The sequence below is a fragment of the Sphingobium sp. DN12 genome (assembly GCF_051058005.1).
GTDB classification, from domain to species: domain Bacteria; phylum Pseudomonadota; class Alphaproteobacteria; order Sphingomonadales; family Sphingomonadaceae; genus Sphingobium; species Sphingobium yanoikuyae.
In genome coordinates this window covers 1,250,428-1,362,387 of record NZ_CP173717.1, presented here as the reverse complement: position 1 = coordinate 1,362,387, position 111,960 = coordinate 1,250,428, and the positions used below count along the sequence as shown (strand labels likewise).

The 111,960-nt window shown below is 60.8% G+C and carries 110 protein-coding genes, 4 pseudogenes and 1 other annotated feature (2 of these 115 cut by a window edge); of the genes and pseudogenes, 58 read left to right on the top strand and 56 right to left on the bottom strand.

The annotated features are described in order from the left end of the window. The 8 genes from ACI6S0_RS06485 to ACI6S0_RS06450 all read right to left on the bottom strand — a co-directional run. Positions 1-854: the 5' portion of an extracellular catalytic domain type 1 short-chain-length polyhydroxyalkanoate depolymerase gene (locus ACI6S0_RS06485; RefSeq protein WP_313326185.1), read on the bottom strand. Its footprint begins 205 nt before the window's first position; the window shows 854 of its 1,059 coding nt (coding positions 1-854); the start codon lies at positions 852-854; its stop codon lies beyond the left edge, outside the window. A 405-nt stretch (positions 855-1,259) separates the two neighbouring features. Continuing rightward, on the bottom strand, positions 1,260-2,165 hold the full coding sequence (locus ACI6S0_RS06480) for a glycosyltransferase family 2 protein (RefSeq protein WP_293919451.1): 906 nt from the start codon (positions 2,163-2,165) through the stop codon (positions 1,260-1,262). Next, a complete protein-coding gene (locus ACI6S0_RS06475; RefSeq protein WP_017503135.1) occupies positions 2,165-2,746 on the bottom strand; it encodes an SAM-dependent methyltransferase in 582 nt (193 codons plus the stop codon). The genes ACI6S0_RS06480 and ACI6S0_RS06475 overlap by 1 nt, the downstream gene beginning before the upstream one ends. After that, on the bottom strand, positions 2,743-3,408 hold the full coding sequence (locus tag ACI6S0_RS06470; RefSeq protein WP_051035824.1) for a PIG-L deacetylase family protein: 666 nt from the start codon (positions 3,406-3,408) through the stop codon (positions 2,743-2,745). The genes ACI6S0_RS06475 and ACI6S0_RS06470 overlap by 4 nt, the downstream gene beginning before the upstream one ends. After that, a complete protein-coding gene (locus ACI6S0_RS06465; RefSeq protein ID WP_017503133.1) occupies positions 3,405-4,511 on the bottom strand; it encodes an acyl-CoA dehydrogenase family protein in 1,107 nt (368 codons plus the stop codon). Before ACI6S0_RS06465 ends, ACI6S0_RS06470 begins: the two co-directional genes overlap by 4 nt. Next, the gene (locus ACI6S0_RS06460; protein WP_017503132.1) at positions 4,508-5,557 is read right to left on the bottom strand and encodes a hypothetical protein; all 1,050 of its coding nucleotides are present in this window, start codon (positions 5,555-5,557) and stop codon (positions 4,508-4,510) included. Before ACI6S0_RS06460 ends, ACI6S0_RS06465 begins: the two co-directional genes overlap by 4 nt. Beyond that, positions 5,554-6,474: a glycosyltransferase gene (locus ACI6S0_RS06455; RefSeq protein ID WP_017503131.1), complete on the bottom strand. Its 921-nt coding sequence runs from the start codon at positions 6,472-6,474 to the stop codon at positions 5,554-5,556. Before ACI6S0_RS06455 ends, ACI6S0_RS06460 begins: the two co-directional genes overlap by 4 nt. Then, positions 6,471-7,577: a glycosyltransferase family 4 protein gene (locus ACI6S0_RS06450; RefSeq protein WP_017503130.1), complete on the bottom strand. Its 1,107-nt coding sequence runs from the start codon at positions 7,575-7,577 to the stop codon at positions 6,471-6,473. The genes ACI6S0_RS06455 and ACI6S0_RS06450 overlap by 4 nt, the downstream gene beginning before the upstream one ends. 324 nt (positions 7,578-7,901) lie before the next feature. Here ACI6S0_RS06450 and ACI6S0_RS06445 point away from each other — a divergent pair, with 324 nt between their 5' ends. Continuing rightward, positions 7,902-8,684, top strand: a complete 783-nt coding sequence (locus ACI6S0_RS06445) for a transglutaminase-like domain-containing protein (protein ID WP_017503129.1) — start codon at positions 7,902-7,904, stop codon at positions 8,682-8,684. A 349-nt stretch (positions 8,685-9,033) separates the two neighbouring features. On the opposite strand, the gene treY is transcribed toward ACI6S0_RS06445, so the two are convergent. The 6 genes from treY to ACI6S0_RS06415 all read right to left on the bottom strand — a co-directional run bounded on the left by treY (position 9,034) and on the right by ACI6S0_RS06415 (position 17,734). Continuing rightward, entirely contained in the window at positions 9,034-11,427 is a 2,394-nt protein-coding gene (gene treY, locus ACI6S0_RS06440) for a malto-oligosyltrehalose synthase (RefSeq protein ID WP_293919452.1), read from the bottom strand. Continuing rightward, positions 11,424-13,217, bottom strand: coding sequence for a 4-alpha-glucanotransferase (locus tag ACI6S0_RS06435; protein WP_157228591.1), 1,794 nt, complete (start codon positions 13,215-13,217; stop codon positions 11,424-11,426). Before ACI6S0_RS06435 ends, treY begins: the two co-directional genes overlap by 4 nt. Continuing rightward, a complete protein-coding gene (treZ, locus tag ACI6S0_RS06430; RefSeq protein ID WP_081600988.1) occupies positions 13,187-14,893 on the bottom strand; it encodes a malto-oligosyltrehalose trehalohydrolase in 1,707 nt (568 codons plus the stop codon). The genes ACI6S0_RS06435 and treZ overlap by 31 nt, the downstream gene beginning before the upstream one ends. Beyond that, positions 14,890-16,995 carry a glycogen debranching protein GlgX gene (gene glgX / locus ACI6S0_RS06425; protein WP_313737343.1) on the bottom strand — a complete coding sequence of 702 codons (2,106 nt, stop codon included), beginning with the start codon at positions 16,993-16,995 and terminating at the stop codon, positions 14,890-14,892. Before glgX ends, treZ begins: the two co-directional genes overlap by 4 nt. Before the next feature lie 38 nt (positions 16,996-17,033). Beyond that, positions 17,034-17,276: a DUF2934 domain-containing protein gene (locus ACI6S0_RS06420; RefSeq protein ID WP_434405289.1), complete on the bottom strand. Its 243-nt coding sequence runs from the start codon at positions 17,274-17,276 to the stop codon at positions 17,034-17,036. 281 nt (positions 17,277-17,557) lie between these two features. Further along, positions 17,558-17,734 (bottom strand): DUF3606 domain-containing protein, encoded by a 177-nt coding sequence (locus ACI6S0_RS06415; protein ID WP_081600986.1) that lies wholly within the window; start codon positions 17,732-17,734, stop codon positions 17,558-17,560. A 533-nt stretch (positions 17,735-18,267) separates the two neighbouring features. On the opposite strand from ACI6S0_RS06415, the gene ACI6S0_RS06410 reads away from it, so the two are divergent. The 3 genes from ACI6S0_RS06410 (at position 18,268) to xth (ending at position 21,250) form a co-directional block, all read left to right on the top strand. Then, positions 18,268-18,513, top strand: coding sequence for a hypothetical protein (locus tag ACI6S0_RS06410; RefSeq protein ID WP_313326182.1), 246 nt, complete (start codon positions 18,268-18,270; stop codon positions 18,511-18,513). Positions 18,514-18,667: 154 nt separating this feature from the next. Beyond that, positions 18,668-20,155: an alpha-amylase gene (gene amyA / locus ACI6S0_RS06405; protein WP_038292947.1), complete on the top strand. Its 1,488-nt coding sequence runs from the start codon at positions 18,668-18,670 to the stop codon at positions 20,153-20,155. A 297-nt stretch (positions 20,156-20,452) separates the two neighbouring features. Next, the gene (gene xth / locus ACI6S0_RS06400) at positions 20,453-21,250 is read left to right on the top strand and encodes an exodeoxyribonuclease III (RefSeq protein WP_313737344.1); all 798 of its coding nucleotides are present in this window, start codon (positions 20,453-20,455) and stop codon (positions 21,248-21,250) included. Here the strand turns inward: xth and ACI6S0_RS06395 are convergent. Beyond that, entirely contained in the window at positions 21,247-21,582 is a 336-nt protein-coding gene (locus ACI6S0_RS06395; protein WP_017502212.1) for a hypothetical protein, read from the bottom strand. The genes xth and ACI6S0_RS06395 overlap by 4 nt on opposite strands. Beyond that, complete coding sequence (locus ACI6S0_RS06390) at positions 21,579-22,181, bottom strand: alpha-ketoglutarate-dependent dioxygenase AlkB (protein ID WP_313337240.1); 603 nt, start codon at positions 22,179-22,181, stop codon at positions 21,579-21,581. Before ACI6S0_RS06390 ends, ACI6S0_RS06395 begins: the two co-directional genes overlap by 4 nt. 284 nt (positions 22,182-22,465) lie before the next feature. Between ACI6S0_RS06390 and ACI6S0_RS06385 the strand changes: the two genes are divergently transcribed. Beyond that, positions 22,466-22,657: a hypothetical protein gene (locus tag ACI6S0_RS06385; RefSeq protein ID WP_017502214.1), complete on the top strand. Its 192-nt coding sequence runs from the start codon at positions 22,466-22,468 to the stop codon at positions 22,655-22,657. A gap of 104 nt (positions 22,658-22,761) precedes the next feature. Here the strand turns inward: ACI6S0_RS06385 and ACI6S0_RS06380 are convergent, their stop codons facing one another. The 5 genes from ACI6S0_RS06380 to ACI6S0_RS06360 all read right to left on the bottom strand — a co-directional run bounded on the left by ACI6S0_RS06380 (position 22,762) and on the right by ACI6S0_RS06360 (position 24,942). Continuing rightward, positions 22,762-22,953, bottom strand: coding sequence for a hypothetical protein (locus ACI6S0_RS06380; RefSeq protein ID WP_017502215.1), 192 nt, complete (start codon positions 22,951-22,953; stop codon positions 22,762-22,764). Between the two features lie 33 nt (positions 22,954-22,986). Beyond that, complete coding sequence (locus ACI6S0_RS06375) at positions 22,987-23,199, bottom strand: DUF2945 domain-containing protein (protein WP_081600939.1); 213 nt, start codon at positions 23,197-23,199, stop codon at positions 22,987-22,989. After that, on the bottom strand, positions 23,196-23,384 hold the full coding sequence (locus ACI6S0_RS06370) for a hypothetical protein (RefSeq protein WP_017502216.1): 189 nt from the start codon (positions 23,382-23,384) through the stop codon (positions 23,196-23,198). The genes ACI6S0_RS06375 and ACI6S0_RS06370 overlap by 4 nt, the downstream gene beginning before the upstream one ends. 27 nt (positions 23,385-23,411) lie before the next feature. Then, the gene (locus ACI6S0_RS06365) at positions 23,412-23,675 is read right to left on the bottom strand and encodes a DUF2171 domain-containing protein (protein ID WP_026109392.1); all 264 of its coding nucleotides are present in this window, start codon (positions 23,673-23,675) and stop codon (positions 23,412-23,414) included. Positions 23,676-23,713: 38 nt separating this feature from the next. Next, positions 23,714-24,942, bottom strand: a protein-coding gene (locus ACI6S0_RS06360) for an IS3 family transposase (RefSeq protein ID WP_120249343.1) whose coding sequence is annotated in 2 segments (ribosomal slippage) — positions 23,714-24,654 and positions 24,654-24,942 — 1,230 coding nt in all. Because the reading frame shifts where the segments join, the coding sequence is not laid out codon by codon here. After that, positions 24,545-24,661 (bottom strand) — a sequence feature (AL1L pseudoknot). Its footprint overlaps the gene before it by 117 nt. A 633-nt stretch (positions 24,943-25,575) precedes the next feature. On the opposite strand from ACI6S0_RS06360, the gene ACI6S0_RS06355 reads away from it, so the two are divergent. Then, positions 25,576-26,184: a DedA family protein gene (locus ACI6S0_RS06355; RefSeq protein WP_017502219.1), complete on the top strand. Its 609-nt coding sequence runs from the start codon at positions 25,576-25,578 to the stop codon at positions 26,182-26,184. After that, positions 26,177-26,722 carry an MgtC/SapB family protein gene (locus ACI6S0_RS06350; protein ID WP_017502220.1) on the top strand — a complete coding sequence of 182 codons (546 nt, stop codon included), beginning with the start codon at positions 26,177-26,179 and terminating at the stop codon, positions 26,720-26,722. Before ACI6S0_RS06355 ends, ACI6S0_RS06350 begins: the two co-directional genes overlap by 8 nt. A 155-nt stretch (positions 26,723-26,877) precedes the next feature. Here ACI6S0_RS06350 and ACI6S0_RS06345 read toward each other — a convergent pair whose 3' ends face one another. Continuing rightward, positions 26,878-29,478: a PAS domain-containing protein gene (locus ACI6S0_RS06345; protein WP_017502221.1), complete on the bottom strand. Its 2,601-nt coding sequence runs from the start codon at positions 29,476-29,478 to the stop codon at positions 26,878-26,880. A gap of 378 nt (positions 29,479-29,856) precedes the next feature. Here ACI6S0_RS06345 and ACI6S0_RS06340 point away from each other — a divergent pair, with 378 nt between their 5' ends. Beyond that, a complete protein-coding gene (locus tag ACI6S0_RS06340) occupies positions 29,857-30,120 on the top strand; it encodes a DksA/TraR family C4-type zinc finger protein (protein ID WP_026109393.1) in 264 nt (87 codons plus the stop codon). 386 nt (positions 30,121-30,506) lie between these two features. Here the strand turns inward: ACI6S0_RS06340 and ligD are convergent, their stop codons facing one another. Together ligD and ACI6S0_RS06330 are read right to left on the bottom strand one after the other, a co-directional pair. After that, complete coding sequence (gene ligD, locus ACI6S0_RS06335; RefSeq protein ID WP_017502223.1) at positions 30,507-33,023, bottom strand: DNA ligase D; 2,517 nt, start codon at positions 33,021-33,023, stop codon at positions 30,507-30,509. Between the two features lie 99 nt (positions 33,024-33,122). Then, positions 33,123-34,055 (bottom strand): GNAT family N-acetyltransferase, encoded by a 933-nt coding sequence (locus tag ACI6S0_RS06330; RefSeq protein ID WP_017502224.1) that lies wholly within the window; start codon positions 34,053-34,055, stop codon positions 33,123-33,125. A gap of 166 nt (positions 34,056-34,221) precedes the next feature. Here ACI6S0_RS06330 and ACI6S0_RS06325 point away from each other — a divergent pair, with 166 nt between their 5' ends. Next, positions 34,222-34,434 carry a KTSC domain-containing protein gene (locus ACI6S0_RS06325; protein ID WP_017502225.1) on the top strand — a complete coding sequence of 71 codons (213 nt, stop codon included), beginning with the start codon at positions 34,222-34,224 and terminating at the stop codon, positions 34,432-34,434. 6 nt (positions 34,435-34,440) lie between these two features. On the opposite strand, the gene ACI6S0_RS06320 is transcribed toward ACI6S0_RS06325, so the two are convergent. The 4 genes from ACI6S0_RS06320 to ACI6S0_RS06305 all read right to left on the bottom strand — a co-directional run bounded on the left by ACI6S0_RS06320 (position 34,441) and on the right by ACI6S0_RS06305 (position 37,121). Beyond that, entirely contained in the window at positions 34,441-34,701 is a 261-nt protein-coding gene (locus tag ACI6S0_RS06320; RefSeq protein WP_017502226.1) for a hypothetical protein, read from the bottom strand. Positions 34,702-34,705: 4 nt separating this feature from the next. Next, on the bottom strand, positions 34,706-35,599 hold the full coding sequence (locus ACI6S0_RS06315; protein WP_026109394.1) for a Ku protein: 894 nt from the start codon (positions 35,597-35,599) through the stop codon (positions 34,706-34,708). A gap of 262 nt (positions 35,600-35,861) precedes the next feature. Further along, a complete protein-coding gene (locus ACI6S0_RS06310) occupies positions 35,862-36,227 on the bottom strand; it encodes a response regulator transcription factor (RefSeq protein WP_017502228.1) in 366 nt (121 codons plus the stop codon). A gap of 6 nt (positions 36,228-36,233) precedes the next feature. Then, on the bottom strand, positions 36,234-37,121 hold the full coding sequence (locus ACI6S0_RS06305; RefSeq protein WP_293919458.1) for an iron-containing redox enzyme family protein: 888 nt from the start codon (positions 37,119-37,121) through the stop codon (positions 36,234-36,236). 482 nt (positions 37,122-37,603) lie between these two features. Between ACI6S0_RS06305 and tnpA the strand changes: the two genes are divergently transcribed. From tnpA to tnpC, 3 genes are all read left to right on the top strand, one after another. Next, positions 37,604-38,026: an IS66-like element accessory protein TnpA gene (tnpA, locus tag ACI6S0_RS06300; RefSeq protein WP_017503764.1), complete on the top strand. Its 423-nt coding sequence runs from the start codon at positions 37,604-37,606 to the stop codon at positions 38,024-38,026. Then, the gene (tnpB, locus tag ACI6S0_RS06295; protein WP_009824048.1) at positions 38,023-38,370 is read left to right on the top strand and encodes an IS66 family insertion sequence element accessory protein TnpB; all 348 of its coding nucleotides are present in this window, start codon (positions 38,023-38,025) and stop codon (positions 38,368-38,370) included. Before tnpA ends, tnpB begins: the two co-directional genes overlap by 4 nt. 61 nt (positions 38,371-38,431) lie before the next feature. Beyond that, a complete protein-coding gene (tnpC, locus tag ACI6S0_RS06290; RefSeq protein ID WP_434405288.1) occupies positions 38,432-39,964 on the top strand; it encodes an IS66 family transposase in 1,533 nt (510 codons plus the stop codon). Positions 39,965-40,083: 119 nt separating this feature from the next. Here the strand turns inward: tnpC and ACI6S0_RS06285 are convergent, their stop codons facing one another. Beyond that, complete coding sequence (locus tag ACI6S0_RS06285; RefSeq protein ID WP_434405287.1) at positions 40,084-40,962, bottom strand: LysR family transcriptional regulator; 879 nt, start codon at positions 40,960-40,962, stop codon at positions 40,084-40,086. Between the two features lie 322 nt (positions 40,963-41,284). Here ACI6S0_RS06285 and ACI6S0_RS06280 point away from each other — a divergent pair, with 322 nt between their 5' ends. From ACI6S0_RS06280 to ACI6S0_RS06240, 9 genes are all read left to right on the top strand, one after another. Then, positions 41,285-41,878, top strand: a complete 594-nt coding sequence (locus ACI6S0_RS06280; RefSeq protein ID WP_017502231.1) for a hypothetical protein — start codon at positions 41,285-41,287, stop codon at positions 41,876-41,878. A 5-nt stretch (positions 41,879-41,883) separates the two neighbouring features. Further along, on the top strand, positions 41,884-43,116 hold the full coding sequence (locus ACI6S0_RS06275) for an MFS transporter (RefSeq protein ID WP_017502232.1): 1,233 nt from the start codon (positions 41,884-41,886) through the stop codon (positions 43,114-43,116). Continuing rightward, entirely contained in the window at positions 43,117-43,875 is a 759-nt protein-coding gene (locus ACI6S0_RS06270) for an SDR family NAD(P)-dependent oxidoreductase (protein ID WP_017502233.1), read from the top strand. It abuts the gene before it with no gap. A 36-nt stretch (positions 43,876-43,911) separates the two neighbouring features. Next, positions 43,912-44,787 (top strand): aldo/keto reductase, encoded by an 876-nt coding sequence (locus ACI6S0_RS06265; protein WP_017502234.1) that lies wholly within the window; start codon positions 43,912-43,914, stop codon positions 44,785-44,787. 58 nt (positions 44,788-44,845) lie between these two features. After that, positions 44,846-45,832, top strand: a complete 987-nt coding sequence (locus ACI6S0_RS06260) for an aldo/keto reductase (protein WP_081600938.1) — start codon at positions 44,846-44,848, stop codon at positions 45,830-45,832. Positions 45,833-45,861: 29 nt separating this feature from the next. Continuing rightward, a complete protein-coding gene (locus ACI6S0_RS06255) occupies positions 45,862-46,353 on the top strand; it encodes a (R)-mandelonitrile lyase (RefSeq protein ID WP_293919453.1) in 492 nt (163 codons plus the stop codon). Between the two features lie 393 nt (positions 46,354-46,746). Beyond that, positions 46,747-48,189, top strand: coding sequence for an ATPase domain-containing protein (locus tag ACI6S0_RS06250; RefSeq protein WP_293919454.1), 1,443 nt, complete (start codon positions 46,747-46,749; stop codon positions 48,187-48,189). Positions 48,190-48,226: 37 nt separating this feature from the next. Then, positions 48,227-48,583, top strand: coding sequence for a response regulator (locus ACI6S0_RS06245; RefSeq protein WP_017502238.1), 357 nt, complete (start codon positions 48,227-48,229; stop codon positions 48,581-48,583). A 28-nt stretch (positions 48,584-48,611) separates the two neighbouring features. Next, positions 48,612-50,192: a sensor histidine kinase gene (locus ACI6S0_RS06240; protein ID WP_017502239.1), complete on the top strand. Its 1,581-nt coding sequence runs from the start codon at positions 48,612-48,614 to the stop codon at positions 50,190-50,192. 155 nt (positions 50,193-50,347) lie between these two features. On the opposite strand, the gene ACI6S0_RS06235 is transcribed toward ACI6S0_RS06240, so the two are convergent. Beyond that, positions 50,348-51,508, bottom strand: coding sequence for an IS30 family transposase (locus ACI6S0_RS06235; protein ID WP_026109398.1), 1,161 nt, complete (start codon positions 51,506-51,508; stop codon positions 50,348-50,350). 317 nt (positions 51,509-51,825) lie between these two features. On the opposite strand from ACI6S0_RS06235, the pseudogene ACI6S0_RS06230 reads away from it, so the two are divergent. After that, positions 51,826-51,954, top strand: a pseudogene (locus ACI6S0_RS06230) (IS3 family transposase); the annotation flags it as partial. A gap of 231 nt (positions 51,955-52,185) precedes the next feature. Here the strand turns inward: ACI6S0_RS06230 and ACI6S0_RS06225 are convergent. Then, positions 52,186-53,202: an IS110 family transposase gene (locus tag ACI6S0_RS06225; protein WP_026109761.1), complete on the bottom strand. Its 1,017-nt coding sequence runs from the start codon at positions 53,200-53,202 to the stop codon at positions 52,186-52,188. A 69-nt stretch (positions 53,203-53,271) separates the two neighbouring features. Between ACI6S0_RS06225 and ACI6S0_RS06220 the strand changes: the two are divergent. Further along, a pseudogene (locus ACI6S0_RS06220) lies at positions 53,272-53,972 on the top strand (IS3 family transposase); the annotation flags it as partial. 213 nt (positions 53,973-54,185) lie between these two features. Here ACI6S0_RS06220 and ACI6S0_RS06215 read toward each other — a convergent pair. Beyond that, positions 54,186-55,479: pseudogene (locus tag ACI6S0_RS06215) on the bottom strand (IS110 family transposase). A 153-nt stretch (positions 55,480-55,632) separates the two neighbouring features. Here ACI6S0_RS06215 and ACI6S0_RS06210 point away from each other — a divergent pair. The 4 genes and pseudogenes from ACI6S0_RS06210 to ACI6S0_RS06195 form a co-directional block, all read left to right on the top strand. Continuing rightward, positions 55,633-55,970, top strand: a pseudogene (locus ACI6S0_RS06210) (integrase core domain-containing protein); the annotation flags it as partial. Between the two features lie 175 nt (positions 55,971-56,145). Next, on the top strand, positions 56,146-58,353 hold the full coding sequence (locus ACI6S0_RS06205; protein WP_026109702.1) for a catalase: 2,208 nt from the start codon (positions 56,146-56,148) through the stop codon (positions 58,351-58,353). Then, positions 58,343-58,618, top strand: a complete 276-nt coding sequence (locus tag ACI6S0_RS06200) for an ankyrin repeat domain-containing protein (protein ID WP_313326164.1) — start codon at positions 58,343-58,345, stop codon at positions 58,616-58,618. The genes ACI6S0_RS06205 and ACI6S0_RS06200 overlap by 11 nt, the downstream gene beginning before the upstream one ends. 10 nt (positions 58,619-58,628) lie before the next feature. After that, positions 58,629-58,898 (top strand): ankyrin repeat domain-containing protein, encoded by a 270-nt coding sequence (locus ACI6S0_RS06195; protein WP_017503561.1) that lies wholly within the window; start codon positions 58,629-58,631, stop codon positions 58,896-58,898. 1,655 nt (positions 58,899-60,553) lie between these two features. Here ACI6S0_RS06195 and ACI6S0_RS06190 read toward each other — a convergent pair. The 6 genes from ACI6S0_RS06190 to ACI6S0_RS06165 form a co-directional block, all read right to left on the bottom strand. Continuing rightward, positions 60,554-61,075 (bottom strand): hypothetical protein, encoded by a 522-nt coding sequence (locus ACI6S0_RS06190; protein ID WP_157228602.1) that lies wholly within the window; start codon positions 61,073-61,075, stop codon positions 60,554-60,556. A gap of 376 nt (positions 61,076-61,451) precedes the next feature. Further along, entirely contained in the window at positions 61,452-61,694 is a 243-nt protein-coding gene (locus tag ACI6S0_RS06185) for a hypothetical protein (RefSeq protein WP_293919436.1), read from the bottom strand. A gap of 761 nt (positions 61,695-62,455) precedes the next feature. Next, on the bottom strand, positions 62,456-63,217 hold the full coding sequence (locus ACI6S0_RS06180; RefSeq protein ID WP_313737116.1) for a HEPN domain-containing protein: 762 nt from the start codon (positions 63,215-63,217) through the stop codon (positions 62,456-62,458). A 128-nt stretch (positions 63,218-63,345) separates the two neighbouring features. Beyond that, complete coding sequence (locus ACI6S0_RS06175) at positions 63,346-63,972, bottom strand: Pycsar system effector family protein (protein ID WP_434405286.1); 627 nt, start codon at positions 63,970-63,972, stop codon at positions 63,346-63,348. Next, a complete protein-coding gene (locus ACI6S0_RS06170) occupies positions 63,969-64,724 on the bottom strand; it encodes an adenylate/guanylate cyclase domain-containing protein (protein WP_313737118.1) in 756 nt (251 codons plus the stop codon). The genes ACI6S0_RS06175 and ACI6S0_RS06170 overlap by 4 nt, the downstream gene beginning before the upstream one ends. Before the next feature lie 2 nt (positions 64,725-64,726). After that, on the bottom strand, positions 64,727-65,689 hold the full coding sequence (locus ACI6S0_RS06165) for an adenylate/guanylate cyclase domain-containing protein (protein ID WP_313737119.1): 963 nt from the start codon (positions 65,687-65,689) through the stop codon (positions 64,727-64,729). Between the two features lie 412 nt (positions 65,690-66,101). On the opposite strand from ACI6S0_RS06165, the gene ACI6S0_RS06160 reads away from it, so the two are divergent. Genes ACI6S0_RS06160 through ACI6S0_RS06150 form a run of 3 tightly spaced genes read left to right on the top strand, consistent with a single transcriptional unit; the run spans position 66,102 to position 68,108 of the window. Beyond that, the gene (locus tag ACI6S0_RS06160) at positions 66,102-67,016 is read left to right on the top strand and encodes a dimethylarginine dimethylaminohydrolase family protein (protein ID WP_157228481.1); all 915 of its coding nucleotides are present in this window, start codon (positions 66,102-66,104) and stop codon (positions 67,014-67,016) included. Positions 67,017-67,046: 30 nt separating this feature from the next. Beyond that, a complete protein-coding gene (locus ACI6S0_RS06155; protein WP_017500758.1) occupies positions 67,047-67,334 on the top strand; it encodes a hypothetical protein in 288 nt (95 codons plus the stop codon). 39 nt (positions 67,335-67,373) lie between these two features. Further along, on the top strand, positions 67,374-68,108 hold the full coding sequence (locus ACI6S0_RS06150; protein WP_157228480.1) for a dienelactone hydrolase family protein: 735 nt from the start codon (positions 67,374-67,376) through the stop codon (positions 68,106-68,108). A 106-nt stretch (positions 68,109-68,214) separates the two neighbouring features. Here the strand turns inward: ACI6S0_RS06150 and ACI6S0_RS06145 are convergent, their stop codons facing one another. Then, positions 68,215-68,571 carry a sigma factor-like helix-turn-helix DNA-binding protein gene (locus ACI6S0_RS06145; protein ID WP_017500756.1) on the bottom strand — a complete coding sequence of 119 codons (357 nt, stop codon included), beginning with the start codon at positions 68,569-68,571 and terminating at the stop codon, positions 68,215-68,217. A gap of 115 nt (positions 68,572-68,686) precedes the next feature. On the opposite strand from ACI6S0_RS06145, the gene ACI6S0_RS06140 reads away from it, so the two are divergent. From ACI6S0_RS06140 to ACI6S0_RS06120, 5 genes are all read left to right on the top strand, one after another. Next, positions 68,687-68,962, top strand: coding sequence for a hypothetical protein (locus tag ACI6S0_RS06140; protein ID WP_313326151.1), 276 nt, complete (start codon positions 68,687-68,689; stop codon positions 68,960-68,962). Positions 68,963-69,142: 180 nt separating this feature from the next. After that, positions 69,143-69,709: an RNA polymerase sigma factor gene (locus ACI6S0_RS06135; protein ID WP_026109097.1), complete on the top strand. Its 567-nt coding sequence runs from the start codon at positions 69,143-69,145 to the stop codon at positions 69,707-69,709. 52 nt (positions 69,710-69,761) lie between these two features. Then, the gene (locus tag ACI6S0_RS06130; protein WP_026109096.1) at positions 69,762-70,739 is read left to right on the top strand and encodes a FecR family protein; all 978 of its coding nucleotides are present in this window, start codon (positions 69,762-69,764) and stop codon (positions 70,737-70,739) included. Between the two features lie 108 nt (positions 70,740-70,847). Continuing rightward, a complete protein-coding gene (locus tag ACI6S0_RS06125; RefSeq protein WP_293919432.1) occupies positions 70,848-73,397 on the top strand; it encodes a TonB-dependent receptor domain-containing protein in 2,550 nt (849 codons plus the stop codon). Continuing rightward, positions 73,397-75,439: an Atxe2 family lasso peptide isopeptidase gene (locus ACI6S0_RS06120; RefSeq protein ID WP_081600907.1), complete on the top strand. Its 2,043-nt coding sequence runs from the start codon at positions 73,397-73,399 to the stop codon at positions 75,437-75,439. Before ACI6S0_RS06125 ends, ACI6S0_RS06120 begins: the two co-directional genes overlap by 1 nt. On the opposite strand, the gene ACI6S0_RS06115 is transcribed toward ACI6S0_RS06120, so the two are convergent. The 5 genes from ACI6S0_RS06115 to ACI6S0_RS06095 form a co-directional block, all read right to left on the bottom strand. Next, positions 75,412-77,202, bottom strand: a complete 1,791-nt coding sequence (locus ACI6S0_RS06115) for an asparagine synthase-related protein (RefSeq protein ID WP_017500750.1) — start codon at positions 77,200-77,202, stop codon at positions 75,412-75,414. The two genes, ACI6S0_RS06120 and ACI6S0_RS06115, sit on opposite strands and share 28 nt — an antisense overlap. Before the next feature lies 1 nt (position 77,203). Next, a complete protein-coding gene (locus ACI6S0_RS06110) occupies positions 77,204-77,863 on the bottom strand; it encodes a lasso peptide biosynthesis B2 protein (RefSeq protein WP_017500749.1) in 660 nt (219 codons plus the stop codon). Positions 77,864-77,930: 67 nt separating this feature from the next. Next, positions 77,931-78,062: a benenodin family lasso peptide gene (locus tag ACI6S0_RS06105; protein ID WP_232015888.1), complete on the bottom strand. Its 132-nt coding sequence runs from the start codon at positions 78,060-78,062 to the stop codon at positions 77,931-77,933. A gap of 180 nt (positions 78,063-78,242) precedes the next feature. Continuing rightward, positions 78,243-78,866, bottom strand: a complete 624-nt coding sequence (locus tag ACI6S0_RS06100; protein ID WP_017500747.1) for a GntR family transcriptional regulator — start codon at positions 78,864-78,866, stop codon at positions 78,243-78,245. A gap of 9 nt (positions 78,867-78,875) precedes the next feature. Next, positions 78,876-79,295 carry a helix-turn-helix domain-containing protein gene (locus tag ACI6S0_RS06095; protein ID WP_026109094.1) on the bottom strand — a complete coding sequence of 140 codons (420 nt, stop codon included), beginning with the start codon at positions 79,293-79,295 and terminating at the stop codon, positions 78,876-78,878. 248 nt (positions 79,296-79,543) lie between these two features. On the opposite strand from ACI6S0_RS06095, the gene ACI6S0_RS06090 reads away from it, so the two are divergent. Further along, a complete protein-coding gene (locus ACI6S0_RS06090; protein WP_293919438.1) occupies positions 79,544-80,314 on the top strand; it encodes a fructosamine kinase family protein in 771 nt (256 codons plus the stop codon). An 11-nt stretch (positions 80,315-80,325) separates the two neighbouring features. Here ACI6S0_RS06090 and ACI6S0_RS06085 read toward each other — a convergent pair whose 3' ends face one another. Both ACI6S0_RS06085 and ACI6S0_RS06080 read right to left on the bottom strand, forming a co-directional pair. Further along, positions 80,326-80,538 (bottom strand): hypothetical protein, encoded by a 213-nt coding sequence (locus ACI6S0_RS06085; RefSeq protein WP_081600906.1) that lies wholly within the window; start codon positions 80,536-80,538, stop codon positions 80,326-80,328. A gap of 85 nt (positions 80,539-80,623) precedes the next feature. Then, positions 80,624-81,136, bottom strand: coding sequence for a hypothetical protein (locus tag ACI6S0_RS06080; RefSeq protein WP_017500742.1), 513 nt, complete (start codon positions 81,134-81,136; stop codon positions 80,624-80,626). 477 nt (positions 81,137-81,613) lie between these two features. Between ACI6S0_RS06080 and ACI6S0_RS06075 the strand changes: the two genes are divergently transcribed. The 20 genes from ACI6S0_RS06075 (at position 81,614) to ACI6S0_RS05980 (ending at position 102,881) form a co-directional block, all read left to right on the top strand. Next, positions 81,614-82,390 (top strand): DsbC family protein, encoded by a 777-nt coding sequence (locus tag ACI6S0_RS06075; protein ID WP_017500740.1) that lies wholly within the window; start codon positions 81,614-81,616, stop codon positions 82,388-82,390. Positions 82,391-82,564: 174 nt separating this feature from the next. Next, positions 82,565-82,894 carry a hypothetical protein gene (locus ACI6S0_RS06070; RefSeq protein ID WP_017500739.1) on the top strand — a complete coding sequence of 110 codons (330 nt, stop codon included), beginning with the start codon at positions 82,565-82,567 and terminating at the stop codon, positions 82,892-82,894. Between the two features lie 117 nt (positions 82,895-83,011). Then, the gene (locus ACI6S0_RS06065) at positions 83,012-83,278 is read left to right on the top strand and encodes a type IV conjugative transfer system protein TraL (protein ID WP_026109091.1); all 267 of its coding nucleotides are present in this window, start codon (positions 83,012-83,014) and stop codon (positions 83,276-83,278) included. An 8-nt stretch (positions 83,279-83,286) separates the two neighbouring features. Continuing rightward, on the top strand, positions 83,287-83,922 hold the full coding sequence (locus ACI6S0_RS06060; RefSeq protein ID WP_017500737.1) for a TraE/TraK family type IV conjugative transfer system protein: 636 nt from the start codon (positions 83,287-83,289) through the stop codon (positions 83,920-83,922). Then, positions 83,906-84,685, top strand: a complete 780-nt coding sequence (locus tag ACI6S0_RS06055) for a type-F conjugative transfer system secretin TraK (RefSeq protein ID WP_026109090.1) — start codon at positions 83,906-83,908, stop codon at positions 84,683-84,685. The genes ACI6S0_RS06060 and ACI6S0_RS06055 overlap by 17 nt, the downstream gene beginning before the upstream one ends. Beyond that, positions 84,682-86,031 carry a TraB/VirB10 family protein gene (locus ACI6S0_RS06050; RefSeq protein WP_293919430.1) on the top strand — a complete coding sequence of 450 codons (1,350 nt, stop codon included), beginning with the start codon at positions 84,682-84,684 and terminating at the stop codon, positions 86,029-86,031. Before ACI6S0_RS06055 ends, ACI6S0_RS06050 begins: the two co-directional genes overlap by 4 nt. A 32-nt stretch (positions 86,032-86,063) precedes the next feature. Further along, complete coding sequence (locus ACI6S0_RS06045) at positions 86,064-86,672, top strand: TraV family lipoprotein (RefSeq protein WP_017500734.1); 609 nt, start codon at positions 86,064-86,066, stop codon at positions 86,670-86,672. Then, on the top strand, positions 86,669-89,197 hold the full coding sequence (locus ACI6S0_RS06040) for a TraC family protein (RefSeq protein ID WP_017500733.1): 2,529 nt from the start codon (positions 86,669-86,671) through the stop codon (positions 89,195-89,197). Before ACI6S0_RS06045 ends, ACI6S0_RS06040 begins: the two co-directional genes overlap by 4 nt. Then, positions 89,194-89,541, top strand: coding sequence for a hypothetical protein (locus ACI6S0_RS06035; RefSeq protein ID WP_038292639.1), 348 nt, complete (start codon positions 89,194-89,196; stop codon positions 89,539-89,541). The genes ACI6S0_RS06040 and ACI6S0_RS06035 overlap by 4 nt, the downstream gene beginning before the upstream one ends. After that, positions 89,538-89,777 carry a hypothetical protein gene (locus tag ACI6S0_RS06030; RefSeq protein ID WP_017500731.1) on the top strand — a complete coding sequence of 80 codons (240 nt, stop codon included), beginning with the start codon at positions 89,538-89,540 and terminating at the stop codon, positions 89,775-89,777. Before ACI6S0_RS06035 ends, ACI6S0_RS06030 begins: the two co-directional genes overlap by 4 nt. Positions 89,778-89,823: 46 nt before the next feature. Further along, positions 89,824-90,396: a hypothetical protein gene (locus ACI6S0_RS06025; RefSeq protein ID WP_017500730.1), complete on the top strand. Its 573-nt coding sequence runs from the start codon at positions 89,824-89,826 to the stop codon at positions 90,394-90,396. Continuing rightward, on the top strand, positions 90,393-91,406 hold the full coding sequence (locus tag ACI6S0_RS06020) for a TraU family protein (RefSeq protein ID WP_017500729.1): 1,014 nt from the start codon (positions 90,393-90,395) through the stop codon (positions 91,404-91,406). Before ACI6S0_RS06025 ends, ACI6S0_RS06020 begins: the two co-directional genes overlap by 4 nt. 362 nt (positions 91,407-91,768) lie before the next feature. Beyond that, entirely contained in the window at positions 91,769-93,694 is a 1,926-nt protein-coding gene (locus ACI6S0_RS06015) for a hypothetical protein (RefSeq protein ID WP_159366124.1), read from the top strand. Then, positions 93,691-94,779, top strand: a complete 1,089-nt coding sequence (traN, locus tag ACI6S0_RS06010; protein ID WP_017502987.1) for a conjugal transfer protein TraN — start codon at positions 93,691-93,693, stop codon at positions 94,777-94,779. The genes ACI6S0_RS06015 and traN overlap by 4 nt, the downstream gene beginning before the upstream one ends. Before the next feature lie 97 nt (positions 94,780-94,876). After that, the gene (locus ACI6S0_RS06005; protein WP_038293045.1) at positions 94,877-95,614 is read left to right on the top strand and encodes a type-F conjugative transfer system pilin assembly protein TrbC; all 738 of its coding nucleotides are present in this window, start codon (positions 94,877-94,879) and stop codon (positions 95,612-95,614) included. Continuing rightward, positions 95,586-96,185 carry a S26 family signal peptidase gene (locus tag ACI6S0_RS06000; protein WP_026109567.1) on the top strand — a complete coding sequence of 200 codons (600 nt, stop codon included), beginning with the start codon at positions 95,586-95,588 and terminating at the stop codon, positions 96,183-96,185. Before ACI6S0_RS06005 ends, ACI6S0_RS06000 begins: the two co-directional genes overlap by 29 nt. Continuing rightward, positions 96,182-97,036: a conjugal transfer protein TraF gene (locus ACI6S0_RS05995; protein WP_017502984.1), complete on the top strand. Its 855-nt coding sequence runs from the start codon at positions 96,182-96,184 to the stop codon at positions 97,034-97,036. Before ACI6S0_RS06000 ends, ACI6S0_RS05995 begins: the two co-directional genes overlap by 4 nt. After that, positions 97,033-97,623: a hypothetical protein gene (locus tag ACI6S0_RS05990; RefSeq protein WP_038293044.1), complete on the top strand. Its 591-nt coding sequence runs from the start codon at positions 97,033-97,035 to the stop codon at positions 97,621-97,623. The genes ACI6S0_RS05995 and ACI6S0_RS05990 overlap by 4 nt, the downstream gene beginning before the upstream one ends. 149 nt (positions 97,624-97,772) lie before the next feature. Further along, positions 97,773-99,137, top strand: a complete 1,365-nt coding sequence (locus ACI6S0_RS05985; RefSeq protein WP_234893287.1) for a conjugal transfer protein TraH — start codon at positions 97,773-97,775, stop codon at positions 99,135-99,137. Positions 99,138-99,152: 15 nt separating this feature from the next. Beyond that, entirely contained in the window at positions 99,153-102,881 is a 3,729-nt protein-coding gene (locus ACI6S0_RS05980; RefSeq protein WP_017502981.1) for a conjugal transfer protein TraG N-terminal domain-containing protein, read from the top strand. On the opposite strand, the gene ACI6S0_RS05975 is transcribed toward ACI6S0_RS05980, so the two are convergent. Together ACI6S0_RS05975 and ACI6S0_RS05970 are read right to left on the bottom strand one after the other, a co-directional pair. Then, entirely contained in the window at positions 102,856-103,266 is a 411-nt protein-coding gene (locus ACI6S0_RS05975) for a hypothetical protein (protein WP_080993653.1), read from the bottom strand. The two genes, ACI6S0_RS05980 and ACI6S0_RS05975, sit on opposite strands and share 26 nt — an antisense overlap. Before the next feature lie 583 nt (positions 103,267-103,849). Next, positions 103,850-104,848, bottom strand: coding sequence for an isopenicillin N synthase family dioxygenase (locus ACI6S0_RS05970; RefSeq protein WP_048938654.1), 999 nt, complete (start codon positions 104,846-104,848; stop codon positions 103,850-103,852). Between the two features lie 136 nt (positions 104,849-104,984). Here ACI6S0_RS05970 and ACI6S0_RS05965 point away from each other — a divergent pair, with 136 nt between their 5' ends. Further along, a complete protein-coding gene (locus tag ACI6S0_RS05965) occupies positions 104,985-105,938 on the top strand; it encodes a LysR family transcriptional regulator (RefSeq protein WP_017502979.1) in 954 nt (317 codons plus the stop codon). 9 nt (positions 105,939-105,947) lie between these two features. Beyond that, entirely contained in the window at positions 105,948-106,481 is a 534-nt protein-coding gene (locus ACI6S0_RS05960; protein ID WP_017502978.1) for a phosphoribosyltransferase, read from the top strand. A gap of 24 nt (positions 106,482-106,505) precedes the next feature. Here ACI6S0_RS05960 and ACI6S0_RS05955 read toward each other — a convergent pair whose 3' ends face one another. The 8 genes in view from ACI6S0_RS05955 to puuE are tightly spaced (at most 6 nt apart) and all read right to left on the bottom strand, a layout consistent with a single transcriptional unit that may run on beyond the window. Next, complete coding sequence (locus ACI6S0_RS05955) at positions 106,506-107,492, bottom strand: bile acid:sodium symporter family protein (RefSeq protein ID WP_017502977.1); 987 nt, start codon at positions 107,490-107,492, stop codon at positions 106,506-106,508. Further along, positions 107,489-107,869 carry an oxalurate catabolism protein HpxZ gene (hpxZ, locus tag ACI6S0_RS05950; protein ID WP_048938630.1) on the bottom strand — a complete coding sequence of 127 codons (381 nt, stop codon included), beginning with the start codon at positions 107,867-107,869 and terminating at the stop codon, positions 107,489-107,491. Before hpxZ ends, ACI6S0_RS05955 begins: the two co-directional genes overlap by 4 nt. Continuing rightward, positions 107,866-109,203, bottom strand: coding sequence for an AtzE family amidohydrolase (locus ACI6S0_RS05945; protein ID WP_017502785.1), 1,338 nt, complete (start codon positions 109,201-109,203; stop codon positions 107,866-107,868). Before ACI6S0_RS05945 ends, hpxZ begins: the two co-directional genes overlap by 4 nt. Further along, on the bottom strand, positions 109,200-109,379 hold the full coding sequence (locus ACI6S0_RS05940; RefSeq protein WP_017502786.1) for a DUF4089 domain-containing protein: 180 nt from the start codon (positions 109,377-109,379) through the stop codon (positions 109,200-109,202). Before ACI6S0_RS05940 ends, ACI6S0_RS05945 begins: the two co-directional genes overlap by 4 nt. Positions 109,380-109,385: 6 nt before the next feature. Next, positions 109,386-109,715: a hydroxyisourate hydrolase gene (uraH, locus tag ACI6S0_RS05935; protein ID WP_017502787.1), complete on the bottom strand. Its 330-nt coding sequence runs from the start codon at positions 109,713-109,715 to the stop codon at positions 109,386-109,388. Then, a complete protein-coding gene (locus ACI6S0_RS05930; RefSeq protein ID WP_017502788.1) occupies positions 109,712-111,133 on the bottom strand; it encodes an NAD(P)-binding domain-containing protein in 1,422 nt (473 codons plus the stop codon). Before ACI6S0_RS05930 ends, uraH begins: the two co-directional genes overlap by 4 nt. Beyond that, positions 111,130-111,603: a 2-oxo-4-hydroxy-4-carboxy-5-ureidoimidazoline decarboxylase gene (gene uraD / locus ACI6S0_RS05925; protein ID WP_017502789.1), complete on the bottom strand. Its 474-nt coding sequence runs from the start codon at positions 111,601-111,603 to the stop codon at positions 111,130-111,132. Before uraD ends, ACI6S0_RS05930 begins: the two co-directional genes overlap by 4 nt. Beyond that, positions 111,596-111,960, bottom strand: the final stretch of a protein-coding gene (gene puuE / locus ACI6S0_RS05920; protein ID WP_038293028.1) for an allantoinase PuuE. It continues 523 nt past the right edge of the window; the window shows 365 of its 888 coding nt (coding positions 524-888); its start codon lies off the right edge, out of view; it ends in the stop codon at positions 111,596-111,598. Before puuE ends, uraD begins: the two co-directional genes overlap by 8 nt.

The following is a 111,960-nucleotide window of genomic DNA, read 5'->3' as shown; positions in this document are numbered from 1 at the left end:
GACGATGCGATCCTGCGAGTGGATGAGATACCCGCTTCGAGCATATGCGGCATTGCCATGCCGCAAGCATCCGGCCCGCTCGTGGAGAGTGGTGTGCCGTGGCCCATCTTGGCAATGCGATAATCCTCGATAAGCGGGCGTCCGACTGCATCGTTCCAGGAGCGCCTGCGGTGGCCCGCTATCTGCTCTGAAACGTCCGGTGCCGGCTCAAGACCGTGGACCGACAACCACTGAGCAAGAATTGCCTCTGCATTGGAACTGCTGACTGTCGCATCGGCGCTGCCGTGCCATATCGAAATGCGTGGCCAGGGGCCGGAATGGGCCGACGCGCGACGGACCCGATCACCCAGATCCTCCGCGTCGAAAGCTCCACATCCGCGCATGGTTTCAAGCGCCTGCGAGATATTCGACGCCAATCCGTACGGCAGGCCGGCGATGATCGCGCCGCCCGCAAACAATTCCGGGTAGCTGGCAAGCATGACAGAGGTCATTGCGCCCCCTGCTGAAAGACCTGTCACGAATATGCGCGACGGGTCGACCCCATGGCTATTCACCATCGCCATGATCATCTGTCGGATGGATAGCGCCTCGCCCAGATCGCGGCCATTGTCTGTGGGAGAGAACCAGTTGAAACAGAGATTGGGGTTGTTTGCGCGTCGCTGCTCTGGAAATAGCAGCAGGAAACCGTGCTCATTTGCTAATTGTGACCAGCCCGCGCCGCGATCATAGCCTTCGGCGGTTTGCGTGCAGCCATGCAATATGACGACCAGCGCCGGTTTCTCAGCAATCTTCTCGGGCACATAGATTTTGGCGTTCAACGCGCCTGGGTTGGTCCCAAAAGCATCGAGGTCCACCAGGCGACTGGGACCAGCGGATAGAGCCTGGAGCGAGTGGCTGGCTCGCATGGCTGCCAATCGGGCGATTGTAGCGGATAATCTAGACATACGAAAATCTCCTATCCTGCAACAGCAGCCGTTCACTCGCGACAATTTGTTTATGCTGCACCGCACAATATGGGGGAGTTCGGCCAGCACGCAAGGCGTGGCGCCCTGATCTTCATAATATCGAGAGCAATATATTTGTCGGCATATTCATGGAGGCGCGTCGTGCGAGCTAAGTTACGAACATGAGATAGGAGCGAGCGGTTGCCCGGCGCGGTCCGCGACTCCGCGCGCCAGGCCATGACGATACGCAATCAGTCTTGCTAGGCAGGAAGATGGCTTCGGCGCCATTCCACCCCAACGTAGGGCAACCGCCAGTCACTTGGGCGAAATGTCAGCCCTCTGTTCGGCATGGTGATAGTTACGGCTTTGTTCTGATGTCCAGTCTGCCGGTTCAACCTTTGAGCCCATCATCTCGGCTCGTGTCGGTGCGCGAAGCTGGACAAGCTTATCTCCTTGGCGCTGCACGATGCCCAGACGCTCAAACGCTTCAAGCCAGCCCTCCATCGGCCAATGCTTCCAGCGCGCATGGAAGCGCCGTGCATTTCGTACAATATCATCGAGATGCTGCAGCGGTGGATCATGACTGTCATGATATTGGTGACAGGCTATGGCCTCACCGACAAATAGCAGCTTCAGGCCAGCTGCCACTGCTCTGAACCCGAAATCCGTGTCTTCAGCGCCGTAGCCGATGAACCCTTCATCGAACCCGCCCAGCGCCTGGAACGTCGAGCGCCGCAGCGCGAAGGCAAGCGACCAGAACAGTCCGGCATTAGCCTCTTCTCTTAAGCCTTTGTCCGGAAATAAGCGCACCGGATGCGCGCGACCGCGCTTTAGCAAGTCTGTCTCGTTCCAGCAGTCGCGGGCATCATCTGGGCCAAGATAACGGATATCCGCACATAGAAGGGCATCATATTCGCTTAGGGTATCAGCCAGGATCCCAATGCACTGTCGCATGGGGATGCAATCGACATCCAGAAACACGAGCCTGTCATGACTGGCCAGCGAAGCTGCTCGATTTCGCGCCGCTGCCAGCGGGAGGCCGTTGGCCTCGAATTGATCAATATGCACGCGAAACTGAGCCGGTGGCAATGTGACCGGTTCATCGCTCATATCGACGACGATCAGTTCATTGGGTTGACGATCACTCCGCTGCAAGCCGGCTACAAGCTGCGCCAGATGCAGGCTACGGTTGCGAACGATGGTGAGGACGGAAACGCCCATTAGCAGCGTTTCCACAGGTCTAGTCGATATGTGTCGTGCCGTTCGGCCAGCTCCACTTCGAAATTCGAACCGAGTTCGGTCCAAAGAGCCTCGACCGCCTCGTCGCCACTATGAGGGTAATCAGTCTCTCCGGTATAATGGACAAGGATTATACGGCCGCCGGCAGCAACCTGATCGCGCAACCATTCACCTGCCCGATCAAGATCTACAAGGTCCCAATAATAAGCGACCTCGGACAAAATGACGAGGTCGTAGCCTTCGCCATCCGGTGTATCGTGCGGAAAGGCCATCTGCGCGAGCGTGACGCCAGGACGGTCGCCCACCCGCTCTCGCGCCTTTGTGAGCGCCTTGGTGCTGATATCGATTGCCAGCAGGCTATCGCACATTGGCGCCAAATGGCTGGTCAGAACACCATGGGCACAGCCGATCTCAAGCGCACGGGCATATCGGCGGTCCGCCAGGACATCATGGGTATGGGCGAATTTGGCGGCTTCATATTTGCTGGATGCAAGATCCCACGGATCATCATTTGAGGCGAATATGTCATCGAAATATTCCGCCTTGAGGCTGGTGACGGTCATTGTCGATCCCTTCTCAATGTCAGTATGTCCCGTGCGGGCATGCGCAGCTTCTCGCGCGGGAGCCTGAAGCCATCGCCCATCATCGGCGACATCTGGCTGCGATGCGCCAAAAGCGCCTGTCGCCTGCGTCCAACAGCCATGGAAGGCGTCGCAATCCGTCGGGCAAAGGGCGGCGGATCGCTCCACACATGATAGGCGAACAATGTGACTGGCCGCTTTGCCCGGCGCGTCGCCGCCTTCGCAAGTCGATAGGCGGCGACATGGTCGCAATGCGTTTCGCTGTAGTCGGACACTGCAATCGCATCGATCCGGCGCCAGCGGATGAACGCTGCCAGTCTATCGGCATCTCGGCTGAAAATCTGGCTATCGACAGGATGGGGTTGGGCATCGCGCCACCCCATCCAGATCGCCGGGGCGGCGGCAGCATTTAATCTCCCAATGGCGTGCCGGGCTTCCTTGCGCCGGGTGATCGCAACGCGCGGCGTACCTTCGGGGTGCGATCCCGCCCCGTCGGTCAGGTAGACGATAGCGCCTAATCGATCTCTGGCGGCGCAATGCGCTATCAGCGCGCCGGCCCCCAGCGTCTCATCGTCAGGATGGGGTGCCAATATGAGCCAGCGCGCCTGCGACCAGCGGCTGCGCGAAAGAAGCTCGGTGTTCACCACAAGCGTTCGCCCTCAACCCAGATATCGTGGTCGAGAAGTGCCTTGGCGGCCTCATCGCGGGCATGATCTGGACCTGCCTGCCGCAGATAGAGAGATAGGTCGCGGACGATCTTGTCAGCACGTTGCCCGTCTAGGGCACTTTGTGTCCCGAGGATCCGCGCGGCGGCCTCCATTACAATGAACCCGGCGTCCTCGACGACACCGCGTGTCATCCGAGCCACGGCGACGGCATCGTCATGACCAGATGCGAAACGCTGTGCAGCTTCCGCCACCCAGAAGCCAGCGGTTCGGACAGCAACGGTGGCATCGGCGAACCGCGCGCGCTGGACAGGATCCTCGCGCGCCGCGTCGCGCATGGAGCGACGAATTTCTGTGACGAGCGCTTCAATTCCACCAAGCTGCGCGGCGCAAAAGCGCCATGCCCCGGCGGTAAAACGGGGATCCTGGTCATAGTCACCTGGCTTGCCCAGCAGCATGTCAGGTTCGACCGTTACGTCGTCCAGCACATAGCGTCCGCTCACGCTCGCGCGCATGCCTCGTACACGCCATCCTGACAGGTCCGCGCGGACTTTCTCATCAGCGCGAACAATGACGAGCCGACGGTGCTCGCCTTCACTCGCGGCCGTTACAAGCGCATAATCAAGCCCCCCAGCCCCGCTGGCAAATATCTTCTCGCCAAGTAGCGAGGGAACAGTCTCTCGCGTCAATCGGACGCCGGGAGATGGCTCGGTCGCCCAAACTCCGAACCATGCTCCGCGATCGAGGGCATTTGCCAGCCAGCGGAACTGATCGGGCACCCCATACCATTCGAACAGGGACAAAGCGTTGACATGGCCTTCGTAGAGCCGAGCAATGCTGAGATCGCCGCGTCCCACTTCGCGCAAGGCCTGCGCCATCGCACGGCAGCGCGCTGCCTCGTCTTCGAAGGGAAGGCCCCCGCATATTTGGGGGGCAAACCAGCGATGGTGCCCGCTTTCGATCAGGGCCGACATGCTCTCGCAGGGGAAGTTGGGTGCCGCATCATAGCGCGCGCCCAATATTGCCAGCCGATCGACAATATCGATCGTTCCGGGGTCCTGACTTTGGATATCGGGGATCACGTAGCACGACTCCTGTCTGCCGGCGATGTGCCGGCAAGGTCATTCAACCAGCGGGCGATGGGTTCGGCTCCACCTGTGTCCATCAGGCAGTCGGGCCAACATCTGGCGCGCTCGATCGCCTGATTGATCATTCCCGGCCAGTCGCCTGCTGGCGGCCATTCAAAGCATGCGATCGCGCCACCTACAGCCGAAAGCTTTTCCGCCTTCGATACCTGTTCGTCAAAGGGACGTGGTTCGGGCACGCAGATGAAGGGACGACGCGCGCTCAATACCGCGCTGACAACGCCGTCTCCCCCACCCCCGATAACGACCGCTGAGGCTGCGATCTGTGCATCGGCATCTTCGACCCATCCCCGTAATTCCAGATTGTCCGGAAAGGATGCAGGCGCCGTGCAGGGGCCAATGATGCGAAACTTACGCTCGGGTGTCGCACGGGCAATTTCGGCCCATCTATTCCCGTCAGAAATGCCGCCCCCTCGCCCAAGGACAATCAATACGTCGCCATCACGTTCAATTGCCTCGCTGCGCGCTGATCGGACAATGCCAGGAGCGTAGATGGTCTTTTTGCGGATCCAGCCGGGGATTTCATCATCGTCCAAAGCTTCATGGAAGGGGGCAAGCAGAGCAGTTGCCCCGCGGAAGGCTTCAAGATGTGCAGCATCAAGTCTTCTGCCGTTCAAACGGACATAAACAGTGGGCACGGATGCGAGACGGGCTAGCATTGCCACCTCGGCCGATACGTCTACCACTATCAGGCGCGGCCGCGCCTGCGCGATCCAGGCTGCTATCAGTGCGGTGCGCTGCCGGATTCCCTCATGGTCCAGCGGAGCATAATGGAGCGACAAAGGCCGCTGGGAGCCGTCGATACCCCAGAACCCATCATCGAGGCGGTCATCAGGCAGTTCAAGACAGGGAAGGCCTTCAGTCCGGGCCATCAGCCCGGTCCCCAGCAGCGTGACGCTCCCCAGCGACCGACAAAGTGCGATCGCGCGTTGACGGTGACCGTCGCCATGATGATGGACGTAATAGCCGATCGGGCGGCTCATGAGATAGCGGCCGGCCTCGGAAGCGGCATGTCACAGGGCAATGCAGGCAGGGTGCGTTCCGCCTCTACAAATGCCGCTGCGCTCATTTCGCGCCTGGCCTGAAACCGCCATCGTGCGCGCGCCTCCCAATGCGATAAAGCGGGGACGAAAGGTGTGTCTCCCCTCTGTGCGCAGCCCAGCCATTGCCGCATATCAGCCGACATGCCGCCATCGGCGCGCCCCACGGTGCGGGATGATGCCCGCGTCCATACGGCATTGGGGTGAACCAGTTTGCCGCCCACTTCGATCGCTGCTTCGACCAAGGCACGGTCCTCTCCTGTGCGAAGGAGTGGCACGCGGCCTGCGCGGATGTAAAGATCTGCCGATAGCGCAAGGCTCGCGCCCGTATGATCGCCATGCCGGGGCGGCATGTCCCAATCAACCGGATCGATCGCATCCTCGATTGCGCGCACCGTCCGCCAATAGGCCTCGAAGCGACGACGCAGCGAAAATATTTCCGGTGCTTGAGCGGCCTCCAACTCATCCAGTTCGATCCGGCCGCCAATGATCCGATCCAGGGCGAAATGCGCAAGGTTGGCATCGACCCAGTCTGCCGGAGGCCGGCAGTCAGCGTCTGTAGAAATCAGCATACCACGCGGGCCCACTAATTCGGCGCCAAGATCCATCGCGGCACGGCGAGCAGACCCGGCGTGCGCAAGGACGGGGTCGAACTCTCGCTGGATCATTTTGAGCGGGAAGCGGGCGTTGAAGCGCTGCGCGGCGTCGAGTGCGACGGCGTATGTCGCATCTTTGCTGTTATTGACGCAGATTGCGACAGCGAAGGGCGCCCCTGTTCCCTGCCGGGCCAAGGCTTTGATCAGGCGGCCGATATGCTCTGCCTCGTTGCGGGCCGGTACACAGATACAGACCTGCGTCATGCGACATCCGCGACAGGTGGGAGCCCAATATCCGGCGCATTCGGGATCGCGATCGGCGCCATCGCAAGATGCCGATACAAAGCCTCATATTCGTCGACCATGCGCCGCGAGCAGCAATAATGCTCGGCATATGCCCTGCAGGCGCTGCGCTCGAGTAGCGAGGCGGCAAGTACGGCCGATGCGAGAGAGGAAATATTGTCCGGTTCAGCGAGAACGCCGCAATCGGGCGTCAGGAGCGCAGGCAAGCCGCCACGCGCGAATGCGGCGACAGGGGTACCGCAGGCAAGCGCTTCAGCCACGACCAGACCGTAAGGTTCTTCCCAGCGCGGCGTGCAAAGGGCGGCGACGGCACCGCCTACAAGCTTGGACAACGCGATGTGAGAAAGATGCCCGACATATTCGACATCCCCTCCCAATCGGGGCGCGATGAGCTTATCGAAATAGCCCTGGTTCGAGATCGGTCCCGCGATCCGCAAGGGCAACCCCGCCAGACGCGAGGCGTCGATCGCATAATCCAGTCCCTTCTCGGGAACAATCCGGCCATACCAAATGAGATAGGGCTTCTGGTTGGCAATGGGCTGGTAGGGAAAATGCCTGAGGTCGATACCATTGGGAATGACGTGGTGGGCATGCGCAACATGGCGCCACATCGCGGCCGTCGCTTCGGAGACCGCCACATAGGTCATTGGTCCGCGATTGAGCCTGATCCCGCTCTCGAGCCAGCAGAAGGGCGGCGTATGGAGGGTGGTGACGACGGGGACCGACAATGTTTCGGACATGCTGACCGGCAGATAATGCAGGGAATTGTTGTGAATGAGGTCAAATGAGCGTGACCGCAACGCAGTCATCAGGTCCAGATAAGCATGGTGTTCACGAAAGAAGGCGACATCGTTCGCCTCGTCAATACCGGTCTCGAGAAGCGACGTTTCCTCGCAGATCGCTTCTAGCCCCAGACTTGGGTCGGATCGCGTCGAAGCGAAAAGGGTGACGTCATGGCCCCGTTCCCGAAGCGACCGGGCAAGGATATGCGTGTGCATTTCCAGACCGCCAGCGAATGGCTCGCCGATAGCATATTTCAGATGGGCTATGATGGCGATACGCACTCCACGCTCTCCCAGCGACGATGCGCGAGGATTGCGATCGGCAAGCGTTCAACACAAATGCCGCGATTAATTTCCTCAGATTCCGAATCTAAATACCAGAAATCTTCATAATCCAGATCAATCTATAACCTAGGTTTATTTTCCAAGGCGAATGCAACCGCGATTTGCCGTGTCCATTTTATGCCTGCGCTGGATCAACTTTTTTAGTGAGCTGTTTTTATATCTGGTGCGTAGCGAAGCACACAGAACAAAGACTTGATATTTCTAGATATGTATCGGAGTTTGTCTTCGGTTCGGCTCAGTCGCCCAAGGCTTGGAGTTTGCATGAAACTTAGCGTCCATGTTCATCTCGATTACGAGCTGGCTGGTCCAACGGACCTGCTCTTGCAGATCGAGGCCGCTGATATTCCTGAGCAGGCGATCGAATGGAAGGACCTCATCCTTCCCCGGGCGGATCATATCGCCCATGTTCCCGCGCAGGACGGTATCGGCGAGCGGATATGGTTGCGGATGTCCGGTAAGATGGTCGTCGACTATCGAGCCAGGATAGTCGTCAACCGTAATTTGGCTGACTGCCGACAGTTGCAAAGGGTGCCGCCGCATCAATTGCCCGGTGAAACCATTCCCTATCTGCTTTCGTCTCGGTACTGCGAATCCGATCGTTTCCAAAGCTTTGTCGAAGAGGAGTTCGGGACGCTTCAGGGGGGCGAGCTTGTCATAGCCATGCGTGACTGGGTTCATCACCATGTGCGCTATGTTCCCGGCTCAAGCGACGTCATGACCACTGCGGCCGACACCTTCATCTCGCGCCGTGGGATTTGTCGCGATTATGCGCATCTTTTGATTACATTGGCCCGGTCTGCCGGTATTCCTGCCAGGATCGCGAGCGTCTATGCCGTTGGCGTTGAGCCTCCCGATTTCCATGCGGTCGCCGAGATTTTCCTTGAGGGAGAATGGCATCTTGTCGATGCTACGGGCATGGCGCGGGAAGCTGGCATGGCAAAGATCGGCGTAGGCCGCGATGCAGCCGACGTCGCGTTTCTCACGACGTTTGGCGGCGCCAGGTTGATCGATCAATATGTCGCGGTGGAGCCCTGCCTGGAGTGACGGCGTCGGGTTCGACCCGGCTGACCGGACTGCCGGCATCGCGGTCGCTAAAGCGTTTTCTAATCAGATGGAATCACCTGATGACTCGGAAAACGCGTCGAATCAGCGGTCTAGAGCAGTCGAGCTGACGAAGTTGGACCGGAATCTGCTATAGTGCATCCGAGCGGAGGTGCGGTCATTCTCCTGAAACGTGGCGAAAAACTCGTTGTTCGACCTTTCGATCGGCGCGGGTCCTTGGAAAAGCCCCCCCTCCTGCAGCACCAGAACAAAGCTTTGTCAGCCGCGCAGCAGAGCATGAAAAGCGCCCGCAGGAAAATCTGCCCAACAGGGTTTGCGCTTGCGCTCAGATCTAGGGAGCGGTTCGGTCGAGGGACATATAATAGGGTTGCTGAGCGAAGAGTTGATGCGCTGGTATTGAGGCGCCCGCTTCCAGATATGTGTTCTGCCACCATTGCGATGACGGCAGGCAACCAGACTCCGTGATAGCGGAGGTCGCGCGGATGAGGACTGCGCAGGTCAGCTGCGTTGTTTCGTTTCGCCGGGTGAAGGCAAGGATGTTTCCGGCTCTCGGCCCCCTGGCCAGTACAGGCTCGTAGCGGGAAGACGCAAAAAGCGAATAATTGTCCCGGCGCAGTGCCAGAAGCCTCTGAACAAGCTTGATCTTGGCATTTTCTGTCATTTCACCGGGGGCAAGCAAAGCCTGACGTCGCGCATAATCGACGGCGCGGCGATTATCGGGGTCAACCAGGCTCAGATCCTCCAATTCGCAGCCCTGGTAAATGTCAGGAATGCCGGGCAGGCAGAATTTCAGAACGGTCTGCACCAGGCTGTGAGCCTGGGCAGCGGGCCCGATACGTCCGATCAGGCGCTCCATATCGTCTCTGAAGTCGGAGGCTCCAACAAGATCACGTACAAGATGGGCAGCCTTTTCTTCATAGTCGATGCATGGTTCCTCCCAGCTGGAGCGAAGCCGGGCCTCCCGGAGCGCCTTTTGTTGCCAGGCAAGGATGCGATCCATATAGGCAAGAGTATCGCTTGAGCCGTCCCAAGTGCCAAACAAGGTCTGGAAAAGCTGATAGCAATCGGCAGGATGAATGTCGCCATGATGCGTCCTGGCGCGTTTAATCCATCCTTGGACATGATGCTCCCAGAGATCTGGCACGCCGCTGAGTACCGCAATGCGGGCGCGGCTATCCTCACCGCGCTTATGATCATGGGTCGCGGTCGCGAGCATGGCCGCCGGGAACTCGCTGGCCCGCTGAAGGACCCGGCGATGAAATTCCGCCGGCGAAATGGAAAATTCCGCCGGCGCCGATCCAACCTCATTGGCTGACAATAGTGGTGCCCGGCGATAAAAGGCGGTGTCTTCCACCCCCTTGGCGGCTATCGGCGCCGAAAGCTGCTGAAATCGGCGTACAGCCTCGGCCGCAAGCTCGGACTGGCCAGGGCCATCACCGGCAAGCCATGCCAGAATCTGCTGTCCTACCGGTCTCTCGCCGGGGGGCAGAGAGGGCTTTGCCGCTTCCCACGCCTCGAGCCTCACTTCCTCGTCGCTTGCAGGAGCCGATTGTCCGTCGCCATAAGTGCGATAGACAGGAAAGGCCTGCAGTAGGCAGCTGATCGATCGGCGCAACATCGGCTCCGTCCACGCCATGATCGCGGCTTGTCCGCTGCTTTGGGCGACGGCGCTGAAAGCGTGAACGCAGGCAGCCAGCTGCGCCTCGAACTGCCATTCGAGCATGTCGCGTTTCGCGCGCCGGACGACATCTTGCGGGTCGGACTGATCAGGATCGAGGGCCTCCCACAGGCTTGCGAGAGGTGTTTCGCCAATGGGGTCGTGCAGCAGGGCCGTGACATCGCGCATGAAATCATAACCGCTGGTCCCCTCGACGCCCCAGTCGGGAGGAAGCATTTCCCCGGGCCCAACTATCTTTTCAACGAGGATGATGGCGCCGGGACGGATCTGGTCCATTCGCGATCGCAGACGGCGGCAATAACGCGCAGGGTCCGACAGGCCATCGACATGGTCGATGCGCAGCCCGTCAATCAATCCCTCCTGATAGAGGTGGAAATAGAGGCCATGCGTCGCCTCGAAGACGGCCGGGTCTTCAACCCTCACGCCAGCCAGATCGTTGATTGAGAAAAATCGGCGCCAGTTCAGCTGATCGCCAGCAGTACGCCAATGAATGAGGGCATAATGCTGTGCTTCCGCGATAGTCGCGATATCGCCCTGCTGGGGTCCGTCTGGACGCAGGGGAAGCTTCTGCTCACCATAGAGCAGTAGATGGGGTGCTCCCGCTGATCCAACGACGAGATCGCCCTGCGCGATGACGGCAGCCAGTGGCCCGCCCAATATGGGAAGCTTCAGGGGACCGTTCCAGTCTATATCGAAATAGCAGGCGAACGGACTGGTCGGGCCCAATCGCAATACATCGTTCCACCAGGGATTTTCGCCGCCAGCTACCCCCATATGATTAGGGACGATGTCGATGATGATGCCCATGCCATGGGCTCGCAGGGCTGCAACCAGTTGGCGGAACCCGTCCTCGCCGCCAAGCTCGGGATTGATCCGGGTTGGGTCGATGACATCATAGCCATGGGTTGAGCCCTGGCGCGCCGTGGTGATGGGAGAAGCATAAAGATGGCTCACGCCCAGATCCGCGAGATAGGGTATGACTGCCCGGGCAGCTGCAAAAGGGAACTGCTTCGTCAGCTGGACCCTGTAGGTCGCGCGCGGTGTCATGGCTGAACCCTTTTTTGCAAAGCGGTCTTCGGACGGATCGTGGAGAGGCAGGCGATACGTTGCTGGACATCGGGGTCGGAAAGCAGCCTTTCGATCGGCGCGGGAAGGCGGCGGCGCCAATTGGGATGTTCGTTCGTGGTGCCCGGGAGGTTGGGCTGCTCGGCAAGGCCAAGGAGATCTTCCATCGGCACCAGCAACAGAGGAGCAGTTGATCCCGCCAGAAAGGCAAGCGCGCGCTCAATGACAGGCGCCGCGTCATCATCAGCGGGCTGCGGCGCGCCCCCACCGATAGCGGTCCATAGCGCTGATCGGGCCTCGGCCCGTTCGGCAGGCGTCTCCCCTCCGCGATCAAGCCTGCGGTTCCAGTCCAGATCGCGACCAGTCCACCAGCCCGTGATTGTAGCGATGTCGTGTGTTCCGCTCATGGCCACGGAACGTTCGGGATAGGCTGATGCTGGCCGAAATCCTTCTTCGCCACGGGTGAAAGGCAGAACGGTCATGCCATAGATATTTGCCTTTTCCAGCGCCTCGCCAAATCCAGGAGGTCGGGTTCCAAGATCCTCGGCAATGACGACGGAGGCTGCGCGCCAGGCCTCAAGCCTGACAAGGCGCAGCATGTCGTTAAAGGGATAGGAGAGATAGGCGCCCTCGGTTGCCGGACGACCTTGGGGAATGATCCAAAGACGCTGCAGTCCAAAGCCATGGTCGATCCGGATGCCTCCGCCGCGGGGCATATTGGTCCGCAGCAAAGCGATGAAGGGGGCAAATCCGCGATCTGCCAGGCCCTGAGGGCTGTAGCTTGTAAGGCCCCAGTCCTGACCCTGAGGTCCCAGCGGGTCGGGCGGCGCGCCTATGTGCAGGCCTTGGAGAAAGGCACCCGGATCTTTGCGTGCTTCCTCTCCCTGCGGATCGACGCCGACAGCAAGGTCTGTGATGACGCCGATCGCCATGCCCGCATTCTTTGCCTCACGCTGGACATCATCAAGCTTGGCACGGGCCTGCGCCTGTGTGAAAGCCTCGAAACTGTCGACTTGAGCGTCAGCGTTGCCCTTTGCCGCAGAACGCCTGAACGCTTCTTCAAGCGCCTTGAGCTTGGCCGGACCAGCGACGTCCCATTCAATCAGCGTGGCTGACGGCGCCACGCCCCGCCTGTGCACTGGTAGCAGCAGCGCGTTGAGTTCAACGCGGCTCGAGGGTGAGTAAGGCGCGAAGCGGCCGGGTGCGAGAAGCGATTGGGCATGGACCGGGCTGAGGGCTACTGCATCCGCGCCGCAGGCGCCCAGCCGTGTGACGGCCTCGATAAGAGTGTCAAAATCACCAAAATCCTTCTCTTCTTCGCGAAGCGAGGGAATCTGAACAGTGACGCCCCACCCTCGAGTCCTGATAGCAGGACAGGTGAGAGGCGCGACCGCCAGCATGACGCTGCCGTCATCCAGATCAGCGCGATAATAGCCAGGAACGGACAAGCCGCATTCGGAATCGATTTTCAGGACGGCATCCGTCTCGTCCCGGAGGGTGAATTTTCCGCCAGGCAGCGGGAGAGGCTCGCCGCAATCAACGGTCACCAATCCGGGGCGGGCAGAGCGTCGCTGGTGGAGCGCGGCGCGTGACACTGTAACAGCAGCGTCATTGTCGGCCGGAAGGCCGAGCGAGGCCAGGATCGCGCGCAGGCTATCATCGCTTACAACCTGCTCCATACCGTCCGCATCGGTCCACAGGCGCGCGATGCCGGCCTCCTGCGCGAGCTGGTGAAGCAGTATCATTGCGGTTGCCCGATCCAGATGGTGCAACTGGCCGGCGCGCCCGGATCCCCTGTCGAGAAGCAGGGCTGCGTGCTTTCAGAAAGGTCGACCGCCACGCCGCCAAGGTTGATGAGGATGGTAAGCAGGCGACCATTGCCAAGCATCCATCTCGCCTTGACAGCGCCGCTGGAGAGCGCAGTTGCGCCAAGCGCCCGTGCGCCAGCAATCCCCGGCATGACCGCCTGGCGGCGGAGGGTTAAAAGCGTGGCATAGAAGGATCGCCAGTCCGCGGCGTCCTGGCCTTGCATAACCCTTGCCATGTTGAAGGTTTCGAGCGCGTTGGGATCGGGAATGCGTTCCCTGGCATCGCTGCTCGAGAAGCTGGCAAAGCCCTTGAACTCAAGACGCCGGCCCTCACGGACGGCATCGGCAAGATCATCGCGAAAATCCGTAAAAAACAGGAAGGGACTTTTGGCGCCCACCTCCTCGCCCATGAACAGCAGGGGGATGTGCGGCATGAGGAGCAGCAGGCTCGTCGCGGCCCTGAGCCGTTCTACAGATACAAGATGGATCAGCCGCTCGCCCAGCGCGCGGTTGCCGGTCTGGTCGTGGTTCTGCAGAAATGCGATGAAGGCGTGAGGGGGCAGGTGCGTACTGGGGCTCCCACGCGGCGCACCTTTGTGATGCAGTGAGGGATCCCCCTGGTAGATGAACCCTTCGCTGAGGCAGCGTGCCAACTTCTGTGCGGGTTGGTCGGCAAAATCCTCGTAATAGGCATCATGTTCCCCCGTCAGAAGAACATGCATGACATTGTGGAAATCGTCATTCCACTGCGCATCATAGGTGTGGGGGGTTAGTCTGGCAGCATCGTTTCGCTCATTTTCGAGCATCAGATATATGCGGCGGCCCGGCGTGGCTGCGCGGATATCGCGCGCCAGACCGTCAAGAAAATCATCGTTGCCGATCGCATGGACCGCGTCGAAGCGAAGTCCGTCAAAGCCATAATCGTTCAACCACATCAACGCATTTTCGCGAAAATAGGCCGCGACCTGCGGTCGGTCGACCGCCACCGCTCCGCCCCATGGTGTATGGCGCTGGGCGTGAAAAAAGGGCGTGGCATAGTTGCCGAGATAGTTTCCATCGGGCCCGAAATGATTGTAGACGACGTCAAGGAAGATCATCATCTCCAGGCGATGAGCAGCGTCGATCAGCGCGCGCAGGTCCGCCGGGCCACCATAGGCTTCGGCCGGCGCGAAGGGGAGCACGCCATCATAGCCCCAGTTGCGAGAGCCGCTGAAAGCATTGATCGGCATGAGCTCGATCGCTGTCACGCCAATTTCTGACAGAGCAGGCAGTCTTGCCGCTACGCCTGCAAATCCTCCACACAGTCCGACATGCAGCTCATAGATGACAGCCTCCTCCCAGGGGCGCCCCTGCCAGCCGCTAGCGGGCGCGGCGATCGGAGTGACGACGCTCCAGCCATGAACGCCGCCACATTGTCGGCGCGATGCAGGGTCCGGGACGGCGAGGTCGGCGGTAAGGCGAAAACGATAGCGGTCTCCCGCTGTCGCTTCAGTCTCGAGATAGAACCAGCCTCCATCAGACGGTGCCATCGGCAGCGCCTGGGCTCCATCAATTTCCAGAGTGACATTGTCCCGGTTCGGCGCCCAAAGCGCAAAGCGCCATCGCCCCTCGCCAAGATCGCTCGGGCCCCATTGCGTCATATGGCTGGCCTTTCGCCAAGCCAGCATATCAACACTGCCGCATGTGCCTCCACCTTGTAGACGTCGCCGATAGCAAAGGGCGCTCGCTCGGGCTGCGCACTGTCGATGAGCACCTGTCGCGGAGCGGAGGGTGAAGGAAGCGTGAAGTCGATTGCATCCTCGCTTGCGTTGAGCAGCAGCGTCAGAGCCTCGACGCGCCCATCCTCCAGCAGGCTTGCCCGTCGCATGACAAGGGCGCGCCCTTCGGGATTGTGCCAGTCGTCGTGCGTCAACTTTTCTCCGCGCTCATCCCACCATTCGATGTCGTTGATGCCGAAGCCTGGCGAGTCCTGACCATAGAGGAAGGTTGGGGCACGCAGCACCGGATGGGCCTTGCGCAACGCGATCAATCTGGCGGTGAAATCGAAAAGCGCCTTCCCTTCCTCGCTTTCCATCATCGACCAGTCGAGCCAGCTGATTGCATTATCCTGGCAATAGGCGTTGTTATTACCGCCCTGCGTACGACCAAATTCATCGCCTGCTACCAGCATCGGAGTGCCAAGAGACGCAAGAAGGGTCGTGAGCATGGCGCGACGAACATTGTGTCGTCGGGCAATGATCCTCGGGTCATCCGTCGATCCCTCCGCGCCCCAGTTGCGCGAGAGATTATTATCGTGGCCGTCGCGATTATCCTCGCCATTGACCTCATTATGTCGCTCCTCATAGGAAACGACGTCGGCAAGCGTGTAGCCGTCATGGCTGGCCAGAAAATTCACGCTGGCCCAGGGGCGCCGCGCGCGGCGATCGAAAATGTCGCCAGAGCCTGACAGCCGCGCCGCCAGATCGGCTCTCTGCAGAGGATCCCCTCGCCAGAACCGACGCGCGGTATCACGATATTTGTCGTTCCATTCGGCAAAGCCGGGCGGAAAATTACCGAGCTGATAGCCGCCCATGCCCACGTCCCATGGTTCGGTGATGAGCTTGAGCCTTCCAAGTACCGGATCCTGTCGCGGGACGTCAAAAAGGCCTGCATTGGGATCGAACCCATATTCTGTACGCCCAAGCGTCAAACCGAGGTCGAACCGAAAGCCATCCACACCAAAACTGTTCGCCCAATAGCGCAGCGAGTCAGCTACCATCTGTATCACCCTGGCATGGGTCAGGTTGAAACTGTTGCCTGTGCCGGTATCGTTGAGACAATAACGCCGATCTTCGGGCAGGAGCCTGTAATAGGTTGCATTGTCGATACCGCGCCAGGAGAGGGTTGGCCCCAGCTCGCTTCCCTCGCAACTATGATTGTAGACGACATCCAGGATGACCTCGATACCGGCCGCGTGAAGCCGCCGCACGGCCACGCGCAACTCGTCATGCGTATCGCTCGCAAAATAGCTTGGCTCGGGCGCGAAGAAGCTCAGGCTGTTATAGCCCCAATAGTTACGCAGGCCCTTTTCCAACAGAAAGCGATCTTGGGTGAAAGCGTGGATGGGCATCAGTTCGAGCGCGGTGACGCCGAGGCGCTTCATATGGTCGATCACTTTGGGATGCGCGAGCGCGGCGAATGTACCACGTTCCTGTGCTGGCGCAGCCTCCAGGAGCTTGGTCAGGCCCTTGCTATGGGCCTCGTAGATGATGGTCTGCGACCAGGGAATATTGGGGCGTATATCGCGGGACCAGTCAAAGCTGTCATGTGTCACTACGGCCTTGGGCATGGCGCGTGCGCTGTCCCGGCGATCAAAACCCAGATCCTCTTGCCTGCCGCGGACCCGATAACCATGCAGCACGTCATTCCATCGAATATTGCCCGACAGGCGGCGGGCATAGGGATCGAGCAGCAACTTGTTGGGATTGAAACGATGGCCCTCCTTTGGCGCGTAGCGACCGTGCACACGATAGCCGTAAAGCAGACCCGGGCGCGCATCTGGCAGGTAGCCATGCCATACTTCATCCGTGCATTCAGGAAGGGTAAGGCGCGCCATTTCCTTTCGCCCGCCAGGATCAAACAGGCATAATTCTATCCGGTCGGCATTGGCGGAGAAAATGGCGAAATTGACGCCAAGGCCATCGAAGCTGGCGCCGAGGGGATAGGGCGACCCGCCCTCGAGACGATCAGCATAAAGGCTCAAGGGCGGTGTTGTCCTGTAGCTAAGTCAGGCAAAGGGTTTCAGCCCGGGGCTTTGGTTGATCTCTTTCCGGTAAGCGCTTGGGCTGCAGCGCCGCTTGCCAGGGGGTTTGGCAGTTGAACTGCCGCTTGTGCCTGGGCAATTTCGGCTTCCGCCTGGCGCCAATGTTCGGTTGCCAGGCCTTCAGGGTGACCCTGCGCTTCCCAGATGGCATGCGCGCGCTGGCGAACTCTCGCTTCATTTTCCTCTGTCATGATGGCTTCCTGGTTCGGGATCTGGAACAAAACCCAAATGCATCAGAGGAAGTTTGGATGCGCCTACTGATGTAGATCAGGCAGTTTGCGAGGCTGTACCGAAATAGGCTCAAGCGGTGGGGAACGCTGGAGCCATGGGGATGCTGGCATGTCGATGAGGTGGGGAGGCGATGACAGGTCAGTGCGGCGGACATGGTCGTGTCGAACAAGGCTCTCGGTTCATGCGGACGATAGGCTTCGCGCGGGCGGCCCGCCCATACGGCCCGGCCGCATCTTCCTCTTGTTTTTCTCACTGCATTTTGCCGCGCTGCCTATTGATTAAGGTAGGCCGCGACAGCCGCGACATCATCGCCTACTGCATCGACAGCCTCTTCCAACTGCACTTGATCAACGCCGAAATGGCTGGTCCAATATTGGATCTGGTCTTCGTTGCCCAAAGCAACATGATCTCGATCCACTGGATAAGCACGGTTGTCGTTCTCAGGCATGCATGACCCTCCATGGAGATGAAGGTCAACGCTGGTCCATGAACAATGTTGCGAGATCAGGGAAGGCTACCGATTTTGGATACAGCATCCAGGAGGGAAGCTTTGGCCTTAGCCCGGATGAAATTCCAAAAGCCGCGTTATCATCCAGGTGAAAAGGTGATGCGTGCATCGCAGTGCCACGAGAAGGTGATTTAATGCGACGCAGAGGCGCATGGTTGCCGCTGCGCGCAAAAAATTAGCCGGACTGGGCAGCCCGCTACATTCAGGCTGCGACTGCACCCGGAAAGGTTTGGAGAAGCATTTCGCGCGCCGCCTTGAGGCAAAGTTCGAATGTGGGGGCACCAATATGTGTTTGCGAGCCATCGAGATGTCGGACGCTTAGTTCCCACAAGCTGTTCGACCGTACCGCGCATCGGCGCATGTCGGCATCAACAAATGAAATCGGTTCCTGGATATGTTCGCGATGCAGCAGGTATCGCTCCACGCTTATGGCGCTTTCCCGGTGCGCATTATGCCAGAGCCGGAAATTTTCGGTGTTCGACGACAGCCATTCCAGTATCCGGCAATCTGACATCCCAGTCTCCACGAAATGCAACTTTTTTACGCCAGTTGCTGCTGGGAGACGCGCTGAAGTCATCAATGTTCCGGAAAAAATCCATAGATTAACCTGGCTCAATAAGAAAGCTCCGGACTTCGTCCGGAATGTGACGGCGGAGGAAAATCGCGGCGAGGTGCTCGACTTTGGACCTGGCTCGATCGAGCCGCAATTGTCAGCCTGAACCAACCATCACGTCTTGAATGTGGGATCGATGCGGTGAAGCCCCGGCCGTCAGGCGCGTGTTGGCGACGGCAACGCGAAAAGCTGGTGCTGTTCGGGCAACCGCGGCCCGTGCTGACCGTTTAGCGGCTGCTTCAATCTCTTGAGGAACCGCCATGTCGCAACGCACCCTGCTTCAATTCTTCCACTGGTATTATCCGGCAGGGGGCGGATTATGGAATGATGTGGCCGAGCAGGCTCGGCATCTTGCCGAGCTCGGCATTACCGATGTCTGGTTGCCTCCTGCATATAAAGGGGCGTCGGGAGGATTGTCTGTAGGCTATGACAGCTATGATCTTTTTGATCTGGGCGAGTTCGATCAAAAAGGAGGCGTCGCGACCAAATATGGAGATCGGGCTGCGCTCGAACGCGCCACCACCATGTTACGAAATGAGGGGCTGCGAATAATCCATGATGTCGTCTTCAATCACAAGATTGGAGCTGACGAGACAGAGTCGGTATCCGTGCGCCGGGCAAATCCAGACGATCGCACCCAATTGGATGACCAGATCATCAAGGCCAGGGCCTGGACGAAATTCACATTCCCCGGACGACGGGGGAAACATTCCCGTTTCATCTGGGATGCCCGCTGCTTCACCGGCATCGACCATATTGAGGATCCAGTGGAAGATGGCGTGTTTCGCATCGCAAATGAATATGGCGAAGGCGAATGGCACGATGAGGTCGATGATGAACTTGGTAACTACGACTATCTCATGGGTGCCGATGTCGAGTTTCGAAATCATGCAGTGTATGAGGAACTGAAATATTGGGGAAGATGGCTGGCAGATCAGGTCGCCTGCGATGGATTCCGCCTCGACGCTGCCAAACATATACCCGCCTGGTTCTTCCGAGACTGGGTTGGTCATATGCGCGATACGGTCAGGCAGGATCTGTTCGTAGTCGCTGAATATTGGCACCCCGATATGGATAACCTGCATCGCTATCTCGACCAGGTCGACAAGCAGCTGATGCTCTTTGATGTTGCACTGTGCCACCGCTTCCATGAGGCTTCCCTAGCCGGTGAGAGTTTCGACTTGCGCACGCTGTTCGACGAGACGCTGGTCGCGCATTCCCCCGATCATGCCGTGACCCTTGTCGGCAACCATGACACTCAGCCTCTACAGGCGCTGGAAGCTCCTGTAGAAGACTGGTTCAAACCGCTGGCCTACGCGCTGATCCTCATCCGCGAGCAGGGCGTTCCATGCATATTCCATCCGGACCTTTACGGGGCTTCATACACCGACACTGGTGGTGATGGTGACGAACATCAGATCGACATTTCCCCGGTAAAATGCCTGCCTCGATTGATCGAAGCGCGTCAGCGCTTTGCTCACGGCGCCCAATCAGATCTGTTTGACGATCCTCATTGCATTGCAGTGGTGCGTCACGGAACGGAAGATCATCCCGGCGCAATCCTTGTGCTTTCAAACGCAACAGCCACAGAAAAGAAGGTGGCTCTGGGAAAGGAACATTCAGGCGCATGTTTTCGCGACTTCCTGGGACATGTCGAAGGTGAAATCTTTGCTGACGAAGAGGGTAATGTTGAGGTTGCTTCACCCGCCGGATCCCTTAGCCTCTGGGTAAGGTCAGACAGTTTGTGAGCCCTGGATCTCGCTGCCGAGAGAGGGCGCAACACGCCGGGCGCGGACATTTGACAAGCGCTTTCCCAGCCAGGACGGGAGATGTTCGAGCATGGTCGTTTTCCCGGTTCCCCCGGCAGAAGCGCTGCATTGCATGAAGCCGTTCGCTCACGGAGAGGGACGTGCGCAAAGAAAAGTCGCGCATAGCTGTTATGGAATGATGCCCTTGTTGCGGGACAAGCGCAGCTGCCTGATCGAGGTCGGACGGGTCTTCAAGGGTAGCCCGGCCGAGGCTTATCTGATCCGCCTGTCCACGCCATGAAGATCGCAACCTACAACGTCAATGGTATCAACGGGCGGCTTGCGGTGCTGTTGCGCTGGCTCGCGCTTGCCGAGCCGGACCTGGTATGTTTGCAGGAGCTCAAGGCACCTGATGAGCGCTTCCCCGAAGCCGCCCTCCGCGACCTTGGCTATGAGGCGATCTGGCTAGGGCAGAAGAGCTGGAATGGGGTGGCGATTTTGAGCCGCGTCGGCGAGATCCACGAGACGCGCCGGGGGCTTCCGGGGGAGCCGGCGGATGTGCAGAGCCGCTACATCGAGGCTGCAGTAAACGGTGTGCTGATCGCCGGCCTCTATCTTCCCAACGGCAACCCGAGAACCGGCCCCAAGTTCGATTACAAGCTGCGATGGTTCGACAGGCTGCATGATCATCTTTCGACGCTTCTGGCTCTCGATGCGCCGGTGGTGATCGCTGGCGACTTCAACGTCATGCCGACCGATCTCGACGTCTATGTCCCTGACCGCTGGCGCGACGATGCGCTGTTCGCGCCGGAAGTTCGCGAGGCTTATGCGCGGCTGCTCGAGCTGGGCTGGACCGATGCCCTGCGGCATCTTCACCCTGACGAGCGCGTCTACACCTTTTGGAAATATTGGCGCAATTCGTTCGAGCGCAACGCGGGCCTGCGGATCGACCATATCCTTTTGAACGACAGGGCCGTAGCGCGGCTGATTTCGGCCGAGGTCGATCGCCGTCCGCGCGGCTGGGACAGGACCAGCGACCATGCCCCGGTTGTCGTGGAATTGGTCGACAAGCTCAAGCGCAAGCGAATGCCCTAGCCCTCCCCTTCAGGAAGGCCGGCATACCATTGTGCATAGGGGCCTGTGCGCGCGAGATGGCGATTAAGGTCGGGTGCGCCATCGCACCACCAGGCCGAGCCACGTTCGCCAAGCGCCACCTTGGCGCGATGGACCGCATCATGCGCGATTGCCTCGGCGGCAGCATCGGCTGCGCGCCGCGCCGCGCCGACGGCACGGCGAGCGTCCATCAGTTCCTTCACCAGGCGTTCACGCTCGTCAGGCTCGAGAGCAGGGTTGCTCATGCGCCAGAGCCGCCCGCGCACCGCGAAATACCGTCCGTCCGGCGTGATGGGATAGGAGCGGCTGCTCACAGCGTTCGGACCTTGTCAGAAATGCTGCGGAAGGTGATCGACCAGCGCGGCACCTCGATAGGGGCAATGCTATGTTCCCAAGCGTGACGTACTTCACCAGACAAATGATAGATGGAGCGCGGTGGCAGCGAGACTTTGGCGCGATCGAACCCGGCGGTCGTTCGACGGCGCAGGCGCAGAACAGCGTCATTGCCAAGCGAAATGCCCACGACATGCTCGAACACCGGCCTGTCCTTGTGCCAGCCGATGCCGGCACCTGGATCGTAGCGGATCAGCAGAGCCTGAGCGAGTTCGTCTGCTGCAAGCCCGGAAAAAGCAGCAGCGCGGCTTCGCACTTCGAGGAGCCAGTCCGGCATTGGTTCGGCTGGCGCGAAGCGGAGATGCTCGAAGTCATAGTTCCAGCCATAGCTATGGGTCAGGCGCTTCCCAGTCCATTGCTGGAACCGAAAGGGGGTGAGATTACTGCCATTGATATTAGCGATGAGCTCAGCTTCCTCCATTTTGGTCAGCAGATCGTCCCGCGCCGCAAGGCCAGGAACCACCGGCATGTCGAATAAATCTGACATCATCGTCATCCAGGCCATCGCGTGGTGGTGCATGAGGCGGTTGGGCTCATTTTGCTGATTGCGATATAGGATCGCTGGTTGCCGATTACAGTGGCGCAGCTATTTGCGACAGGCCACCGGTCCGAACGTGGCGAACACCCCCGCGGTGGGCAGCGTTCATCCCCATGGCGCGCGCCGATTTCCTGATCCAATGCAGTCACTGGCTGTCATTCGTGATCGGTCCCGCTGATTTCGCCTTGATCCTGTCTAATGAACGGAGAGGTTCCGCTCGTTGCTGCGCCCGGCTGGCTGTTCGAATTGCAGATATATGAGGAGAAATGACGATGCACCGTCAAGACGATGCCGCCTATTTTCGCAGGCGTGAGATTCAGGAGCTTGCCACGGCCGAGAAAATCGCAGGCCCTCTCGCCAAGCGGCTCCATTGTGAAATGGCGCAGCAATATGCGATGCGGGCGCGTTTGTCCGAGGACATGCCCCGCGCTCAGGGACCGCTATCGCAAAATGAGTAGGAAAGATCCGCCGATCGCTGCGGGGTTAACTCGACGACAGTTCCTACGGTAATATGGGGCCATGGAGGTCCATGTCGACGTCGCATTCGGGACGTTCGATTATATCATGGCTTTTGACTGTAGGATGGGCCGGTATGCGCGGTGGCGGCATTGTTGCCCGCTGCCTGATCTTCATTCATCTCCTCTGCTTGCCAGAAATTGTGGCACATGAAGATCGATAGTAAGAGAGAAATCACGATTCCCGCTATCAGCAAGACGGCCCTTCCCTTCTTGCGCGGCGACGAGGGGGCGGCCATCCATATCAAATCCTTCGGAAATGGCCTTTCTGCTCAAGCCCGTCCCTTGGTAACAGCCTGAGCTTTGTGCGCAGCACGCTTGCTTGTGTTCGTCTTGACAATGAATTGCGGGTTATCGCGGGAGGCTGCTACCTTGTGACCCTTGATATGGGTTGGGACCGTAACTTTCTTCGCCACAGTGCCATGCGCATCACCGCCAGGGCTTTTCCATGAAACCGCATCTCCAGCCTTCAGGGGCTTTTTCACCACGCCACCCGTGGATGCGATGATGATGAGATGTCCCGCTTGGCCATTGCCTCGATGACGGCCCGCATGAAGGGGGAAGCATTTTCGATCTCCTTCCCGGAGGCCGCCTCCCAAGTGTCGATCAGTTCCTTGTCAGTCATGAGCCCGACATCGTCCTCGTGCGTCTTTCGTACCGTGTCCGTCATGTTCCAATCCTTAGCTTCGCCTGGCTGTCAGCCGTCGTCCATGATGGCCCCGCCATCCTGTTCCTCTTCGAGCAGGATGGCGGAATCGGCATTAGCCGACAGGCGCACCTGATCGTTTTCCACCGCAGCCACCAGGCCGGTCGAGATGAAGTGATGATGGTCACCATGAGAACCGCTATCGGCCTTCACCATTTTGATCCTGTGACCTTCAAGCCGGTGCACGGTCCCGATGTGGACGCCATCAGCGCCGATTATGTTCATACGCTCAACTATGGCGGTCAGATCTGCCATGAACCGCACCGGGTCTGCCGGAGGCATTGGGTTGTGAGTCACGCTGCCATATCGATGTTGGCCGCGGCAGCATAATATTGTTCTTCGGCTTCGGCAGGAGGGATGTTGCCGATGGACTCCAGCAGCCGACGATGGTTGAACCAGTCGACCCATTCGAGCGTGGCATATTCGACTGCTTCGAAGCTGCGCCATGGTCCACGCCTGTGGATCACCTCAGCCTTGTAAAGGCCATTGATCGTCTCGGCCAAAGCGTTGTCATAGCTATCGCCGACGCTGCCGACTGAGGGTTCTATCCCGGCTTCGGCGAGACGCTCGGTGTACTTGATGGAGACGTATTGCGACCCGCGATCGCTATGATGGATGAGGCCGCCCCGATGGGCCGGCCGACGATCGTGAAGCGCCTGTTCCAGAGCATCGAGCACGAAGCTGGCATGGGCCGTTCTGCTGGCCCGCCAACCTACAATCCGCCGAGCATAGGTATCGATGACGAAGGCAACGTAGACGAACCCCGCCCAGGTCGCGACGTAGGTGAAGTCCGACACCCACAGCATGTTCGGCGCTGGCGCGTAGAACTTGCGGTTGACGTGATCGAGAGGGCATGGCGCCGCCTTGTCACTGATAGTTGTGCGCACCGGCTTGCCCCGGATCACCCCTGCCAAGCCCATCTCCCGCATCAACCGCGCGACTGTGCAGCGGGCGACCGGAAAGCCTTCCCGCATCATCTGCCGCCAGACCTTGCGCACGCCGTAGACCGCGAAGTTCTCGGCGAATACGCGCGCGACCTCGGGCTTCAGGGCGACGTCCCGCTGCGCCCGCGCCGACAGGCGTGTCGGATCCTGCCGCTTTGCGACGCGCTCGTGGTAAGTGGATGGGGCGATCGGCAGGACACGGCAGATCGGCTCGACCCCATAGGCATCGCGGTGATCGTCGATGAAGGCGATCATCGCCGGAACGGGCGGTCGAGCTCCGCCTGGGCAAAATATGCCGATGCCTTGCGCAGGATCTCATTGGCCTGTCGCAGCTCGCGGACCTCGCGCTCCAGTGCCTTCATCTTGTCGGCTACCTCGGTCGGGACGCCCGCGCGCTTGCCGCTGTCGACCTCAGCCTTCTTCACCCACTCATGCAGCGTCTGCGGAACGCAGCCGATCTTCTCCGCAATCGAAACCACCGCTGCCCAGCGAGAGGGGTAATCACGTTCGTGATCGATCACCATACGCACCGCGCGCTCGCGGACTTCCGGCGCAAACTTGTTCGTTGTCTTGCTCATACAGGCTCCACCTTCTCAGGAGTTGGAGCCTCCGGCAAACCCGGGGCGGTTCACCATGATCGTCTCCTGCATTTCAGATGTGCAAAGCGGTTTTGCCGGGGGCAACCGCGGCTGCGCGTGCGCTTAAACCTTCGGGTACCAACCTGCTAACGACGCGACTGTTCCGATAAAATCGGTTCAGGTGCCTCCCGCTTAACTTGTGTTGGATGGATTCGCCCTATTTTGCTTTTCGATCATCCTGAATTGGGGGCATCTCAATCGGGGCGCGCACCCATGCAGGCTAACCAGGGGCAATCGATCACCGGCAGAAGCAAGCGCCATTTCTCCGCCCGGGAACGCCTTTGTGCCAGCATGGTTGAGAAGGAAAGATATCAGGAGAGTATGATGGCAACGCACAGCTATTTGTCACCACTCGCCAAAACATCGAAACCCATATGCGGGGCGAGGAGCATGATCTCTTTCCTCGTCTCGAGTTGGCCCTAAAAAAAGGCAGATGGCGATGATCCTATGCGCCAGATGTATCGGGAAAGGCTCAAGCTGGCCTGACCCAGGCGGAGATTCTCTCGCTGGCGCCAGGTCGGTTCTTCAACTGCTATTTCTGCACAGCAAAAGGCGAAACTCGAGGACGTGGCGATGACACAGTGGATTACCGAGCTTGTTGGCCGGCTTGGTTATTTGGCTATCGCTCTATTGATGATGTTGGAAAATATCTTTCCACCGATACCATCCGAGGTGATCATGCCGCTTGCGGGATATTCGGCGGCAGACGGCAAACTCAATATCATTTTCGTCATCCTCTCTGGCACGGTCGGCACAAGCGCCGGCGCTTTCTTTTGGTGGTGGATAGCCAGCAAATTGGGCGAGCGGAGATTGAAAGGCTGGGCCGGCAGTCATGGTCGTTGGCTCACGCTCTCACCGGCAGAAATCGATCATATTGACGGGTGGTTCGAGCGACATCGTATCTGGGCGATCCCGATTGCCCATGTCATTCCGGGTTTTCGCACCCTCATATCCATACCTGCTGGCCTGTTCGGCACAAAATTGCCGCGTTTCCTGATGCTGACGATCATTGGCGCAACCGCGTGGAACAGCGTGCTTGCTGGGATGGGATATTGGCTTGAAGGCAAATCGGGAGCCGTAGATCAGTATCTGGGGACCGCCGGCATGGTAATCATGGGGGGTATCCTCCTCTACTATCTCTACCGCGTCTTCACTTTCCAGGCTCGAACCGACAATGCTTGAAGACGATCTCATGACGACGCTCGCAAGGCTCGGCCTGGCCACTGCACTGGGTCTGGCACTCGGTTTCGAGCGTGAGCGCCGCGGCCATGATGCCGGTCTTCGCACGCACGGGCTGGTTTCGCTCAGCTCCAGCATGCTGACCTTGTCGGCGCTCGAACTAGTGGAAAATCACGGTGAAGGTGACCCCGTAAGGGTGATACAGGGGCTTGCTCAGGCGATCGGCTTTATCGCCGGCGGCCTCATATTCGTGCGCGGCGGCGATGTCCGGAACATGACGACAGCCGCGAGTTTGTGGATGGCAGCAGCCATAGGAATCACTGCAGGTGCAGGTCAGTATCTCCTCGTGCTGGCTGGGACGGTTCTGGCCCTTTTGTTGCTCGTAGCAGCAACCCTGGTTGAACGCCTGTTTCCCCATCGCGACCCGGTGCCAGATCACGCTGACGATGACATTCAGATGCCCAACCGTCGTGGCACTGTTTCGCGCGGCAAAGCTCGGGACCCCCGCGACGCACGAGACAAGGCCAACAGCGCGGAGTAATCGGCGCTTCATGCGTCATGCAATTCAGCGGCTGCGTAGCAGGGTCGAGCTTGGCGGCGATGCATCTGGCCGAAAGAAGCTTAAGGCCGATAATGGCGATCGCGTGGATAGGCGCGGCAAACGCGCGATCAGCTATTGTCTCCCCATCCAATTTCTTAGTGAAGCAGATCAGTGATGCGCTGCTTCATGGCTTCCATCGAAAAGGGCTTGGTGAGGATGTGCATACCGGGATCAAGATGCCCATGGCTTAATACCGCATTCTCCGCATAACCGGTGATGAAGAGGATTTTAAGGTCCGGCCTTTTCACGCGGGCTGCGTCTGCCACCTGCCTGCCGTTCATTCCACCAGGCAAGCCGACATCCGTGATGAGCAGGTCCACTCGTGCATCGCTCTCCAGAATTTTTAGTCCTGCCGCGCCGTCTACGGCTTCAATCGCACCATAGCCAAGACCTTCCAGAATCTCGACGACCAGCATCCGCACGGTGGGTTCGTCGTCAATCACCAGAACGGTTTCGCCTTCCCGTGCTTGAAGCGCCAGCGCCGGCTCGGCTTCCGGTGTTACAGGGCTGCCCGCTTCCCCCAGATGGCGTGGAAGGTAGAGGCATACCGTCGAGCCGCGACCGAGCTCGGAATAGATCCGGGTTTGCCCACCGGACTGGCGCGTGAATCCATAGATCATCGAGAGGCCGAGCCCCGTTCCCATCCCTATGGGTTTCGTCGTGAAAAATGGATCGAAAGCCTTGGAGATTGTCTCCTTGCTCATCCCTGTGCCGGTTTCCGATACGCAGAGGGATACATTTTGCCCTGGCTCCATGTCCCGCTCGACAGCAGTCCGGCGATCCAGCCATCGGTTTCCTGTTTCGATCGTGATCTTCCCGCCATCGGGCATGGCGTCACGCGCATTGATGCACAGATTGAGAAGAGCATTCTCCAGCTGGCTCGGATCCACAAGGACCGGCCAAAGCCCTACGCCGTTGACCGCCTCCACCTCAATGGAGGGCCCCACGGTGCGCATGACGAGGTCGGCCATGCCATTCACGAGGTCGACAACGCAGGTTGGTTTTGGCGCGAGAGTCTGGCGGCGGGAAAAGGCCAACAGCCTGTGTGTCAGCGCGGCCGCGCGACGCGCGGCACCTTGCGCTGCGTATACATAGCGGTCCACATCCTCATGCCGACCCTGCGCCCGACGCATCTGGATCATCTCGAGCCCGCCCGTGATCCCGGTGAGCAGGTTGTTGAAGTCATGCGCCAGTCCACCCGTCAACTGCCCGACCGCCTCCATTTTTTGCGATGGGCGCAACGCTTCTCCGGCGGCTATCAGGTCTCGCGTTCTCTGCTCGACCTGTTGCTCGAGTGAGGCCGCCAGCTCGCGAAGTTCGATTTCAGCCCGTCGCCGTTCGGTAGCGATTCGGGTTCGTTCCGCGACTTCCCGGACGAAAGCGATCTCGTCGTCGAGCCATTCGCGCGCGGTGGCATGGTTAAGGTAGAGCAACGCGACGAGGCCGCCCTGCTCGGTGAGCGGCATATTGACCACTGCCTGCGCGCTTATGGCCTTGAGTGCATCAGCCCCCTCCACCGACCGCGGATCAAGGTCAGCGTCGGCGATGATGACGTCTTTTCCGCGCTTGAGATCCTCGATGTAGGATCCATAGTCCCGGAACTGCAGCACCCCGGCCAGGGACGATATGCCCTCGGCATTCCAATCGCGCTTGATCGTGATCGTCTCAAGAGCCGGATCAATGACGCCATAGCCTGCCCTGCTGACTTCCAGTGCCTCGCCCAATATCCGGGCTGCCGCAAAGGAGATGTCTGCAGGGTCCTGCACGTCGCGCACGACATCGCTCAGTGCGACCAGCGCGATGCGCATTCGCTCAGCGCGCCTCTGCTCTGTAACATCGGAAGATATGCCTGCAAGCCGCAAGGGTTTGCCGTCGGCGTTGAGAAACGGCTGACCGCGAGACGTCAGCCAGCGAATTTCACCCTCCGGGGTAACGATCCGGTAGGTGACGTCGAAATCCCCTCCCGTACGCCGTGTCAGGTCGATCGCATCGATGTTAGCCGCGCGATCGGCGGAATGAATGGCCGCGAGGCGGTCATCAAATGTAAACGGCTTTTCCGTGTCTACGCCAAACAGCGCCCGGCACGCAGGAGAGGTTGTGAGCTCTCCGGTTTCGAAATTGATACTCCAAGTCCCGAACTTTCCGGCGCGAAGGGCAAAATCGAGCTCGCGTTCCTGCTCGTTCTGGCGTTGGAGCCGGCTGGTGATTTCAGCCATGAGGGCAGCGTTCGAATTTTCGAGCCCCTCAAGGCGTTCGCGCTCCAGCGTCACGTCGACCTGGCTGGCGAAGAAATATGCGAGCGTTCCTGCTTCGTCGAATACGGGGGCAAGAAGGAGCCGGTTCCAAAATGGCTCCCCGGACTTACGATGATTGCGAATGTCGATCTCGATAGGGCGTATCGCCTCCACCGCATCGTGAATGGCCTGGACATCCGCCCGATCCGTCTCTGGTCCCTGTAAAAATCGGCAGTTGCGACCCAGAATTTCTTCGCGCTCGTAACCCGTCAGCCGACAGAAGGAGTCATTGGCGAACACCACCGGATTATCGTGCAGACGCGGATTGGTTATGATCATCGGCATGCGCGTGGCCCGCACCGCAGCTACGAAGGGATCCGTCCCTTTGTCGAGGCCCAGAACTTCAGCTTCAATCCTTTGCGCGTCGGCGGTGCCGTGTCCATTCGTCACTGTCTCGCTCATTCTTATGTCGATCCCGCCTACGCTTTTCGTTTTTGCCAGAAGCGAGGGAAGTAGAGTGCGGTTCCATCTCCATGGCATTGGAAAGCTTGAGGGCGTGACAGATTGAGGCGCTCGTAATCCCTGCAGGCAGCGCCTTTGGCTTTTCCTCTATCGAGATGGGTTGCGGTGGAGTGGCCCTTTTTGGAAGAAACGCTGGCACGCTGATTTCATAGTTAAGCGCATACGGTCGAACATAGGCAAAATTGTCGTTCACCACTGTATAGATCGGCGGTCGCTTATTGCCCGTCAGCTTGGTCAGGAACCCCATGACTGCGTCAATGGGCACACAACTGGAACTTAGCGCGCCGGAGCTCCATTTAGGATATGGAGGTCAAGGCGATGGCAAATGGTTGGGCGCCCGATGGCGCAGTGCAAGGCCAGATTGACGATACGATCAAGGACGCGGTGCAGCGTGCGCGGACGATGATGCCTGCCGGCGAGAGCGCGGTATATTGCGATGATTGCGGCGAGGAGATTCCCGAGCGACGCCGGCAGGCCTTACCTGGCACCCGGACCTGTGTTGCGTGCCAGTCCAAACGTGATAGGGCTGCCCGTTCTGTCGGGATCAATCGCCGTGGCAGCAAGGACAGTCAGCTGAAATAATTCACCGCAGACTTTGTCAGCCAGACAGTGGTTCAAGTGCAGATGAGTCGGAACACAGGGGGCACGCCCTGGCACATCATGACTTTGCGGTTCGGCATCGAACCTTCTTGTCGCCAAGCTCGACCCACACCGGCGCATGGTCGCTCGATATCTCCCAACCCCGCATATGAGCATCAACCGGCGCATCAATGCGCTGAGGATCGCGAAGCTCTTCTGGCCATGCCAGATGGAAGGATAGCCAAGATCGCAAAGCGCGCTCTGCAGGAACCTCTCCTCCGGCGCCTTGAGTTCCTGGAGCATGACGATGGCTGGCCCGGCTTCTGCTAGTCAGCGAAGCGGGACCGGCAAACGGCCGTTCACGCCTTTTACATTGCAGGTGGCGATCTTCACAAATCTGGCAGGACCTGGTCGGCACGGCCCCATTGCGCGAGTGCCTTGGACCGTGCTCGCTTCACCATCTCCATGGCATCGCCGATATGCCAGTGGGCCGGACTGTCCAGATCGCGCAACTCCTCCCAGCTGAGCGGCACGGCGATCGGCGCAAAGGGGCGCGAACGCGCGCTGTACGGCATGACGGCCGTGGCGCCGCGCTGGTTGCGAAGATAGTCGATGAAGATGCGTCCGGTACGCTTGGCCTTGGCCAGGGCCGCAGTGAACCGGTCGGGATCGGCCTGCGCAAGGGCCATGGCAAAGCGGTGCGCAAAATCCTTGACCACTGGCCATTGGGCGGTCGGCGTGAGCGGCGCGATGACATGAACTCCCTTGCCGCCGGTCACCATCGGGAAAGTTGCGAGACCCATCTGACCCAGCACGTCCTGAAGATGGGCAGCCGCCGAGACCACATCCTTGAACTCCACCCCCTCGTCGGGGTCGAGATCGAACACCAGTCGGTCGGCCATCTCGACGTCCTCGATCCGAGCGCCCCAGCCATGGAACTCGATCGTGCCCATCTGGACGCAGGTCAGAAGTCCGGCAGGCGTGTCCACGAACAGATAGGGCTCGTCATGCCCATCCTTCTCGCGGATCGCGACATGCCTGACTGCATCGCCGAAGCTGCCTGCATCATGTTTCTGGAAAAAGCATTTCTTGTCTCGGCCTTGCGGGCAGCGCACCAGGCTGAGCGGCCGGCTGCCGCTCCAGGGCAGCATGATCTCCGCAACAGCTTCATAATATTCGGCGAGCTGCCCCTTGGTGAGCTTGCCCTCGGGAAAGATGACGCGGTCGCGATTGCTGATCTTGACGGCACTGGTAGCGCCCGGAGCGGTGAGTTCGCCGACCAGCGCTTCGGTTTCGACCACCACCGCTTCGGGCTTTTTGTCCTCTCGAAGCCCCAAATAACTCGAATGGCGCAGCACGCCTTCGTCGGTGAATTCGATGAAGGCGACCTCGGCGACGAGTTTGGGCTTGATCCAGTGAGCGCCGCGCACGGCTGCTCGCGGTGCCTCCACCGTCGCAGTCTTCTGTTCTAGCGGCGCCATCAACGCCATCAGGCGCTCGATCTCGTCACCGGTGAACCCGGTCCCAACCTTGCCTGCGTATCGCAGCACGCCCTTCTCGTTCACCCCCAGCAGCAAGGCGCGAAAGCCCCGCTGCTTGTCGGAGGGGGTCCATCCGACGACGACAAACTCCTGCCGACGGATGCACTTGGTCTTCACCCAGCCCCCTGAGCGCGAGCCTGAATAGCGTGCGTCGATGCGCTTTGAGATGACCCCCTCCAGCCCCGCGTCGCAGAATCTGTCGAAGAGCTGCTCGCCGCGCCCGACGATATGGTCGGAATAGCGCAAATGCCCCCGACCCTCGCCAATCAACGCGGAGAGAAGCGCCTTGCGCTCCAGCAAGGGCCGTTGCGTCAGATCTTCCCCGTCAAGTTCGAGCAAATCAAATGCGAAATAATCGATCGCGTTTGGGTCGTCCTTGAGCGCTGCCTGCAAAGCCTGGAAACTGGTCCTGCCGTCGGGCAACACCACGACCGCTTCACCGTCGATCAGGGCGCTTTCAGCATCAAGCGTGACGGCGTCGCCGATCAGTCCGGCGAACCGGTCCGACCAGTCCAACCCCGAGCGCGTATAGGCGCGGCCTTCGCCATTTCCGATCGCCAGCAGCGTGCGGTATCCGTCATATTTGAGCTCGTGCAGCCAGCGATCACCCGGCGGCACATGGTCGACAAGAGTCGCCAGCTGCACGGGCTGGAACGGCGGCAGGATACGGGCTGCTTTCCTACGCTTCGTTGCCCTGGCAGGCTTCCTGGCTTGCGCCTCTACTGAGGCTGAGGCCGACGGCGATGCCTTGGACTTCAATCTTGCAATCGGTTTGCCCGCAGCGATCTCCTCCATCGTGCGCCCGCTATCTATGCTGGTCAGGTGGAGCCCGACCAGATCGTCCGAGCCGCCGGCAAAGGCATCCTTTACCTTGCGCAATATCCAATTCTCCCCCTTTCCCCTGCCGCGCGGTTTCATGCGAAAAAGGATCCATTCGCCCTGCATCCGGCGCCCATGAAGGATGAAATGGAGATGGCCTTCGGTCAGGGTCGCGCGCGGATCCTTGCCCGCGATCGGTTCCCACGTTCCGTTGTCCCACAGCATGACGGTTCCGCCACCATATTCACCCTTGGGGATGGTGCCCTCGAACCGGGCATAGTCGAGCGGATGGTCCTCGGTCCGCACAGCCAGCCTCTTGTCATCCGGGTTGGTACTGGGCCCGCGCGTGACGGCCCAGCTGAGAAGAACACCGTCCAGCTCCAGTCTGAAATCATAGTGTAGACGGGACGCGGCATGTTTCTGGACGACAAAGCCATTACCGGCGGCGGGCTGTGTCGCCCCGGAGGGTTCGGCGGTGCGCGCGAAATCACGCTTGGCGCGATAGGTGGCGAGCCTGTCCTCCTTCCTGGTCTGTACGTTCGGCATGTCGATTCCGGATCCCTTCGCTCCCTTAATCCCCGGATGCCATGACTCGTTCCTGCGCGGCTCAGGTCTGACAAGCGCGGCGAAACCGGACAGCGATCATTAGCGGTCGATTGACCGCGCGAACCGGTAGCTGGTCTGCTCGAACTTCAACGTGCGAAAGAAATTGTGGGCATTCCTCACCTCGATGTCGCTCATCGCTTCAAGCCGCGTGCAACCTGCCTTGCGGAGCGACTTCACGGCCTCATCGACCAGAGCGGTGGCAATGCCCTTTCTTCGGTATGCTTGCGCAACGAGGAGCAACGTCAGTCTGCCGACCAGCCCGTGCTGGATCGTGGGTATGACGGCCCAGGCGCAGCAACCGACGACTTCTCCGAATTCAGCGACAGCCATGTCGGCCTCCGCCTTGAGCGCTGCTTTCAGATTCCGGGCGACACCGAGTTCGTCCAGCTTTACTCTGGACAGCTGTCGCACCAACGGGACAAGCGCTTCCGCGTCGGCTGCCTTTGCGGGGCGGATGAGCAGTTTCGGTTGGGGCACCGGCGCAGGGTCGGAGCTGCGGTCGTTTGGACGCGATGCTGACCTGACAGTCGCAGCCGCTTTGGCCTCGTGTTTGCACCGATCTATTGGCGGTCCTTCGGCTTTTTTGCGACCTTGCGAATATCCTCTGTCGGGATTTTTTGGCTGTTTCTTAGACCTGCGTGTCGAGCGCGGCCGAATGGCCGATTCCATATCCTGGCCGTCGTCGTTATTGCTGCCTGCGGGTCGGGCTGTCGATACTGGTCTGGCCGGGGTGCTTTCCGCCGATGCCTTCCAGGTGCTGGCGGCACCGGCCCGCAGATAGGCCTCGATATCTTGCGCCGTCGCTTCCAGCCCTTGTGCGCCAATGCCGAACAACGGATTGCCGGCTGCATCGGTAAGCCCGAACTTGCCATAGTCGCCGACACCCGGTTTGCGCCTGCGTGATTTCACGAGCTTGAGGCCACGATGCTCGGCCATGTCGCGCAGTTTTTGGTCGATCGCCTCTTCTGCCATCTTGAGATAACCCTTGAGCCGGCGCCCGGTTCACGGGGCCCCGCCCCCGTCTGGGCGAGACCATCATCCGGCCTTGTTTCTGATTCGGCTCGTCGGCCGGCAGGGAACGCGACATCGGTAATTTCGCTGATTGCTGATGCGCGCCTGCCGTTTCAAAAACTCTTCGATGATCGAGCGGGTCACGTTCGATGATGAGGAGCACACGCTTTACATCTCGTTCCGTCAGACCGGCAAATATCTCTACTATCACGTGCCTGCCATCATCTTCGACGAGCTGTGCAAGGCCGGCTCGGCGGGAGCCTTTTTCAACGAAAGGATCAAGGGTCACTTCGCGTGCCGTCGCGACCCCGAGCGCCGACGTTTCGGGCCGACAGATTAAGGGCGCTCAAGCCTCTCCGAGCACCCGGTAGACCGACATCAGATGCTGTCCTGCAATGGCGCGCGCGCGAGGCGATCGCACAGTTTCCTCATTGGTTTCGTGGAGCATCGTCAGCATGTCGAGAACCTCCTGGCGCGGCATACCAGTTTCGAGCAAATGCGTGCCGATCAGCGCCAGCAAATTGCTCCAGAGTGTGATGGCACCCTCCGCGAAAGCATCATCACCGTCATCGTCGCTGCCGGATGCGTTTGGGTCTTTACCGGGCATGAGGTCACGCCCGCTTGCGCGTCGTCTTCGCTGGAGCCTTCACTGCTGGCTTCTTATCGGCGCTCTTCGCTGCCGTTTTGGCTGGCGCCTTCTTCCCAGCAGGCTTGGAATCGCCACTGCCCAGCGATTTTTTAAGTGCGGCCATCAAATCGACGACGTTGCTGCCGCGCGGGTCGCCTTCGCTATCGTCCGCATCGATATTGAGGGTCTTTCCTTTCTTCTTGCGTTCGATCAGATCCTTGAGCGCATCGACATAGCGGTCATGAAAATCGCTGGCATCGAACTTGCCGGTTTTCTTGTCGATCAGGGTCGTGGCAAGATCGAGGAGTTCATCATCAGGATCGCCATCGCCGATTTCGCGGAAATAGCTCGCTGCCTTGTTGACCTCATCGGCATAACGCAGGGTTTCCATGACCATTCCGCGACCGCAGGCCTTGATGCTGACGACATATTCCCGCCCGCGCATCGCTAGCTGGCCAAGTCCGATCTTTCGGCTGCGGCGGAGCGCCTCCCGCAGCACGATGAAGGCTTCCTCGGCCAGGTCGTCGGCCGGCACGACATAATAGGGCTTTTCGAAATAGATCGCGTCGATCTCGTGGCTATCGACAAACTGCGTCAGTTCGAGAGTTTTCTTGCTCTCGAGCTTGACGCCCTCGATCTCCTTCTCATCGAGCAGGACATATTCGCCCTTGGCATATTCAAAGCCTTTGACGATCTCATCCAGATCTACCGGGCCGATGCCGGGCACGACTTTCTCATATTTGATGCGCTTTCCCGACGGCTCATGAATTTGATTGAATGCAATGGTCGCGCCGCTCTTGGTCGCCGAATAGATTTCGACAGGGATCGAAACCAAGGCCAGTCTTATCTGGCCTTTCCAATAAGGTCGTGCAGCCATGATCGTCTCCAACTCGTTCTTCCGATAACTTTCTCCGATGGAGAGCGTTCCCACGCTCGAGGGCGACTTCGTTTACCGCCGTCAACGTCGAGTTTTGGTCGATGAAAGTCTTGCGGACTGGGACTGACTGACATTGCAGGAGTTCCTATACCTCGCTCGCCTTCCGCCCTCGTCTAAGCGGCCTGCTCGGCCTTACACTGTCTGGCATCACTCCGGCCCTTTGGCGGGCTTCTCGTCGCTTTTAACATCCCTTGCCGAAATGTCAGTGCAGCATTCGGCGCAAGGTGGGCACTAGCCGCCGAACGAGGTCGGACTTTGAAATCAGGGGCGCGGCAGGATGCGCGTGGACGGCTTGATGATCGAATGCGCCCGCGCAGAAAACATAGGGGATGTCATACAGATCCAGGTCATCCGCCAGTAAACCGGAGTCGCCTTCACCAAGCCGCACATCGAGCACCGCGCCGTCGGGCATCTCATCCGCTACTGCGCTAATGCCATCGGCCAGAGTGGTGTGGGGGCCGTCGACGACATAATGCGCGTCTTCCAGGAGTTCAGCGATCATCGCCGCGACGGCCGGGTCGTCCTCGACCAGTAAGATTTTGCGGTCCTCGGGATATTTCTCGGGCATGTCGCCTTACTCTATTCCAAAATAGGCGCGGTAGCGCTCGAAGCAGCGTGCTCCGCATCGCAATCGGATCAGCGCGCCCTCGGCCATGGCCGTGGCGCGCCGGGGTTCTTCTGCGACCAGAGGCGCGATCGCTTCATCATTCCAATCTCGGCTATGCTTAATGTCGAGTACGGCATGAAGGTCGAAATAGCGCCGCTCACTTCCTGAAAGCCCAATCCTCCGCAGGCCGCGGGCGGTAAGGGCCGAGCGGTCGGGCGCGGTCAGTTCGATAACGCCCAAGGCTCCTACGCTATGCCATGTATAGGCACGTAAAGACGCCATGGCAGTCATGGCGTTCGCCAACGCTAGGCTTTCCCAAACCGTGCTCTCGATGCGCGTATCAAGGTCGAGAATTTCGACCAGTTGGTCAAGCATGGGTCCATGCATGCCCTTGGCATTACCCCGGCCCATCTCATCCCAATAATTACGGGCCAATTCCAGCTTCGCGCGCGCGGGCAATTTCACCTGCGTCATCGCTACGAGGTCGTCGAAACCAGCCTCTCCAGCGGCTTCCTGTGACAGGAACCAACGCAACTGATTCCGATCTGCCTTATCCGCAAGCCAAGGGAAAAGGCGATCCTGCTGCCCGGGCCCGATCGCCTTGAGTTGCTCGAACCACCCGATAAAGCCGTCGGGATCGGTTGGCGCATCCGCGGCTTCATCGATCACCTCAGCCCGCAGTTTTTCCAGAAAGGCTTGCTGCAGCCGTTGCATGGTCATATCGTCGCCAAACGACGCTACAGACACATCCTGTGGAAATGCCGGCGCCAGCCGCCGTCTATTCCAGCGGCTCAGTTCTTCCTGAAAGTCTTGATCGAGAAATTGCGGGACATGATGTTTAAGCTGGGTAGCCACGAGGATGCCTTCCGATAGGATATCCCATAGAAAGCCGAGAACCTGACATCCGTTCCAGAAAATCCCATTGATCAAGATTAAGCCAGGCCCTTGGTATCGGCACTGGCTTCCAGAATTCTTCTGTGGATATCGCCGACCTCAAGTAAGCATCGCCCCTTCTCGGACTCTCAGCTGCAAATTTCCCGTTCCCAGGTGCGGCCCGTCCGCTTTGCCGATCAGGACGCTCGAGACCGGCCGTTAGTGGAATGTCCGCTTCGGTGCCGCGTTGCGGCTATAGCTGAATCTCATCCGGCATGGCGCACCGACCAGATCACGTCGTTCCGAACGTGTATCGGAACGGTCCAGTTAGGCGAGAGCATTTCAATCGCTGCGTTTTTGATTGTCTACACCTTCAACTGCGGTTCGGGAGTAACCGTGGCGCCGAGGCCGCCTTGCGCGGTTGGGGGATGAAGGGCTGATTGCCGCTCGGATAGGGAGCGGCGATGGATAACGAGATCGAAGGTGGACCAGCGAGCAGTCATATGAGTGCTCATACGAGCGGTCGTATGAGCACTCGGATTGAGGTCGTTGCGGGTCGGCGCCGGTGGACAGTGGAGCAGAAGCTGGCGATCCTGCGCGATGCCTTTGGCCCCGAGGGTTCGGTTGGCGATGCCTGCAAGCGGCACGCGATCGGCAGCGGGTCGATCTACACCTGGCGGCGGCAAGCGATGTCGGGTGAGCTTGGCGGTGCCAGACCTGCAGCATTGCCCACGTTCGCGGAGGTCGAGCTTTCTGTCCCTGTTCCAGCGTTGCCGGCGCCCGGCGGTCATATCGGGATCGAGCTGCCCTCGGGCGTGAAGCTGACCGTAGACGCCGGTGTTGATGCCGAGGCCCTGGCACGGGTCATTGCCGTTCTCACGCGATGATCCCACTGCCACCTTCCACCCGGATCTATCTGGCCTGTGGCGCCACCGACATGCGCAAGGGCTTTGACGGTCTGGCAGTGCTGGCCCAGCAGGTGCTGGAGCAGAGCCCGCATTCTGGGGCGCTATTTGCCTTCCGGGGCAAGCGTGGCGATCTGGTGAAGCTGCTCTGGTATGATGGCCAGGGCCTATGCCTGTTTTCCAAGCGGATGGACCGTGGCCGGTTCGTCTGGCCAGTGACGAAGACGGGCAAGGTCGGCCTGACCTCGGCGCAGCTTTCCATGCTGCTTGAAGGCATAGACTGGCGACGCCCGGAACGGACAGCCGCGCCGCTGCTGGCGGGCTAAAAAGTGCGGATTCCTGTGGGTTTATCTGGCATCGATGGTGCCGCTTTGATACTATTCCGAGGTGTCGGATCGAAGCTCTTCCCCCGTCGATAAGGACGCCCGCATCGCCGAGCTGGAGGCAGCTCTGGCGGCCCGCGACACGCTGATCGATACCTTGCGTTTCCAACTGGCCCATCTCCGGCGGCTCACCTTTGGCCAGTCTTCGGAGAAGCTGACCCTCCAGATCGAACAGCTCGAACTCACCCTTGAGGAGTTGGAAGGCGAAGCGGAGCTTGCCGATATCCGCAAAGTCCAGGCGGATCAGAGGGAACGACCGGCGCCGGTCCGCGCCTTGCCGGCGCATCTGCCGCGAGCCGAACGCCGGATCGAGCCGGAAGCAGGCACCTGCACCTGTCCTTCCTGCGGAGGCGCCCTGCGTCCGCTCGGGCAGGACAGCGACGAGATGCTCGATGTCGCGCCGGTGCAATGGCGCGTCATCCGCACCGTCCGTCCTAAATATAGCTGCCGATCCTGCGAGCAGATCGTGCAAGCCCCGGCGCCCGTAAAGGCGATTGCCCGGGGCAAGGCCAGCTTCGCCACACTCGCCCATGTCGTCGTCGCCAAGTTCGATCATCATCTCCCCCTCTATCGCCAGGCCGAGATGATGGCGGCACAGGGCCTCGATATCGACCGATCGACGCTGGCAGGCTGGGCAGCACAGGCCGCACATCTGCTTGACCCGATCGTCAGTCGCATCCGGGAAGAAGGGATCAAGGCCGGCAAGATCCATGTCGATGACACGCCCGTTCCTATGCTGATGCCCGGCAAGGGCAAGACGGTGCAGGCGAGGCTCTGGGCCTATGTCGTCGATAATCGTGCCGCTGGCGCATCGACGCCGGCGCTGGCTTGGTATCGCTTCACTCCCGATCGCAGCGGCGTCCACCCGCAAAGCGAGCTCAAGGACTTTACCGGGCTGCTACAGGCTGATGCCTATGCGGGCTTCGACAAGCTCTACAGGGGCAACCGCATTCGGGAAGTCGCCTGCTGGGCGCATTTCCGGCGCAAGATATTCGAGAACCACGCCACCAGCCCGACGCCGTTGACGAGCAACCTGCTGGATCGGATCGCCGCGCTCTACCGGATCGAGGAAGAGATACGCGGGCAGCCGCCTGACCAGCGCCGTCGGCATAGACAGGACAGAAGCAGGCAGCAGGTGAACGAGTTACGCTCGATCATCGACGATGCGCTGCGCCGCCTGTCGCCCAAGTCCAACATGGCCAAGGCGCTCAGCTATGGCCGCAAGCGCTGGGATGCGCTCACCCGCTACATCGACGAGGGCATTGCCGAGATCGACAACAACATCGCCGAGCGCGCGATCCGCCCCATGGCGATCGGCCGCAAAAACTGGATCTTTGCCGGATCGAAGGCTGGCGGCGAACGGGCTGCCGCCATCTATTCCGTCATCGAGACTGCCAAACTCAATGGCATCGAACCGCAGGCCTACATCGCCGATGTCATCGAGAAGATAGCTGGCGACTGGCCCGCTACTCGCTGGGATGAGCTCATGCCGTGGAACTGGCAGCCAACCCACCAGGACTTCGCTCAAGCCGCATAGCGGTACTCAGGCCACGCTTACGTTCGGGATTCTAGCGTCAAAGGCCATCATGGCTATCACGGCCGCAATCGCGGGCTCATCTTCCGTCCCCTAGTAGCCAAGCGGCCTAAGCTCGCGGATCAAATCGACCAGCAGCCGCAGACCCGTCGGCACGTTCCTGCGCGATGAATAATACAGGTGGAACGCTGGCCCGGTCGATGCCCAATCCGGCAGCGCGATCTCAAGTTGCCCCGCCGCGACCAAAGGCTGACCAGTGGTTCGGAAAGATAGGTAAGGCCCGCGCCGGCCAGGACGGCGGGCAGCGCAGCGTCGGCATTGTTCACGGTGATCATGCCAGGCACGTCGATCGCCACGCTCTCGTCGGCCTTGTCCAGTTCCCACTTGTAGATGCTGTCGTCCCCCAGCCTGATGCGCAGGCAGCGATGTTCGGCGAGGTCGTTGGGATGCTGGGGTCTTCCGAACCGTTCAAAATAGGACGGAGCACCAACGATCACCCAGTCTATTTCGCCTGATAGTCGTTGCGCTATCATGTCCTCAGGAACAGTCCCGCCATACCTGATACCCGCATCAAAGCCGCTGTCGATGACATCGACGATGTGATTGTCGACCGAGATTTCGAGTTCGACGTCCGGGTAGCGCTCCATGAATACCGGCAGGATCGGGCTGACGAGAAGGGCGGCCGCATCCGCCATCATATTGATCCTGATGCGACCTGCCGGGGCGTCACGGAACCGGTTGAGAGTCTCGAAGGCATCGCCGATCACGTTGACCGGATCCGAGATGGCTTGCAGCAGTTGTTCGCCCGCGGCTGTGAGCGTCACCGATCGGTTCGTCCGGTTGAGAAGGCGCAGGCCCAAACGAGTCTCGAAGGCTTTTAGCGCATGGCTCAGCGCCGAGGAACTTACGCCAAGTTCCAAACCCGCCCGCCGGAAACTGCGGTGGCGAGCAATAGCGATGAAATACGCGCAGTCCGCCAGATCGGATCGATTGATTTGCACAGTGGGCTGCCGACCTCCAATTTACCGTCGAAAAGCCCTGCTGTTGTCTCGCCGGACCGACGAGCATCGAAACGTCGGTGTGAGCGGAGCTGCAGGGCACGGCAAACCTTACGCCACGTGCAGCCGCTTTGACGATGAGAATTTCTCACGTTGGCATCGCGAGATCCACCCCTAATCCTTTTTCGGTTCGTGCGTTAAATCCACCATGACGATGCGACGGCCGTGAGAGGCCAAGTCCCATCGCTGGCAACATCGCAGAGACAGGTAGCGCGCCGTGCTTCGTGGGCGCGGGCGGTCGTCTGCGCGCGTCGGGAGACGGTCAATGGACGACACGCAGAACGCAGGTATCGACGGCGCGACAGCGTCGGCGCTCAGCACCCCAAAGCTTACGATTGTGTCGGCAACTTCAGCTTTGCTTTTGACGAGCTTGCTCCTGGCGCTCGCCTCAAGCCTGTCCGCACTAGCGCCCTATCCCTATGCGCTGAACGCGTCCGCCCCGGTCCTGTTTGGCAGCATCTCGCTGGCGCTCCTGATCGGCGCAGGCGTCGCAATCGCACTAAGGAACTCGGTCGGCACCCCGATGATCGCGATTACCAGCGCGGTGTTGAGCGTCATCGCAGTCGTCATCGTCAACGGCAACCCGCAGTGGGGTCTTGCTGGCCTGTTTCTGCTTGTTTTGCTCTCAGGATTGGCATTCCTCTCCGGCGCACTTCGCGCGCTGGAAGCGTCGGCGTTAAACTCACTGATTGGTATGTTCCTCCCGCTGATAATTGCGGCGGCGGCCTTCACGGTCATCGCCCCTATTGCCGCGAAATCGAACGCGCTTGCCCTTTGTAGCGTCGCCACCTCCGCTCTTTCTGTGGTCACGGCTGCATTCACACTGCGTGTCCGTCATCGCGCCGTTCAAGACGGCTGAGGCAAATGTATCAAGAACATCAAGTGCTCGGCGCCGGAGGCGTGTTTGCCGCCAACGCCAGCGAGCAAAACACTAGATGGGGCGCTGTTTACGCGGTCGCTTTGAGTGTCGCCGGCATCATCACGGCTGAGCTTCTGCCAGCCAGCCTGCTCACCCCGATTGCGTCAGACCTCGCAATTAGCGCGGGTATGGCAGGTCAGTCGATCAGTGCAACCGCTGTGGCCGCGTTGTTTGCCAGCCTGTTCACCTCAAGGGTGATAGCGAAGGTCGATCGCCGGGTCGTGTTGTTATCCTTCTCTGTCCTTATGGCCCTGTCGAGCGCGCTGACGGCGATAGCCACCAGCTTTGCTGTGCTGATGATCGCTCGCGTAATATTAGGTGTCGCGCTGGGTGGATTCTGGTCGATGGCCGCAGCCGTCGCAGCACGGCTAGTCCCACCACAGGCGTTGCCGAAAGCGCTGTCGATCATCTTCGGCGGGGTCTCTGTCGCCCTCGTCGCATCAGCGCCGCTTGGTAGCTTTCTTGGCGGTATGCTTGGCTGGAGGGCTATATTCGCTGCTGCCGCAGTTCTTGGCAGCTTGTGCTGGCTCTGGCAGTGGGCGGCACTTCCACAGATGCTGCCAGGTGAGCAGGCTCAGAACAGCAGCATCGTCGCCGTGGCAAAGCGCCCACAGGTCGGCACGGCGCTCCTCGCTATCACGACAGTGTTCGCCGCGCAGTTCGCCTTCTTCACCTACATGCGACCGTTTTTTGAGGGCGTGACCCATCTCAGCCACACGTCGTTGTCCGCGATCCTATTGCTTTTCGGACTGGGCAATCTGGCCGGGACAGCCGCGTCTGGGCCGGCACTTTCCCGTAGCCTCAGGGGAACGCTGCTGTTTGCGCCAATAGCGCTGTCGCTATCCGCGGCGGGCTTGATCCTCCTGGGTGCCGCAGCCGTGGAAGCCAGCATACTCACGGCGATTTGGGGCTTCGCATTCGGCATGGTCCCAGTCGCTTGGTCGACCTGGATTGCGCGCAATCTCCCCGACGCCTCGGAGGCCGCAGGTGGCCTTCAGGTCGCGGTGATCCAACTCGCAAACACGGGCGGCGCTGTCGCGGGAGGGATGCTGCTCGATCGCAGTGGCCCGCTGGCCCCGCTCATCGTCTCCGCCACGCTTTTCGCCCTTACCGCATTGATCGTCGGACTGGGCCTCTACCGGACGCCACGTCCGGCAACCGCCAAAGGAATCTTGTAAGTGTTCTCGTTCAAGGATCAGGTTGCAATCGTCACCGGTGCAGCGTCTGGCATCGGCCTACAAACTGCACGCGCTTTCGCGGAGGCTGGAGCCAGCGTCACTATCGCCGATCTGGACGGTCAGGCGGCTGAACGCGCCGCTGCTGAACTTCGGCAAAACGGCCACAACGCGATCGGCATAGCTTGCGACGTTTCGGACGAGGCCTCCGTCGAGACGATGGTGCAGGCTAACCAACAGGCGTTTGGTCGCTTGGACTTCGCCTTCAATAATGCCGGCATCCACGTCGGGATTGCTGAGACGGCCGATTTGGAGGCCGTGGATTTCGACCGCATCATCGGCGTGAACCTGCGCGGCGTGTTCAACTGCATGAAGCATGAGCTTCGTCAGATGCGCGAACAGGGAAGCGGCGCGATCGTGAATTGCTCTTCGCAGAGCGGCACGGTCGGCATTCCTGGCCTGAGCGCATATACGGCGTCAAAGCATGGTGTGATCGGGCTGACGCGCGCGGCTGCGCTGGAATATGCCCCTAAGGGCATCCGCATCAATGCGATCTGCCCCGGCACCACGGAGACACCTCTGGTGCAGGGCTTGATGGAGCGCGAGCCGGGTCGGCTTGATGCAGTGATCGCGGACATTCCCGTTGGCCGCATGGGCAGCCAGGCCGAGATTTCCTCCGCCGTCCTTTGGCTGTGCAGCCCCGGCGCCGGTTTCATGATCGGCCAGATCGTCGCGCCCGACGGTGGTTACACCGCGCGCTGATCGCTTCCCACAATCTCATCTCAGAAGGAACTCGCCATGAATGATCAGCCTCATCTTCGCCTGAACACAGGCGCCAACATGCCAGCGCTTGGCTTCGGCACGTTCGCGATCAAACCAGAAGATACACGCGCTGCCGTGCGGACCGCTATCGAGACCGGCTACCGGCTGATCGACACCGCTGCCAACTACAAGAACGAGGCCGAGGTCGGCCAAGCCATCGCCGACAGCGGCCTTGATCGTGGCGAGCTTTTTGTGACCACGAAGCTCTGGATTGAGGATTATGGTCACGAACATGCGCTGCGCGGGTTCGAGGCGAGCATGGAGGCGCTGAGCCTCGAATACATCGACCTGTATCTTCTGCACTGGCCGCTTCCGATGGATTTTGAGCGGACGATTGCCGCTTTCAACGCGCTTGAGCCTGCGCTCATCAGTGGGCGCATCCGCGCGCTCGGGGTGAGCAATTTCAACCCTGAGCATCTCGACGAGCTATCGCATCACACGGACGTGGTGCCGGCGGTAAACCAGGTCGAGCTAAGCCCTCTGCTGAGCCAGCGCGTGGTCAAGGCTGCAAATGCTTCGCGCGGCATCATCACGGAGGCCTGGTCGCCTATCGGCGGTCAGAAGCGCGTCGGTGATGTGCTGAGAAACTCATCGATAGCGTCGATCGCCGAGAAGCATGGCAAGACACCCATTCAGGTCGTGCTCCGCTGGCACATTCAGCAGGGCAACGTCGTCATCCCCCGCTCGATCAATCCCGACCATATCGCCAGCAACTTCGACGTCTTTGGGTTCGCACTCACTGACAGCGAGATGCGCGCGATCGACGGCATGAACATCAACGAGCGTGGCGGCCCTGACCCCGAGACGTTCGACGTGGCAGCCTACCAGAAGATCCTCGCAAGCCGATCGTAAGCGCTGAAGTTCGACCAACCGGTCGCCTCTCCAAACGTAATCAAGAAGCGGAGTTCCCATGACCACGAGACGCAGCTTTTTGGCCGCCGCAACCGCGGCCTCCCTCACTCCCGCTATCTTGTCGGCACAGGCCCGGCATGGCCAGTCTCAGGGTGCGAATGGCACAGTTCCGCTGGTCACGCTCAACAACGGCGTGAAGATGCCGATCCTGGGTTTCGGCACCTTCCACGTAAAGCCGGTAGAGGCGGCGCAGATGGTTCAAACCGCCATGGGTGCGGGCTTTCGGCTGATCGACACGGCAAAAAACTACGGCAACGAGGCTGAGGTTGGCGACGGCATCGCTCGCAGCGGCGTCGCCCGCAACGAACTCTTCATCACCACCAAGCTCTGGATCGAGGACTTTGGCTACGATCAGGCGATGCGGGCATTCGACCTCAGCATAAGCAAGCTGAAGCTCGACTACCTCGATCTTTATCTACTGCATTGGCCCGTGCCGATGGATTTCGGCAAGACGATTGCCGCCTATAAGGCGCTCGAGAAGCTGAATGCGGACGGTTGCATCCGGGCAATCGGCGTGAGCAATTTCAACGAAAACCACCTCGACAACCTGAAGGCGGCGACCTCTGTGGTCCCGGCAGTCAATCAGATCGAAATCAATCCGTCGCTCAGCCAACAGCCTATGCGAGCCGCTAATGCCCGGCGCGGCATCGCGACCGAAAGCTGGTCGCCACTGGGCGGCGAAAAGAATGTCGGTCGGCATATTGCGAACTCGACCATCCGTGAGATCGCAACGAAGCACGGAAAGTCTCCCGTTCAGGTCATCATCCGCTGGCATATCGAACGTGGCCTGATCGTCATCCCACGTTCCACGAATCCTTCTCATATCGCTGAGAATTTCGACGTTCTCGATTTCACGCTCAGCGAGAGCGAGTTGGCGTCCATCGATCGGATCAACGTTAACGAGCGCAGTGGTCCCAATCCCGACACGTTCGACGTGGAAGCCTATCGGAAACTCATCGCAGGTCGCGCGCAACAGGCTCGCTGAACATCAATTTGAAAGCCGGAGATCATCTCATGCCAAAAGCAATAGGCGCGGTGCTCATTTCGTTGGGACTTCTGACGGCTGGTAATGCCGCAGCAAAAGGGCGTTCGGAAATGCAGATCAATCGAAAGTTAGAGATGCAGGCGACGAGCGCGCCTGCTCAGAACTTCACCGGGACGGTGACCATCACGGGACAGTTCAAGCGGGATCAACCCTCTCGCATCACCGGCGCGGTCGTCGAGTTCAAGCCGGGTGCCCGAACCGCGTGGCACTCCCACCCGCTTGGCCAAACCCTGATAGTTACCGAGGGTGTGGGCTGGACGCAGGTTGAAGGTGAGCCAATCGTCGAATTTCAGGCGGGAGACATCCTGCTTTGCCCGGCCGATAAGAAGCACTGGCATGGTGCAACGCCGACGCAAGGGATGACCCATGTCGCTGTTCAGGAAGCGCTCGACGGGAAAAATGTGACCTGGATGGAGAAGGTGACGGACGCTCAGTACCTGATCGGGCCGCCGAACGGCTGAGGCGTAGCCTCTCGGGCCTTCGCTCTTTACGATCTTGGCAGGCATGCTCGACGACATGATACTGCATGATTGATCTCGTAGCGGCGCGACGAGGCATCATCCCATGAGTTTCCGGCTGCAGCTGCGGATTTTCCCGGAAGCTGCCATTTATTGCGATCGACAGATTGCGCCTGCTGGTAGACCTACCCCTGCTGGATGAAGGTGACGACCTCGCTGATCGGCGGGCGCGCCACCGAGAGATCGGCCTCGACTCCCGCAGATTGGCGACGTTCTTCGTTCTAGCAGAAATCTGCGAGAATGTATCGAAGCTACAAGACCTTCAGCCCGCATGCTGCTACTCACCCCCAAAGGGAGGCCGCAAAAAGGTCTGCCAAAGGCTTATGAGGGTTTCCCGTGACGCAACATCTTCCCCGCCTTTCGACCGGGATCTCGGGTTTGGATACCATCTTCGGAGGCGGGTTTGTCGAGGGCTCATCTTATATTGTCCAAGGGCAGCCGGGCGCTGGTAAGACAATCCTGGGCAACCAAATCGCCTTTGCGTGCGCGAAGGAAGGCAAGAAGGTGCTTTACATCACGCTGCTTGCCGAAACGCATGACCGATTGTTCCAATCGCTATCCACGCTGACCTTTTTTGAGAAGGAACAGCTGGGCGGCAATGTCGTCTATCTGAGTGTCTTCCAGACTTTGAAGAATGAAGGGCTGGACGCGGTGGTCGACCTGTTGCGCAAGGAGACCAAGCGTCACGGCGCCTCGCTCATTGTTTTCGACGGCCTCCTCAATGCGCGAGATCGCGCCGAGTCTCAGCTCGACGTCAAGACTTTCGTCGCGGAGGTGCAGAGCCAGGCGGCCTTTGTCGGTTGCACGGTCCTTTTTCTTACGAGCGCGCGAGTTGAGGACGACAGCCCCGAGCATACGATGGTCGATGGCGTTCTTGAGCTGCATGAGGAGCTGGTCGGTGTTCGCACGGTCCGACGTGCCCGCTTGCGCAAAAGCCGTGGTAGTGCCGCGCTAGGTGGCTATCACCAATATGAGATAACCGACATCGGGCTCTCGGTATTCCCGCGGCTCGAGGCGGCGTTCCGCACACCGTCGGTCATAGATAGCCCAAACCCACAGCCGCTGTCATCCGGCGTCGAAGGGCTCGATCCGCTGACCGGGGGTGGCTTACCTCGCGGTTCGACCACCTTGTTGATAGGCCCTTCCGGGTCAGGGAAGACGTCTTTTGGCATCAACTTCCTTGCACAATCGACTGAGGCAGAGCCAGGCCTTCATTTTGGTTTCTATGAGACGCCCGATCGTCTCTTGCTCAAGGCCAAAGCACTAGGGCTTGATCTCAAGGCCAAAACCGAGGCCGGGCAAGTCGAAATCTTGTGGCAACCGCTCACCGAAAATCTGCTCGACAAGCTTGCTTACCGCCTCCTCGACGCCGTCACCGCACGGGGCGTGAAACGCCTTTTCCTCGACTCACTAGGCGGGTTCGAGCGTGCCGCGATCCAACGCGCGCGCTTGGTGGAATTTTTTGCGGCCCTGACGAACGAACTTAGGGCTTTGGGCGTTACAACGATCGGTACGTGGGAATTGCGTGACCTTTTCGCCTCCGAGGTAGCAGCCCCCGGACCCGAGATATCCAGTCTGCTCGATAATCTGATCATGATGCGACAAGTCGAAATCCGGTCCGAGTATAAGCGGGTCCTTTCCGTTCTGAAGATTCGCGACCAGTCCTATGAGGCGGCGCCGCAGGAGGTGATCATCGACGGGCATGGCCTGGCCATTAAAGGCCCGTTCGAGCTTGCTACCGGCATCTCGACCGGCCTCGCACGGCCACTCGAGGTTTGACCCATTTCCTCAATCTGAGCCGATTGGGGCGCAATTCATGAAAATTGTGGTAGCCGAAGACGAATTCCTGATCGCCGACATGCTGGTCGTATGCCTCGAGGACGCGGGTCATGAGGTGCGTGACGCGGCTCATGGAGCAGCCGCTCTGGAGCTCGTGCGACAGCAACGTCCCGATCTTATCATCACCGACTTCATGATGCCGTTGATGACCGGCCTTGAGCTCGCCGAGGTCGTACGCGCCGACGAAGCGCTACGTCGCATTCCCATATTGCTGGTGAGCGGCGCGCAAGGCGCTATCGCGCGTGATCGGACCGACCTGTTCGACCTCGTGCTCGACAAGCCCTATGATATTGAGCGACTGCTAGAAGCGGTGGAACAACTCGGCAGCTGTTAGGCTGGTCGCACTATAGGGACGCCGCTTTATGACGCTGAACGCCAAAATCTCAGAAGACGAGGTTCCATCGGCCGCGGCCAGCAGACTCGTTGCCATCGTAGAATCATCCTCTGACGCGATCATCGGCAAGACCCTCGAGGGCGTGATCACAAACTGGAATGCCGCTGCTGAGCGCATCTTCGGCTATTCGGCGGAGGAGATTATTGGCAAATCCATTCTCACCCTCATTCCGGACGATCGCCGCGCGGAAGAGGACGAGATCATCAGCCGCCTTAAAAGAGGCGAGCGGCTCGAGCATTTCGAAACGGTGCGGCGGCGCAAGGATGGGACTCTTTTCCATATCTCACTCACCGTCTCGCCGATCAAGGACGCCGACGGGACCGTGGTAGGCGCTTCGAAAATCGCCCGGGACATCACCGATCGCAAGGCGGCGGAAGCGCTAATCGCTCGCCAAGCGGAACGCCTCGAGACGCTTAACCGCGTAGCAAATGTCATTGCCCGGGACCTTGATCTCGATCGCATTGTCGAAGAGGTCACCGATATCGCCACTGAACTGACCGGTGCGAAATTCGGAGCCTTCTTCTACAACGTTATTAACGCTGCTGGAGAAGCCTACTATCTCTACACCCTATCCGGGGCGCCCCGCGAAGCTTTCGAAACGTTCGGCATGCCGCGTAATACGGCGGTCTTTGCGCCGACCTTCGCCGGCGAGGGCGTCGTGCGCTCCGATGACATCCGCCAAGATCCACGATACGGCCACAGTGCCCCGCATCACGGCATGCCTGCTGGGCATTTGCCTGTAGTGAGCTATCTGGCAGTGCCGGTCACCTCCGTTTCTGGCGAGGTGCTGGGCGGGCTCTTCTTCGCTCACGATCAGCCGGGCAAGTTTTCGGGCGACGCTGAGACTCTCGTCTCGGCTATAGCGGCCCAGACGGCCGTCGCCATGGACAATGCCCGCCTACACAAGGCCGCGCAACTGGAAATCGAACAGCGCCGACGTGCCGAAGACGCCAAAGAGCTGTTGCTTCATGAGCTCAAGCATCGCGTAAAGAACACGCTCGCCACGATCCAGGCCATCGCTGTGCAAACCTTCCGAGAGGCCCCGCCGGCTGAAGTGCGGGCATTTGTTTCGCGTTTGCTGGCGCTATCGGGCGCACACGATCTGCTCACCCAGCAGAACTGGGAGTTGGTCGATGTAGGGCATGTCGTGCACCGTGCGCTAAGTCCGTTCATCGAGGGCGATCGTCCCCGCATCACAATCGCCGGGCCCGAGGTCGCGGTATCGTCTGACAAGGCTCTGCAACTGGCGATGGTTCTTCACGAACTAGGGACCAACGCAGTCAAATATGGCGCCCTTTCCAACGAGGCTGGCAAGATTGATGTTGCTTGGTCGCGCACGGCCGAAAGTTCAGATAAGGCGATCATATTAGTTTGGTCGGAAGTGGGGGGACCGCCTACCTCAGCACCAGCCCGAAAAGGATTCGGTTCCCGAATGATCGACCGAGCGTTGCGCGGTGAAAGTAGCGGCGCTGACTTCGATTTCAGGCCCGAGGGACTGAAAGTGACGTTGCGTTTGGCGCTAGATGACATATTCGGTGCGAAACAGTGACGCTGAACCGGCTTCGACCCAGCCAAGAGCATCCATGGGAGTACAAGCACTGCGTATTAGGACCGAACGGGTCCCCAACCGTCGGACCCGTTCAACGGACCTGTAGCATGTCAGCGCGGTTAGTTTTTGTCGCTCCGGTTAAAACGACGGTGGGTTCAACGGGTGGCGGCAACACAAGCTTGAAAACGCTCAGCGGGCGTTTGATATTCGAGCGTTTTCCTTGGCCGTTCGTTGAGTTGGCGAGCGACGGCACTCAGCTTGGCCTGGCTGTATAGCGACAGATCGGTTCCTCTGGGGAAATATTGTCGCAGCAGGCGATTGGTGTTTTCGTTGGAGCCTCGCTGCCAGGGCGATTGCGGATCACAGAAATAGATTTCGACATCGGTAGCCAGCGATAGGCGCGGATGATCGGCCAGTTCCTTGCCGCGGTCCCACGTAAGCGACTTGTAGAGTTCGCGCGGCAGGCGCTGCGTCTGCCTGATCAGCGCCGACACGACGCTTCTTGTATCCTTGTTGGCGACCTTGATCAGCATCACATAACGCGAATGCCGTTCGACCAGCGTGGCGATGTAGCTGTTCTTCGTGCCGCCGATCAGATCGCCTTCCCAGTGGCCGGGAATGGCGCGATCCTCGACCGACGCGGGACGCTCGCTGATCGACACGGCATCCTTGATCTGTCCGAGGCCATTGCGCTTGAGGCTGGCGTGCCGCGACCTGCGAATGGTGCGTCGGGCGCGCAGATGCTCCAGCAGTTCCTTCTTCAGAACCCCGCGCGCCTGTATGTACAAACTTCTGTAGATGGTCTCGTGCGACACCTGCCTGTGCGGCTCCTTGGGAAAGCTGCGCCTGAGCCACCCCGCAATCTGTTCCGGTGACCATTTGCGACGCAGCTTGGCCGATACTGCCCGGGCCAGTGGCTGCGAGCAAGCCAGCTTGCAGGGCTTGGGCCGCAAGGCACGATCCCATGCCGCCTGATCGGACGCGGTCGCCCGATACCGTGCAATACCGCCGTTACGCCTAACTTCCCGACTGATCGTCGAGGGCGCGCGGCCCAGCCGACGGGCTATCGCACGCAACGGTTCGCTGACGCTCAGACCCCGCGATATCTCCTCCCGCTCCGCAAGGCTCAGCGCACGGCTGCCGCGCTTGCGATCGGCAGGCCGGATGCCCCCGGTCGGCGCGATCACCGAAAATACCGACGATGACGCTCGATCAAACCTGCGCCCAATCGAACTCATCGACTCCCCGCGCTGCCAACGATCCCATATCTCCGCTCGCTGGCTGGCCGTGTAATATATCCGACGACGCTGCTTCATCGCGACACTCCATCTTCCTCAAAAGATTAAAGTGTTGTCGCCACCCGTTGAACCCACCGTCGATGGGCGACAGACAGCTATCTCCGCCTGCGGTCGTGTCGACTGCCCGAAAGAGGTCCGGCGGCTATCGCCGGTTACCCGCCGGTAAGCCGACATTCCGAAGTCGGCCAGTCTGGTGCGTTTCTAGAGCGATCTTCGAGGCTTAGGGAATGGCGGGTGTTGGGATGGAACCCGCCAGTCCCGGCCAGGACGGCGTGATCTGCCCCCCGCTGAGTGGCCCAGATACTATCATAGTCTGGACCACGAAGGGACATTGAATGCCAAGCCAGAAGCACAAGTCGGAAGAGATTATCGGCAGGCTGCGAGAAGTTGAGATCGTGCTGGCGCAGGAGCCCTCGACGGCCGAGGCATGTCGACGGATCGCGGTCAGCGAGCAGACCTATTATCTCTATGGACGGCTCTCCCTTTGCAAGCGGCATTGAAACGTTCTGCGTGGATCAGTTGCAAACATCTATCCGGCGTCAGCTGGTTGTCCAGAGCGCCCAAATGGGAAATCCGCACACGCGCACCTCTACAGCTGGTAGGCCTCAAGGGCCTCGATAATAGTCAGGCTCGTCGCGCGTCGGCTCGATCAGTGCAGTCCATTTCTCCGTCTACTCGCAAACTGGTTCGGTTCTTCAGGCGGCGGCGCGGTATTGATCGCCCGTTCGAAGCACGGCCCAGATTATCCGTGCATTCTTGTTGGCGATGGCAACCGTTGCGCGGTTGAACCCGCGTCGCTCCCGAAGCTGGTTGGCCCATTGGCTGATGGGATCATTTTTATTGGGTGCCGTTCTCACGACGGCACGCGCGCCGTGAACCAATAGGCTGCGCAAATGCTGGCTTCCTCGTTTAGAGATGCCCATAAGCACCGCCTTATCACCGCTCGAGAACTGGCGCGGTACTAATCCAAGCCAGGCCGCCATGTGGCGCCCATTCCTGAAGTCCGAACCATCGCCGACCGCCGCGACAATCGCTGTTGCCGTTTTGGGCCCAACGCCTTTGATCCTGGCGACACGCTGACAGGGCTCGCTCGATTTGAAGACGGCTTCGATTTTCTTGTCGAAATGCTCGATGCGGCGTTCGAGATCGCAGAAGAAATCCCAGAGCTCGGCAATGGTCTCACGGGCCATAGTCGAGAGGCCGGAGTCGGCGCGTGCGAGTATCTCCGGAATCATGCGTCTCACCCGGGTAATCGACTTGGCAAAGGCAATGCCACGATCAAGCAGCAGCCCGCGCATCTGGCTGACCAGGGCCGTTCGGTGGTTCACAAGACGCTGGCGGGCGCGGTGTAGAGCCTGGATATCCTGTTGCTCAACGCTTTTCTTAGGCACCAGCGGAATGTGGGGTTGACGCACAGCCGTACAGATCGCCTCGGCATCGTTGCCGTCGTTCTTCTGCCTGCGGACAAATGGCTTCACATATTGAGGACTCACGATCTTCACGTTGTGGCCCAACTCTTCAAATTGGCGGGCCCAGCAAAATGCTCCTGTGCAGGCTTCGATCGCGACGGTGCAGGGCTCAATCCCGGCCAGCACCGAAAGTAGTTGGTCGCGCATGACCCGCCGTTTGAAAATCGCATTGCCCTTGCGATCAACGCCATGCAGCTGGAAGACATTCTTCGCCAGATCAATACCAAGTACATCGATGGTCATCATTCCTCTCCTTCGACTGCCGGTTGCACAACGATGCTCCGGGGTGGGAGAGCCGTCCATCCCATTAGCTGGCGGAAGGAATATGGCGGCCTAAAAACCGACCAGGCACGGCGGGTGAAGGATCTGGAGAAGGAGAACCAGCGGTTGCGCCGGGCGATCTCGGACCTGACGCTGGACAAGCTGATCCTGCAGGAGGCAGTCAAGGGAAACTTCTGAGCCCCGCGCGACGGCGACGCTGCATTGATCACGTGCGACGAGAGTTTCCGATATCCGAGCGACGGATATGCCGGGTTCTGGGCCAGCATCGATCGACGCAGCGCAAGGCGCCACGCGGGGGCGGATGACGAACAAGCGCTGACAGAGGATATCATCGCTTTGGCGAAGCAATATGGTCGTTATGGCTATCGCCGGGTGACGGCATTGCTGTGCCAGGCGGGATGGACGGTGAACCATCAACGGGTTGAGCGGATCTGGCGGCGTGAGGGGCTGAAGGTTCCGCTGCGCCAGCCAAAGCGGGGACGCCTGTGGCTCAATGACGGTTCATGCATCCGCTTGCGGCCTGAATATCCGGGGCATGTATGGGCCAACGATTTCGTCGAGGGGCGCACACATGATGGGCGCAAGTTCCGAATCCTGACCATCGCCGATGAGGCCAGCAGGGAGTGCCTGGCGCTCATCGTGGCGAGTCAGCTGAAACACGAGGATGTTCTGGCGGCTTGGCCGATCTGTTCATCTCGCGCGGTCCTCCGGCACATATACGGTCTGATAACGTCCTGGGTCACGAAGGAAAGCGAGATTTGGTCAACAGATCTCTATGCGCCGACATTGAGCGGCGAGGCATGCATTCTGAGCCAGATGGCTTCCACCGTCAACGGGATCGCTCCCTGCCATAGCAAACACAGGATCCAGCGGCGCCGAAGCGGCCGTGGTCCTCACCGTCCTTAGAACGAGATACGCACCCAGGTGGAAGGCCCGAACATTATCTACAGGGTCGCTTTCGCGCCCTCACGGCACTTGCAGAGAGGGGTCCTTCCACCTGGCATCCGACCGTTCAAGGAACGGTCGGTACTCTGTCCCCGTCTTGATGACGGCATGGGCAACGCGCGCCATCTTGGCGGTGAGCGCCGTCATCGCCTTGCGGCGACGATCGGCATCATCCGCGTGCCCGGCAGTGTATCGTCCGAGCTTGTCGCGGAAACTGTTGTTGCGCTGACGTGCGGCGACCTGGGCAGCCATCCAAAAGGTCCGCCGCAATCGCGCATTACCGTACTTGGACAGCATCGTGCGGCCTCGGAATGTACCGGACTGCCGGGTCGCAAGATCAAGACCGCAGAACTTCAGGAACTGACGGTGATGGCTGAAGCGGCGTAGATCGCCTGCCTCGGCGAGAATGGTCAACGCATTGATGGGCCCAATGCCGGGGATCATGCGCAGAAGCTGATAATCGCGGTTTTCGGCCAGCATGGCATGCGCCGTTCGCTCGATCTCGTCGCGCTGCCGGATCAGGTTGCGTGCTTGGGCGATCACCATGCGGAACATAGCGATCGAGACGGAATCCTCGTCGACAGGTAGCGCCACGGAGGCGCAGGCGGTCTCGTAGATATCGTTGATCAGCCGGGCTTTGGACACTTTGCGGCCGACCAAGTCCCATGCTTCGCGGGAGAAAGTCTCCTGGCCGAGCACAGTCATGCTGGCTGGAGTCGGGAATCGTTCGAGCAGAGCAAGGAACCAGTCGGATCGGCTGTTGCCAGCGAAGCGTTCAATCTCCGGGAAATAGAGCGGCAGGTAGTGGGTCAGGATGCGATGCCATGTCTGCGTCTTAGCCTTGGAGATCGCCTCGTGCGTTTTCGACATCTCCTGCAGGTCGTTGATCCCGGCGGCGAGCGGATCGACGTATCGCTGGGTGGCGCCAATCCGCAGCATGTGCAGGATCACTTGCGCATCCTTGGAATCGTTCTTGTCCCAGCCATTGTGCAGAGCCTCGCGCGTTCGAGCCAAGGCAACGGACGAGATCAAGCGCAACTCGAAGCCGGCGGACAGCAGGCGATGCGCCAGCGTGCGATGGTAGTTACCAGTAGCCTCGAAGCCGACGATGATCGGACGCCCGATGTCGCTAAGATCCGTGGCCAGGCGATCATAATCTGCCTTTGTCGCCATCACCGTCATGCGACGTCGGGGTCCGCCTTCTGGACGTTCGATCAGGACCTCCTGGCGGTGTTTGGACATATCGATGGCTACCAGCACGGCGTCGGTGGGATTAGAGCTACGCTTGGTCATGGTCGGTCTGTCTCCAAAGGGTTGAGTCGACAACTTCACTTTAGAGACCTGCGGGCCGATCATGACCGCCTTGATGAAGCCTGCGGGCGCTACGCGCCCTTGCCTTCATCAAGGCGGTGCGCCCCTTCGAGGGGCCGCTTCCCAATGTGCTACGGAAGCGAATTTATCGCGACCGCCGTCCAGAAATGGCTGCGTCAGATCGGCGTGAAGACGCTCTACATCACCCCGGGATCACCATGGGAGAATGGATATAACGAAAGCTTCAACGGGGCGCTTTGCGACGAACTGCTCAATGGTGGATCTTCTACAGCCTCGCCGAAGCCAGCTTGCTGATCGAAGCCTGGCGGCGGCATTACAACACCGTCCGCCCTCATAGCAGCCTGGGATACCGACGACCGGCACCAGAAACGGCGACACCGCCATATCCGGCCTCCGGTTCCGCTTCGCTCCACCTCCGGCCGGATATGGCGGCGATCAGCTTAATGCACTAACAAACCTATCGGTCCACTCGGCGGGGGCAGATCAATTTTACGCGATGAGCATCAAACATCATCTATTTTGCTCACCAGCCGCAACCGTATCCTAAGTCGCAGGTTTGAAGTGGTCGGAGGCACGGCTTGTTTAATAGAGCGCGCGCCACCACCGTTTCACAAAAGGGAGCTTCTCATGGTCAAGAAACCAGCTGCACCTCGGAAAGGCGTTATTCCAGCCGACATCGCTCCCGGTGCACCGCTGTCAGGCGAATCTCCCCAGAAGGCCTCTCTCATTCCCGCTGACGCGACCGTTTCCGAAAGCTTTGCCGAGCCACAGAGTGATGGTGGCGAAACGCACCAGGCAGCGGAAGGCGACATTGCGGTACTCACCACGCAGCAGGGCGTCCCGGTCGCGGACGACCAGAACAGCCTCAAGCAAGGGGCACGCGGGCCAGTGCTGCTGGAGGATCCGCACTTCCGCGAGAAAATCTTCCACTTCGATCATGAGCGCATCCCTGAGCGCGTGGTCCATGCCCGCGGCTATGGCGCGCACGGCTTTTTCGAGCTCACCGACAGCCTAGCCGACGTCACCCGCGCAGACGTCTTCCAGCGTGTCGGTGAACGCACCCCCGCCTTCGTGCGCTTCTCGACGGTCGCCGGATCGAAGGGATCATTCGATCTCGCCCGTGATGTTCGAGGTTTCGCCGTCAAGCTATACACCAATGAGGGCAATTGGGATCTAGTTGGCAACAACATTCCCGTCTTCTTCATTCAGGACGCGATCAAATTCCCGGACCTCATTCACGCAGCCAAGCCCGAGCCCGATCGCGCCTTTCCGCAGGCGCAGACGGCGCATGACAATTTCTGGGACTTTATCACCCTGACCCCGGAAAGCATGCACATGGTCATGTGGATTATGTCGGACCGTACGATCCCCCGTTCCTTTCGCACGATGGAGGGGTTCGGCGTGCACACCTTCCGCCTCGTCGACGTCGAGGGCAACTCAACCTTCGTCAAGTTTCACTGGAAGCCCAAACAGGGACTGCAGTCGGTGCTCTGGAACGAGGCCGTCAAGATCAATGGGGCGGATCCGGACTTCCATCGTCGCGACCTCTGGGATGCCATCAACGGCGGCGATTTCCCTGAGTGGGAGCTTGGCGTACAATTGTTCGATCAGGCGTTCGCGGACAGCTTTCCGTTCGATGTTCTTGATGCGACGAAGATCATCCCAGAAGACATCCTGCCGGTGCGCGTGGTCGGCCGACTCGTTCTCGACCGCGTCGTCGATAATTTCTTCGCGGAGACCGAGCAGGTCGCCTTCTGCACCCAGAACGTCGTGCCCGGGATCGACTTCACAAACGACCCGCTGCTGCAGGGCCGCAACTTCTCGTATCTTGACACCCAGCTCAAGCGGCTAGGTGGACCTAATTTTACGCACATCCCGATCAACGCGCCTAAATGCCCGGTCGCCCACTTCCAGCAGGACGGGCACATGGCGATGACCAATCCACGTGGGCGGGTGAACTACGAGCCCAACAGCTGGGGTGCCACGATCGGTGGCCCACGCGAGGATCCGGTCCGCGGATTCACAAGCTTCGCGGCGACTGAGGATGGCGCCAAACTGCGGATCCGGCCGGAAAGCTTCGCTGACCATTACAGCCAGGCGCGCCTCTTCTATATCAGCCAGCTGCCGATCGAGCAGAAGCATATCGCCGATGCGCTCGTCTTCGAGCTGAGCAAGGTCGAACGACCCGACATCCGCGCCCGGATGGTCTCCCACCTGCTCAACATCGACGATGGCCTTGCCGCCACGGTGGCAGATGGCCTTGGCCTGTCGCAACTTCCTGTGCCGGCTCAGGCGGCCCGGCCAACCCTTACCGATCTGCCGCCCTCCGACGCCCTCTCCATCGTCAAGAACGGGCCGCCCAGTTTCAAAGGCCGTAAGCTGGGCATTCTGCTGAGCGACGGGGCCGATGCGGGCGTGTTCAACGGCCTGGTGAAAGCAATCGATAAGGTCGGCGCGATCTATGAAGTGATTGCTCCAAAGATCGGCGGGGTTACCCTTTCGGACGGCACGAAGGTGGCCGCCAAGCAGAAAATCGACGGCGGGCCCTCCACTCTGTTCGACGCGGTGGCGGTTGTCGTTTCGGGCGAAGGCGCTGCATTGCTCGCGACCGACGCTGCCACGCAGGACTTCGTGCGCGATGCCTTTGGTCACTGCAAATATATCGGCCTGACCAAAGAAGCCCAGCCGATCTTCGACAAGGGTGGCATCGCTGACGATCTTGACGAAGCCTGCCTCGCGCTTGCGACCGCCAAGGACGCGGCTGCCTTCGTGGAGGCGATCGCTGGTTTGCGCTACTGGCCGCGGGAGCTGAGGGTCGATCTCGATGCCAAGTGAGGCAATAGGCGGCCCAGCCAACGACGATCAGGCGCCTCCGTCACTGCCCTCGCCAGAGCGCATCCAGGAGTTGCTGTTCGATGCGGCGCGGCTAGGTCGCGACGACGTGATTGCTGCGCTACTTCAAGCAGGCGCAGACATCACGGCGCTGGACCCGAAGGGTTACACGCCCTTGATTCTGGCAAGCTATCACGGGCGTGAAGCCGCGACCGCGGCGCTTCTAGAGCGGCGCGCCGGTCGATCAACAGGATCGCGTTCGCGGTAACACGGCGCTCATGGGCGTTGCATTTAAGGGATATACGCAGATTGCCAAACTGCTGCTCGACGCCGGTGCCAACCCCCACGTCGCCAATTCGGCACGTCAGACGGCATTGATGATGGCGGCACTCTTCGGCCATAGCGCGATTGTCGACCTGTTAATCGATCGTGGCGGCGATCCTCATGTTCAGGATGCCGCAGGCAACAGCGCGATCTCGATGGCGGAGACACAAAGCAACGAATTGATGGTCGCGCGGCTTAAGGCCAGGCGCCCCGTACTCGCGTGAAGTGAGGCGACCACCAATGTGTAAGCAGCGCGTCACGCATAAGATGATCGACGTGGCGGTCCTCCGTCAGCGCAGTAAGAACCCGTCATGAAAGGCCACGGGTCCGGTGCCGCCAGCGCGGTACCGTTGCCCTGCAAGTCGAACCGAGAAAGGGCTTGCGGCCGATTGCGATGCTGAGCCTTGGCGATCAATCCGTTGATGTCAGAGCCGGTCATGATTTCCTCTGGCCGATAATCCGGCGTAGCAGCGGTCCCGACAGCGGAGGCATTGCCTTACGGCTGGCCCACTGCTGGGGCGGTTGCGCGTGCATCCGCCGGAGCTGCAAGCGATAGGGTGCCCCACTCGCCCTGGGCGTTGGAAGTGCGATCGGATCGCAGCAAGTGGCGCTCACTCCAACCGCGACGCTCTCGAAATGGTGCGCGTTACCAAGGTGCTGACGCCGTCCCAGCCGCTGCTCATTCCGTATCTTCCACGCGACCTCTCTGCATCGGGCACTCGCGACGCTCCACTCCATGCCCGGTCCGCGCCGACCCGCGCCAGCCGATGGTCGTGTCGAGGCCGCGCAGCGCATGCTGTTAACCTGTCGCCACCCCAACGTGCACAGGCATCACCCGCTTCACTCCTGGACAATGCTTACCGCCCGGTCTTGGGTCTAGCTTGGCATCGAACGGAATCTTGTCCAGCCTCGCCATAAGGTCGGCGAACATGTCGTTCCTCGCGATGGGAAAGTGGCGTCGAAACCAGTCCCCCAACTTTACCAAGTCCCGCTCAGTCAGGACCCTATCGGCACAATCCTTTCGGACATTTTGCGCTCTCCTCAATTCACCCAACAGCCGACATTGACGGACGTGCCCAGAATTTTCGTCTGCGATACTATCGGCACCGAGCTCCAGCACACCGATCCATTTTGATGCGCGCTCAGGCCCCCCCTCGCAGACGCCTGGACAAGCTTGATTCTGTTTGAGCTCAGCCAACGGCACCTGCGCTGGCGTCGGACGAGGCACCTGATGGGGACTCCCGGCCCGGCGGACGCGCGATGCGCAAGCTCAAGCCGCAGAGCACCGACGAGCACAGGGTCAGCGATTCCAAGCGTGGCCAACGCGTGTGCGGGAATGCCCCGCGAGACCGCGGCGTTACGTCGACGAAGACCCTGGAGGAAGGTCGACGTCTTCTCCCGCGCCGCCTTTCTTATTTTTAATGTCAGGCAGCGCCCTATGCCCTTTGCCGGCATCGAGTGGCGGACCGCCCCCCCCCTGCACTATCCGCGTCATAGTCTTCGGTGCCGATCGCAGTGCCGCCAGCACCCGCGCCGCTACCGGCAACAGCGCCGGATCCTTCCCGGGCTCTGCGCCCTCTGTCAGGTCCATCAACGTCAATAAGAGGAGTGATCTTCAACTGTTCCCCGGTCGTCTTCTCGTCCCCGTCATATCCCGGAGGCAAGAATGGCTTGCTGTCGTCCTTGGTCATGGCCATGAGTCCTTTGCAGGTCGAAAGGTCAATCTCGAGCCGTCGGACCATGGCGCTCAACTGGCATGCAGGGCGACGGATCGCTGATGGAAATTCCAGATCGCAGTGAGGCTGGAAGTCCCTGCCCGCTGCTTACGAGACTGGTGATCAGGATGCGACCGGGAACGCTCGCTCCCGGCCGCACAGTATCACAGAATGGCAGCCCGTGCCCGCGCAGCATTATGCCCGCCGTTGCGATAAAGAACGTCCCGGACGAGGTCCTGGTCAATCCCTGCATCGTTCACAGTGACCAATACTCTGCCATCCTTGAGGCCGCTGTTATAATAGGCTGCGTCTTCTTCCTCTATGCCATGCTTGGTCAGCACTTCGTTCAGGCTGCCCCCGACAGCTCCAAGAACAGCGCCGAGGCCGATCGCTTCGGGAACAGCCGAAGCGGCGATGGCGCCGGCGGCGGCCAGCGGACCCACACCAGGAATTGCGAGTGCCGCGACCCCCAGACCAGCTCCGAGTGCACCGCCTCCCAGGATGCCGCGAAGGATGTTTCGATGGTGCTCATCGGTGATCTCGCCATCCCCCGAGCGCGTCGTCGTGGTGCCACCATGGTGGGCAATGACCGATAGGTCGGTGTCGGTCACGCCTAGCGCGCGCAGGTCGGAAACCGCGCGTTCGGCTTCAGCATGGGTATCAAAAAGCGCTGATGCTTGAACCATTTCCTCGATCCTCTTCTAAAGTCTGGCCATCAGTGTGGCTGAGACCTAACGGAGCGGGCGCATGAGTGTTCCGCTGGGCACCATGGAGCGTGCAAATCTGCTGTCAAAGGGGAACGCGGCACTGTCAGACCATGCCCTTGAGTGGAAAGGCGAGGTGCGCAGCGCAGACTATGTGACTCTCCCTCCGATACACGCAATCAAACAGACGTTGAGATTGGCCGCATGCCAAATTCCCTACAGGCAGGCCAGTTGCCGACCGGAAGCTGCTGAACGCCCAATGTCGCTAGTCTTGGAAGGGCCGCCACGCCGCCGGGACGTCCCAAAGGGCCCGGGCGGAGGGACGTGGAGTTCCTTGCGACTATGTCTCGAGCGCAGGTCAGCCAGACGGATAGATGCCATGCAGAACGGTATCGAAATCAAATTCGATCGGGGTAGTGCATGCGCAGGCCGTCCGCCACAGCAAATCTTCATCCTTCACCGTGAAAACGCAGCGGGGCGTTGCGATCGTGCCTTCGTCACGAAGCTTCTTGACGACACGAGTTACAAAAGTACGCCCAATACCGAGCATTGGCCGGCTTGCCCTGAGCACGCGGATCCGGCGCGCAATATGTTCAGTCATTGTCCGATCATCCATAGACCCTCATGCGATCATCAGGGGTAGCATGGCTCGCTCAGGCAAGCTTTAATCCTTCCTGGTTCATTCGGCGGGTGCCGATGCTAAATTGTACGACGTGGAGGCGGTCGCTGCGCAGCCTGGGCCTGGACATACCCCAAGCCTTCGCCGAAACGACGCGCCCGCGGCGGATCACCGCGACTGACGCGCTTTCAACATGCTGTTCTTTCAGGATGGCAGTCATGTTCGGGAGAATGGGCCCCGCCTTTGCCGCCGCAGGCGATGCGCCTGCGAGGAAACCCACCATCGCAGTGCGTACATGTACTAGCCATGCCATCTGTGTTGGTTATGCAACACAGCTATCAAGCAAGAGGCGCCGTGGCAAGGTCTGCCATCCAGAACACGCTCGCCGAGCGTTTCAAAGGGTCAATCATTTCCTGATCAACGATGCTGCACTTGCTCTGGAATGCCGGCCGCTGTGCGAATGAGGCGATCGATATAAAGGCTATGGTGACGGTTCTTTGCTCCGCTAGGCGATGGAGCAGCGTCTTAGCGAATAATGTGATTCGGGAGGGCCATGCGGTAAAATCAGACGCTTGGTCGGCAGTCGACCCTTCCCGGTCGTTCGGCGGCCAATTTCACGTCCCCAGGTGCGGTCCGTCAGCTTTCCCTCTTCTGGATACCCAAGACTGGCCGGCTGCGGAATGTCGGCTTACCGGCGGGTAAGAGGGGATAGCCGCCCTCATCTGAGAACAAGCCAGAAATTCTCAGTGGGCATATTTTTCAATAATCATAAAGCGGCTAGTTACATGCCCCTCGACTCTTCGAGAGAGATCGAGGAAGAAATTGCTTATTCCGATCGCTTTCTGAAGGTCGAAGGCAAGCGACTTCCCATGGGCTATTTTATTTCTGCTATCTCTGACACTGTGAAACTTATCGCGATCGTTTGCCGAAATTTCCATACCCAGCAAGTCGGACATTAGATCCGGGATGTCAGCGGAGCGCCACCGCTTGCGCTGCTTCACCGCCTGCTTGAACCCGAAGAGCATGAACCGGTGGGATGGCCACATAAACGCCTCTTTCGATACGGCAGAACTATACTTCCGATATCGATCTGCACGCGAAGATTTGAAGAGCTTCTGCAGAAACCTGAGTCCAGCTGGCGCTGGCTTTGCGTCCGCCGCCCTCAATTGGCTCGCAATAATCGGCACGTATTCTTCGCAACCTCCATGGAAGGAAATAATCTCGTCAATTACGCTAAAAAAATAGGTCTCGAAATAGGAAAATATAGACAAAACCAATGTAGCGCCTAAAACTTTTTGATGTTCAGGTAGAGCTCGACGTTCGGTTGCGTAGGGCTCATTTGACGGTCTAAACGCAGGATTGGTTGCCAAAAACGTCGATGAATTTTGAACGTGACCTTGAAGCGCGTGATTGAGTTGCGGCGCGGCCGTTGTCACGAGAACCGCAAAGTCAAGCATCTTTTGAGAATGGGATCTCCAGACGATATAGGCCTGAGTATGCTTCATTACGAGAATATCCCCCTGCAGCGTTTCCGATAGATTATTTTCGTGTGGGAATGTCGGATTGTGTCGAATGCGGGTGTGGCGACGAGCGCGATCAGGAATTCGCGCTCATGAATCTACGGCCTGAGCCTTTAAGTATTTAGAAGGACGGCGAGCAAAGTAACCGCCAACGCGGGAAGCCCGAACCATATTGCCTTCTTGAGAGAAGCATATTTACCGTGGCAGACCTTGGATACGTCGAAGCAGTGTTTCAGACGCGCTTCCGTGATTTCGGCCGGGTCATGTGCAGCCACTTCGCTGACATAACTTGCGGCATCGTCTTTCGCGGCGACCGATCCAAAGAACACAATTCCCTCATCCGATTTCGAAGCCAGCCTTGGCGCGACCACGCGAAAAGAAAAGAATGCCGAGACCACGAGGAGAAGGACAGAGACGACAAGCGAAGCGTATTGCCATGACAACACAGGTGCCAAAAGCGCGCCTTTGGTTTTCTCAGTTCCGATCAGATACACCAGAACACCCGAGGCAATTGTGAACGTCCACGCGGCCTTTGTATCGGCCAGCGATATGTAATTCCTAACGTACTCTTCTTGAAAATCCGCAAAGTCCGCGTGGTGCTCTTCTAGAAAGGATACGCGAGATGGCACGACTTCCCCGCGGCCTGTTTCCGGTACAGCCAGTGATGGTGCGCTTCGGACCTCTTCCACGATCAGCATCGGCGTGTGGTCGGCGCTGGCAGATTGATTTGGGTCGGTCATGCTGTCGGAATGTTCCATCGTCCGTGATAAAGCCAGAAGGCGTAAGGCACATTGTTGTCGGTGTAGAACCAGCCCGTCTCTGCCGTCTTGAAAGTAACATACTCAGATTGCCAGAGGGCGGGCAAACCCTCATACACTTTTGTCCCGATCAAAATTGTATTCGGATCAGCGAAGGCCAGCATCTTGCTCGCGATATTTGCCGTCGTCCCTATAGCAACTATGCCGTTGAAATCGCGGGCGACACCCACCTGCGCGATGGTTATCGGCCCGTGATCGAGGCAAATTCTGAAATCGAGCGGCATAAGATCCGCATTCTGGATAAGCGGATTCACAATGGTCTTTGCCGCGCAGAACATCGTGAGGGCGGCGGCGACGGCGGTCTGCTGTGAGGAAACGCCGCTTGCCGCGTTGCGGGTAAAATAGGCCATTAGGCCGTCGCCCGTGTTCTTCTCTACAGTGCCGCCATAGTCGAGAACGATGCGGATCATCTCGCTGAAAAACAGCGATAACACACGAAGATTGTTCTCTTGCTCCATATCGGTCCAAGACGGGCGGCTCGAAAATTTGCTGATGTCCAAGAACATCACCGTGGCATCAATGCGGCGGCCAGCGTGAAGCGGAAGGTCGCCGCTGGATGGAATAACCCGCCCTGCCGCAACCTTACTGCGCTCGCGGATTTTGTCCACCGCCGCCAGATTCCGCGCCACCTGTTTCATAAAGTAGGCCCGTGTGAGTTTGTTCGGATCGGACACAATTATTCCACCTTGTAGACCTGATAGCCTTCTATGCCGACGTCGTTGCCGTCGAATTCCACTTCTTCACACCGCTCCAGCCATTGCACATGCACCAGCTCGTAGAGACCGCGTCCGATCCGCAATTCGTTCGCAGCGGCGGTTTGTTCGATTTTTACGGCGCGATTGAGCGCATCGCTTGCCACTTCCGGCGCTTCAAAGCCCGTTGCGGGCACAGTGATTTTCCGCAGACGCGCCGCGCCACAATCGGCTCCCACTCGTATACTAAGCGAGGGTAATCCAACTGCCTCCAAGGCAGGGTTTACGGACCCCCGCAGGACCGCAAGGAATGTAAGCCCAAGATCGACGGTATTGTCACATTGGGTCGTGTAGCCCTCGCTGTCGATGGTGGCGATGAAGCCGTCCCCTGTCGTCTTCAGGATCGCGCCGTGAAAGTGACCGACGGAGGTGGCAAGCTCCCTCAAAAAAATGTCGTATGCGCGCTCGAAGGCTTCGGGGTCGCGTCGACGCAGGCCGCTGCTTCCGCAAATATCCACTGACAAAAAGGTAAGAAAGCGCGTGCCTCCTGCGAATGATAGTTGGGATTGCGGGCGCGCCTTTTCTGTCGGCGCGACGTAACTTTCACCGCGAAGCTCGGCGGCGATCGCTCCCTGTCTTACAGAAGCATATTCGCAGGCGGATTCAATGGACGGTGGATTGTAAATCACGGGCAAGCCACCGAACTGCGCGACAGCCATTTCCTTAACGGCTTCTTCTGGAATTATCGTGCGAAGAAATTTGTCGAGGTAGTGACGTTCGCCGTTCACTTCGACAATCGAATAACGCCTCCTGTTGGGCTGAACGCGAACGGTAATTATCTGGGTTGTCTCATCTGATCGAATTGGCTCGATCTCGAAATCGAACCGCGCGCGCACCTTGCCTGCCTCGTCTTTATCCCGCCAATCGTTATCGCGATCTGTCGCCATGTGTCACGCATACCGCCTCAGCACGAAATCCCAAACCTCATTCATTTTGTAATCCCACAGTGCTTGAGGGTATCCCAAAACAGTTGTCCGGAGCTTGCCATTCCGCTTCCGGCCCCGGCCATAATTTGAGTGTCCGATTTTGAGCGCGGGAAAATCTGAGTTGAATGGCAACAATGGGCGCGTTGCTGTCTTCCGGGAGAAGGATTCTGCAGGTCCGTGAATGACCGATTTCCTGGGTCAGCTTCTCCGAAGGCGACAGTCGCGAAAGTCCCAACGCCGGTCAAAAAGCCGCGCGCCGATTGGCCTCAGGCGCTCCCGATATGCCAACCCGATCGCCTCAAAACGTCCTAACCGATGATAAGCTGGGGAACTGCCGATAACGGGTTTCGGTTGTCGTGGTCAGGAGATGACCATGAAAGTCGATTTCGGTGCATTTGATGGCGTCATGGCGGGCAAGGTGCCGCCGGCATTTCTTGAGAGTCATGTTGTAAGCGAGACTGACCGGCTGACCGACGTCATCCTCTGCCCGCCGCTTCATTTGACGCCCGTGCCCTGCTGCGCCGTCACCCGTGAGGCCCTGGCTGCCGGCTTTAAGACCGATGCCGCTGAGGCTCTGCGGCAGCATAACATGCTTGTAGAGGCGCTAGAGCGGCATCGCGTGCGCTGTCATAGCCTCGCCCCACTTCGCGATCTGCCGGACATGTGCTTCACCCGCGACATCGGTGTCGCGACGCCATGGGGCATGACCGCCCTCAATCCAGCCATGCCGCACCGCCGAGGCGAAGTCGATGCGCTGCTGGAAACCTGTGCTGAGTGGAATATACCTGTGCGGCAGATCACGCGTGGCACGATCGAAGGCGGGGACGTCTGCGTTGTGCGAGAGGGTCTCCTCATAGTGGGTATGTCGGGCGAACGCAGTTGCGCCGCGGGGGCGGAAGAGTTCGCGGCGCCGTTTCGGGCTGCGGGTTGGGATGTGCTGCTATGCCCCTTTCATGCCGACCATCTGCACCTCGACACTATTTTCTGCATGGTAGAAAAGGACGAGGCGATCGGCTGCCTGGAGCTGCTGGACCCGACGTTCGTCGAGGCTCTATATGAGCGCGGTATCAAAATCATCCCCATGCCCACGGCGCTCTCGTCCTCGCTCGGCTGTAACATCCTTTCGCTAGGCGGGCGCCGAATCCTCACAAGCGCCACCGATACGGTTGTCACGACCGCGCTGCGCAAGGCGGGCTACGCTGTGGACGAGATCGACATTTCTCAGTTCGCTGCGTGCGGGGGAGGCATACACTGCCTCACTCAGCCGCTGCGCCGCATCCCAGCCTGATGCCTGTTCATTTACAAAAGAGGAGTAACGATGAGCCAGACAATCGAAGCGCGCTTCGCCACCCGCGCCGAAGCTGAAAACGCGGTTGAACTGCTGGTGCAGACTCACGGAATCGAGCGCAGCGACATTTTTGTCGCCGCTGATGGACCCGAAAACAGTGTCGGGGAGGAGATTAGTGGCGGAGACGCAGCCGCACCGCTGGAAGAGGAACGAGACGATGCTGCTTTGCATTCGCCCGTCCTCGTTTCGATTGACGTGAACGACGAAGCGCAGCTGGAGCTGATCAAACAGATTCTGGTAGAGGCAGGAGCTGATTAGGAAGCCCTTCTTCCCAAAACCGGAATGCAGGAACGCTTGATGAACGACATTGGCGGCGAGCCCTATGCCTATTTCCATGGGAGCAAGGCTCTGCTCGGCGAGCTTTTTCGGCCAAGGCTCCAGCCCAATGGCCGCGCCGTACTGGTCATCCACGAAGCGGACGGAATTGGTGGCAATGTCCGGCGCCATTGCCGCAAACTGGCCAATCTCGGATATACTGCTCTCGCAGCCGACATGCACGGAAATGGCGAGCCGTTAGAAGGCGAGGCGATGCGCGATGCGCTGGATGCGTTTCGCAGCAATCCTGATCTTGTGCGCGGACGAGTGAGGGCGGGTTTTGACGCGCTTCTGTCCGCGACCGGGGTCAATCCTGCCGCCAGTGCCGCGATCGGCTTTTGCTTCGGCGGATTTGCCGCTCTGGAATTGGCGCGGTCTGGTGCCGAGATAGCAGCGGTCGCCAGCTTCCACGGCCTGCTGACCACGGCTCGACCGGCGCAAGCTGGTGAGGTGAAGGCGCGCATAGCGGTGTTTACCGGCGCGCGAGATCCGCTCGTACCTCACGAAGATGTTGCGGCGTTCCAGAGGGAGATGATGCAGGCACAGGCGCATTGGCAGATCACGACCTATGGCGACGCCTGGCATAGCTTCACCAACGAGGATGTCGATCGGCTGGGCGACGCGCGCATGGCCTATGACGCTACCGCACATGGGCTGTCCTGGCGCGCGCTGATCGATTTTCTCGACCTCAACCTTGCCTCTCAGAGTGTCGTTTAGGTTCCAGAAGCGCCCCCTTCCATAATTGGCCCCTGCCATGCAATTCCCAGGCGCTGTCGTCCACCGCCGTGCATATCGAATGCCGGGCAAACCCATGATATGAATGCTATTCGCCGCAGCTTCCATCGTCTCGCCTCATTACGACCATCTCGACGGCGCGCCTGAAATGCCGGCAGACCCGCTCCTCGCTCATCCCGAAACGCCGGGCGATCTGCGAGACGCTCATTTTCTGACTGACCACCAGGGCGAGAATGCCGCGTGTGAGGGCATCCATCCGCGCCACCGCCTCGTTGATACCCGGATCCCTCTCGCCCGCCGCTTTACGGGGCGGCTGGCCCTCTTCGAGCGCCGCCGTTGCCAAGTAGCGTTCGATACGCGCGGCGCAGATGTCATCAGCGACGCGGTCACGCATCCGCGTCACGAACCTCGCGAGACAGCTGCTTACATTATGATGTTGGGCCATGGGGGAAGACTCCTTTCAGGATGGCAGCCAGCCAATCTGGCGACCTCCACCCACCACCTCCCCCCTTCCCTTCTGAGGACCTGAGGGATGGCGACCACGGCTGTTCAGGGTCGCCATGTTCCACATGATGCCCCTTCCCGCGCCCCATTTGTTCTTATTAAAGCATCCGTTCTTGCGGCAGCGATCGCAGCTCGAAGGGCCGGGATCGGCGCAGCCGAGGCCGGCCGGTGCGGCGGCACGCCGCTCCGGCAAGAGCGCGGTGTTCGCGCAGCGAGCAGCCGCCCTCCCCCCTTTCTTCTCTTCCAGCCTGCCTGCGCAAAAACGTCACAAAGCGCGCTCTTTGGGGTTGCGTTCACCCTTCATTCCGGCAAATTGGTCGCGCTTCCCGTGAAAGCCGGGAAGCGGGGCGTCGAAACTCCTTGGAAACCAGCTCGGTCACAGTTTCACTGGGGCCGGGTGGCATGCGCGCATGTCCAGCCGGCAACGGTAAAGGCGCATGCGCCTGCGGTTTCCACAGGTTTCGAACATCCGGCTCACGGCCGTCGCCCCGAGATGGACATAGGTGCGACAGATGAGCCATGGCAGAAGCGAGGATCGCGTACGCGGTCCCGTCAGACACACGGATTCCGAAGCCGAACCCTTTCGCTTTCCGGAATTCTACAACAGGGAGAAGCCTCGCCTCATGCGCTTCTTCACGCGCCAGCTCGGTAACCAGGCCGACGCAGATGAACTGGCCCAGGAGGCTTTTACACGCTTCGTGCGCGCAGCGCCCGCCCAGGCGCTGGAAAGCCCTCAAGCCTATCTGACGCGCATCGCAACCAATTTGCTACGCGATTTCATCGCGCGCGGCTCGACGCTTCTATCGCGCCGCTCGACATTGCTCGATGACGATCTCGACCTCATTGCCGCCAGCGATACGCATCGCGAGACGCAGGCACGTCAGGACCTCACCCGCTGGAAGCTGATCCTCGACCAGCTCAAGCCCGACACGCTCGACATCTTCCTGCGGAACCGCGTCGAAGGGCAGACCTATGTCGAGATCGCCAAGGAGCTGGATGTGCCGCTCTGGGTGGTTCAAAAGCATATGCTAAGGGCCATCAAGCATGTGGTTGCCCACCGCGAGGCCAATGATGACTGACACTGGCGCTGCCCGAGCGGCGCGCGACAATCAGGAGGCGATGGAGTGGGCAATGCTCATCCTCGCTGATCACCATGCCGTTCCCGATCCCACCGCCCTCGACAGGCTGGGGGAGCATCAGGCTGACTTTTCAGCCTGGGTGGCGGCAGATCCGTCCCGCGAGGCCCGCTATCTCGACGCCGTTCGCGAAATGCTTGAGGCAGGCGGCGCCGCTGCAGAGCTCCGCATGCGTTCACGCCGGCTGCATGCGCCCAAGAACAAGCGAAGCTTCCGACCGTTTGTGCCCCTTGCCGCATCGCTCGCGCTCGTGCTCGTCGTGGGAAGTATCTGGTGGCGATCGCAAGATGACGCGCCAAGGTTGATCGCGCAAAGCGAAGCCCGCACGCCGATCGAGACCCGGGTGGGAGAAAAGCGTACCGAGCGGCTAAGCGACGGCACATCGGTGCTTCTCGACACCGACACGCTTCTTCTCGTGGAGATTACCGCCACAAATCGCAATGTGGCAATCAAGCGCGGACGGGCGCGGTTCAGCGTCACGCGGGACGCTCAAAGACCATTCGTCGTCAGTGCCGCAGGCACGACCGTGGCGAGCCAGGGCGGCAGTTTCGATATAACTTTGAGAAATGGTGTCCGCGTCAATCCCATCGACACCCCCGTCATGGTAGCCTTTACGCATTCGATCCCGGCCGATCAGGCGACGCCGCTTCAGCTCCAGCCCGGGCAGCTGCTCAAGCTGAAGACTAGACTCGCCACCGAGATTTCTGTCATCCCTGTGCCTCTATCCGAACAACAATGGGTGAGCGGTGTGAAGAGCTTCGACAATGTTCCCATCAGCGAGATCATCGCCGAAGCCAACAGCTATAGCGAGACCAAGATTGAACTGGCGACGCCGGCGCTCGGCAATCGCGAGATATTCGCCGATATCGACATTCGCGACATCGAGCGTGTCGCGCAGGGGCTGGCCAGCTTTCTTGATGCCACCATCGACCGATCGAAACCCAATAAGCTGATTTTGACCGAGAAGAAATAATTCGGCCAATCGGCTTTAGAAAAACAGATTCCCGTCTTCCCTATTGAACCTCAAAAAAGAGGCAGCATGAAATAGGGGCACATAATGGGAATCGTAAAGATTGCGCTGATGACCAGCGCTGCACTTTGCATGGGCGCTATTTGCAGTCAGGCACATGCGCAGGACGCGCAAAAGACTTACAACCTGCCTGAACAGGATCTTGCCACAGCCTTGCGAAGCGTCGCGCGCGGCAGCGATTACCAGCTCGTCGCCGACCCCAAGAGCCTCAAGGGCGCGCGCGCCCCATCGCTAGCCGGCGCCTACACGGTCGAAGAAGCCGTGGCCGCCCTCCTCGCGCCGTCGGGCCTCACTGCCGAGATCAGGGATCGTACGATAACCCTGCGGGGGCGAGAGGCACCGTCGCGCGAGGAGGTAACCGGCGCGACGGATGTGCTGTTTTCAGTTACAGGCACACGCATCAGGGGAGCGAAGCCGACAGCCCCTGTCCTTTCATCCTCGCGCGAGAAGATCGCTGAGCTTGGATATAGCGATCTGGGTTCTTTCGCGCGCAGCATCCCGCAGAATTTTTCCGGCGGTCAGAACCCGGGTGTCATCTCCAGTGTCCAGACCGGTTCGGAAAATGTGAACTCGTCTTCCGCGCTCAATCTGCGCGGCCTTGGCCCTGACACGACCCTGACGCTCTTGAACGGTCACCGGCTCGCCTATGACGCTGCCAGCCAGGGCGTGGATATCTCCGCAATCCCACTTGCAGCCATCGATAGGATCGAAGTTGTCGCTGATGGCTCCTCGGCACTTTACGGCTCAGATGCCGTAGGGGGTGTCGCCAACATCATCCTGCGGCGGGAATATGACGGACTGCTCACCAGCGTTCGCCTCGGGGCCGCGACAGAGGGCGGCAACTTCCAGCAGCAATATAGTGCAGTGTCGGGCGCCCATTGGTCGGGCGGCGGGATGATGTTGGCCGGCGATTTCAGCCAGGCTTCCGATATCACAGCCGCGCAGCGTGATCTGACAGCCAATATGGAACCCGGAACGACGCTGTTGCCATCGCAGCGCCAGATCAGTGCGATCCTGGCCGGGCATCAACGCCTGGGGGACGGGGCAGAGTTTGAAATAGACGCTCATTATAATAATCACCGGTCACGCGCTGCGCTGCCCTTCAGCGCCACCGCGCCAGTCACGACCGGTGGAAATCTGACACGCTCGGCTGTCGAGAGCTATTCCGTCAGCCCCTCGGTCACCTTTCATCTACCAGCCGACTGGGATGTGACAGCGAGAGCTACACGAGCCGTCAGCGATACACAGATTGATGGTTCCATCTTTTCAGGAGGAGTGCGTTTTGCCGAGAACCTCATTCGCTATAAAAATGATCTATGGTCGGCTGAAATCAGCGGCGACGGTCCGCTCTTCGCCTTTCCGGGCGGCGATGTCCGCCTCGCGCTTGGTGCTGGTCTTCGATCCAATGGCCTCGCGGCTTCGGTCCGCAGCGTCCGCGCCGCTGGCACCTTCAATCTGGTAAACTATCTCGATTCCCAAACGGCGATCTATGGTTTTGGGGAAGTCGTCGTGCCGCTGGTGTCAGATCGGAATGCTTTACTGCTCATCCAGAAACTCCAGCTGTCCGGGGCCCTACGCTATGAGCGCTATGACCATCTTGGCGGGCTAGCCACACCAAAAATCGGTATCCTGTACCAGCCAGTCGATGCGCTCATGTTCAAGGGCAGCTGGGGCAAGTCCTTCAAGGCGCCCACGCTCAGCCAGCGCAACACCGTGCAACAGGGCTATACCCTCGCTTCGAGCGAATTCACGCCTAGTCCCGCGACAGCCGGAGCCGTCCTTGTTCTCGCCGGCGGCAGCCGAAACCTCGCCCCCGAGCGGGCGACGACGTTGACCCTTACTGCCGAATTTGCGCCGAGAGCAGTCGAGGGGCTCAGCCTGCAGGCAAGCTATTTCCATGTCCGCTACAAGGGGCGGGTCGTCAGCCCGATCGCCGACGACTATCAATCTTTCCGCAGTGAATATGCAGACCTCGTCCTGCTCAATCCGAGCCTCACCGAGGTTTTGGCCGCCACCACCGACCTGCCGCTTGGCGTCAGCAATCAGACCGATGGCCCGTATGACCCGGCCGGCATTGTCGCAATCGTCCACAACCAGCTACAAAATGCTGCTCGGCAGAAAATCCAGGGCGTTGACGTCACGGCTTCCTACGCCTTCCGCAACGGCGCCAATGCGTTCAGTGTCGAGACGAACGCCAGCTATCTCAAGAGCGACCAACGCTTGTCAGCGAGCCAGCCCAGCATCGAGAGGGCTGGCACAATTTTCAACCCACCGCATTGGCGCGCGCGAACAAGCGCGGGCTGGCAACGGGGCAATATCGGGCTGACAGCGAGCTATAACTATATCGGCGGCACGACCGACGGAAGAACAACGCAGGTCTACAAGGTCGACAGTTTCCAATCGGTCGACCTCAGCGCCAATATCAAGTTCGACGGACCCGGGCTTCTCGGGGGCTGGTCGTTCCTTCTGTCAGCGCAGAATTTGTTCAATGAAATGCCTTCGCTCATCCGAACCTCTGGGGCGAACAGCCCGCCATATGACGCGACCAACTATTCAAGCGTCGGCCGCTTCGTCAGCCTAACGATTTCCAAGGCCTGGTAATGCTCCCGCTCCTTGCCCTAGCGCTGGCAGCAGCGGCGAGCAGTCCGACCCCTGCGTCGGATTGCAAGGCCGCGCTACAAATCAAAAGCCCAGGTCCAAGCCATTCACTTTCGGCCGGCGATCTCATTGAAACCCTGAACATGGGATCCATCCCCGATCTTGATGTAGATCCCATGTTTTCAGTCTCTCCCGATGGACAGGCCATTGCCGTCAGCGTTGCGAGAGCCAACATCGCCAGCAATGATTTTTGTTCGGGCATTTATGTCATCGCGCTGGGGAGCAGTCCGCGCCTTATCGACAGCGGCGCTGGCGCAGCCTTCTGGCGTTTTGACGATTATTACGGGATGACGGGGTTCCCGAGCGGCTTTCCCAAGGTCATCACACCCCGCTGGTCGCCCGATGGTAAACATCTTGCCTATCTCAAATATGTCGATGGCCGCCTCCAACTCTGGAGTTGGGACGGAAGTAGGAGCAAAATGACGGCGACATTCGACGATGATATCGTCGATTTCCGGTTCGACGGCGGTGGGTTATCGGTCATCGCGAAAGTACGGGACGACGCAAGCGCCAGCGATGCGCTCGATCAAGAGAGCTTGTCAGGATATCATTTTGATGAACGCTGGTTTCCTTACGGAAGAAACCGGCCGTTTCCGCGGGGGCCGGCCCATTACAGTTTTGTATCAATCAACATCTTAACTGGTGAACATCGCCTGGCCGCGCCCACACAGGCGCTGATCTTCTCAGCGTCCGACGCTCCATCCCGAGCACATCGAAAAGCGGCGACGCTGGCAGTCGACGTCGATGGCGTCAGCCGCCTCGCCCTTACAGATGGGACAGCGCAAATAATCTGCGCCGACAGTCGCTGCACGGATGTCGAGGGACAACCATGGATGGCCGGCGACGCTATCCGTTATGTCCGGCGTGAAGGCTGGGGCCGAAGCCTGACGGGAATTTATGAATGGCAACCGGCTCGCAAATCCGTTCGCAAAATCATGCAGACATCGAACCTGCTTATGAATTGTGGCGCTCTTGGCACGGACATTATCTGTGCCCGGGAGCAATCGGTAGCACCGAGATATCTCGATCGGATTGATCCCGAAAGCGGTCGGTCGCAGGTGATTTTCAATCCCAATCCCGAATTCGGCTCTCTCGCTCTCGGGCATGCGGAGCGGCTGCAATGGAAAAATGATCGCGATCTCGAATGCTATGGCGACCTCGTTTATCCACCAGATTACCGGGTCGGGCAGCGCTATCCTTTGATAGTCGTCCAATATCAAAGCCGAGGGTTTCTGCGCGGCGGTACGGGAGACGAATATCCTATCCAGTTGCTTGCGAAGGCCGGATATCTGGTTCTCTCGATCCAGCGGCCACCCGCGCCACTGCGCGATCAAAAGATCGACCCACATGAACGAGAGCGGCGCCAGCTCGACGGCTTCATGGAACGGCGCAGCATCCTGTCAGCCATCGAGACGAAGGTTCAGCAGCTCATTAGCGCCGGCCTCGTCGATCCAGCACGCATCGGCATCACAGGCCTGAGTGATGGCGTATCGACCGTGCAATTCGCTGCTCTTCACAGCACGCTTTTCAAAGCGGCTGCGATCAGCAGTTGCTGCTGGGAAGGGTCGCAAACCTGGCTCCTTGGGCCTGCTATTCAGGCGGAATATGAAAAGCTGGGCTGGCCCGCCTCCCCTTCCGACAATCCGTCCCTTTGGGAGGGCCTATCCTGGGCGCGAAATGCAAATCGCATTCCCTTCCCGGTCCTGGCCCAGATGTCGGACGATGAATATCTTTCAGGCCTCGAAGCCCTCACAGCCCTTCGCCGCGCCGGCAAGCCCGTGGATCTTTATGTCTTCCCGGATGAGCATCATGTGAAACGACAACCTGCTCATAGGGTTGCGATCTATCGACGGGCTATCGACTGGTTCAATTTCTGGTTGCTCGACAAGTTGCCTGTTGGGGGAAGCCAAGCAGCCCAAGAGGCTGAGCGGTGGCAACAGATGCGAAGAAGCTGGAATCAGAGAGAGGCAAAACCGGGTGGATGACCCTGACCATTCGGGATTGCTTGCCAGCGCGTAATCCACGCCTCCATGTCGAGAAGCGCCATGAGGCGGACATAGTGACGATCAATGGCCGGCCCATGGACAAGCGCCTCGTCCAAGGCTGACCGACTGACAAGCCGGTGACGAACAAGTTCACCATCCATCAGCCGCTCGCGTATCTCGTCGAGGCGCTGGTTGACCAGGTCTACCGCGAAGCTGCTCGGACTTCCTTTGCGCCGACGGTCGCGGATGAGTGGCGGGAGAAGGTCGGCGTAGGCCCGACGCGCTATGGCCCGATTTCTCCCGCCCTCTATCATCTTCCAGGTCGGGATGGCCAAAGCCAACTCGACAATCGGTTGCGACATGAGCGGATCGATCATGGGCAAACCGAAGCCACGCAGATAGCCTTCGACATGGTTTTGAACGCGCAGGAGGAGCGCGATATGGCCCAGTTTTCCGGGCCGTGTGAGTGGTGCCTTCTCTAGCCAATCGTGCTGCGGCGGGTCTGCTTGCAACGCCTCAGCGGCGTCCGCCTCCATCAAATCAATGTCGAGATGCCATCGATAGGGCCGACGCATAGTGCGAGCGGCTTTGACGATCTGGCGACATACCTCCCATCGAGGGACCTGGGTCACCCTCCCGATATCGGCTATCGACTGAGCGGTTTCACGGTGGAAACCTCTGGCTTTCCACGCGTCGAAAAATGGCCGAACAGAACTACTATTGTAAAAGACGTTATCGCCGCCATTTCCGGTAAAGACGGCGTCTGCGCCAGCCTCGCCAACCGCGCGTAACAAGGCCGAATGATAGGCGAGTTCGTGAACGAATCCGATCGGCTTTGGGAATTGTTCTGCCACTGATCTGGACATATCCACATCCGCCAGATCATAAGTGGCCTCTATAAGGTTCATACCCGATGCCTGCGCCATTACGCGGGCATAGTCCCGCTCATCGCCATCACGGCTCAGGGTCGAAATCGTCACGCTGCTCGCACGCCTGCCTACTCTGGAAAGCGCCGCCGCGACGATCGAGGAATCGAGCCCTCCTGATAATGTGAGGATGGGAGCCAGCGAGGTAGATGCCCAGGACGCAACGCAATGATCAACTGTGCGGCGCAGGCGCTCGGCAACCTCCTCGCTATCCCAGAAAAGCGGCTCGGAAACAAAATCCCAAGGGTTCCAGAACTGCCACGCCCGAGCTTCTCGCTCGACCAGTTCCACCGCAGTACCAGGAAGCAATTCCGTAACGCCATCGAGTGCCGTCCTGGCCTGTGGCAGGTCCTTGGCGCCCAGATAGCGTGGAATTTCCGCCCAACTCACCGACGGTCGAACCAGACCTGCTTCGACGAGAAGCATGATGTCTGACGAGATTGCCCATCCTCTTGGAAGCATCGTGAAATAACTTGGCAGCGCGCCGCCGGGGGAACGCGCGACCAGCATCCTATTCTCAGGCGTGAGCAAGGCAACATAGCCGCCCCAATAGCGCTCAGCTAAAGTCGCGACTGGATCACCATGGAGCATATCATCGGGAAAGATCCTGTCGCTCGGCAATATGCGCGCGGCAGGACCATGGCGCGGAAACACCGGGCCGATCACCGCGCCTCGGTCGGCCGGGAGCGTGAGCAATTGCGCGGCACAGCCGGTCAAAAGCGCGCAGCTTTTTCCGGGTAGAACGCTTTGGAACCCGGAGGCCGCTAGGAATTCGGAGGAGAGCCTCTCAAGCGGCGCACCGCTATAATCAATGATTGCGAGGTAGCGTTCCAGCATCTCAGATCGCCAGGATCGGCTCAAACGCCGAAATATTCTCGAGGCGGTCGTTTAAGACCGTATCACCTGCCTGAACCCAGCAATGGGCGGAAAAGGGCGATGCGCTGACGCCCAGGATCAGTTTGGCTGGCAACCGCGCCGACAAAGCCATGTCCATGAAGGCGATCGAATTGGTCAGACAGTGGGTATTGCGGGGACGCAGCGGCGCGGAGGCCGCAAAGGCGCCCACAATTGGTCCCCACTCGCGCAAATCAGGACAATTCCAACCGACGACACCGAGTCCTCGCGACCGATCGGCAATCCCAGATACGATCCTGTCAAAGCGGCGTAACCGCAGGTCCAGCATCGCCCTGAACTGGGCAAGAATGAACAACAAGCTCCTGCCGCTCAGGCGATGGCCGAACTCAGCCAAGACCTCCCGGCGAGCCGGCGGGATCACAGCCTGCTGACTAAATGGTTCACATTCATCTGCCATGACGAGAATCTGACCACGCAGCAAGGGCTCGATCCCGGGACCGTCCTCCTTGTCTTCAAGATATCTCCTGAAAGCTGCATCCCATTCCGGCCGCAGGCCGAAATAGCGATCAGCCGCGACGTCCAGGAAGATCGTTCTTCCGCCAGTGACGCAGAAGGCCAGGCCATTCCTCAGCTTGTACCGCATGGGTCCGCCCCTCTTTCGAAGACGCGATTACGGCGCGCGCCCTTCAAAAGGACGCGCGCCTCATCGATCAGTCGTCAGCGATGCCCATCTGGTTCAGCTGACCACCGGTGAGGTCGAGGACGCCACGGATGGCGCCCTGGGTTTCGACGGAAGCGGCACCCAGATCGACGATATCTTCGTCATGTTCGATATTGGACATGTTCATCTCCATCATTGCGCCGCAGGAATTTGCGGCAACGCTGATGGTATGAAAGAAAAGCCATATATCCGATCATATATGCTCTCATTTTGAGAGCATATATGATCGCCGTCATAATCGAATGAAATATGGCAACGCCTTGGCAGGCAGCGAAGCGAGGCTTTCAAGGCTTTTCAGGATTTACCTCATTCGTGTCGCCGCTGAAGAAATTTGATCAGCTCGTAACAAACGTCGACGGTGATATTGCCACATAGCGATCCGTGTTGCGTTTCTGTTTCCCGAACGGGTTACATTCCATAGCGTCGCGAGTTCCTCGCCTTGCCTACCGATAGGGCCTTCGTGCAGTCGGAGAATAGCGAGCCGCTCGCCCGCCTGTACGATCGCATCTAAATGTTCGGGGTTAGGGGAGCAGGATGCCAGCAGCGAAAAAAACTCCGCGGTCGCATAAGCCAAAGCCAGGCCGTGCGCTGATCTGTTGACGACGAAAGCAGGTGGCGAACCCATTTCCTCCAGTCGAACCATCACCTTCACGATCGTCCGGACAAGGTCGGCATGGTAGCTGTAGAGATGGTAAACGTTACGCTTGGTGATTTCCGGCAAAGCAAACCCACCGCCGCCCTGCGTTTCAACGAGACGCTCGCCCACCAGCCGATTGAGTGCATCTCGCACAGGAGACGTACTCGTCCCAAATTCGTCGGCGAGCGACTGGACGGTCAGCGGCAAGCCGGGCGTGAATTTGCCGGCCATGATCAGCTTCTTTATCTCGCGGTGAATGCGATCGGCGGTGAAGGCGTCGGGCGACATAAGTCCGCTCTACCTTGCCGAGCCGGCGCCGCCCGGCCCCTTGTGTCCATTACCGGCCTGAAGGAATGTCTTGAGGCTGAGATTTGAGATGAATTCGACCAGCAGCGTTTCCAGCTTCTGCATGTCGTCGAGAAAGAAATGGCGAGGAAAGTGCATGTTATGCTCCAGAAACAGCATTGGAATGATAAGGTGCGCTGAGGAGAGCCCAAGGGCATGAGCGCAAGCGATATGATCATCGACACGGGACTTCGGGTTGCCCGCCTCGATTTCACGAAGCCACCGCACGCCGATCCCGACATCGGCAGCAAGTTGCTTTTGCGTAATGCGATGGCGTTTGCGCCGTTCTTCTATGCGGCGACCTGAGATCGTCTTGACCTCGGCCAGTATCGACGCCCCCTCTTCAAAGGCGCCGCCTTGAGATGAGATCATCAGGGCCTCCCTGATCGCGTCTCAAAGCTCCCATGCACATTCCGACTCGATCAGGGTCGTGTGAAATGTGCCGTGGGTCAAATTTTTTGACTCCCATTTTGAGAGTGAGCGAGATTTACCTATCCTGCGTGATTCAGCAGGAAAATCAGGCGCGCGGCCTCAACTTCAGGTGCAACAGATATTATGACGGAACGACGCCAGGAGACCCAACCAAAATGAGGTCAATATTCACGCGTGCAGGAAGTTTAATGGGCGTACGCGTGGTGAGTGCGGCGCGCGTTTCAGGCGGCGACCTCAGCAACGTGTTGCGTCTCAGCCTTGCGGACGGACGATCGATAATCGCCAAGCGCGGACCGCTGGTGGAAGAGGAAGCCATCATGCTTGCCGCTATTCATGCAACGCAGGCCCCGGTCCCGTCGGTATTGGCAGTCGAGAAGGGACTGATGCTCCTTGAGGATTTGCCTGGCTCGGGCCAGATCGCGCGCTCCTGGGCGCAGCTGGCCGAAGTCCTCGATCATCTTCACCGACCCACTCGGCAGCAATCGGGCTGGGACAGGGATCATGGTTTCGGGCCGGTCGCCATCCCCAACGGCAGAACTGATAATTGGGTCGAATTCTGGGCGGAGAGGCGCCTGTGCTGCCATCTTCCCCATATCGAGCCACATCTGGCGGATAGGGTCAGTCGGCTCGCCGACCGCCTGGCCGACCATATCCCAACTGGGCCTCAGGTTGCGCTGCTCCATGGAGATCTCTGGGGCGGGAATATCCTTATAGAGAAAGATCGGGTCTCGGGGCTGATCGATCCGGCTTGCTATTTTGGTGACCGCGAGGTCGACCTCGCGATGCTCAGCCTGTTCGATCAACCCCCGGCAGCTTTTTACGATGCCTGCGGCCTTGAACAGGGATGGCAAGAGCGACAGCCCGTCTATCGGCTCTGGCCGCTCCTGGTCCATGTTCGCCTCTTTGGTGGGGCCTATCATCAACAGGCCAGCGCCTGCCTGGATATGCTCGGCCTTTAGAAAATCGCGCTTTATTCGGGCTTACCCGCCAGGATTATCCGCGCAGAACGGAGATAATGGGCAAGTTCGGCATCGTTCGCCATGAGCCGATCGGCGAGATCCTTCATGTCGGCGGCATCGGAATCAGGGCGGAACGGACCGTCAGGCTGCTGTTCAATCACAGCGATGCTCAGGCACAGTGCTTTCTTTACCAGGTGAAGATCGCGGTCGGTGATCTGTGCCATTGCCAGTTCCCCCAAAAGGTCCGCGCTGCGCTATGCGCCGGAACGATCGGTGATGCCACCGACTGTCGATGAACAACATCCCGGCTCAACCGGGCGTCTCAGGGCTCGGTGGCGCGAACGCCGTCCCGATGCGGCGATAGGCTCGCTCAATTTCGCTGTCTTCACTTGCGGACATGAGCGCGATGGCGGTCATGAAAAGCCGGGCGGCCGTGACGGAGGGCCCGCCACCCGGTGCAATCTCGATGTGGTCGAGCATCTTTGCCGCTGCTTGGGCGAGACAGGGCGAAGCACCGACAAAATGTTCGATCCGTCCGGCCAGGCGGTTCACTACCGGGGCGCAAAGCTCATCGGACAGTTCCGGACCTTCTAGCGCCTCGAGGAGCAGCGTGGCGACGGTCAGCGTGGTTCCATAAGGAATGAACCGCCTGGCAATGCGTGCCAACCGGGAATGGCATTCGAGAAACGTGTCGGTCCCCTCCTCCGATAGATGCAGCCGGTAGGTCCGAGACTTGGGTGTCACCATCGATAGCCTTTCTGATTCGCAAAATCCGCTTGTCTCCTGACGACCGAATTCGATTTTGAAGCTGTCCATGCGCATAAAAGCGGCACTGAAATGCCGATTTCGGCACCTCAGTGCCGCTTACGGCATCTCAGTGCCCTCCCCATTGCCGAGTGTGCAGCATTGGATGCATCGCTTGTCCCACCCGATCAGAGGTCGAGACGCCGCTCGAAGAGAACGCAACGACTCAGCCCAGACCGGACCGCAAGGCCAGAGCGCGAATGCGCCCGGCAATAGGGAGACCTATCCAATGTCAGCGTCACGCCTGGCTATCATGGCCGGATTGCTCACACTCGTCCTCGCTCCGGGTTCTGCGTCCGCAGCCCGGAAGATACGCCCCATTGGGCCGCCGCTGGCTCCACAAAAACTGGCGATTGCCCAAATCGGCGCCGATTTCTTCATCGGCGAGCCTCGCACTGCGTTGCCTGCAGAGGAAACCATGGATCTGGGAAGCACGGTGAGGATCGATCAGCGCCTCCTCTTGAGGAAAACACGTCCGGACGCAGGAAGCGATCAATGACCCGGCATCTCGACAGACCGAGCCTGATTGCAGCGGTTCTGATGCTCGGCATCGCAGCACCAGCGCTCAGTCAGGGGCCAGTCGACCCGGACCTTTCCCAAGTCGCAAAATCTGCAGAGGCCCAGCTGCGCCAAAGCTTCGCCAATCTTCAGTTCGAGGATTTTGCGCCATCTCCCATCCATGGCCCGCTTTTCCAGGCCAGCGCCGGCGGCCGCATCCTCTATTACGCGCCGGAAAGCGATCATCTCCTGTTCGCGACCATCTACGACAAGAATGGCGTCAACCTCACGGCCCTGTCCCAGGATGCCGCGGCTCGAGCCAAACTCAAGACCCTTGATCAAAGCCAGGCGCTCCTGATCGGACCGCCCGGCGCCCCAATGGTGATCGAGTTTACCGACCCCGACTGCCCCTATTGCCGCGCGCTCGATCGCTTCTGGGCTACCAAGGCGGCCGAAGGCAAACCGGTGCGCCGCCAGATCTACTTCGTGTCCGGCATCCATCCAGAGGCAGCCTCGAAGGCCGAGCATATTCTCTGCGCGAAGGACCGCGAGGCAGCGTTCCGCGCGACCTATGCCGGTGAGCCACCAAAGCCCCTCAACCGGTGCACAGATGGCGCCGCCCAGGTTCAGGCCCATCGCCAAGCGGTCAAATCCATGGGCATATCGGGCACGCCGACGCTTATTCTCGATGGGCAACTCATATCCGGCTTCCAACAGGCCGAGATTGAAGCCTGGCTCGCCAAGCAGCGGCCGTCAGCTAAGCCGCCGACCTGACCCTAATTCTGGCGGGCCTCAAGGCTGCATGGCAGCCCAAGGCCTCGAGATGCCGACGACGGCGCCCGATCTTCGAGGAGCCACCCAGCCTGTCGTCGGCCGACAGCGAACACCCAGTCGGTGCCGGCAGGCATGTCTTGGGGCGGCTCCTCTCGTTTCTGGAGACCTAAACAAATGATCAAGCTTGCACATCTGCCGCGCCTGCGCCGCCCGTCTTTTTCGTCGGCCGATGCCGTGGGAACATTCGTCGCTGCCCTCGCCCTCGCATCGGCCGCCCACGCTTTCCAGGCACCGACCGCGGGCGACCTTGGCTACGACATTTACGATATCGTGGTGAACCAGGGCGTGAAGGGACCGCTGGGCTTTGTGGGCGGTGTCGCCGCCTTCCTGTTCGGCGTCTCGCGTCTCTTCTCGAATATCATGATCGGCATTCCCACGATCGTGGCCGCCGTCTGCCTCATCCGCGCGGACTCCATCCTCCAGACCTTCGGCATGATCGTCTGAAGAACCGGCCAAAAGACCAGCGCGGGGCTTCATCGGCCCCGCGCCGGGCGGAGAGCGAACCGCGCTCTTCGTAACCCTCACATCTGTTCAGATGTGGGTGAAGCAAGGGAGAAGGACGTGGACGAGAGACTTCCACAATTTCTGCACAAGCCGGTCCAGATCCTCTGGTTCGACGCGCAGGAGTTCATCCTCGTGGTCTCCACCATCTTCGTCGCCGTCATCGTCGGCGGGCTGGTGGGCTGGTCGCTCCTCGGCGTCCTTCTCCTTTTCATTCCCTGGAAGCGGACGAAGCCCCGCGGTTTCGTGCCCCATCTGGCCTGGCGCTGGGGGTTGCTCCGCCTCCCCCATTATCCCGGGCCAACCCAGACCCGCTTTTGCGAGTGAGGCATATCATGTTTCGTCAGAAATCACCCCAGGAGGCGCCCGACCCGCTGCTCGGCAAACCGGCAAGCTTCGGCATTCACCGCTACCTCCAGGGATCGTCCAATCTGTTCGAGGAGAACAGGCTGCTCAAATTCTCGATTGTCGGCTTGTTCGGCGTGACCGCAGTGCTGGGCATTACGCTCTACTCGACGTCCCAGAACCAACGCACGATCGTCATTCCCTTCGGCGCCGGCGGCGATCTCTACGTGACCGGCGGCAAGCCATCTTCTGCCTATCTGCGCGCCATGACGCGCAATATCGTCGCGCTCTCGGGTACCTATTCTGCTCTGTCTGCCGACCGGCAGTTTCAGGAGCTGCTCAGCATCGTCCACCCGACCGCCTATAATGGCCTGCGGGACAGCCTGAATGGCGTGCTCGATGAGCTCGCCAACAATCCCACGCTCTCGATCGCCACCTATATTCGGCCCGATCAGCCCGTCACCTGGACCGATCGCCAGATCATCGTGCCGGTCGAGAAGGTCCGCGTCATCGGCGGCGTCATCCGCAAATTCCGGGGAAACTTGCGCATCCGATACACGATCGATGCCGGTCGCTTCTGGATCCTGTCTCTCACCGAGGAGAAATTCGATGCCGAGCTTGGGTAACCGAGCGCGCGCGCCTCGCGCCGCCCTGCCACTTTTGCCTCTCATCGCCTTAGCGTCGCCGGGACAGGCGCAATCGATCCAGGCATTGCCCGATCAGACCAGTATGATCCGGCTCTCGAACCGGGACGTCAATCATCTCATCTGTCAGGGCGGGGAGATAGAGGATGTCAAATTCTCCGCCGAGAAGGGCCTCGCGGTCGAGAAAGGCGGCGGTGACGCCTGGGTCAAATTCCTTGTCCGCGAAAGCGACGACAGCGGCCAGATCACCCGTAGCTATGTGACGACGCCGTCCGAGTTCTTCGTCACCTGTAACGGGGCAATCTACCCGCTCTACGCCGAGCCCTCCGAAATCCCGGCGCAGACGATCATACTGGTGCCCGGCGCCCGGCAGCGCGCCCGTGCCAATGAGGATCTGCTCGCCCCGCTTGCGCAGGAAGATCGTGCGGTCTCGATCACCCTGTCCCTTTTACAGGATCGGGTGCCGGCCAGCTTCACCGAGGTGGCGACCGCCAGCCGGCAAATCACCCTCCCCGCCGCACCCGCGCTGCACATCACCGAACACCGCCGCGTCACCGTCGAGGGCGCAGGCCTCAACGCATCGGAATATCGGGTCGACGCCATAAGCGACATGGAGGTCGACGAGCGCCTCTTCCTCGATACAGCGCTTGGCGCCCGCATCTTCAGCGCGACGCTTGATAGGCTCTCTCTCCGCACCGGGGAGACCGCTCGCCTCATAATCCTGCGCCGGGGAGACGGGCTATGAGCGATGAGCGACAGGATATGCCCCAAAGCCCAGACGAACCCGGTTCGCCCGCGCAGGGCAGCGGCGCCAGGGGCCATTCGCGGCCGAACCGCCCGTCGTCGGCAACGAGTGACATGGGCAACAGCGTCCTTCACCTGCGCGGCCCGGCCCTTCTCGATCTGAAGGAACGCTGGGCGACGCTCAGCCCCCACCAGCAATTGCGCGCACGCCAGGCCGCCATCGGTGTGCTGGTCGCCCTCTTTGGCTATGGCCTCTACTCGGCCTCGAACAGCGCGGAGAAGGTCACGCCCCAGGCGCCGGCGGCTTCGAAGCTCGACATGGGCGCGGGCCTTCGTGGCGACAGTCTTGAAACGAAGGTGCGCGGCGACCTCAAGAAAATCCTCGATGGGCAGAACCTGCTTGGCGACAGAGTCACGGCGATCGAGGAGGGCCGGATAGGCACCGCCGGTCCAGCATCGAGCGACGCACCAGACGACGACCTCCCAAACGCCATGCCAAGCGACATCCCGGCCTTTCCGCCCAGCCCTTCCCAAAGCGAACTTGAACGCGCTGACGGGAGCCTGCCTGCACCGCCCATGCCTAGCGCGCCGGCAGCGCCACCTGCCCCGCCGGTCGAGCGCCAGGTCGGCGCGATAGGTGCCGCGACCAGCGCAATCGTCGCGGAAGGATCCGCTGCTCCAAATGGCGCTAAAAAAAAGACCAGGACGATCTATTTGCCGCCTGGTTTCATGAAGGCGCGCCTATTGACCGGGATCGACGCGCTCGCCAGCCGGGACGCGACGAGCAATCCCGAGCCCCTCATCGCCCGCGTCCAGGCGCCCGTCGTGCTGCCCAATGATGTGAAGGCCAACCTTGCTGGATGCTTTGTCATCGGCAATGCCACGGGCAGCCTTGCCAAGGAACGGGTCGAGGTCCAGCTCATCTCGCTCTCCTGCGTGGACTTTGACGAACGCTCGGTCATCGATCAGCCGATCAAGGGCTTCTTCGTCGATACCGACGGCAAGAAGGGACTGTCGGGCAAGGTCGTTACCCGCGCCGGCGCTGCGCTCGCCCGCACCTTCATCGCCGGCACCATCGCCGGGGTCAGCCAGAGCGTCGAGAATACGTTTGGCAACACCTCGACCTCGGCGCTCGGCACCGTCCGATCCCTGGACGCGGGCGATGCGCTCAAGACCGGCATTGCAGGCGGCCTGTCCAAATCTTCCGACAAGCTCACCGACTTCTACCTCGATCTCGCGCGCCAGGCCGGCCCGATCGTGGAGGTCGGCGCCGCCAAGGATGTGGTGGTCGTGATCCAGGAGGGGCTGGCTCTGGAAATCAAACCCACCACGGCCACCAAATTCTGATGCCCACTTGTCGCCCCCAGGGAGAGTATCCCATGCCCACCCAGCACCCTCGCAACGCGGCACGACTGTCCAGCGCCGCTCTGCTCCTCCTGCTTGGCATCTTGCCAGGCTGCGCGGCGATCGGCTCGGCCATGTCGCCCTATCCTGAGAAGTTCAGCTGCAAGAACAGCGATCATGGCCAGTGCATCCATCCTGAGAAGGCCTATGCCGACGCCGTGGCCGGACGGGCATCGAAATCCGATCCCAAGGTCACGAATGGCAGCCGGGCCGACGAAACTCTCGGGCGCACCGGTGCGCAACGGAGCAGCCGAAATGCCGCCGCGGATGGCTATGTCGGCTACCGCAGCAGCGTCTATCGCGAACTTCAGGGCCTCGTCGAGGCGCCGGTCACGCCTATGCTCCGGCCCGGCCGCACGGTCCGCACGCTGATCCTGCCTTATGCCGATCGCGAGCGGCCCGACCGGCTCTACATGCCGCGCTACGTCTATTCGATCCTCGACAAGCCGCAGTGGGTGGTCGGCGACTATCTCGTCAATCCGACCGAACCGGCCGCGCGCGCGCCGATCCTTGAACAGACCAAGGCCAGGCCCACGCTGCCCGATAGCGATATCCCGGCGCCGCCACAGGAGCAGGATCAATGAGGGGGCTCGGCACACGCCATGGCGGCGGCATGACCATCAAGCGGCTGCAACAAAGCGTGTCGCGCGACGCTTATTCAGACTTTTTGCCCATGGTGAGCTGGGTCGAGGAAGAGGAAGCCTTCCTCACCATCGACGATGGCTGGGGTCAGGCCTGGGAGCTGGTGCCGTCGGCCTATCTCTTCGCCCATGTGCATCAGGCGCTGCTCGGCCTTCTCAACATCCAGTTCGGCACCGGCACCGTGGTCCAGCTCCACTGCTTTGCCGATCCGCTGATCGACCAGGCGCTCGATGCCTATCTCGATCTTAAATCCCGGCCCGATCCACTCGTCCAGGCATCGGCCCGGCGCACGGCACAATATCTGCGCCATGGAACCGAAGGACTCCCAGCCCTTCATGGCATTCCCGTCCGTAACTTCCGCGTGCTGCTCGCAATCAAATCGCGCACCCCGCTGGGCGCGGACCTGCGCCGCCAGATCGAGGAGCAGCTCTCCAAGCTCGGGATCGTGCGCATGGCGCCTGAAGCGCTAGTGAGTTTCTATCGCCGCATCTTCAACGGCGCCTTCGATCCGGCTCCGGGCGTCTTTGCCACGGGCGCCCCTGACCATCCCGCGCGCCCGGTGCGCAAACAGATCATCGATGCAGGCCCGGACCTGCTGTTCGATGGCCCGGAGCTTTATTTTGGCAATCAGGTGGCTCGCTGCCTGACGCCCAAATCACCAGCTCGCCGGGTTACGGCCGAGCGCTGCAACCGGCTGCTCGGAGGCATGCGCGGCGCGGCCGAGGATAGCGACCAGATTGGCGGCCCCTTCCTCTATACGCTCAACATCCTCTTCGATCACTCGGCTTTCGAGATCCACAAGCGCGCGCAGATCCTTTCCGCGCAAAAGGCGGCCGGAAGCTTTGCCGTCGAGGTCGGAAAGCAGATCGAGGAGATTGGCTGGGTGCTCGATGAAGCGGGCAACAGCCGCTTCGTCTCGGTCATCCCAACCGTCTGGGTCTTCGGCCGCGACAGCGCACAGGCCCGTGAAATGGCCGCCCGCGCCAAGCGCCTTTGGGAAAGCGAGCCGCTGCCATGGATGATGCAGGAGGAGAGCTATCTCAATCCCATCCTGCTGCCTATGAGCCTGCCCTTCGGCTTCTACCCTGAGCGCCGGACGCTGCGGATGCTGGAGCGCGATCTTCCCATGCCGGCCAAGGCGGCCGCATTGCTGGCGCCTGTCCAGACCGACTTTCGTGGCGGCGGGCGGCCTGCCCTTCTCTATGTCGGGCGCAAGGGCCAGCTCATCACGCTCGATCTCTTCGACCCGCGTATCAACAATTATAACTTCATCGTCTCGGCCGAGAGCGGCGCGGGCAAGAGCTTCCTCCTCAACAATCTCTGCCTGCAATATTATGCGCAGGGCGCGCTCATCCGCATCATCGATATCGGCGGCAGCTACCGGAAGCTCTGCACCCTTTGCTCGGGCCGCTATATCGACATTGGCGAGGAAGCGCTGGTCCTCAATCCCTTCGACATGGGCTTTGCGCTCGATGGCGATGATCGCCAGTCAGCCATCTCCATGGCCGTTGCGATCGTCGCTGAAATGGCCAATGCCGCGACCCGCAAGGGCGTCACGACGTCCGAATGGAATTTGCTCAAATCCGCCGTCCAGTGGACGATCGACAGCGGGCGCGCGGAAGCGGGGATCGATGCGGTGCGGGATTGGCTCGGTGCCTATCCAGCCGATGCCATAAGCGATCTCGACAAGGTCGACCATCTCGTCCCCGTTGCGCGTGAGCTCGCCTTCAACCTGCGCGATTTCGGCAGTTCGGGCGCCTATGGCCATTTCTTCAACGGGCCCTCCACCTTCGACATCTCGGCCGACGAATTTGTCGTGCTTGAACTCGAACGCCTGAAAGCCATGCCGGACCTCTTCAACGTCATCGTCATGGTGGTCGTGAATGCGGTGAGCCAGGAGCTTTACCTCTCCGCCCGGGACCGACCGAGATTTGTCCTGTGCGATGAAGCCGCCCAGTTCATGACCCGAACCGATGGCCAGGATCTCTCCCGCCTCGCCGAAGTGTTCGGCCAGGGCTACAGGCGCGCGCGCAAATATCAGGGGAGCTTCGGGGTCGTCCTCCAGTCGATGAACGATCTGCTGCTGTTCGGCGGCACAGGGCAGGTGATCCTGGAAAATGCCGCTACCCGCTTCCTGCTTCAGGGCTCCACCTATGAACGCGCGGTCGAGAACAAGATCCTGGATTACTCAGGCTTCGTCCTCGATCTCCTGAAGTCGGTCCGGAACAACAAGCCGCATTATTCCGAGGTTTTCATCGACTCGCCGCTCGGCCTCGGCATCGCCCGTCTGGTCGTCGATCCCTTTTCTTACTGGATCAACACCTCAGCACCCCAGGAGGTAGCCGCGTTCGAAGCGCGCCTGCGCGCCGGCCTCTCGCCGCTCGAAGCGGTCTGCGATCTCGCCGGCGTCGACCCCGCGGAGCTGCTCGGCGCGCCAAGATCCTACCCGTCGCAGGAGCTCTCATGATGCGAAATCCTCCCGCCCAGCAACCGCACACTAAGCCTACAGGCCCACAGCTGGACCTCGATCTCGATCCGACGATCGAAGCTTTGATCGAAGCGCGCGCCGCGAGCCTCGCCCAGCACCAGGCCCTGTTCTGGCGCTTCCGGCTCGTGACGATCGAAACCTTGATGATGGGCGCGCTCATCCTCTGCGCCGGCCTCGCCCTCCACCAACCTGCCGCCATGGTCCTGCGCGCCGCCATCATGGTGTCGGCCGGCTGCTTTGCGAGCGGCATGCTGCTCATCGGCCTCACCGGTGCCTTCGATCGCGGCCTCGATCATTTCACCCGCTGGCGGCGCGGCCAATGAGCGGGATCCTCACCTCTTCCCCCGCCCATGGTCCGGTCCGCCTGCTGCTCGGCACCCATCTCCTGTTGCTGATCCAGACGGTGCTGGTGCTGCAGGCATCGGATCCACTGCCCACATCCCTCCGCCTGTTCCTCGGTGTGACAGGTGTGCTCGGTCTCGCCGCGCTGATCGTCGCTGTGCGCGGGGAGCGTGATGACGAGGGCAAGCCATGGTGGGCGAAGCGTCATGTCCACTGAAACCCGCTTCCCCGCTCGCGCGCGCCACGCGCTTCTCGGTGCCCTCATGCTGGGCCTCGCCTGCCAGCAGGCACAGGGCGCGACCTCGACGATTGGCCGCACCTGGCCGATCGCTGAGCCTGACGCGATGAGCGAGATCGAGGCACGGGTCGCCAATGCGCCTCACATGGCGGCGAAGTTCGGCCCTCGCGCCAAATGGTCGGCGCTCAAGGCTGCGTCGCTGGGACCAGCTCCGGCCGATCGGACCCGGACCATCATTCCCTTCTACACGGTCGATGAGGATATCCGTCTGCCTGACGGCCGTGTCCTTTATCCCAAGGGCTTCACCTTCAATCCCCTCGAATATGTCTCGCTGCTCCAGCGCCTCATCATTGTCCATCCGCGCGATCTTGCCTGGGCGCTGAAGGCCGCGCGCTTCACCGATTTCATCCTGCTGACCGCTGGCGATGCGCTTGAACTCTCCGAACGCACCGGCCGCCCGCTTTTCATCCTGGAGGAGCGCGTAAAGGAAAGGCTCGGGCTTACCGTCGCGCCGGTCATCGTCGCGCAGGAAGGGAAGAAGCTCGTCCTTTACGAATATGCGCCGGAGCGTCCCGCAGCTCGGAGCGCCCGGCCATGAAGTGCCAGCCCCTCCTACGTGCCGCCGCCCTCTCTCTCGCGCTTGCGCTCGGCTCTGCCAGTGCGCCCGCGCGGGCCTCCAAATGCGAGGCCGGCACCATCTTCAATCCGCTGACCAAAGTGCGCTGGACCTGCATCTTCCCGATCACCATCGGCGGCGTTCGGGTCGGAAGTTTCGACAAGCTCGACAAGGAACTGGACGCCCAGTCAGCCTCCAAGCCGCTATGCGCCTGCCGCAAGGGCGCCACCTTCTGGTTCGGCGTGAAGGTCAGCTTCTGGTCGCCCAATCGCATGATCGATGTGGTGACCGAGCCCGGCTGCATGATGGCGCTCGGCGCAGATCTCCTGCCAACCGGCGGCAAGCTCCAGGGCAGTCAGTCGTCGATCGCCGATGGCACAAACAGCCAGAAAATGTTCGCGCAGATGCATTATTATATCTCGCCGGTCTGGAAGATGCTCGACATGTTCACCGACCTGCCCTGCATCGAGGACGACGGGTTCGATGTGGCGATGATCACCGAGGTGCTGCCGACCTGGCAGTCGGGGACGCTGGGCGCGATCATCCAGCCCGAGGGCATTCTCTTCGGCAACCCCGCAGCCGGCCTTGCCTGCATGGCCGACAGCGCCGCGGCGGCGGCCGGCAAAGTGCTCGATCCGCTTTTCTGGTGCATGGGCAGCTGGGGCGCCACCTATCCGGTCGCGGGCGACATCCATTTTGGTGACAGCGTCGAGGCCTGGGCAGGGCTTGCCGCGCGCGGGACTTATCTGATGGGCCGTCTTGGCGCGCTCACTATCAGTTCGGCTGACGGCTGCTCCTTCAAGGCGCAGCCCATCTGGACCAAGAGCCGTTACAAGCTCCAGATCATGGAGCCGGTCAAAGGCGGCAAATGCGTCAATATCGGGCGTCCCGGCGCCCTCTGGTCGAGCGGCAAACATGCGCCCGGCAAGGACAATGCCCAGTTCATGTCTTTTGAAAAAGTGATCTGCTGCGCGGGAGTATCCACCCCGTGAGCCAGATACCTCCCCCATCCCCCGTAGCGATCAACGAGCATTCCGGATGGTCTGCCCGCCTAGGCCATGCCGGCACGTTCGATCGCGGCGAGGGCGGGGCGACGCCGTTCTTCCACAGCGTCGCTCCAACCCCCATTTCCCTCGCGCGCCCGATAACCGCCAGATCGGGCCCAAGCGTGGGAAAGGTCAGCACGGTCGGTGAGCCCCCTGCTCGGATCGGGTGCCCCCCCTCTCTAGCGCCTGATCCGACATCGGCCGTGCTGACCACCTTTAAAAGGCCGTGCCTGCGCCCGCGTGAAAGCCAGCGGACAGGCCTTTCGTCTGCCCCCTGCGGAAATTTCGAGTTCGCCCGGAGGCTTCCGATGAAGAACATGATCCTCATCTTCATGGGCAGCGTGGCGCTCGCGCCGCAAGGTACCCAAGCGCAGGATATGGAGGCCCGCGCGCGCGCCGCGACGGCTGCATCGCGGACGAAGTCGAGCGACAGCGACGCGATCACCAGCAATTACGTCAATCCAGGTCTGTCAGGTGAGGCGATCAGCACCGTCGACAACAGCCGCACCTTCACTACCAGCCTGGCCTGCCAGAAGAGCGCGACGATGCTGGAGCTGCTGGTCCAGCCCGGCACGACCGGCGACATCACCCATTTGAGCATAGCGCGCGACAGCGATCTCGACGGCAGCTTCGATCAAAATTTGACCCTTCCCGTCCCGGTCTCGGGTATCTGCGCGAACGGCATCGTCTCCTGCGACCCTGGCAGCTGGAACAACTGCACCCCCTTCCAATGGGATGTCGCGTCGTCCGGCAACCTCAAGCTTACCCAGGTGCCGCTGACCGACCTCTCCGCCTGCTATTGCGTCAATGCGAGTTGCGGCAGCAACCTGGTGCTCGGCAACCTCAATTCTGTCCTCAAGGATTTGGGCGGGGGCATCATCGGCGCGCTCACCACGGCCGATCCCCGGATCGGGGTGGCGCAGGCAAGCATCGAAGGGCCTGTCATCCGTTATGTCGGCGCCCAGACGACGGCCTGTACCGCGTCGCCTTCTCTATCTTCGACCAGCTATCGCGCCGATCCAACCGCGATCAGCGGGGACGCCAGTGCGAGCGCGCAGGCAAGCAGCGTCTTTCAGGCGCTGGCCGGTTCGGCGTCGGCGACCGGCAAGGCCGAGGTCACGCGGAGCTGCTCGATCGATCGGGAGATCAGCGTCAAATCCTGGGACTATGACGACATATTGGGCGTTGCCGGAACGGTGACCTCCACCGCCTGCGGCACCGGCTGCCGTCGCTATCAGATCCGCGGTTCCGGCACCTGCGGCAGCGTTCCGCCCATTCATACAGCCACCTTCGACCCAATCGCGCCGGCACGCATCGTCTCCGCCCGGATCGTGGAAATGGGCGCGGACGACTGGGTCCAGGCACGGGTCAACGGCCAGATCGTCGGCTATGCCGGGAAGCGCCCCTGGACCGGTGAGGCCCTGCCATCTGGTGACTGCCGGATCAGCGGCGATCCCTATTATAATCGCACCGCCATCGACATCACGCCCCAGCTGCGCGCCGGCGCCATGACGGTCGGCGCGCGGGTGCGAGCCGGGGGCGATGGCAATTGGGGCTATGTCACTGTCGAGGTTCAGGTCGATACGGCCTGCGAGGTTTCCGAACGGCTGGTGGATCTCTGCGCAGGCTATGCCCAGGACGCGGCGTGCAGGCTGGACAGCGAGAGCGTCGACGGCGTCACGACCTTCGCCAATGGCGTGAATACAGGTCTCAAACCCCTCGCCCAGACCCGTCTAATCGGTACGGGCCATTGCACGTTCCAGTATAGCCGCGACTTTTTCGAGCGGGACCGCCGCTATAAATGCCTGATTGATAGCGGTGAGCTCAGCGCGCCCGATCTGTCGCGCAGCGCCTATATCATTGACCATTCGACCGAAACCCTGCTCGCTGATCGCACCCTGTCGAGCGACGGAACGATCTCGACCTCGACGCGGGCATTTTCCCTGCCCGATCGCGGGACGGTTCCGGCCTGCGAGCCGATCTGCAAGACCCGTGCGCCCAGGGCGAACAGCGACGTCGCTATCTCCGGTGTGGTCGGGGCTAGCCAAAATGATCCGGCCGGCTGGAACAGTTTCTATCATAGCTGCACCGCGGACAATGTCTGCCCCTTGGGCGAAGGGGAGGAACTGGTCACCGCCTGCGGCTGCCTCGACGATTTCCCTGAAGCCGCCGTCATGATGCAGACCGTGCGCCTCGCCGGCTCCGACCTTGCCTGCACTGCGGGGACGCCATGAGACAACGGATCATATTCGGACTGCTGAGCGCCGCGCTCGTTGCAGTCACCATTCCTGGGCCGGCATCGGCGGCCCAGCTCTGCGCCGCTGATTTGAACGGCAATGGCGATGCGGCTGACGAAGGCGAGATGGCGAGCTGCGTCACCATGGCTGGCGGCGCGACGCAGTGCCCGATCCAGCAAATACCCTGCGTGGTCGACGCCGCAGGCGCCTATAGCTGCCCGCTGGGGGCCGATCATCAATGCCTGGTGCCAGCAGCAGGCGGAACACCGACCTGCTCGCCCGTCGCCTGCATCGACACCGCGCTCAATCCGGTCGAGGATGAGCTTCTGGTCGATGACGCGGGACCGGACAATGACGGCCCGGTCGACGCCGATGGCAACTGCCTCGGCACGATCGAGATATTTGGCGGCCGGGCGCTGCGCTGCCGTCCGCCTGGCGCCAGCGTCACCTTCCAGAATTGCTGCAAGGATCGGGACAAGATCGTCAAGGACGGCATGGGCGGTTCGATCAGCTCGATCACGACCAAGATCGCGATCGCTAAGGGCGTGTTCACCGGCGCCAAGGCCGCCTATCTCGCCTTCAAGGCGGGCGCGACGGCGGGCCAGGCGGCCAGTGCCGGCGCCAACGCGATCATCGTCGGGCTCGATCCCACCTCGATCGCAATCAGCCTTGCCATCAACTTCATGATGGAGGTGCTGCTCCAGGGCTGTGACCAACAGGATATGGAAACCGGCATGCTGCGTGGTTCGGGGATGTGCCACGAGGTCGGCACTTATTGCTCCTCCTCGATCCTTGGCATCTGCATCCAGAAGGCCCGCGGCCATTGCTGCTTCAACACCAAGCTTGGCCGCATCATCCAGGAGCAGGGCCGACCGCAGCTCAGCGCCTTCAACGCCATGGGATGGGGAACACCCAAGCAGCCCTATTGCCGGGGCTTTACCGCTGAAGAATTCCAGGCGCTCGATTTCAGCCGAATGGATCTCTCGCAATATTATGCGGAGATCGAGGCGCGCGCCCAGTCCGACATCCGACAAGATATGGAGGAGAAGGTCGATGCCTATCTGCGCACCGTCAATCCCTGACAGCCATATGGCCCCGCTCATGCTTGCGTTCGCGCTTATGGGCGCAGCGCCAGGGCAGGCACGGGAGGCTCAACCGGCAGACCAAGGGACGTCCGCCATGGAACAGCTTCGGCAAGCCAAGGCCAGCGCTAATCCAGCGATACACGCCGGGCCTGACACGCTCCCTGCCCCCTCTTCGGATCTCAAACGACGTGCCTTCGAGGCCATGGGCAAACGGCGGGTCGATCCGCGGATGGAGGCGCAGGCACGCGCAGCGCAAATCCAGGCAGCCAATGCGCTCGCGACGGAGCAACAGGCCATGAGTGCCCGGCTTCATCAGGCGCTGGGCCTGGCACCGCCTGATGGCGCTCCGACGCCAGCACCCCCCGCTTCGAACGCATCGGCCAAGGCCTGGGTGCCGCTGCTGTTCGCTTCCTCGTCCATGCCAATCGAGACGTTGCGAACCTACGCAGGACAGCTCGAACGGGTCGGCGGGGTCATCGCCTTTCGCGGCGTACCCGGAGGTCTCACGAAGATTGGTCCGATGGCAGAGCTTACGGCAAGGATGCTGCGCGTCGATCCCGGATGCGAGGGGCCGGCCTGCACGATGCGCAACGTCCAGGTGGTGATCGATCCGATCCTCTTCCGTCAGCATGGCATAGCCCGTGTGCCCGCCCTCGCCATGGTGCCGGGCGATCCGACCCAGCCCTATTGCGAACGGGAGGACGAAACCGCGCCTCGTGCCGCCCATCTCGTGCTCGGCGACGCCGCGCTTTCTGGCTTGCTGGATGAATATGCCCGCCTCGGCGGCAAGGAGGAGGTGCGCGATGCTTCGGCTCGTCTGGCTGGCCGCTAACCGGCTTTCCCACGGATTGAAGACGCTCCCGCGCGAAGCCGCTCTGGCGCTGGGCGGCGCGGTCGGCGATCACAAGGCACGTCCCAGACGCTTCTGGCTCGCGCTGGGTATCACCGTGCCGCTGGCGACGATCACCTGGCAGGCGATCCCAGCCTTGACCATCGTGATGAGCCCGTCGATCGACGCCTGGGCCGTGCGCGCGGCGCCGGGGGCAATCCACAAGGGCGACCTTGTCATGTTCGCGCTGTCCCATCCGATAGCCGGCCCCCAGCCCGTCAGCGTCACCAAGCGGGCGATGTGCATGCCGGGCGAGCGCCTGCGCGAGGTCGAGCGCCATTCGGTCTTCGATGGCAAGGTGACGAACAGCAGCTATTATTGCGGTGACCGCCTGCTGGGAATCAGCCGCCCTATGGGCCGCAATGGCCAGCGCCTCGATCATCTGCGCTGGGGAAATCGGAACATTCCAGCCGGCTTTGTTTATGTGGGCTCCGACCATCCCGAAGGCTTTGACAGCCGGTACTTTGGCCCAGTGCGGATCGAACGCCTGACCCGCATGGAGCGGGTGCTGTGAGGCGGGGCATCGCCGCTGCCGCGATCGCGCTTGCGGCCGCCACCGCATCGGCAGACGCGCAACCCGACAGCGGCTCCAAGCTCGGCTATTGGTGGTATGCCCCCAAGCCCGCGGACCCCGGCGAAGCGGGCGAGGATCAATTGCCGCCCGCGCCCGTCATCCCGCCGATGACAGAGCTCGCCAGATGGAGCCCGCCCCGGATCGCCAAGCTCATCACCGAGCAGCGCGACTATGCCGCGACTGTGCTGACGGTCGATGCTGTCGCCGATTTCTGGCGGCTCCAGGATTTCGCCAGGCGCAAGGCCCGCGCTTTTGCCGGGGTTACCCAGCTCGCCATGCTCACCCATCCAGAACTGAGCGCCCGCTCCGCCTATCCGGTGGTGGGCGACGCGCGCGACGCCATGGGAGCGCAGAAAGACGCCACCCGCCGTGCCTATCTCCGGTCCAAGGGGGGCGAGTTCGCGCTCATCATGTTCTCACGAGCCAGCTGTGGCTATTGCCGCGTACAATGGCCGATCCTCCAGCGCTTCCAGGAGGAGATGGGCTGGCAGGTCAGTAGTCAGGATCTCGATCGCAAACCTGAGCTTTCCAGCCGCTTTGGGGTCGAGGTCACGCCAACCACCATGGTGATCCGCCGCGGTTCGTCCCAGCGCATGGTGATCGCCAATGGCGTCGAGGCCTATCCCAATCTCATCCAGACTGCCTATCAGGCCGTGAAACTGCTCTCCGGCGACATTCGTCCCGAGCAATTTCTGACCGGGGCAGGCGAAGAGAATGGCTTCTTCGATGCGCTCGCCAACGGTCCGGTCGCGGCCAGTGACCCGGCCGTCAGCCAGGGCGCCAAGCCATGAGATCAGCCATCATGACATTGGCAGCTGCGATGCCTGCGGTCGCTAACCCAGTGAGTGCCGCGGGGCCGCCGAGCCGAGCCGAAGCCGCGCGCGCTGCAGTCCATCCGGTCAACACCGAGCAGGCCATGAAAGGCTGGCTCGATCGCGTTCCGCGCACCAGCGTCTATCCTCCGGACTTCGAAGCGACTCTGCGAGGCCAGGCCGCCGCCTATGTGGTCGAAATGAGCACGGCACCCGGCTGCCTCCCCTGCAGCGATCTCTGGACCAAGCTTGGCTCGATGAAGGTCCGCCATGGCTGGACCATCCGGACGATTTCGACAGACGAGGCAATGATCCGCTCGGGCCGCCTCGGTCTCCCCTGGATCGGGCACCCGGTTGCATGGGTCCGACCACTGGCAGACCCCAATCGCATCATCCCGGTCGCGATCGGCACCGATCATGCGGTCAACATCAGCCGCAATCTCTACCTAGCGGCAAAGATGCAGACGGGCGTGCGAGTGGCCGTAGGGGTCCGCGCCATGTCCAAGTTCACCGGGATCGTCGGTGTGCCGGCGTCCTCCCCATCCACCCATCGTCGGAAAGGCTGAGCAATGGCGGGCGCAGTCGATCCTGATCCGTCACCCTATTGGAGCCCGCCATGCACCACGCCCCCACCCCCTGTCGTTCGCGCCTGAAGACCAAGGCGCTCTTTCGCCGGTTCGCCGCCTTTCTCACGCTCTGCGCTGCCAGCTGCGGCATGACGCCCGCCCCCGCGCAAGCCCAGAGCTGGGCGGAGCATTGGTTCGACAATGTCACCTATACCAGCCCGGGCAGCTTTGAGGATCAAACGCGCGGCTATGTCACCGCCGGCGGCATGTCGGGCCGGATCGACGTCCATAACGACTATCTGATGAGCCTGACGCTCCCCAAGGTGAAGGCAGGCTGCGGCGGCATCGACATGTTTCTTGGCGGCATGTCCTTTCTCGATCCCGACTATCTCGTCGAGAAGCTCGAGACTATTCTTCAGGCAGCGCCTGCCGTCGCCTTCCAATATCTTCTCGAAACGCTCGATGAGAAGATGGGAAACATCATTTCAAAGATGGAGGCGGCCACCAATTACCTGAACTCAATTCAAGTGAATGATTGCCGCCTCGCCAACCGCATGGTCCAGATCGCCAAGGGCGACGACAATATGTCCGGCATCATCGAGGAGATGACCGGCTACAAATCGGTCAAGGAAGGCTATGCCAAAAGCTATCAGCAAAGTCGCGAGAAAATCCAGTCGAATGGCAATAATCCGACCGAGGATCTGCGCGATGCGCTCGCCAACTGCCCGGCTGAGGTGACGGAGATATTCAGGACCGGATCGCTCATCTCTCACGCCGCAAACCGGGTCGGCGCGGCGGACTGGGCCGCCGTCATGCGCGCGCGGGTGGGCGACGTCTATATGCGCTGGGACGCGACCGACAAGGTGCCGCTTTTCTCTGCCATTCCGGCCTGCGCCGGCCAAGATAGCGAATCCTCCGACGACTTCCTGAGCGGCCGCGTCATGCGGCGTGCGCTTGGCATCCCTGCCACCAGCGCCGACTGCACGCGCGACGGAGCCAAGGGCGCGCTTACCCTTACGCGGGAACGCATGACAGCGATCGCCGAGAAAATCCGGACACGCGCCGCGCTGACGGCCGAAGAACGCCAGTTTGTCGCCAACGTCCGGACCCTCCCTGTCTATCGCATGTTGGAGTGGGGCGTCCGCCAGGATGTGGTGGACTCGGTCATCGCGGACACCGACGAACTGGTAGCGCTGACTCTTGCCTATCAGATGCTGAATGACCTCACGCGAAGCATCGATTTCGCGCTGACCAACGCCGAGCGCGGCACCAATGCGGCGGGCGCGGCGGACAGCAGCAACGCCAATATCTGCCAGACGCGGATCCTCACCAAAGGGATAGAGCAGCTTCGCGATCTGCGCGAAGAAGTGCTGCGGCAGCGCTCGCAGATGCGCCAATCCTATATAGCCGCCCTCAACCAAGCCAATCTCTCAACCAACTATGCCGGTCTCGTCCGCCAGCGCGACCGGGACGCCCGCGACGCCGCCGGCACCGCCACAAACCGCAATCGCTAAAGGGGAGCCTTTCCCATGCGCCTTGTCGTTCGCCTCTTTGCGATCCTGACCAGCCTTGCCCTCGCTGAGCCGGCCCTTGCTCTGGAAGCCAGTTTCCACAGCTATGACGGCTTTGCCGAGACGGTCGATGCCTTTCGCCTCGTCTCGATGATCTTTGCCGACCCGCGCTACGAGACGCTGGTACTGATCGTGGCGGTGGTCGGCATGGCACTGGGCGCGGTGCTCGCCATGGTCCGCGGCACGGGCATGGGTCTTGTCGCCTTCGGCTTCCAGATGCTGGTGGGGATCGGCCTCTTCGTCGGCCTGGTCGCAACCACCGGCACGGTCCATGTCTATGACCGCGTCCGCAACGCCTACCAGCCGGTGGGAGACGTTCCCAACCTCATCGTGTTGGTTGCCGGCGTCACCAACATGATGGAACGGGCGCTGGCCGAGACGATCGACGACAATACGCTCGATCCTCATGCCAAGCTCGAGTTCGGCGCGGGCGGCCATGCCTTCGATCTGTTCCTGAACGCCGTCTCGCCGCGCGGCCCCATGACCGACAGCTTCCTCGATGCAACGGTCAAGGACTATGTCCGCCAATGCTACCCAGTTGCGCGCGTGTCGCCGGCCTATGGCGTTGACGATGACCAGCTCTTCCGCGCCAGCACCGCCCTCCCTACCGCCTTTGCTGCCATGGCCGGGCTATCGACGTTCAGCACTGTCTTCACAGCCTCGGACAAGGGCGGCACGACGGTCAGCTGTCAGGAGGCCTGGGAGCACATCGCCGATCGCCTGTCCGATCCCGCCATCTTTGAAAGCTATTCGGCCCAAGTCTGCGCCCGCACCGGCTACGATATTGCAAAAGCGGATCAACTCGCGCGCTGCCGCGGCAATCTGGGCGAAATGGGCGACATGATGATGGGCGCCCCGCTCACCGCCCAGGCCTTCCTCACTAACATCCTGCTTGGGCATAGCGTGGGCGATGTTCTCTTCGAGGACAGCCCGGCGACGGCCTCGCGCGTGATGGCCAACCGGGCTGTCGTATCGAGCGGGCTTGCGACCATGTCGACCGCGAATGAATGGTTCCCGACGATCCGCGCCGTTGTCTTCGGGATCATGCTCTTCATGGTGCCGGTCGCGCTTCTCTTCATCCTCACGCCAATCAATCTGCGGGTCGCGAGCTTTGCGCTGGGACTTTTCGTCTTCGTAGCGCTGTGGGGCGTGATCGACGCCGGCATCTACCAGCTGACCCTTGGGCGGGCCACCGCGACGCTGGCGGAGATGCGGGCCAATCATCTGGCCGCCAATGCCTGGATGCTAGCCCCTTTCTCCGCCATGAAAGCGCTCGCCATATTCGGCAGCTTCCGCACCGCTGGCGCCGGGCTCGCAGGCGCCTTCGTGTTCACGGTGTTCCGCTTCTCGGGCAATGTTTTCTCGTCCTTCACGAGCGGATCGCTGGGCGTAACGGCGCAGGCATCCACCGCAGCGGCGACGGTCTCCACATCGGAAGGCTACGCATCGGCACTCGAGGCCCAGGCGTCTGCCGCCGGCACGGGCACCCGCCGCAGCGCCTCATCCTCATTCGGGGATTTCGGCGCGCGGTCCAGCTTTGGCGCCACGCGCAGCTTCGGCGCCGCCGGCGCCGTCGAAGGCGCGCATGGGGGCGTTCCAGGTCAGGCCGCGCTAGGGCTCGGCGGGATCGACGCCGGCCGAGAACTTGGCGGGCTCGCACCAGCGCTCGCCGGCCGCGACCTCGCCGATCCATCGGTCAAAGGCGCGGTCCAGGCGGCAGCCGCCACGGGCGCCATCCACAATTTCGCGGAAAAGGACGCGCTGAGGAAGCTGGGCACAGGCTATTTCGGATCGGGTCAGGGCGGCGAGAAGGCCTTTGCCGCCTTCACCCAGAACCTCGTCCAGTGGCGCGCCTTCGGCGACACCCGCGCCTACGACATGATGATGCAGGGCGCGAGCCGGCATTTCGAGCGCGCAGGCTATTCCCCTGAAGATGCGGCGCTCAAGGCCAGCGGACTGATCTCACAGGCCCATGCCGATCCGACCTTTGCCAAGCTCATCGCCAACAGTTTCTCCCAAGAGGAGATGCTCCGGAATGAGCTTACCGGCGCGCAAACGCAGGTCGGCGCGATGGAAGGCCGCCGCGACTATGCGGGCGATCAGGTTTCCGCCGTCGAGCGGGGCAATGTCGCGACCGAACAGGCTCGGCGGACTGGCGGGAACGAGGGACAGCGGTTCGCAGCAAGGATGCTTGGCGTGCCGGTGGATGAAATGAACCGCCGCATCTCCTTCATCAACGCCCTCTCCGGCGAGGCGCGCTCAACCGCCATTTCCCAACTCTCCCGCGCAACTAGACGCAGCGAAGCGCAGGTCATGCATGCCCTTGAAACCTACCGGGCGGCGAGCGAGGTCGGCACCGCCGACGGGGCGACGGCTGAAGCGGCCCGCGAAGGCACGAGCGTCTACGGGCGCACGCGCGAGGCCGCCGGTTATGATTTTGCCGAACGCTCAGGCAAGCTCGATGCGCAACGCGAGGTCGGCCATGATGGCACACGTGGCGCAGCCCGGATCGGCGAGCAACGACGCCAATCTGAGAATTTCGGCTTTGCGGAAGGTGCTGGCGCCGCCGGCATGTCGACGCGTGAGGCAGCCCGCCTCGACAGCTTCATCCGAGCTCTGTCAGACGGTGCCGGAAACCAGGTCGACATGGCTGAGGGCGGCGCCGAAGGCGTGGCTGATCGCGCGCGCAATGCCAGAATGACCAGCATTGTCGACAAGGAACGCCTGTCACGCGTGCAATCGATGCTCAAGGACAACGGCATTGAGATGACCAAGCGGCAGATAGCGATGGATCAAAATGGTGATTTCAGCCTCAACCTGACACCGGCGACGGCGGCCCAGATGTGGAAGGCTGGACTTCTCAACGAGAGTCAGCTTGGCGCTGTCGCCAATGGCGGCCATGCACGCTTCAGTCTCGCGCATAATGATCTTCTCGTCTCCAGCAGCGCAGGGTTCGAGAAATCGGCACGGAACGACAGCAGCACGAGGTTCGAGGCCGGCAAACAGGCCGGCCCCGACACGATCGAACATTTCATGGGCGGCGGCGACGAGGGCAAGGCGGCGATGGCCAACTGGCTGCGCGGCGGGTTCGAGATGGACCGCAAGGGCAACTGGCGCCTGAAACCCCAGGTGGCGGACACACTTCAGCGAGATGTGCAAGCTGTTATGGCTCAGACTGGGTGGGAACGTGCAATCGCAAGGACAGCGCAGGATCAGAACGCATTTCAAATATCTGTGAACGGAGAAGTGTCAGGAGGGACAAGTGCAAAAGCAGGCCGGACCAACAGGTCGAGACAAGGTGGAGCAGCGTTCGGTCAAGCTGGCGGGTCGCTGGGTATTTCGAGTCAGGAGGCAGGATCGACTAGCGAAATCGCAAGTGCCCAGCTCAACGTTGTGAACTTTGACGTACGACAAGCTCTGGCGAATGCCGAGCGATCAGCCGCCAGATCAGCTAATCCAGCTGAAGCATTCTCCCACCGCCTGGCGACAGAAATCCTTGGGCCGAATGGGCTGCGGAACAGGTATCTCGGCGACGCGGACAGCGCTCGGGGAACAGCCGATTTAATGGCTCCTGTAACGTCTAATGAGCAAAGCTCACTTCTCAACAGCGGCAGGTTCTCGACCGATCTGATGAATGGCCCCTTCGACGGAAATCCGTCATTCAAGAAGAATGACGGGGCCGAATAACATAAAATGGGTGCGACGGATTCAACGGACTCCCAATCCAGTTAGAGCCTGAGGCGGGGTCTAGCGGATCGAACTCACGCAGCATGCCAGAAGGGCTATTGCGCATTGGACTACGTTCCCAATACTCTTCTGTTTCATCATCCATTTCAAAATGTCCTGCCGCCAGCCATGCTTTAAAAAAGCCGTACGACAGAACTATAGCTACGATCGGCGGGAAGAAAAAAACATTAATGAATCCCGCGAGAGCCGAACCGTAAAAATCAGCAAGGAATTCTACGCGCGAGGACGCAAATAAACCGCCCCAGTACAGCGGGACCGCACTCCACCAAAAGCGCGCATACATCGGGCGCCACAGCCATTCACGAATTTTCAGTTGGCGGGCCATCACGCTTGTTCATCTCGATTTCGATGCTATTCAATTTCATTGGCAATAGTACCATCTTCTGCAGACACGGAAAAACATATAAACGCAGTCCACTCTCACTTTCTCGCCTTTCAGATATCCCCCCTTCCTCGTTCAAGACTTTAGTTCCTCGCTGGTTAAATATCGGCTCTGAAACGAACCCCGCGTAACGTCTTACATACAGCGTTACCCAATGGGTCACCGCTAGAGCCGAAATCCCGGCAACGCCCCCCCCCCGCGACAACCTTCTCTTCATAGCACCTTCAATCGTTGCACTGCCTTCCGACAGGGGGGAGGCAGCTTCGACGTCAAGGCACAGAGGAAAGTCAAAGTATCACCTCGCCACCCGAAAGGCATCGACGCTCCCGCCTGCTCAATCACTCCCCCAAACTTAGAAACATCACTTTATCAAGTTGATCGACAGCATGCGCGCATTCGCCATATGCTCCTCCTTCGCGCACCACGGTGGTGCCACTCCGCATCATTAAATGCCAAGCGAAGTGAGGCATCTACCACAACAGTTCAACGTTCGACGGCAGGGTCAAATTAACCAAGACCTACTAAACTATCCGAAATCCTTCTTGTAGGTCGCCGAATAGCGTTCGCGCATATGCCCTTCCACCGTGATCGGGGCATATTGGGGCGCTCCGCCGGCGGGCAGGCAGGATGGGATGCACGCGATCCGATGTTCGGGGTTGCCGGAAAAGAAGAAGGGCACCGAATAGCGTTCCCGGCCGGACCGGTTGATGACGCGGTGGATGGTGGAGCGATAGCGGCCGTTGGTCCAGCGCGCCATCATGTCGCCCAGGTTGATGATGAAGGATCCGTCCAGCGGCCGGGCCGCCAGCCAGCGCGCGCCGTCATGGTCCCACACTTCCAGCCCGCCGACCCCGTCCTGCATCAGCACCGTGATGGCGCCGAAATCGGTATGCGCGCCGCAGCCCTTTTCATCGGGATGCGGATTGGCTTCCTGCGCGGGATAATGGAGCAGCCGCAGCGTCGCGATGGGTGAGGTCTGGAAATCCGCGAAATAGTCCGCATCCAGCCCCAGCGACAGCGCCAGCCCTTCCAGCAGCACCGCTATCAGGCTGCGCATCGCCGCATAATATTCCTCCATCGTGGCGCGGAAGTCGGGCAGGTCTTCGGGCCAGACATTGGGGCCGGTGTTGAAGAATTTCTGCGCCCGTTCATCGTCCGCCGCCACTTCCGCGCCGATATAATAGCCTTCCTTGAGGTCGGGCGGCGAATCCGGTTCCAGCGTCTGGCCGCGCAGCGGCTCATAGCCGCGATTGGCCTTCGAAAGCGCCATCGCCCGTTCCATCTTGCGGTCCATCGGCTGGGCAAAGAAGGCCGCGCTCTGCGCGAAGACCCGCGCCAGCAGCGCCGGGTCGATGCCATGGCCGACGCAATAGAAGAAGCCCTTGTCCAAACAGGCGGTGCGGATCGCCTGTACCACGGCGGCGCGGGCGCCTTCGTCCGAACCGGGCAGGCTGGAAATATCGACCGTCGGCAGGGTCAGCGCATCGCCCCGTTCAATCGTATCCCCTGTTGCTGTCAGCGTCATTTCATATCCTCGCTCGGCCTCTATATCGGCGCCCATTCTTCCTGTCTGCCCGCTCGAAAAAAAGCATCGATTATAGCCCACCCCGATGCCGAAAAGAGGACGTTGACCGAATCGGGATTATGGCCCAGGAGCGGCTATGTCCAACCGCGCCCACCGTTTCCATGCCCCCATGATCGTCTATTTCGACGCCATCCGCCGGGCGGGTTCGGTGCGGGAGGCGGCACGGCGGCTGAACGTCGCATCCTCCGCCGTGAACCGGCAATTGCTGAAGCTGGAGGAGGAACTGGGCACGCCGCTGTTCGACCGGTTGCCCGGCGGGCTGAAGCTGACCCATGCCGGGGCGACATTCGCCCGCCATGCGATAGAGGTGTTGCAGGACGCCGAACGGGTGCGGTCGGAGCTGGAGGCGATGCAGGGCCTGCGGTCGGGCCATGTCGAGATCGCGGCGGTGGAGGCGCTGACGTCGGGCCTGCTGCCCGATGTGCTGGCGCAACTGCGCGAACGCCACCCCCGCATCACCGTGGGCGTCAGCGTGCTGGGATCGGCCGCCATTTCCGCCGCGGTCATCGGCGGCGACGCGGACATGGGCATCGCCTTCGGTGTCGAGCGGACGTCCGACCTGCGCCAGCTGTCCCACAGCCGCCATCCGCTGGGCGCGACGATGCGGCCCGACCATCCGCTGGCGCGCAGCAGCAGCCTGACGCTGGCGACCTGCCTGTCCCATTCGCTGATCCTGCCCAAGGCGGATCTGTCCATCCGCCAGCAATTGCAGCGCGCGCTTGGCAAGCTGCCCCAGGGCGCGGTAGAGACCAGCTCGGTCGAACTGGCCAAGCAGCTGACGATGCGCGGGCTGGGCATTTCCTTTCAGACGCGGATCGGCATAGAGGATGAGATCGAGCGGGGCGAACTGGTCCATATTCCCATCGCCGGGCCCACCTATCTTCAGGCCGACCTGGGCATCTATGTCCGGTCCGCGCGCAATCCCGCCATTGCGGTCCATGCGCTGGTAGAGTTGCTGAACGCAGCGCTCGCCCGTTGCGCGAACGCCGCGAGCGAGGCCGAACCGGCCGCACCCCCATCATCCACCTGAAGGCCCATCATGACGCAGACGCAAGATATCCAGTTTTCCGAAATGTCCTATGACCAGTTTCTGGCCGATGTCGAAACCATCGCCAGCGCGGTCGAACAGGATCCGTGGGTGCCCGACTATATCGTCGGCATCGGCCGGGGCGGGCTGGTCCCCGCGACATTCCTGTCGCACCGCATGGGCATTGCCATGCTGTCCATCGACCATAGTTCGAAGGTGCATGCCTTTTCGGATTCGCTGCTGGTGCATCTGGCCGCCTGCACCCAGCTGGGCGAAAAATATCTGTTCGTCGACGATATCAACGACAGCGGCAAGACCATTGCCAGATTCCGGTCGCTGCTGATCGACAATGGCGGGTTGGCCGCCAATGTGCGTTTTGCCGTGCTGATCAACAATGTCAGTTCGCGCGAGACGGTGGACCATGCGTCGCGCAATATCGACCGGCAGGTCGACAAGCGATGGTTCATCTTCCCCTGGGGGTCGGTGGCGACCCGCGCCATGCAGGAACAGGATGCGCGCGAGGATCCAGAGCGGCTGAGCCTGTAGGGCGGGCCGTGCGCGATTGGGCGGCTATGCGCCGGCCAGTGTCCCCTGCGCGGTGTCGGATGCGGCATAGCGGCGGGCCAGCACGGCGCAGACCATCAGCTGGATCTGGTGGAAGAACATCAGCGGCAGGATGATCGCGCCCACCTGCGACGCGGAAAACAGCACGCCAGCCATCGGCACGCCCGACGCCAGGCTCTTTTTCGAGCCGCAAAACTGCAGCACGATACTGTCTTCCCGATTGAAGCCCAGCCATTTGCCCAGCGCATGGCTGAGCAGCAGCACGACCGACAGCAACAGCACGGAAAGCCCCGCAATCCGGGCAAGATCGTCCGGCGTGACGCGGTTCCACAGCCCCTCCACCACCGCCGCGCTGAAGGCGGTATAGACCACCAGCAGGATCGATCCGCGATCCACCATGGTCAGCAGCTTCTTTTGCCGGGCGATCCAGGCGCCGATCCACGGCCGCAGGAAATGGCCCGCCAGAAAGGGCAGCAGCAACTGGACCGCGATGGTCACGACCGCGTCGCCGGAAAAGCCGCCCTGCCGCCCGGTGATGAGGAAGGCGACCAGCAGCGGGGTGATGAAAATGCCCGCCAGGTTGGAAAAGGAGGCGCTGCACACCGCCGCCGCGACATTGCCCCGCGCCATGGCGGTGAAGGCGATGGACGATTGCACGGTGGAGGGCAGCAGGGTGAGGAACAGCATACCCGTGCCCAGCGCGGGATCGATGCCGGGGATCGCCCGGACGGCCAGGCCCAGCAGCGGGAACACCGCAAAGGTCATCAGCGCCACCGTCAGGTGCAGCCGCCAGTGGCGCGCGCCGTCGATCACCGCCTGCCGCGACAGGCGCGCGCCATGCATGAAGAAGAGGATGACGATGCCGATGTCGGCGCAGCCCCCCGCGACCGTCGCCGCCATCCCGCGCACCGGCAGGAAGGACGCCAGCAGCACCATGCCGACCAGCAGCAGGATATAGCTGTCGATGTTCAGCCGTGCCAGCAGCGCCTTCACGAGGCGCTGCCTTCGATGGAGACATGGGCGGACACGATCTTCCACCCGTCGGGGAAGCGGATCCAGGTCTGGCTCTGGCGGCCGCGCCGGTCGGACCCTTCGCGGAAAAATTCGATATTGGCGGTGGCGGCGTCGGGGCCGAAGGCAGCGACCGCGATCCGGCCGACGCGGCGCTGGGGGGAACCGCCGCGCCCTTTGCGAAAGTCGCGAATTTCTTCCATGCCGTACAGCACCTCGCCCACGCCATAGCGCACGGTGGTCGGCGCGTCGTGGAACAGCGCGTCCATCTCTGCCAGATCGTCCGCCATCAGCGCGCGTTCATAGCGTTCCAGCTGCGCCGTCACTTCGGCCACAACCCCTGCATCGTTCACGGTCATCGTCCTTCCCCTTTTGCCGCTATCAGGCCCCTGCCCTCCAGCATGGTCGCATAATCGATCAGGGCGCTGTCGCGACCCTTCGCCGCGATCAGCTGCACCCCCATGGGCAGCCCCGCCACCGGCAGGGGTGCGGCCACCACGGGCAGGCCCAGAAAGCTGATCGGCTGGGTGTAGAGGCCCAGATTGGCGCGGGCCGGTTGCGGCGCGCCATCGATGGGGATGGTGGGATCGTCGATGCGCGGCGCCGGGCCGAAGGTGGCCGGCGCGATCAGCACGTCATGGTCGGCCAGCGCGCGCTCCACATGGGCGGCAAAGACGCTGCGAAAGGCCATGGCCTGCGCATATATGGCATCCGGCAGCGCCGCTCCCGCGATCAGCCGGTCGCGGGTCGCCGGATCGTAGGACAGCGGATCGGCCGCCAGCGCGTCGCGATGCAGCCGCCCGCCCTCATAGGCGGTGAGCAGAAAGGCGGCCGATCGCGCCCTCGCCACATCGGGCAGGTCGACCACCGGCAGCCCGCCCAGCCCGGCGGAAAGGCGGTCCAGCGCCGCCGCCATGTCCGGCGCCAGATTGGCCGCGAACCAGCCGCCCAGCAAAGCGGGCCGGCCGAGCGGCGCGGCTTCGCCCGCGCCGCCGCGCAGCACCGCGTCGACCAGCGCCAGATCGCCGGCGCTGCGCGTGAAGGCGCCGATATCGTCCAGCGTGTGGACAAAGGGATAGGTCCCCGCCAGCGGCAGCGAGCCATGGGTCGGCTTCGTCCCGTAAATGCCGCAAAGGCTGGCCGGAATGCGGATCGATCCATTGGTGTCGGACCCAAGGGCAAAGGGCAGCATGCCCGCCGCCACCGCCGCCGCCGACCCTCCCGACGATCCACCCGCGAACCGCGCCGGATCGTGCGGGTTGCGGGTGATGCCCCAATGCGCATTGTCGGTGACGAAGCCATAGGCGAACTCGTCCATGTTGAGCGTCGCCACCAGCACCGCGCCCGCCGCGCGCAGTCGCGCGATCGCTTCGGCGTCGGCGGTCGCGGGCGGCGCATCCTTCAGCCGTGCGGCGCCCGCCGTGGTCGGCAGGCCGGCGACGTCGAACAGGTCCTTGACGCCATAGGGCACGCCGGCGAGCGGGCCGGGATCCTGCCCGGCGGCCAGTTGCGCATCGACCGCTGCCGCCTGCGCCAGCGCCCGGTCGCGCAGGGTGCGCGTCACCGCGACGATCGCCGGGTTGCGGGCGGCGATGCGGTCCAGCGCCGCCGTCGCCAGCGCCACCGCCGACAGCCGCCCGGACCGGACCGCATCGGCGCAAGCGACGACGCCCCATGTCGACAGGTCGGTCATGCCTGTCCCCCGCGCAGCAGGTCGGCATGGCGTTGCAACAGGCGGGCATTGGCCGCCACGCCCGCCACGCAGGCATCAGGCAGGTCCATGCCGATCCGCGCTGCGATTTCGGCGGCCAGATCCGCGTCGGCCGTTTGCGTGAAGAGGGGGACGAAGAGGGGGGTGTCAGCTTCCATGGGCCTTCAGCTTCCGCGATAGGTGGAATAGGAAAAGGGCGAGGCGAGCAGCGGGACATGATAATGGCCCCCTTCGCCCATGCCGAAATCGATGGGCACGATGTCAAGGAAGGGCGGCTGCGGCAGGTCGACGCCCAGCCAGCGGAAATAATCCGCCACCGCAAAGGTCAGCCGGTAGTTTCCGGCCGCCAGTTCCAGATCGCGCAGCGCCGGGCAGCGGCCGTCCGCATCGGTCAGCCCTGCGAACAGCAGCCGGTCGCCCGACAGCAGGCGGATCGCCATGCCAGCGGCGGGGCGGCCGTGCATGGTGTCGAGGACATGGGTGGACAGGCTCATGCCGCGGCCTCCGTCGGCGTGGCGCGGGGCGTGGGCAGCTGCGCGGAAAATTCAGGTTCGGCATAGGCGAAATAATCGGCCAGTATCGCCCCCTGATCGTCCAGAAACAGCTGGTCCGCGACCCCCTGCACCAGCCGGGGCAGCGCATGTTTCAGTCCCGAAATCGCCGATGCCGACAGACCGAAATTGATGAGGCCCGAATAGTTGAAGGCGAACAGCCCGTGCAGCGCGTCTTCATCCTGCGGCGTGCGCGGCAGCAGCTGGAACCCCGTGCCCAGATAGGGGTGCGCATCCAGCACCGCGTCGCGATCCTGCGGTGCGAAGCGGTCCGACCAGCGGGCGATGCCCGCCGCGACCGGGCGCAGTTCGGGGCGCAGCGCGGGATCGGTGGCAAGGCCGGTGGACAGGATCAGGAAATCGAAGCGCTGCCGCCCCTGCGGCGTGATGACATCCACCCCGTCGCCTGCTTCCGCCACATCCAGCCAGGGCGATCCCAGATGCAGATGGAAGCCCGGATGGCTGGCCGCACGCGCGAATGTGTCGTTGGTGGGCGGCTGGTTGCGTTCGAAAAAATTCTTCATCATCCGATATTTGGCCTCATCCGCCAAAGCGGGGAAGCGCGGGATGACGCCGTTCGCCTCCAGAAAACGGATCGGGTTAACGGTGGGCAATTGCTGGCGGCGGACAAAGACATGCACCTCCCCCGCGCCCAGCGACAGCGCATGTTGCGCATTGTCGAAGGCCGACGCGCCGCCGCCCAATATCGCGATCCGCCTGCCCGCCAGCGCATCGAAATCGATGGCCTGAGAGGTGTGGGCATAAAGATGGCCGGGCAGCTTCGTCACCATGGCGGGCATCTGCCACTGGCCGCCGCCCTGTATGCCGGTGGCCATGACGACCTTGCGCGCCAGCAGCGTTTCGCCATCGGCCAGCGACAGGCGGAACAGGCCGCGCCGCACCGGTTCCACCAGCGTGACCCGGCTGTCGTTGCGCACCGGCAGGCGCAGCACGCGGCGATACCAGCGCAGATAGTCCATCCAGTCGCGCCGGGGGATCTTGTCAATGGCGGCCCAGCCCTGCGGCCCGTGCATCGCCTCCCAATAAGCGCGGAAGGTGAGCGCGGGGATGCCATAGTCGATGGCGGTCAGATGCTTGGGCGTGCGCAGCGTCATCATCCGCGCATAGCTGTCCCACGGCCCTTCCTGCCCCGCCGGATTTTCGTCGAGCACAAGGATGTTGGAAATCCGTTCGCGCAGCAGGCCGAAGGCCGCGCCCAGCCCGCTCTGCCCGCCGCCGACGATCACCACGTCGTGGATGTGCTGGTCATCTGGCGCATCGGTGCGGGTCCAGTCCGCCCCGCCAAAGCCGAGACAGTCCAGATCATGCGCCAGCCGGGCCTCATGCTGTGCCAATGTCATGCCAGATCCTCCAGACGCAGGGCCACGATCCTGCCGATTTCGGCAAGGGCGGTGGCGATTTCGCTTTGTTCGTCATGGGCCAGCCGCTGTCCCATGGCCGCCAATATGCCCGCCTTGTTCGTCAGCCGGACGCAGATGATGAAGGGAAAACCGAAACGCGCGCCATAGCGGGCGTTCAGGTCGTGAAAGGCGCGATATTCCTCGGGCGACAGCCGGTCCAGCCCGGCCGATGCCTGTTCGGCGGCAGATGCATCGGTCAGCGACCCGTCGATGGCGGCCTTCCCCGCCAGTTCGGGATGGGCGCGAATCAGCGCCAGTTGTTCGTCCCGGGTGGCGTCGTGCACCGTCTGCATCAGCCCGGCATGCAGATCGTCGAAGGGCAGGCGTTCGGCGGCGCGCTCCACCACCCAAGGGGAATGTTCGAACAATGCGCCATAGCGGGCGATGAAATCGGCTTTTTCTTCAGTCATGGGGGTGCAGCTCCAGCCAGTGGCGGGCAATGTCGATGCGGCGGGCGACCCAGGCATCGTCATGGGCCAGGACATGATCCAGGAAACGGGCAAGCGCATGGGCGCGGGCGGGCCGTCCGGCGATGCGGCCATGCAGACCAACCGACATCATCCGCCCGCCTTCCGCCCGCAGCTGGTCGAACGTGTCGCGCAGATAGCGGAAGAACTGGTCCCCCTCCGTAAAGCCGTTCAGCGCCACCATCTTCATATCGTTGGCGTCCAGCGCATAGGGCACGATCAGCTGCGCCCGGCCGAAACGCCGGTCATAATAGGGCAGGTCGTCGGCGTAGGAATCCGCGTCGTAAAGAAACCCTCCCT

What these genes read in the sequence shown, in the direction of transcription:
- ACI6S0_RS06480 (WP_293919451.1), bottom strand. Translation starts at nt 2,165, where the DNA reads ATGGGCGTTTCCGTCCTCACCATCGTTCGCAACCGTAGCCTGCATCTG.
- ACI6S0_RS06475 (WP_017503135.1), bottom strand. Translation starts at nt 2,746, where the DNA reads ATGACCGTCACCAGCCTCAAGGCGGAATATTTCGATGACATATTCGCC.
- ACI6S0_RS06460 (WP_017503132.1), bottom strand. Translation starts at nt 5,557, where the DNA reads ATGAGCCGCCCGATCGGCTATTACGTCCATCATCATGGCGACGGTCAC.
- ACI6S0_RS06455 (WP_017503131.1), bottom strand. Translation starts at nt 6,474, where the DNA reads ATGACGCAGGTCTGTATCTGTGTACCGGCCCGCAACGAGGCAGAGCAT.
- ACI6S0_RS06445 (WP_017503129.1), top strand. Translation starts at nt 7,902, where the DNA reads ATGAAACTTAGCGTCCATGTTCATCTCGATTACGAGCTGGCTGGTCCA.
- treY (WP_293919452.1), bottom strand. Translation starts at nt 11,427, where the DNA reads ATGACACCGCGCGCGACCTACAGGGTCCAGCTGACGAAGCAGTTCCCT.
- treZ (WP_081600988.1), bottom strand. Translation starts at nt 14,893, where the DNA reads ATGACGCAATGGGGCCCGAGCGATCTTGGCGAGGGGCGATGGCGCTTT.
- ACI6S0_RS06415 (WP_081600986.1), bottom strand. Translation starts at nt 17,734, where the DNA reads ATGCCTGAGAACGACAACCGTGCTTATCCAGTGGATCGAGATCATGTT.
- amyA (WP_038292947.1), top strand. Translation starts at nt 18,668, where the DNA reads ATGTCGCAACGCACCCTGCTTCAATTCTTCCACTGGTATTATCCGGCA.
- xth (WP_313737344.1), top strand. Translation starts at nt 20,453, where the DNA reads ATGAAGATCGCAACCTACAACGTCAATGGTATCAACGGGCGGCTTGCG.
- ACI6S0_RS06390 (WP_313337240.1), bottom strand. Translation starts at nt 22,181, where the DNA reads ATGCACCACCACGCGATGGCCTGGATGACGATGATGTCAGATTTATTC.
- ACI6S0_RS06385 (WP_017502214.1), top strand. Translation starts at nt 22,466, where the DNA reads ATGACGATGCACCGTCAAGACGATGCCGCCTATTTTCGCAGGCGTGAG.
- ACI6S0_RS06380 (WP_017502215.1), bottom strand. Translation starts at nt 22,953, where the DNA reads ATGGCCGCCCCCTCGTCGCCGCGCAAGAAGGGAAGGGCCGTCTTGCTG.
- ACI6S0_RS06370 (WP_017502216.1), bottom strand. Translation starts at nt 23,384, where the DNA reads ATGACGGACACGGTACGAAAGACGCACGAGGACGATGTCGGGCTCATG.
- ACI6S0_RS06365 (WP_026109392.1), bottom strand. Translation starts at nt 23,675, where the DNA reads ATGGCAGATCTGACCGCCATAGTTGAGCGTATGAACATAATCGGCGCT.
- ACI6S0_RS06355 (WP_017502219.1), top strand. Translation starts at nt 25,576, where the DNA reads ATGACACAGTGGATTACCGAGCTTGTTGGCCGGCTTGGTTATTTGGCT.
- ACI6S0_RS06350 (WP_017502220.1), top strand. Translation starts at nt 26,177, where the DNA reads ATGCTTGAAGACGATCTCATGACGACGCTCGCAAGGCTCGGCCTGGCC.
- ACI6S0_RS06345 (WP_017502221.1), bottom strand. Translation starts at nt 29,478, where the DNA reads ATGAGCGAGACAGTGACGAATGGACACGGCACCGCCGACGCGCAAAGG.
- ACI6S0_RS06340 (WP_026109393.1), top strand. Translation starts at nt 29,857, where the DNA reads ATGGCAAATGGTTGGGCGCCCGATGGCGCAGTGCAAGGCCAGATTGAC.
- ligD (WP_017502223.1), bottom strand. Translation starts at nt 33,023, where the DNA reads ATGCCGAACGTACAGACCAGGAAGGAGGACAGGCTCGCCACCTATCGC.
- ACI6S0_RS06330 (WP_017502224.1), bottom strand. Translation starts at nt 34,055, where the DNA reads ATGGCAGAAGAGGCGATCGACCAAAAACTGCGCGACATGGCCGAGCAT.
- ACI6S0_RS06325 (WP_017502225.1), top strand. Translation starts at nt 34,222, where the DNA reads ATGATCGAGCGGGTCACGTTCGATGATGAGGAGCACACGCTTTACATC.
- ACI6S0_RS06320 (WP_017502226.1), bottom strand. Translation starts at nt 34,701, where the DNA reads ATGCCCGGTAAAGACCCAAACGCATCCGGCAGCGACGATGACGGTGAT.
- ACI6S0_RS06315 (WP_026109394.1), bottom strand. Translation starts at nt 35,599, where the DNA reads ATGGCTGCACGACCTTATTGGAAAGGCCAGATAAGACTGGCCTTGGTT.
- ACI6S0_RS06310 (WP_017502228.1), bottom strand. Translation starts at nt 36,227, where the DNA reads ATGCCCGAGAAATATCCCGAGGACCGCAAAATCTTACTGGTCGAGGAC.
- tnpA (WP_017503764.1), top strand. Translation starts at nt 37,604, where the DNA reads ATGGATAACGAGATCGAAGGTGGACCAGCGAGCAGTCATATGAGTGCT.
- tnpB (WP_009824048.1), top strand. Translation starts at nt 38,023, where the DNA reads ATGATCCCACTGCCACCTTCCACCCGGATCTATCTGGCCTGTGGCGCC.
- ACI6S0_RS06280 (WP_017502231.1), top strand. Translation starts at nt 41,285, where the DNA reads ATGGACGACACGCAGAACGCAGGTATCGACGGCGCGACAGCGTCGGCG.
- ACI6S0_RS06275 (WP_017502232.1), top strand. Translation starts at nt 41,884, where the DNA reads ATGTATCAAGAACATCAAGTGCTCGGCGCCGGAGGCGTGTTTGCCGCC.
- ACI6S0_RS06265 (WP_017502234.1), top strand. Translation starts at nt 43,912, where the DNA reads ATGAATGATCAGCCTCATCTTCGCCTGAACACAGGCGCCAACATGCCA.
- ACI6S0_RS06260 (WP_081600938.1), top strand. Translation starts at nt 44,846, where the DNA reads ATGACCACGAGACGCAGCTTTTTGGCCGCCGCAACCGCGGCCTCCCTC.
- ACI6S0_RS06255 (WP_293919453.1), top strand. Translation starts at nt 45,862, where the DNA reads ATGCCAAAAGCAATAGGCGCGGTGCTCATTTCGTTGGGACTTCTGACG.
- ACI6S0_RS06245 (WP_017502238.1), top strand. Translation starts at nt 48,227, where the DNA reads ATGAAAATTGTGGTAGCCGAAGACGAATTCCTGATCGCCGACATGCTG.
- ACI6S0_RS06240 (WP_017502239.1), top strand. Translation starts at nt 48,612, where the DNA reads ATGACGCTGAACGCCAAAATCTCAGAAGACGAGGTTCCATCGGCCGCG.
- ACI6S0_RS06235 (WP_026109398.1), bottom strand. Translation starts at nt 51,508, where the DNA reads ATGAAGCAGCGTCGTCGGATATATTACACGGCCAGCCAGCGAGCGGAG.
- ACI6S0_RS06225 (WP_026109761.1), bottom strand. Translation starts at nt 53,202, where the DNA reads ATGACCATCGATGTACTTGGTATTGATCTGGCGAAGAATGTCTTCCAG.
- ACI6S0_RS06205 (WP_026109702.1), top strand. Translation starts at nt 56,146, where the DNA reads ATGGTCAAGAAACCAGCTGCACCTCGGAAAGGCGTTATTCCAGCCGAC.
- ACI6S0_RS06200 (WP_313326164.1), top strand. Translation starts at nt 58,343, where the DNA reads ATGCCAAGTGAGGCAATAGGCGGCCCAGCCAACGACGATCAGGCGCCT.
- ACI6S0_RS06195 (WP_017503561.1), top strand. Translation starts at nt 58,629, where the DNA reads ATGGGCGTTGCATTTAAGGGATATACGCAGATTGCCAAACTGCTGCTC.
- ACI6S0_RS06190 (WP_157228602.1), bottom strand. Translation starts at nt 61,075, where the DNA reads ATGGTTCAAGCATCAGCGCTTTTTGATACCCATGCTGAAGCCGAACGC.
- ACI6S0_RS06185 (WP_293919436.1), bottom strand. Translation starts at nt 61,694, where the DNA reads ATGACTGAACATATTGCGCGCCGGATCCGCGTGCTCAGGGCAAGCCGG.
- ACI6S0_RS06180 (WP_313737116.1), bottom strand. Translation starts at nt 63,217, where the DNA reads ATGAAGCATACTCAGGCCTATATCGTCTGGAGATCCCATTCTCAAAAG.
- ACI6S0_RS06175 (WP_434405286.1), bottom strand. Translation starts at nt 63,972, where the DNA reads ATGACCGACCCAAATCAATCTGCCAGCGCCGACCACACGCCGATGCTG.
- ACI6S0_RS06165 (WP_313737119.1), bottom strand. Translation starts at nt 65,689, where the DNA reads ATGGCGACAGATCGCGATAACGATTGGCGGGATAAAGACGAGGCAGGC.
- ACI6S0_RS06160 (WP_157228481.1), top strand. Translation starts at nt 66,102, where the DNA reads ATGAAAGTCGATTTCGGTGCATTTGATGGCGTCATGGCGGGCAAGGTG.
- ACI6S0_RS06155 (WP_017500758.1), top strand. Translation starts at nt 67,047, where the DNA reads ATGAGCCAGACAATCGAAGCGCGCTTCGCCACCCGCGCCGAAGCTGAA.
- ACI6S0_RS06150 (WP_157228480.1), top strand. Translation starts at nt 67,374, where the DNA reads ATGAACGACATTGGCGGCGAGCCCTATGCCTATTTCCATGGGAGCAAG.
- ACI6S0_RS06145 (WP_017500756.1), bottom strand. Translation starts at nt 68,571, where the DNA reads ATGGCCCAACATCATAATGTAAGCAGCTGTCTCGCGAGGTTCGTGACG.
- ACI6S0_RS06140 (WP_313326151.1), top strand. Translation starts at nt 68,687, where the DNA reads ATGTTCCACATGATGCCCCTTCCCGCGCCCCATTTGTTCTTATTAAAG.
- ACI6S0_RS06135 (WP_026109097.1), top strand. Translation starts at nt 69,143, where the DNA reads ATGAGCCATGGCAGAAGCGAGGATCGCGTACGCGGTCCCGTCAGACAC.
- ACI6S0_RS06130 (WP_026109096.1), top strand. Translation starts at nt 69,762, where the DNA reads ATGCTCATCCTCGCTGATCACCATGCCGTTCCCGATCCCACCGCCCTC.
- ACI6S0_RS06125 (WP_293919432.1), top strand. Translation starts at nt 70,848, where the DNA reads ATGACCAGCGCTGCACTTTGCATGGGCGCTATTTGCAGTCAGGCACAT.
- ACI6S0_RS06120 (WP_081600907.1), top strand. Translation starts at nt 73,397, where the DNA reads ATGCTCCCGCTCCTTGCCCTAGCGCTGGCAGCAGCGGCGAGCAGTCCG.
- ACI6S0_RS06115 (WP_017500750.1), bottom strand. Translation starts at nt 77,202, where the DNA reads ATGCTGGAACGCTACCTCGCAATCATTGATTATAGCGGTGCGCCGCTT.
- ACI6S0_RS06110 (WP_017500749.1), bottom strand. Translation starts at nt 77,863, where the DNA reads ATGCGGTACAAGCTGAGGAATGGCCTGGCCTTCTGCGTCACTGGCGGA.
- ACI6S0_RS06105 (WP_232015888.1), bottom strand. Translation starts at nt 78,062, where the DNA reads ATGTCCAATATCGAACATGACGAAGATATCGTCGATCTGGGTGCCGCT.
- ACI6S0_RS06100 (WP_017500747.1), bottom strand. Translation starts at nt 78,866, where the DNA reads ATGTCGCCCGACGCCTTCACCGCCGATCGCATTCACCGCGAGATAAAG.
- ACI6S0_RS06095 (WP_026109094.1), bottom strand. Translation starts at nt 79,295, where the DNA reads ATGATCTCATCTCAAGGCGGCGCCTTTGAAGAGGGGGCGTCGATACTG.
- ACI6S0_RS06090 (WP_293919438.1), top strand. Translation starts at nt 79,544, where the DNA reads ATGGGCGTACGCGTGGTGAGTGCGGCGCGCGTTTCAGGCGGCGACCTC.
- ACI6S0_RS06085 (WP_081600906.1), bottom strand. Translation starts at nt 80,538, where the DNA reads ATGGCACAGATCACCGACCGCGATCTTCACCTGGTAAAGAAAGCACTG.
- ACI6S0_RS06080 (WP_017500742.1), bottom strand. Translation starts at nt 81,136, where the DNA reads ATGCGCATGGACAGCTTCAAAATCGAATTCGGTCGTCAGGAGACAAGC.
- ACI6S0_RS06075 (WP_017500740.1), top strand. Translation starts at nt 81,614, where the DNA reads ATGACCCGGCATCTCGACAGACCGAGCCTGATTGCAGCGGTTCTGATG.
- ACI6S0_RS06070 (WP_017500739.1), top strand. Translation starts at nt 82,565, where the DNA reads ATGATCAAGCTTGCACATCTGCCGCGCCTGCGCCGCCCGTCTTTTTCG.
- ACI6S0_RS06060 (WP_017500737.1), top strand. Translation starts at nt 83,287, where the DNA reads ATGTTTCGTCAGAAATCACCCCAGGAGGCGCCCGACCCGCTGCTCGGC.
- ACI6S0_RS06055 (WP_026109090.1), top strand. Translation starts at nt 83,906, where the DNA reads ATGCCGAGCTTGGGTAACCGAGCGCGCGCGCCTCGCGCCGCCCTGCCA.
- ACI6S0_RS06050 (WP_293919430.1), top strand. Translation starts at nt 84,682, where the DNA reads ATGAGCGATGAGCGACAGGATATGCCCCAAAGCCCAGACGAACCCGGT.
- ACI6S0_RS06045 (WP_017500734.1), top strand. Translation starts at nt 86,064, where the DNA reads ATGCCCACCCAGCACCCTCGCAACGCGGCACGACTGTCCAGCGCCGCT.
- ACI6S0_RS06040 (WP_017500733.1), top strand. Translation starts at nt 86,669, where the DNA reads ATGAGGGGGCTCGGCACACGCCATGGCGGCGGCATGACCATCAAGCGG.
- ACI6S0_RS06035 (WP_038292639.1), top strand. Translation starts at nt 89,194, where the DNA reads ATGATGCGAAATCCTCCCGCCCAGCAACCGCACACTAAGCCTACAGGC.
- ACI6S0_RS06030 (WP_017500731.1), top strand. Translation starts at nt 89,538, where the DNA reads ATGAGCGGGATCCTCACCTCTTCCCCCGCCCATGGTCCGGTCCGCCTG.
- ACI6S0_RS06025 (WP_017500730.1), top strand. Translation starts at nt 89,824, where the DNA reads ATGCTGGGCCTCGCCTGCCAGCAGGCACAGGGCGCGACCTCGACGATT.
- ACI6S0_RS06020 (WP_017500729.1), top strand. Translation starts at nt 90,393, where the DNA reads ATGAAGTGCCAGCCCCTCCTACGTGCCGCCGCCCTCTCTCTCGCGCTT.
- ACI6S0_RS06015 (WP_159366124.1), top strand. Translation starts at nt 91,769, where the DNA reads ATGAAGAACATGATCCTCATCTTCATGGGCAGCGTGGCGCTCGCGCCG.
- traN (WP_017502987.1), top strand. Translation starts at nt 93,691, where the DNA reads ATGAGACAACGGATCATATTCGGACTGCTGAGCGCCGCGCTCGTTGCA.
- ACI6S0_RS06005 (WP_038293045.1), top strand. Translation starts at nt 94,877, where the DNA reads ATGGAACAGCTTCGGCAAGCCAAGGCCAGCGCTAATCCAGCGATACAC.
- ACI6S0_RS06000 (WP_026109567.1), top strand. Translation starts at nt 95,586, where the DNA reads ATGCTTCGGCTCGTCTGGCTGGCCGCTAACCGGCTTTCCCACGGATTG.
- ACI6S0_RS05990 (WP_038293044.1), top strand. Translation starts at nt 97,033, where the DNA reads ATGAGATCAGCCATCATGACATTGGCAGCTGCGATGCCTGCGGTCGCT.
- ACI6S0_RS05985 (WP_234893287.1), top strand. Translation starts at nt 97,773, where the DNA reads ATGACGCCCGCCCCCGCGCAAGCCCAGAGCTGGGCGGAGCATTGGTTC.
- ACI6S0_RS05980 (WP_017502981.1), top strand. Translation starts at nt 99,153, where the DNA reads ATGCGCCTTGTCGTTCGCCTCTTTGCGATCCTGACCAGCCTTGCCCTC.
- ACI6S0_RS05975 (WP_080993653.1), bottom strand. Translation starts at nt 103,266, where the DNA reads ATGGCCCGCCAACTGAAAATTCGTGAATGGCTGTGGCGCCCGATGTAT.
- ACI6S0_RS05970 (WP_048938654.1), bottom strand. Translation starts at nt 104,848, where the DNA reads ATGACGCTGACAGCAACAGGGGATACGATTGAACGGGGCGATGCGCTG.
- ACI6S0_RS05965 (WP_017502979.1), top strand. Translation starts at nt 104,985, where the DNA reads ATGTCCAACCGCGCCCACCGTTTCCATGCCCCCATGATCGTCTATTTC.
- ACI6S0_RS05960 (WP_017502978.1), top strand. Translation starts at nt 105,948, where the DNA reads ATGACGCAGACGCAAGATATCCAGTTTTCCGAAATGTCCTATGACCAG.
- hpxZ (WP_048938630.1), bottom strand. Translation starts at nt 107,869, where the DNA reads ATGACCGTGAACGATGCAGGGGTTGTGGCCGAAGTGACGGCGCAGCTG.
- ACI6S0_RS05945 (WP_017502785.1), bottom strand. Translation starts at nt 109,203, where the DNA reads ATGACCGACCTGTCGACATGGGGCGTCGTCGCTTGCGCCGATGCGGTC.
- ACI6S0_RS05940 (WP_017502786.1), bottom strand. Translation starts at nt 109,379, where the DNA reads ATGGAAGCTGACACCCCCCTCTTCGTCCCCCTCTTCACGCAAACGGCC.
- uraH (WP_017502787.1), bottom strand. Translation starts at nt 109,715, where the DNA reads ATGAGCCTGTCCACCCATGTCCTCGACACCATGCACGGCCGCCCCGCC.
- ACI6S0_RS05930 (WP_017502788.1), bottom strand. Translation starts at nt 111,133, where the DNA reads ATGACATTGGCACAGCATGAGGCCCGGCTGGCGCATGATCTGGACTGT.
- uraD (WP_017502789.1), bottom strand. Translation starts at nt 111,603, where the DNA reads ATGACTGAAGAAAAAGCCGATTTCATCGCCCGCTATGGCGCATTGTTC.